This is a genomic window from Microbulbifer maximicatervae (SeqCode), assembly GCF_052467815.1.
Genome location: NZ_CP174326.1, coordinates 1,361,371 through 1,476,713 on the forward strand (window position 1 = coordinate 1,361,371; position 115,343 = coordinate 1,476,713).

Sequence of the window (115,343 nt, forward strand, 5' to 3'; positions counted from 1 at the left end):
AACTCCGCACAGTCAGAATCAACCTCTGCCAAATTAATCGTGGGATGGAACCAACCGTTACGCATCATCTGAATGCTTGCCCAAGCCTCCAATGCGCCACAGGCACCCAGCGTATGACCGGTATAGCTCTTAAGTGAGCTTATGGGTACTGCACGCCCAAATGCATTACGGGTTGCGTGGCTTTCTGCAATATCACCTCGATCTGTAGCTGTGCCATGCGCACTGACATAACCTATTTCGCTAGTCTCTACCCCAGCCTGTGCTATTGCCTGCTGCAATGCCACCTGCATAGTTGCCGATTGAGGTTGGGTGACGTGGCTGCCATCAGAGTTGGTTCCAAACCCTGCGACCTCTGCATAAACCCTGGCTCCACGGGCAATCGCGTGTTCATATTCTTCCAAGATAAGTGTACCGGCGCCCTCGCCGATAACTAATCCATCCCGGTTGCGATCGAAGGGACGTGGAGACAATTCAGGGGTATCGTTCTTTGTTGAAGTCGCATATAAGGTGTCAAAGACCGCAGCCTCGGTTGCACACAGCTCCTCTGCACCACCGGCCACCATAATGGTTTGGCTACCATTGCGAATTGCCTCATAGGCATACCCAATCCCCTGGCTTCCAGAGGTACAAGCGGAGCTTGTGGTATAAACCCGTCCACACAAGCCGAAAAATACCCCGATATTGACCGCCGCCGTATGGGACATCATTTTTATATAACTGGTCGCATTAAGGCCGTCGGTGCGGTGATTTATCAACATATTGCCGAAATCAGCCACTGCTGACGGAGTGCCTGCTGACGAGCCATAGGAGACTCCGACAGCACCACTTTTGAGAATGGGGTCATCCAACAATCCCGCATCCTCAAGCGCAATTTCACTGGCGCGAACCGCCATTAATGAAACGCGCCCCATGCTACGCACACGTTTACGGTTGTAGTGAGCCGGTTTTTCGAAATCCTTTACCGGCGCGCCCAGTCGGGTTTCAAGCCCCTCATACTTATCCCAGTCTTCCATGTAGGAAATGCCTGAAAGACCGCTCTGTAAAGCCTGACTAACCGAGTCCCAACCCTGGCCGATAGGGGATATTCCGGCCATTCCTGTAACAACCACGCGCTTCATTAGCAGAGACCACCATTTACTGAGATAACTTGACGGGTGATGTAAGCAGCACGTTCGTGCATCAGGAACGCTACAGTTGCCGCCACTTCTTCTGGTTTACCCATTCTGCGGGCAGGCACCATTTTTAAAATTTCTTCAACGGGCAAGTCTTCATCCAACATATCGGTGTCAATGAGGCCCGGAGCAACACAATTCACGGTAATCTTTCGCTTGGCTAACTCCAACGCCAATGCCTTACTCGCACCGATCAAACCCGCTTTGGATGCGGAGTAATTTACCTGGCCGCGATTTCCAGCAATGCCGGATACAGAAGTCATCACGACAATACGGCCGGGCGCACGGCGCCTGACCATAGGCATGGTTAAGGGGTGTAAAACATTGTAAAAACCATCCAGATTGGTGTGTACAACAGAATCCCAATCTTCAGCAGGCATCGCAGGGAAAGCATTGTCGGCAGTAACACCAGCATTGCACACAATGCCGTAGTAACAGCCATTACTCTCGACATCTTCCAATAAGACATCCCGTGCTTGCTCCCGGTCGGCAATATCAAACTGCAAAATTCTGCTTTTTCGCCCTAACTTAGCAATCTCTTCTGCTGTTTCCTCTGCTTGATCACGGCGGCTGCGGCAATGTAAAACAATATCGTAGCCATCTTCAGCTAACTGAAGTGCAATCGCCCGGCCAATACCACGACTGGAACCGGTAACTAAAACCCACTCTGACATTTAGTTTCTTTCCTTCAAATACTGTTCTACGTTATCCGGCTGATAAACATTAAGCCGTGCGCTCTGCTCGATAGATGAGCCGGTTATCACACACTCAAATGTCGCCATGCCATTTTCAGCCTGGAGAATGCGCTGGACATCAATTGTTAATTCTTCACCGCAGCGATAACTCTCGATATTTGACAGGAACTTGCGAGTACCCAGTAAAAAACCCAGGCGAACGTCTTTACCCTGTTCTTTTGCATGATATCCGGAGAAAGCTGCGATGGATTGGGCCATATATTCAATACCCACGTAAGCGGGAACACGACCGTTGCGGGAAAATATTCCATCATCACGAACTCGCAACTTTGCCTGTAGCTGCTCCTCGCCTACAGAGATCACTGCATCGAGGAGTGACATATTTCCACTGTGTGGAACCAGTTCTTCAGCAGTATATTTGTGCATCTATTTTACCTCTGACTGCCCAAGATTACCGAGCAATTACTCCCACCAAAGGCAAAAGAGTTACTCATTACATAGCGCAATTTTCCAGGAGCCTCGTGGCCTTGATACAGGTTCAGTCGCACTATCTCCGGGTCATAGTGGCCATCATACTGATGGCGGGGAAGTTGATCATATTGTAAGGCAAGCCAACAAAAAGCCGCTTCAAGAGCGCCTGCAGCACCCAGCGTGTGCCCAGTAAAAGGTTTTGTGGAAGAACACGGTAGTTGGCTTCCAAACACTCTTTCAACGGCTAGAGCCTCCATAGAGTCGTTATGTGGCGTTCCCGTACCATGAAGATTCAGATAATCAATGTCGGCGGTATCCAAGCCAGCATTCTCCAGAGCCCCGCGCATACAGGCTTCCGCACCACGTCCTTCTGGGTCTGGGGCCGACATATGGTGGGCATCAGACGTGGCAGCAACACCGGATAGAACCACAGGACCAGGCTCTTTGCTCAGCACAAACATTGCTCCAGCTTCACCGAGGTTAATACCATCCCGATTAACGCTGAAAGGATTGGTCTGGCCGGCACTAAGTGCCCCCAGGCTATGAAACCCCCGGACTGTCATGCCACAGAGGGAGTCCACACCGCCAACAACAACGGCGTCACAAGTACCGGTTGAGATAAGGCGCCGGGCACTGGCAAAAGCATTGGCACTGGACGAGCAAGCTGTGGAGACGGTGAGCTGAACGCCTTGGATTCCCAGGTACTTCGCAACAAAGGTACTCAAACCAGCCATTTGCTGTTGAAGCCGATAATTATATCCGGTCTCTTTCTCACCACTTAAGTAGGCCTCACCTGAGTCTATTCCCGAGGTTGAGGTTCCCATCACAACGCCAATTCGGCCCGCACCATGTTTTTCTATTAGTTCAGCGACTGCACTTTCAATTTGAGTCAGCACAGCCATAGCCAGCTGGTTATTGCGGCAGTGGTAATCTTGCAACGAACTCGGTAAATCAGGCAGCTTCCCCTGCACAATACCCAGATTCCCTCTGTATTGTGGCAAATAGGTTTCATCGACCTGCATATGAGAACTCTCATCACCGAACAAGGAATTAGCTACTGCCTCAGCAGTATTTCCCAGGGTGCAGATGATCCCCATATGATTAAGATAGAAATTTTTCATACTTAGAAATTCCTAATGCTTAACCTATAACCCAGTAGTTTGTGCTCCAGCTCAATTTGGGCCTTCCAAATATCTTTACTGCTATAGCGAGCCACTGAATTCACTTCACCATTGCGTGAGAGTTTTCGCGTGTAAATTCCCTCGACAATAGCCTCGTCCAAATTCCAGCCTATGGGCAATACTTCACGAAGCTGGGCAATTGGCCAGTATACAAACTGGATATCTGCCAGCAATTTCTCTGGTGGCACTCTCTCTGCTCTACTCATGTGGTAATGGGTGCTGACCTCATTACCATCGTATGTAACATCCAGCAGGCTTATCCCTTCAGGGCTGAGAAGAGATATCTTTAAACTCTCCATAGTGTGGAAAGTAGCCGCCATCAATTCATACTCATCGCCTTGATAGATAATGCGTAAATGTTGATTGAGCTGGCGCGGTCCCTCGCTCAATAGTGGAGCCAAAGGCCAACTTTGCAGCTCTTCTTTCCTCCCCCCTGTGGACATACATCCCACCAGGGCAAGAAAGCTCAAAAACAGTATTACTTGGCGGAACATATTTCTACCAGTGTATTCAATCGACGCTCAGCGGCGGCAACAAACGGATTTTTTTTATCCCATGCATAACCAGCCAAGATTGAGCAAATCATGCCTTTTATTTCTTTTTGATCGGTTTGATAAAAAATTACATCCTGGAAACGACCGTCATACCAAGCTTTGACATAGGTTTTAAAAACTTCCACACCGTGCTTCAGGGGTTCAACAAACTCTTCATCCCAATCAACCGCCTCCCCTGAGAGCTGGCGATGCAGGCACTCAACTGCTAACTCAGAGGATTTCATTGCAATGGTAACACCGGATGAAAATACCGGGTCTAGAAATTCACCGGCATTCCCCAAAAGCGCAAAACCAGGGCCAGCCAGTTTGGTCACATCACTGGAATATCCGCGAATACGTTGTATTTCCGTATCGAATTTGGCATTGCGCAGAGTTTTTGACAACTCGGGAGCGGAGGCAATAGCCCCTTTCAATATCTGTTCCGGATCCTGCCCCCAGGTCGAAATCTTTTCTTTCTCACCTACAACCCCAATAGAAGCTCTTCCATCTGCAAAGGGAATCAACCAATACCAAATATCCCGCTCACTGGGATGCACAGTGATTAAGATTTTATCCCGGTCAAAATGGCTATCATCAATATTGTCTTCAACATGTGTAAATACGGATTCTCGAACAGGAAACTCTGACGGACGATCGAGATCAAGTAATCGCGGTAAAACTCTGCCAAAGCCACTGGCATCCAATACAAAGCGCGCCTGGAAAACCAGGTTTTCGCCATCATTCTCGGCAATTAACTTTGCGTTATTCTCAGCAATATCAACTGACACTACAGAATGGCGATAATAGACCTTAACACCCTGGCGCTCTGCTTCATCAGCCAGGATTTTATCAAACTTAGCTCGCTGTACCTGGAAGGTAGTGCCATGCCCAGGGGAGAACTTCTCCCGAAAATCAAATGATGTACGAGCACCATCCCACTCAAAAGCAGCACCATTTTTATATTGAAAGCCCGCTGATTTCACAGCTTCTAACATATCTGCTTTTTCAAGATACTCGATACATTGAGCCAGTAGGCTTTCACCAATAGAAAAGCGAGGAAATTCTTCCCGCTCAACTATCGAAACTTGCCAACCTTTTTTAGCCAATAACGCACCTGCGATAGCTCCGGCAGGACCGGCACCAATAATAACAACGTCAGACTTAATTTCTTTCATTGGCTAATATCCCTTACCCCGTGTACAAAAAAATAAAAATGCCAACAACAAAGTTAATACTGTGCCCACAGCCAGGACTAACCCAAAATTTGCTATCGCCGGTGTGCCAGACAATGCTAACAAACCAAACCCTAAAAAAGTTGTTAACCCAGCCATAGCTATCGCCAGCAGGGTATAATGCTGCTCTGCCTTTCTGCTTGTATGGCTAAATATTGCATAATCTATACCAATACCAAAGACAAGTAATAAAGCCGCAACATGAAATAAATTAATTGCTGATCCCTGTAAAATTACTATCGCCAGGGTGCCTAGTACTGCACTGGATGGAAGTGCAACTATACTTAAGGCTTGCTTTATTCCTGTTTTAGTTGCAGTTACCAGAAATACAACAATGAATATTAATGGCAGTAATTGCAGCAACAGATCACGCTGTTGTGACATAACATTAGAGATACTTCTGGTAGTATCAACATAGGTTACTCCAGGCAGTAACTCTAAAGATGACAAATCCTCTTTTAAGCCATAAATACGTACCACAGAATAACAGTGATTATTTTCACAACCCAGCCATAATCCTTTATATTGCCGACCTGCAACTGGCAACCATTCAGAGAAATTAAAGGTATTGAATGGCTGTATTTTAGAACTTAACTGCTGGTTAATATCTTGTTCAGAATAACCCAATTGCTGATAAAAAGACCTGACAGCATCCCCACTGTAAAACTTCGACAATAACTTCCAGTCAGCTTCTTGAACCTCTTTTGGAGGTATCCGGTTAGTTACCCCCTGAAAACCACTAATAATTTCCTTTTCTACTAAATAGCCTAGTTGATTTCTAAGTTCCCATTCTCGTGTTAATACTTGTTGTTCATCTTCACCAAAAACCAAAAAATAACGGGAGTCTGGCCGGGATTTAATCAGAGAATTTAGCTCTATTTCATCTTGTGTAAGAAATTCTGGAGGCTGGTAAAACAGTTTTAGGTCATCATTAAATTGAATTTTCTGAAGTGCCGCAGATCCAAAAATCAACAGCCCAACCAATGGAAACAGGTAGTACCTAATATTGAGTTTAGGAAACTGACTGGAAAACGATAAAGGCCTATGCTTAATATTAATCCAGCGTGGGAATAGCAGGATTACAGTCAACCAAGCCCCTATTAAACCACAGCCGACAAAAACCCCTATTTGTTGTAAAAGCGGAAAAGGTGTTAATGCAAGAGAGAAAAATGCCAAGCAGCTTGATATCAAGCCCAGCAATAGCTCAGGTAATATATCCTTATCTTTTGGCTTGCCCAGCCTCAATCTATTACAAATAAAGTGAAATGCGTAGTCAATCGCCAATCCAGAAACCGTTGTACCAAATACAAAAGCCAGTATATGAATTTGGCCCAAAATAATAATAACACCAGATATACCACTGGCCACGCCACATAGAATTGCGAATGTACAGGCTAGTAGAGGTTTTAATGAGCGAAAGACAACAATACATAGACAGCAAATAGCAAGGATCGAAAGGGAGCCAATCAGGCGTATTTCATCCTGCGCCATAGCAGCAGCATACTCTGTATGCAGGGGGGCTCCAGCTACCAGCAGCGAATAACCATTTTTTTGAGCCCATTGCTTTAATTCTGACTGTAAAGAAAGAAGTGATATATCGCTCTCTCCAGTCAAATCAACTGGTGCGGCCAGCGTATAAAGCAGGGTAAAAACTTTATGTCCTTCTGTATGTACCGGAATTCCATCAAAGACTTGTGGAGTAACTCCAATATCAGCGGTAAAGTAATTGCGAAAAGTTGAGAAAGTATCTTTCTCCAAATCAATTCCAGCGCCGTCAGGCCCGTATAATTTACTCAATTGACGCTGTATAAGTTCCTCTGGGGTAGCATCTAATAACGCCCTATCTTCAGGGCTGAGTAGCTGTTGGCGCAGAGGAAAGAGCAGCTCCCACTCCTCTTTATAGCTTTCAGAGTCGGCCCAACGATATTCAACAGACTCTAAAGATTTTGCGGCCTTTAGTTTCTGCGCCAACTCTTGGGTATGCCTGGCCAGACGATGTGATTCTTTTCCTTCAGAAACTAAAACCCAAATTAAACTTCCCTGTAATTGCTGACTGACTTTTTTCTGGATGCCAGCACTACTTACCGAGTCGGAGTTATTATCAGCTAATAACAAAATATCTGTTTGTAGCCAGCTGGATTGATAGCGTAATACAGTTATCCCAATAATTACACTAACAAAGGAAAGCCAAATAACAACTCGACGTGACATGAAATTATTTCTGGTTATCTTCTGAGAATTCACTCAGTAGTTGACTGTTATTAGCTTCAACTGAATGTAAATTAAAAATATCTATTTCAGTAATTGCCATGTTGGCTTCAGCTAGTACTATTTTCCGAATCTTTTTGTCTCCCACGACTTCTATCGATTCAATAACCTTTCTAAAAGCCTCTTGCTTGGGAATTAAGTTAATTCTCCATTGCTCTTCTGCGATCTGTGGTCCCACCGTAAAAGTCTGATCCAGTTCGCTAAAATCACCACTGATAATCTTTAATAGAGGATCAGCCACATGATTTCCTACAATATTGCTATTGACCCGATTACCAGAATCAGCATCATCTAGCTTAAATATTCGATGGGATTCTATTGGATTCTCTATTCGCCAGCTTAATCCTAACTCTTCAGAAATAGCCAGGATGCCTGAAGAAACCAGAGGCCTGGGCAACTGGGGCAGCCTCTTTGTCTGGGAAAAAGTGCCAAGCATCTGTGGAGATGACACAATATTTTTCTCTATCTCCCGCAAAACCGCCTGCTGCTCTGAAGTCAAAGCAGAAGTTACTGTGGAAAATAGAAAGCAAATAAAAAATAAAACCAAACGCTTGGCAGTCATCACTAATTTACCCCCAATTTTTCCAGCAAAATTGGAGGCGATGCAAACAGCATTTCGGCACTGCTTATTTCGACAGCTACCTGTACGGTATGTCCTTTTGTTAAGCGTACACCGGTATCTCTATCTGTTATCGTATAATTGATCTTAAATCGATTTTCATATTCAGAAACCTCAGCGCGAATAACAATCCACTGCTGAAATCGTAAAGGCTTTGCATATCGTACGCGCAAATCTATGACCGGCCAGGCAAAACCTGATTCCTTCATCTGTTGGTAGTTATATTCCAACTGATCAAACAATGCACATCGGGCTATTTCAAAGTACTTTGCATAATGCCCATGCCAAGCTATCTCCATCATATCCACATCGTGGAAAGGAATTTGTAGTTCAACTTGTGCCGTCCATTTTTCAGGGCGCATAGATTTATTAGTTTTCATATAAGCGCCAATGTCTTTGCTGAATTAACGAAACGAATTTTCTCAATGGCTGTTCAAGCTCTCTATCTTCCTCCAGAAAAGAAAATTCATCTCCTATCTGCCTGATTGTGGTATTAAGAGCGGTAGATAATTTTTCCAAATCCACTCCTCCACTACGAACTCGAAGCTGAATGCCCTGCCAAGCAACCATCAGTGCCGCTGCGGTTGTTTGCTCCGTTAACTGTAATACCCTGATACAGTCCCTGGCAGCAATGGTGCCCATACTGACCTTATCCTGGTTATGACACTCCGTTGATCTGGAAAAAACACTTGCGGGCATGGTCTGCTTTAGTGCTTCAGCAGTCCAGGCACTCGCACCAATTTGAACAGCCTTAAAGCCATGGTTAATTGATCTTCGAGGCCCGGTTACACCTGATAGGTTTGCCGGGAGCCCATTATTGAACTTAACATCTACCAGTTGGGCTATTTGTCGATCCAGTAAATCAGAGAGGTTTGCTACCGCATTCTTCAGGCTATCCATGGCGAAGGCTATATGCCCACCATAGAAGTGCCCACCATGAAGCACCCTCTCGTTTTCACCATCAATGATCGGGTTATCATTGGCACTGTTTAGTTCGTTATGAATAAACTGCTGGAGCCAGGGCAGAGAGTCCTGTAACACACCAACTACATGGGGAGCACACCGAAGTGAATAGCGATCCTGCAATCGACTATTTTGTCTTGGAGCAGCACCAATATTGAGATCGTCATGAATCCACTTTGCAATTTGGTTTTGACCGGGGTGAGGCTTCACTGCAAAAAGCGCGCTATCGAAATGATAGGCATTGCCATCCAGTGCAATGCTCATCATGGAGGTAATACGAGCACTCAGCTGTGCTAGATACTCTGCCCGTTTGTAGGCTAAGCACGCCAAGCCAGTCATTGCGGCGGTGCCATTCATTATTGCTAAACCCTCTTTTGGATATAGCTTTAATGGCTCAATCTGTAATTCATCGAATACCTCAGCAGTATCTCTCTGGTGGCCTCGGTACCAAACTTTGCGCTCCCCGCACAAAACCGCAGCAACATAAGACAGTGGGGTCAAGTCGCCACTGGCTCCCACAGAACCCTCTTGGGGAATTACCGGAATAATGCCTTTCTGAAGTAACAAAACCAATTGCTGCAACAGCCGATATCGGACCCCTGAACTGCCCTTTGCAAGGCTGGCAATCCGGGCAGCAACAATCGCTCTACTCTGCTCAAGAGTAAAGACTTCCCCCATTCCACAACCATGGAAGGTAAATAATCGATGAGGTAACTCTTCCACCAGGTCTGCTGGAATACTTTCGGTACAGGAATCACCATATCCAGTGGTTACTCCGTAGATCACACCTTCCTTCTGCCAAAGGCTATCCAGGAACTCGGCACCGCGATTTATCCTTGCCACAAAGCCCTCTTCATCAGATAGAGAAATATCGCCACGGCCAGCTGCAATGGTGTTTACCTGATCAATAGATAGATCTGTGCCATCAAAGATTATTTGGGTTCGTTGTAGTACTGCTGAATTCATTTTTGCTGATCCCAGAACGGGTAAAAGTTATACCATTGCAAAGGTGCTATATGACAATAGCGTTCCAACCGTCGTGCAAACTCCTCGACAAGAGAGCGAATATGCCCCTCTCTGTCACCGCGTTTCATCACAACGCGATCGCAGAGTTTTTCCATATAAATATCGTATCCGGAAGTACTGCGCAGACAGAAAAGCGTGTACACCGGGCATTTGAGCAGCGCAGCAAGAATATAGGGCCCCTGGGGAAAAGGCGCTTTTCGCCCTAGGAATTCTGCCTCACAGGTGCGCCCCATAGAGTTAATAGGTGTTCTATCACCGACAATAACAACCAGCTCCCCAGCCTCAACAGCCTCGGAGAGTCGCATCGCTAGAGCGGGAGTTACTTCTGTTACCTGGATAAGCCGTACTTGACTCAGGGGATTGAGCATCTTCATCATACGATTAAATTTCACCGCATGCTTTGTATGCACTAACACGTTTACCCGTACCTTTGTCAGGCTGCCAAGCGCTCTACAAACCTCCAGGTTCCCGAGATGAGAGCCAATTATTAATCCACCTTGGCCACTAGCCGCCAACTGGTGAAGACCTGCTCTTTTTGGGAAATTTACCTGACTATCCGGGATGCCCACAAACCAGGCTTCAAGCTTTTCTCTAGCGCTGTTAGCAAAATTAAGAAAAATTCTAAATCCGGTTTTCCAATTCGGTTCTATACCGCAAGATGGGTAGCGTTTGGCGAATAATTCCAAGTACTCACGGATCGAATTGCGGCCACTCTGATTTTTTAGGTAATAGCATAAAACTACCGGGTATACCGCAACTTTAAAGGCAATCGGACCCAACCAGTGATGCAACCAGAATAAGAACTTGATGCCCAGGAAAAAGCCTTGTTCCCGGTATTTTGACCAGTGTAAATTACTCACGCTTTTCGCCCTACTGTCGAAATACGCAGAGTTCTGGCCAACATGCCAAAAAATAGACGGGTGTGCATTGCCGATATAAGGAAATTATCCTCAAATCCCCGGAAATGGGAAACGCCATCTATTGGGTAGCTCACATTAACAGGTACCTGGCAGAGGCCGCCTTTGCTCCAATACCACCGTACCAAGATCTCTGGATCAAAATCCATTCGATCACCGGTATATTCGTTATCTAACAAATCTACAGTTCGAGATAAGGGATAACAACGCAGCCCACACATGGAATCCTTAATCTCCAGAGAAAGAGTATTAATCCAGATCCATACATGAGTTAGATAGCGTCCCCACAAACGAACTTTAGGTACTGATTTATCGTATTGCGGATAGCCACAAATCAGTGAATCAGGGCACTTTCTGCTTTTCTCTAGGAATTGAGGTATGTCAGCGGGGCTGTGTTGACCATCGGCATCGACTTGAATTCCATGACTATATCCAAGCTCTTTCGCAGCTCGCAGACCACTTTTTACCGCGGCACCTTTTCCACCATTAGCCTGGCGAACAACCAAGTGAACCCGGGGACCGTAGCTCTGCTCTAAGCGTTGTAGTTCTATTCTACAGGGTTCATCACAGCCATCATCTACCAGAATGTAAGGCAGGTTAAAGTCATCCAGAGATGCCAGCGTCTCTGCGATCGCCCCCTCATGATTATAAACGGGTATTACAAAACAAAAGTTAGACATGGCTGAAGCACAACCTACCACTGCTATATTCTATATTGCCATCTTGAGTGTTCCGAAAAGAATAATTTAATTTGTTCTTTTCCTGGCTGAACTCCAAAGATAAAGTGACAGCATCACCGGGCATCATTAATTGCTTAAATTTAATCACTTCCATTTGGGTAAACGTACTGCCGGCTTTTACAAGTGGACGGCCAAAATGCATAGCCCAATCCAGCTGTACAACCCCTGGCACTACCGGTGAGCCTTCAAAATGACCATCCAAGCAAGGCAAATCGTCATTAACCGTAAAATTCAATTGACAAGTATTATCTAATATTTCGCTGCTAATAAGCTGTGGCACCATTGCTGCCGGAATTTCATCAAAAAGTTGCATTAGCAGGCCTCTCGTTATTTTTCCCTGTAAGTTAGTGGGAATTTCATCAACAAAACGCCAAGAACGTGGCACAGCCACGCCATCAAGATCCTTGGCCAGGGTTTCTCTAAGTTTACGAACAAGAGAAGCCTTTCCTTTCTTTTGCAATAGTTCTTTCCCGGATTCCGTTAGTGTGGCAACAGCGGCAACTATTTTTCTTTTACGCTCCAGAACAAGTGCATTGGCTTTTACAATATATGAGCTGCCAACTAGTAGGGACTCAACTTGTGTAAGAGAAATTCTTTTCTCTTCAATCTTAACAATGCGATCAGCCCGCCCCTTAAGTTCGAACATATCGTCTGTACTTATCTGTACTTTGTCCTGACAAATAAACTCCTTGGGCAACCACGGAGAAGAGACTTTGAGTAACCCATCGCTATTTTTTGCAATGTTCACTCCTTTTAGTGGACTCCAACTTTTCTGACGCAATTGATTACGCCAGGCAATCCCCCCGGTTTCAGTGCTTCCATAGACCTCTATGGGCTGGATTCCACACAACTGATCAATCGCCTTTGCATCTACTTCCAGTAAAGGCCCCCCAGAAGAAAAGATATCCACTAAGGACTTTCCTAACTCCCATGGCCAGGAAGAAATACGGCGACTTAACTGTGCAGGGCTTGCAACCCACACGGCAGGCCCCCATTTCTGGGCGTCTTGGAGTAATCCCACAATATCCACATAAGTCTTACTAACAAATCGACGCCCGCTGGCTAGCGGCCACAGTAATTTAAACAGTAAGCCATATATATGCTGGTGGCTTACTGTTGCCAAAGTAGTTGTATTAACCACCCGGGATGACCACTTCAGATTATGGGCCTTAACCTCATTGAGCAATTGAGATAGGGTTTTATCAACAGTTTGTGGTTCACCACTGGTTCCTGATGTGAATAATTGAATACCAGCATCAAAATAACTGGGAACAGATAGCTCTTCGCTATATTGATCCGGAATATTTATACTAAATGCCGAGCTATCTTCCCAGCTGCCCAGTAATAGGGTTTGCTCACCCAGTTTTTGCTGAGTAAATCGCTTGTTATTTGCCGGAATAACAACGACTTCACAACAAGACATAGCGGCAAAAAAGAGCAAACTAAACTCGTAACTATCTTCACAGAAAATGGCAGCTCTCTTGATCCCAGCTTCGTTTAGGGATTTTTTTAGCTTTCGCTCAACAAATGCCAATTCACGTTTAAATTGTGCGAATGAAATTTCCCCACGACTTGAATAGCTAACTACTGCTTGGTCATTCGAGTAACCAAACACCTGTTCAAACTGTACTTTGTCCACGGCCTTAACTCACACCTTATTTTGGACGCGACGACGCAGTAGCCATTCACCACCCATCATAATTCCCATTAACACATATGAAACAAGGCCATTGTAAAGAGTCCAGACTTTCATATCGCCGTTTAAAACAGTTGCCAGTGCGAGGCTTCCATTAATTAAAAAGAATAGACACCATGCCTTGGTAACCTTTCGTGTATATAGAATACCTTCAGGTGGCAAATCTGGAGTCGTAAGGCGAGCAAGCCGTTCTACTAATGTTTGCGGTTGACTCAAACTGTATAAAAACAGTGAAAATAGAATCAGGTTACAAAGTACTGGATACCAAAGAAGTCCGTTTGAATCGCCCCTTAACCAGGAAACCCCAACAACAAAAGCCAAGGCCACGGCCATTAACTTGGTGCCAATCGCCTTATTCGCGCCGCCAAACAATACCCTTAAAACCGCAACCATCAACAGCAGTAACAGAATACTACTTAAAGACAAGTATTCTATGCCAAAGTAAATTGCCATAGGGTACAGTGTCAGAATAATGACCAATATTAGCTGCGCGAATCGACTCACTTCTCTGCCATTACCTTTTCAATTGCACCAACTACATCTCCAACAGTTCTTACACTTTTGAACTCTTCAGGTGCAATTTTCTTTCCTGTTACTTCTTTCAAGCGAACAATTAGGTCCACAGCATCAATACTATCTATATCAAGATCATCAGAGAGGTGGGCTTCTTCTGTTATATCTGCCTCATCGACCTCAAACATCTCAACCAGAATTTCGGTCAATTTTGGTAAAATTTCTTCTCTGCTATTCAACATAAATACCTCTATTATGCGCAGCTGCTGCTGACAAAATTTGCCAGGCTATTCACATTAGCAAAATGCGATTTTGTATCTTCACTTTCTGCATCTATTGATATGTTGTATTTTTTCTGCAGAGCAAGACCTAACTCTAGTGCATCAATAGAATCCAGCCCCAGGCCCTCTCCAAAAAGGGGCTCATCTGCTACGATTTCTTCTGGAGTAATATCTTCCAGATTTAATACATCAATAATCAGAACTTTAAGCTCTTCAACTAACTCTTTCACGCAGCACACTCCTCGGTAAAAAATGCTTTTAATTCTTGAGTAACCTCTCGGGCTACTTGTGGTGTTTCATCTTTTTCTTTTACTTGAATAAAACTCTCTGATTCATTCACATCAAATTGAAAATGTGGTCGACTCAGAGGAATACTGTACCAAGGAATATTTTTCATCAGCATCGGTGGATTACACCGTATTGTTACCAGAGTTGGGGTCACCCCGGAGCGTAACGCCATGTAGGCTGCCCCACGCTGAAACCTAAACGGTTGTCCTGGTACAGAGCGAGTTCCCTCTGGAAAGAGAACTACTGATTCCCCTTTTTGTAGTGATTTCGAAGCCAGTTCGATAATCTGTTCCGGGTCATCATTAGGTATATAGCCTGCAGTCATTACCGCGCCGCGCATAAACGGGTTTCTAAATAAACTGGCTTTTACAATACAGTTGGCATTCGGTATTCGGGATATTAGAAATACCACATCAATAAGCGATGGATGATTTGCCAATATCAATTGGCCTGGTTTAGCTAACTTTTGTTCATCACGAAATTGATAAGTATAGATACCCGTGATATGCATAAAGCCAATAAACAATCGAAAAGCGTTGTGGATACACAAACGAGCCTTGCATTTTCGAACTTCTGTGTCCCGATAGATCACCTTTAATGGTGGGAACAGAACAAACCGCAGTATCAATCCACCAATACCGAACAGGCTAAATGCTATCGCCGTAGCAACCAACCTTAGCCAATACTTGTCTTTTTTCTTTGACGGTAGAAGGTTAACAGGCATTGATCTGTAGCTCCCATCCTTCGGCAACTGATATACGCCCCTCGCCATCGATCAAAGATCTAATTAAAGGAAGCTGGTAATCAGGCTCAATAAATACCGACTCAGCTCTCGCACACTTACTGGCAGTCAATGATAGTTTTGTATCAGTATCACTAGATTTATGTTTTGCCAGGCGTAGAGCAGTTGCACAAATATATGTTGAGCTCTCAGCGCTGGAATGGTACATCTCAGGCAGTGTTTCTTCACAGAACACTAAAAGCAATTCCTCAACGCCTTCCTGAAGAAGACCAAAAGACTCTATAAACCCTGAAAGTATAGGAAAATCTCCTCCTGCTAACGCAATTGCTGGGGACCTGGTTTTGCATGCAATAGAGAATTGTCCTGCAATAGCATTGTGTACAGAAAGCCCAAACGCAGTTGGCGATAGATCTTCACTTGCTGCAACGCCTTGAAGCAATGAATAAGTTCTCATTGCTTCTCCATGCACTGAACAAAGCAGTAATGGAATATCTTCCTGCTGTAATAGCGGAAAAGCGGTATAAAATACGGCTTTAGCCAGCGGACTCAAACGACGACGCTGCATTGCGGGAAGAAAAGACACATCCGCTTGGCTATTTCCACCAAGCTGCTTTTCTCCTCTACGCCAATCTTGCCAATCCGATTGATCTGATATTCCCGAGCACCATGCTCGCCAATTACTGACAACAAATTCCATAACTAAACATTAATTCTGGAGCAAAGCTCCATCCCCCAAAATCAAAAAGCAGTAGCTGGCCTTTCCCATCATTATTTTTAATTGACTATTCGGTATTGCGCGACCAGGGACAGGGCGGGAATGGTACACAAAATGATCAATTGCCGCCAGTAAAAGCGCTGAATTACAGGTCGAAGCACCGCCTCAAATTACAATGAAATACACGGGCTTTTCCGACTACCTATTCTCTCGTACCATGGTACACATTTGCCATTGGAAACTTGTATTGCCCAGGCCCCCAACCGTTAAAGTGAAGTTTTTTTAGGTCGACCCGATTCCGTCACTTTCAAAGGGATCAAATTCTTAAGAGTTATCAAATGCTTTACTTTACTTGCTCTTCTTTCAACAACTGGTCTGGAGACTGGCAGGGAGAATCCGTTCATCTACTGGGGAGCTCTGAGCTCTCACGGCTAGAGAAAATACACAGTATTAAACGTCGAGCCCAGTTCCTGGCCGGGCGAATGTTACTGCGCACTTTAATTACAGAGCAATACGATTATTCACCTTGGGAGATTACAGTTGAGGCCGAAGCACCGACGATTGCTCTGGTCAAACGAAAACCCCTTTGTCATATTTCCATAAGCCATTCCGCAGACTTTGTTGCCGTAGCAATAGCGGAAACTCCAGTAGGTATTGATTGCGAAAATGAGTCCCGCCAGAGAAATTGGTTGACCATGGCTAAGCAATACTTCCACGAGGCGGAGATAACCGAACTAAACTCGCTCCCAACATCGCAAGTAGCTGCTTATTTCCTCACTAAATGGACCGCCAAAGAAGCATTAGCTAAATGTTCTGGTGTTGATTTGGGGCAGCTGCTGGCGTCGGCTCCTATAATTAAGCGACCTCAGCAATTGAACCACCCGTACAAGAGTTACCTATTGTGGACAGGACAGCCGAGGCCTGGAGCGCACCTAAGCCTTGCGGTTAAGCACAATCAAGCCAGCTCTGTCGTAAACCCAATAGGCACATTCAGAGCTAGCCACTGCGGGAGAACAAGCGAAAGTTCTATCCTGAAGCCAATCAATGGTTTCAGTTAGGGGTTACTCCCCGGATGTCCAAGCCACTCAATTTCTGGAAAATAGATCCCCAAAGAAATCACCGTCGTACCAGTATGGCTGACTGTCTGCATCGGCAACTTGCCGGGCAATCAGGTAATTTACCTGGGTAAATTGCTCAGCCGCCTCATAATTAATCTGTTCGTCCGCAGCATCCCCTGGTTTGTGGTAGCGCTCGCGGAAGAAAGCCATCTGTGCAGCAGTACCATCCACACTGGGGTCTTTTGCCTCCCGTCCAGTAATCAAGTAGATTGAGGGCACTCCGCGACGGACAAAATTGTAGTGGTCACTACGCACGAAGATAACTTCCTCCGGCATAGGATCGGGACTGAGTTTAAGCCCGGAACGGCTTGCAGCCTGCTCCGCAACTCGCCCCAAAGATGAATGTTCAGCACCGAAAGCAATAATATCGCGGAATGGATAGAGCAGCATGGGCATATCAAGGTTGATATTGGCTACGATCGATTCCAGTGGCACCGTGGGGTACTCGGCAAAATAATCCGACCCCAGCAAACCTTTTTCCTCTGCGGTAACAGCAACGAACAGCAGTGATCTTCGAGGATTTTGCCCTGATTCAACAAAAAGACGTGCGGTTTCCAACATCACCGCGATACCGGCAGCATTATCCTGGGCACCGTAGTAAATCTCGCCGTCCTCTTTCTTTCCAACATGATCCAGGTGTGCAGAAAAAACAACATATTCGTCTTTCAAGAGCGGATCACTTCCCGGTAAAACGGCTACTACATTGGGGCTGGTTACGCGCTTGTGGTTGGAGCTGCTGCTCATTTTTGCGCGGTAACTAAGGGGGAAGCCTTTTGGAGCTATTCCTTTCTCAATATCGGCAAAAATACTTTCAAGACTGCGCTCAGCGCCATCAAAGAGCTTACCGCTTGCAGCAATGCTCAACAGAATTCCCGGGTGCATCCCCGGGATTGCACTACCGGGCATACCAGTCTTTTTCACCCAGTCAAAAGTGTCATCAAAACGGTGCTTCGCATAGTAGTCAAATGGGCGGCGTTTCTCCCGCTCAGGTGTATAAAGGCGAACAAAACCCACAGCGCCATGTTTTGCTGCAACCTGATGTTTGGTGCGAGGAGAGGAGTGGTGAGCCCCCACTTCGCTGGGCAGGCTCTGCGGCCGGCCTGCTAACACAACGACAATCTTTCCCTGTACATCCAGGCCGTTATAGTCATTAATGCCAAAATCCGGGGCCTCAATACCGTAACCAACAAATACCAACTCGGCATTGATCTTTGAGCGCTCACTCAGTGCGGAGGGCGATGCTAGAAAGTCCTCGCCAAATTGCATGGCGATTTCATCGTTCTGGCCCTCTAAGACAAATTCAGGATCACTCCCATTCCAACTTGCACTGCGAAAAGGTACTTCCTGGAAGTAACCTTGCTCTCCTGCTGGAATCAGCCCCATCTTTTTAAATTGGTCAGCCACATACTGTGCTGCTTGGAGATAGCCTTCACTACCAGTATCACGCCCCTCCAACTCTGCTGAGGCGAGGAAATTAATATCCCGGCGAATGTAATCTCTATCTGCTGTGGGACCAGTGTTCTCAAAGCTTGAGCTGGTGCAAGCAACCAGAAGTGCCATAATCAAGGCACCCAATAAACTCTTAATTCTCATGGGGAGTATTACTTCTCAGGAAAAAAGCGTGACTGTTCGTATGGACAGGTCGTATGGAATTGCAACACTTAAGTTACACTTAGACTGTCGAGCAATGGCCCATCTTACCACGATCTAGGGCAATCTCCGACGGGATTTAGTGAGTGCTTTTCTAGCAAGCCCCCCATTAGACATGGGGTTCTACAAGCTTGAAAGTAAAAATATGGCCCCAAGACACACAAAATGCAATCTGGGGCCACAGTAATGATAAAACGGCATTTTTTAATTATATTTCTGGTCGCCGTTACTGACTCTTACTTAAGGTAATATGCATTCCGCCACAGGGAAATTTTCATCCACAGTGGTGTATGCGGAGCCAGCATCAAGAATCCAGTCATAGCCAATAATTGTGGGGTTAGTGACCCCAGCCGTTAGCGGCCCCTTAAACAGACCATTGAATAGTGACACTCTCGCACTCTCATCATTCCATAGTGCAAAACCACTATCGGAGGCGTAAGAATCGCAAAAGCGATATTTATCTTCACTACCAATAGCCCGTGGTAATGCCGGGGCAAACACCATCCACTGATGATTTCCATCAATACTCTTGAAGGCATCAGCTACTAGATTGTCAACACTCATTTCGTCCAGGATAGACTCATCAAGGCCCTGGGTTTCAGCCAATGTGATCAAGCCGTCTCTATCCAACAATGCTAGTTTTGCCAAAGTAATCGCATTTGCTACTACAGGGTAATCCGTCACGCTGTAATCACCATTGCTATCCAGACGCATCTCAGCAGTGACTCGATAGGCCATATCTGGAATCTTAACCAAATGCTCAGCACCTGACTCAGCAGTGGTGTACCAACTATTCAACCCATCACTGGTCATGGGACTATCAAGAAGTTCAAGTAGCTCTTGATATTCTTCAGGCACTACATCCGTAGCCTCTTCAATCAATAGCTCTTTAGCTCCATCTTTTAGCCCATCGATTTCCCCCCTTAGTGCCTCCCGTGCAACTCGTAGATCTACAGGTATCGGTGCATTATCGAGAATACTTAAAACATCGGATAACGCATCCACCATACCGTTAACATTCTGCCAAACTTCACAAGCTTGAGACGGTACTCCAATTAAAGTTGGCCCATAACACGCCACCCAATCCGCAAGAGGATCTACACTGCTGGCACTTTCATCCATGGTATTAACCATCATGGTAGCTGTAGTACGCGTATATTCAGTCATGGCTGTATCAACACTGCTCTGCCACATTGAAAAGACGGACTGAATTGGGCTCATATCACTTTCTAAAAGCTGCCAAAGATCAATTAAAGCATTGACTGTCGCATTCAAATTGTCTTCAACTTCTTTCAGCTTTTCATAAGCTGCTTTAGCATCGTCTATATTTTGTTGAGCCTGTTGATTTACATCGTCTTCAAGTTCATGAATAGCATTCAGCACTGCATAATCTGCAGCATTAACAGCCTTACTTAAATCCTCACAAAGACCGCCATCGTCAGATGATATTTTATTAGAGTTTATCGAAATAACTTCTTTGCCAGATTCTGATTCAGTAACCAATATCGAAGTAATTATTCCATCAGAAAATTTAACACTCCAATTATACTCTGTAGTGTTTATTAGAATGGGCGACAGAACATCTCCGGCTCCAATCAAAATAAAAGGCGGAGTAATCGAATCCCGGATCATTTCGACAAGACTATCCACTACTTCTCGATGATAGGGGGATGCATAATCAGCAAACTCTGTAGTTTCATCATTCAGAATTGCAGCTATATCTTCCCGAGGCAATCCTGGTGTAGTGCCTGTTGTTAGAAGTCCCAACAACCTCGATCTCCCTGACTCTCGAGCCCATTCCAAAGCATGATCAGAATATAGATCAGAAGCAGAAATATTCTCCCGTTTTATAGTGTACACATAGGGATCATCATCACCAAAGATATCTAAAATACCTAGTGGGTCAATAGACCATTCAATAGCATCTTCAACTCCATCAATCCCTAACAAACCTGCAAATGGATCTAATTCAATCGCAGTTTCTAGTATCCCTGCAGGATCTATCGTATCAATAGCATACTCACAGCCATTAACTGTCAAATCGGTGCGCCAATCCAGTACAGCTTTTTCCAGTTCCTGTCTTTTATCTGTCAGGCTATCTTGTGAAGACTGCAGTTTATCCATTGCAGAGGTCACGGAGTCAAAGCCAAAACTCTCAAAGTCACTCCTATAACCCAGCAATTTATCACTTATAGACTGAATCTGATCAACTCCGACATTGACCTCATCTATAAGAACGTTACCAATATCTACTAAATCACTAGCTAACTCGTCAGAGACATCGATGTCATATTTTATTTTGGCTACCAGTTGTAACACCCAAACATCAATGGCATGCCAATAACCATACTCATCATTTGCCTGCTTTCGCAATTGTTCTCTTAAATTTGAGATTGCAACTAAATGTAAAGCGTAAGAGTTTTTAGCATATTGCTCCGTTGGAATATCGGCATAAATTAGCTCATCCCGGAGAAACTCAAATAGATCATCATCCTCGAGATTAATCCTTTGATAGGGCGCTCCCAGCGCAATTCCCTGGTAATCACGTAAGACGGGCACCTTTGAATCTATGTACGATTCCAGCGCTATATGGCGTTTTTCATTTAATTGTTCGCCATCACCAAGTTCAAAAATATCTCCTGAGTACTGGTTAACATATGTATGTGCAAATACATCTGCTGATGCATGACTCAAGTAACCATATATATAGGCACGTGCTTTATTAGATATTTCTTTCTTGGTTAATAAATATTTCAACCAATCATCAGTGTGATACCGGCTAGAATCTAACTCTTCAATCACATCCCCAGCTTCATTTTTCCCTAATGCTCCGGGATGTACACTCGTCTGCCCTACCACAAAATCCGGAGCAGCATCTGGCCCAATATTTCCAAAAAGATATGCAGATTGATTATCCAGAATTGCCGAAGAAACCTCTTCTGATACAGGGATATCATAAAAATTATTATTGATTTCAAAGGTCAAATTTCCATCATCTGCAAGGTCATTAATAACCTGCTGCCCGACGAAAACATGACTTTTTAATTTAAATGCCCACCCATTATTTGTCACCATCAACCCTAGTAAAAGGAAGCCTAACTGCCCCCCCAATTTTTTAAGTCCATGCAACATTTATAATAATTCCCTTGTATAAAAAATAGAATCAAACTAAAAGTAGAGGGAAAGCCCCAAAATATTTACCCGCGAGATTATAATACACTTGGAAAGATAATAAAAACTAACCTCGCTCTTAACGAAAGGATAATAGCATTTATCCAAAACACCGACGTATACATAGATGCTCAGCTTATAATAAAAATCTAATTGTATAGATTAAATAATCTAATCAAAAACAATACCTACATCATTATCTTCATATAACCTTGTTATTTATTTTATGCGGCACTCTCATATTAGGGAACGCCCTCCCAACCGCATAAACTACTTTCTCGTAGGCATTATCCGCACAGAAATCTCCATGGGCCGCAAGAAAGTGCAAAAACGGCTGCCTTAGAATTTGTTCGAAGTCGTACTTCAACCACAGCCTGGGATTTTTATCACTTGGTGTCACCCTTGCTCTCCAGGTGGGAGCAATCTGCATACCTCGGCGAATACCAGAAAACCTCAGCAGGTTTTTCCCAAACCAGGTACATCCATTCCATGACTGCCAATACTGCAAAGCATCACAACTGACCAGTAGTCCGCCACTAAACGGGAGCCACAATACGGCCTCTGGAAACTGACTTTGGGAAAAGACAATAAAGCGCCCCCCCGGTATTGGACAAACATCCTCCTGCCGCAACACCTTATCTGCTTTTGGCGGATAAAAATCTGAGCCACGCTGTGCCCAAAAAGTAAGATCAAAGTGATCTCTGTAGTAGAGATCATCACGTCCATGGTGATAGCCGAGCCGTATCGCGTGACTCACACGCCCAAGATCTTTTAACTTTTCCTCCTGCTGTGGACGCAATCTGATGGGATTAATCAAGGTAAGGTGATCCTGCCAGCGAGCGATTCCCATATTGCGATTGATAGTGACCCCCGGCGCTAGTTTGATAGTTCCGGGAACATAAAAAAAATTAGGCAACAGCTGGCGAATCTCGCCATGGGGCTCTGTGGGGGGGTAGTTGATACGCACTGGCAGGCTACATATCAGCTATATTGAACTCGATTTCGAATACCGCGCAGAATTTTTACTGCAAATTCCGCGCGCTCATCAGGGACAAAAATGTGGTCACAGTGTAGTGTGGAAACCACGCTGGTATCTATTCCAGCCTCCATTAATTCCTGGGCAACCACAGGAATAACCCGCACCGCATCAAGGCTAGCCAGGATCTGCAAAGTGATTTGGCGAAATGGGGCGCTTGCAGCAATATCTAATTGCCGAGCCGAACGTTGAGGCAGTATCACACTCATTCCCTCACCTTCTCGGAAGAAACACAAACTCTCTGACAAAATATCTGTAAACCGATTATCTGAAACCTGACAAAATACATAGATTTCATCGTGCAGCTTGGGATACAAAGTTCTCAATGCTCTCACTATGGATAGATCAGCTTTCATGCTTTCATTGCCGTCTGGAAGTTTTCTCCAGCCTGATGAATACGACCGGTTTCTATACAATCGCACTGTTTTTGGATCAATCTTGCTGATTAATACCTGTACTTCAGGTGAAAGTAGTCCAATTCTAAAACTACTTTTCGTGGGCTATCTATTACCCGGCAGGATATTTTAATTTGGAAAAAGCAAGATCACGCATTTTTTTAGAATTATTTTCCTAACAGGGTTAGCTGTTTAATAACTAAATATTTTTAAGAATTCTCCTGAAGTTTCAAGAAGTCAGATTTTAGGTGGTGGATAGTTAAAAATATATTGATGGGATTAATTCTTATTGAGAGAAATTGACCCAATGGCTGTGAGAATTTACGGATTTCTCAGCTCTTCACCATCAAATTCCGGTTCATTGGGCGCGGGAGTTGTATCCACTTCCGAAGAATCCTGTTCAACCTCCCAGCTCTTCAGCACCGCATCAATATCCTTTTCCAGGCGCACACGGGGAAATTTGGGGCAGGGTGAATCTCTATCTGGATCATGCCATGCGGACAGGGGGGCTACAAAAACCACATAGGATTTATGCAGACGATTTCGTCCAATACTCACTTCCGTCCATGTTGTTTGCCAGGCAAACTTTCCCCTCACCGCATAGTCGCTTTCGTAGGATTTTAAAGTGAGAAAATAGGGATAAATCTTCCCTCGCTTGCAAATAATTCTGCGTCCGGTCTTTATATTGGCCATTTGAGTAAATGGATCAAAATACCAATTAATATCGTATCCAAATACGAATTGCATCTCTCCATTTTGCCTTAAAAAAGCGTAGGATCTCCCAGTGCCATCGGGCTTGAGACTCCAGACATGCCGCGCTTCACCATCGCGGGAAATCAGCCAGGCCCCAACCCATTGACTGGCATCGTAGCGTGATTTTGCATGCCAGCCTTCATTGAGTGTTTTTCGTTTCTCTTCACTGGCATTTGCACTTACGACAAAAATTAGCAGTGGCAGGAAGAGATAGAATTTTATCCATTCCCACCCACTACTCATCTTTTCCACGCACGGATTAAATAGCGTTCGCACGGAAGTAAGCTGCTAGCGACTAACAATATCCGGGCAACTTGCACCGGCCTTGGGGGTTCGCCAATCAGCCAACCGACGCTGAAAGCTCAGAAGTCCACCGCCCGCCTGCAGCCAATGACGGCCATCAATCACTGCAAATAGGAGGGTGGCACGGCTCCAATCTCGAAATGCGACAGATACAACCCCGCCCTTACAGCGCACCGAAGTTCCCGTTTTAACTCGCACCCGGTCACCATCCAATTGCCAGTTAATGGCAAAACCATGGGTCAATAGGCCTTTGGCATTAAATCCATAGGCATATCCGGAGCCATCGGCATGCAGTTGCCACACTAATTGATCATCGCCTTCACTCACAACCAGCCAATTTCCCGCCCACTTTTGCTGGGCGGACTCCGCCGAGGCCCACATTGGTATCGCTAGGAAAATTGCTGTGACAAATGGAACAACCGGCTTGATAAAATGCCGCTTTGGTAAAAGACGCAAAAACTTCATGCGCTGCCCTACGGTATCGGCCCCAGTGCATTACAGGGGGCGGGTTATTCAAAAGACGACTGGGGAAGTCGCCAATTTTCCTTTCCGATTACGGGGCTAAAGCCTCACTTATCGGCATGAAAAAACGCTTCGGCGCTATTTTTCACATCCCTCGAAAAGTAAGGCTAGACGCAATTTACAACGGTGGCAGGTTAAACGTTAAAAATATTCAAATTTACGACAAATTCACAAAAAGAATGCCAAGTCATTTTTACCGGTAGTCCAACTATCTGGATTTTGCTTCGGAAAAATTCTTGTCTGCTCTCCACACCCGATACTTTAACTGCACGCCCTGTGGCAGATATATAACCATTGGCAACTTACTGCTATAAGGCAGCATCAAGCCATCACCGCGCACGGTGATAAATCGCCGGGATTCACTGCCTGGGGCACAGACCTTTTGCGTATCTGTGGTCGGGGTCAAGTCGGACAGGACATAAAAGGGGTAACCCCAGCCTGGGAGTATGTCCTTACGCAATGGAGCGCTAAAGCTTTGCAAGTTGCATTCCGCGACTTGGCTTTTTCCCGGTATCAATTCAACCCTAAAGCGACTTTCATCAACAACCTTGGGCAGCTTGATAACGTGACGTAACTTGCCATCAACCTCCTCTGGAAATGCATCCAGAGGCTCAGAACCGTGGCAATCCAGGGCGAGTAACAACATGAAGGCAGTGGCAACTAATTTTGACATGGTATGGCCTCACTACTGCGCCGGGAAATGGCGGACAAAACTTTTTAAAGTCTAGTTCGCTTTTGTCTTCGCAGTCCCCACCAGAGCAGCGCCCCCAAACCAATTGCCAAAGCAAACAGAGCGGCAGTCCATAGGTATCGCTCCTCCCCCATCGCAGGTGGCTCCAACTTGGAGTGGGCCAGATTGAGATCCGCCCGCAGATTTTGAAACGCGGCAATAACTTCTGTAGAACTGGCACCACCAATCAAGTCACCCCGCAATTGCTGCCATTGGACCTGAAGCTGCTCCACCAGTACCTTGTCACGAATCAGCAGCTCCTGTCGTAACGGCCTATACCCATCACGATAAGCCAGCATTAACTTACCGTATGCCGCTGTTATATCTCCTCCTCGATAGTCCGTCTCCGCCAGCTGCAGCAAGCCAATTGCGCTGATAAGAGGGGGGATCAGAGTGCGTACAAGGTGGGGGTTTCCGCGCCACCACATCAATGCTTGTTGCAGAGTTGGCTCAAGTTCCGCCGGTTTAGTGGTCGCCATTCCCGGGAGTCCCAGTAAGCCGGGGTAACGGGTCGCCAAGTCGGAAGAGGGTGGTAACTGATTCGCCACTGGAAAAGCAGCGACAGTCACCGCTAATGCCCAGCGCTGTAGGCCGGTCAGATCTCCATCAATGTCGACTGTGTGAATAGAGTCAGTTTCTGGGTCCAGGGTGTTATAAAGATCATAAAGACTGAACCCCGCCATTCTCTCAAGATCATTGAGGGCTGGGCCTTCATTACTACCCTCACCGTCGACACCGTGGCAGACGGCACACCGCTGCTGATAAACAGGCATCATAAAACCCGGCGAGGGCAAAGAGTAACTGGGTGACCGCTGCAGCTGATACAAAGCAGCAAGGCGATCGGCGATTGCATTGGCTCGACGGCGCACCTCTGCGCTGGAATCCTTATCCTCAATCGCCTTACGCAAGTCCGAGAGGCTTTTCTGCAAACCCTGCCGACCAGGCCGATCGGGGAGTTGAGTGACCAGACGCAGTACTTCTTCTACCTGTTGCTTCTGTAGTTCATACAGAGGAGTGTCCAGTCGCTGCCCGTTCTCTACAGCGTCGCCGTAGTCTACCGCTATATAGGAGAGAAGATTGCTGGCCTGAGCGGCCACAGTATTGCTGCTTGACGTGTTCTGGGCTGAAACAGGTGCGATTAAGCCAGCTAGGAGGGTAAACAGTAAAATCCATTTGAATCCCATTAGTGGCTTCCGGATCGGGCAAGGTTGATCGATGTTAGGAGCCTCTCGACAGATTGCGGGGCACCTTTCTTAGGGTAGAAATAAAAAACCCCGCTCGAGGCGGGGTTTCTTCAATCGGAAAGCTTAGCCGCGATCCGCTCGCTCTTTGGCAATCAGGTAATCCGCCACTTGCAGCATCAGCTCCTGGCCATTGCTCTTACCTTTATATCCCGGGAAAGAGGAACTGATACGGTATTTACCCGCAACAACTACTTCCGGGGTACCGGTCATTTTGTAAGCGCGCTGATTGGCCATACCTTGCTTCACTTTGCTGTTGATAGCGAAGGAATTCATCAGCTTCGCAGCTTTGGCACCATCTTCACCATGTTTGTTAAACAGTGCCTCAATAGCTTTCAAATCGGGCTTCCAGTTGCGACCTTCACGGATAGCCAGCATCTGACGCTGATTGTAGATAGTGTTAAAAATTGGAGTATGCATCTTCTCCAGAACGCCCATCGCATCAGCAACGTAGAAAAGGCGTGCATGAACATCCATCACCGGCTGCCAGATAGCTGGCAACTTCAGCAGTGCCACATCGCTGGGCATCTTTTCTTTCCAGCGCTTTAAGGTCGGTTCGAAGTTGTAGCAGTGGGCACAGCCATACCAGAACATCTCAGTCACTTCGATCTTGTCGGTGCTTTTTTGCGGCACCGCCTGTGGCAATACCTCGTAATGCTGGCCCGCTTTAAACTCGCCACTCTCCTGGGCGCAGGCAACGAGACTGAACATTACAGCCAAAACCATCGTGATTGGGGCGAGAACTGCTCTCATAAGTCATCTCCAACTTTTATTTAGTGGTGCGAACGCCGTTAGCCGGCGGGCTGTCGAGCCACTGAGGACACAATAGACAACGCAGATTATTTAAGTTCCCAGACCCTCACGCAAGGAAACACTGCAAAAACTGCCCAGTATGCCCAGGTAATGAGGTCTTTTGATTAGGCGACAGACACAAAAAAGGCCGGTCTCAGACCGGCCTCAGTGTACTCAAACCCTGTGACTATTAGTCAGTCAGGCCTGCAATATAGTTGGCCAGCGCCTTGATCTCTGCATCGGAGAGTTGCTTGGCCACGGTGCGCATAGTGCGAACTTCACCGTCATTGTTGCGAGTACCCGCACGGAATGCTTTCAGCTGGGCTTCGATGTACTCTGGATACTGACCACCCAAACGAGGGTAACCGGCCGGCGCATTGCCCAGTCCAGCAGGTGAGTGGCACCCCATACAGGCGGGAACACCAGTCTCCATATTGCCACCGCGGTAGATTTTACGTCCAAGCATCAGGCCGTCGACGTTCTCACCGTTGTTTAGCATCACGGAAATAGCCTCAGATCCGGTCAGCTGCATTGGCTGCGAGGCAAAGTAAGCGGCGATATCCTGCAGGTCCTGATCGTTGAAGTTGTCCAACTGACCGATCATTTGCGGCACATCGCGGGCCTTTTTACCGTCAGGTGTACCTTTAATATCTTTAAGCTGCTTATACAGATATTTTTCGCCAAGTCCGGCAATCTTTGGAAAAGCCGGAGCAATACTGTTACCGTCTGCACCGTGGCAGGCTGCACATTGAGCGGCTTTTGCCTTGCCCGCAGCAGCGTCGCCCGCAGCCAGCGCCAAGGGCACGGCGCCCAAGCCGAAAACTAAACCGAGTGCCAGTGCAGTGTTCTTGATAATGCTGTTCATACGTCGTCCCGTTGCGCGCTGAGAGATGGCGTTTCGCACCGCCCCCGATAGTCCTGCGACGCGAAAACGGCGGCATTATATACTTGCGCGCCAAGCGAGTGTACCGAATAAACAGACTTATACGATGTCAAATACAGAATTTAAAGCCCAACCACCAAAACTGAACTACCGTTCCATACAATTTCTCACCAGTGCCCCCACCCTGACTGAGTGTCCGGAAGACTTTGGTGCCGAGGTGGCCTTTGCCGGTCGCTCCAATGCGGGCAAGTCCAGTGCTATCAATGCGCTCACGGAAAACAACAAGTTGGCGCGTACCTCTAAAACACCGGGACGCACCCAGTTGATCAACTTCTTTCGCCTCTCCGACCAGCAGCGCCTGGTGGATCTGCCCGGCTATGGCTTTGCCAAGGTCGCCCGCAGTATGAAAGATGAGTGGCAGCGCCATCTGGCCACCTACCTTGAGAAGCGAGAGTGCCTGCGTGGACTCGTGTTACTAATGGACATTCGCCAGCCCCTCAAGGAGTTCGATCTGCATATGCTCACCTGGGCAGTAGAGGCCGAGCTCCCAGTGCACATCCTGCTAACCAAGGCCGACAAGTTGAAGAACGGTCCAGCCAACAATACCCGCTTTGCCGTAGAGAAGACCCTCAAGGAACAGGGACTTAATCACGGGGTCACTCTGCAGATCTTCTCATCGACCAAAAAAACAGGCCTGGATAAACTCGAGCGCAAGCTCAATGAGTGGCTGGAAATCCCAGAGGAAGCCGCCCCCACTGAAGATTAAACGGGCTGGGAGCCTGGGGGCAGCGCCCCCCGAGCAACACAAGCACTTCAATTTTTCTCACACCAGGAGGAAATTCCTAAAAGTGAACTCCGGGCACACCAGTTGCCGCTGCTTTGCGCTTCTGTTCGGGGATCAGGGAGCGAAGCAGTACCCGGTGCAGCCGTCGGCGTGCCCCCGGAGTTAAACAATGCAATTCCTCTGCATGTAAGTACCTCTGCGCGAGAAGAGCGGCAAGGGTTTCTTCGTGTATGGCAATTGTCAGCAGACGGGAATTGCCATCAGCACTCATCTTTTCACACTCCTCAGTGCAAGCTGTTTCCGCCATTGATACAGGCGGATAATCTTGCTGTGGAGAAATTGCGTACCTGATGCTGTGTCTCGCCGGGGTAGAGTGAGCTGATACAATCCGCCGCAACCCTTTGCTTATGGCTGTCGCCCAACTCACGGGCGAGCACTGAGCTGGCACCGGCAAGTATGTAGTTTCGAAGCTTTTCATCGCCCAATTCCCGGTAAGCAGCCATTAACCAGATAGCGCTTTCACTAAAACGCGTTGCCGAAATAGCATAAGTTGGCCACTGCCTCTCCAAAAGAAAGCTGGCCAGATCGAAGGCACATCCCAAGTAGGGTATTGCTTCGGCGTCATTGGACTCTTCAAGCAAAAGCTTGCCGCGCTCAATCCAATCGAGCCATGCCTTTTCCGCACGATCCGTGTCAGCAGTCAACCATTGGCGATGGTTGGCACATAAGTAACGTAAATTCACCGACAACCCCCCATATTTGATTTAGACCAAAGATAATGCGAACCATTATCATTTGCAAGTGCATTTGCGGGTAGCTTTTGCTTTTGTCGTGAATTTTTTGGTGGAGTCATTTGCTTAAATAAAAAAAGCCGGCAGATGGGGGCTGCCGGCTAGGGGACAGTGCCCTTGGGGTGGGGCACTTGTCAGACGCACCCAGGGGGACGGGTACGCCTGAGGGTTCTTTTCAATCCAAAACCTCTTTGCCTAGTTCGATAGTAGGCTGGGCTTGCAAGCTTCCCAAGCACATGTTTGCACCTTCTAAAATTGCCAAGCTTAGACCCCAGAAAGCAATTACTCCGAAATTAGGATCCAATCGATATAACCGGGGGCCTGCAATCAATTCTGTGATATCGCCGAGAATCTTGAAGGTTGCCGATCTGAAGAGCTGCTTAGCGTAGAATTCAAACTGCTGCACAATTTGCAGAGTTATACAGAGACTTCCAAAGCCCCCCTTCTCGAATGGGAAAGAAAAATTACACAGGTACAAAAAATAAATTTGTGAAGGACATAAAAAAACCCCGGAGTTGGGGACCATCCGGGGTAGAAAAAGCTAAACGCTTTGGGGTTAGGGAGCAACAATGAACTGATTACTTGGATAGGCTCTCAAGCCCGATGGTTCCCGCCCCTTTGGTAAATAAGTGTAAACAAAATACGTGTTTTGGCGCCTCATACGTTCTTCTATGTAAAGGCGGTCGATTTTTATCAAATTGTTAGCTCAGCCACTGGCCCATTGCTGTGCAGGCGGCGAATACAATCTGCTATCAGTGGCGCGCAATCTATCCATTCGCAATTCCCTTGTAACTGTGACTGAGGCAATGAATTAGTCACTATAATTGATTCCACCGGCAGTCGCGCCATCGTCACATGAGCATCCTCGCTGAATTGGCCATGAGTACAAAACACTAGGATGCGTAACGCCCCCGCTTTTGTCGCAGCTTTTACTGCTCCCGCAACTGTAGCGCCAGTAGCAAGTAAATCATCAATAATAATGACTGTGGCGCCTTTAACTTCCCCAATCAATGTTCCACCGCTGATCAAAGTGCCACTGCGATGCTTCTCTACAAGCGCACTTGCCACTGAAACTCCAAATGCATCTCTCAACGCTAAACGAAATTTTTCCGCACGTTTGATGCCTCCCTCATCTGGCGACAGAACAACCAGGGGGTCCAAGTTTCCAGATAGGCGAACTCGGGCAGCTTCGATCCATAGAGGGCGAGAAACTAGATGGACAGTTCGGCACCGAAAGGCATTCTCGAAAGCCGCAAGGGAGTGAACATCCATAGACACCACCACATCAACCCCTGCAGCTTCCAGGAAGCTGGCCATATAACGACTGGGTAACGGGTCACGCAATCGGGTTCGCCGCTCCTTTCTCCCATAACAGAGATAGGGAAAGATTGCAGTCACCCTTGCAGCACCAGCATCCCTTAGTGCCCCGATAAAGAAAAGACAGCGCATAAGCTTTTGGTCAACGCAACTACTGGCATCGGTGTAAAGGGATTGGACCAGAAAAACATCCGCCCCTTCCACATCGTCCAGTGACCTAACTTTATGTTCCCCATCATCAAACTGGCACTCTTCATGGTGAGAAACCGGCTCACCCAGACTTGCCGCGACACGTCCAGCGAAATCTGCTCCAACATCAAGACTGAATAATTTAATACGCCCCATAAGCTCACCACCCTGCCTGGCGCCTCTCGCTCGCTAAGCGCCTTGCCCACGTTTTAATAGAATTATGGACGGTGGAAGTTAGGATCTGGAGTACCACAAGTGTTGTGGCTTATCGACAACGAGGGAGGAAGAGTCTTTGCCCATCAGGGCTAGCTCTAGGCAAAAAATAAAGGGGTTCAAAATATTGTGTTAGTTTTTGAGCTGAGATATCGTCAAATTCCAAAATGCAATTAAAGGGAAGTAAATTATGCAAGCAGAAACTGATACCAAGGCTGGCCCATCTATCATTGACACCTATCCTTACCCCCCTACACCAGAGCATTAGGGTTGGCTATCTCTCTCTAGCTAACCTATTCAGATCTATAAATGCTGCTTTTGGCTCAGGCCCCTTCAACTTTTGCAGGGGCTCCACTCCACAGAAGCTGGCAATCGATATAAGGCAATAAAATTGCAACGAAGTGAGACTCCAGTTATGCCGGGGTCGTTAAGGCTACTGATATCGCCGCAGATCCAGGCCAGACGAATCGAGTTACTTCCTACATTTTGACAAAAGTGGCCGGTAAGCTCTGACTTACCGATAGAAGAGAAGTTAGACCGGGAGAGAACAGATAAAAAAATGCCCCGGACTTGGGGGAGTACCGGGGCAAACATCTGACTTCCTTGGGGGATGATGACGCATTCCAACAATCTTGCCTGTTTAGAGGGGCTGTCGCCGGAACAGTTCCACGGAATCTCAAAAAGCTTGTAAAAACGCCTAACAAAACACAAAAGTTGGCACTTTATTCATCCGTACCAATAAGAGCGCGCCAAAATGTTCCGAGCAGCACGCCCTATCCCCAATTCTTAGGTGGCTTCTTCAGTCAAATTAGTGTGCCTGATCCCAATCTCGGCCCTGCCCCAGATCCACAATCAGGGGAACGTGCAGTTCTGCCGCACCCTGCATCAATTCAACAATGCCAGCGGCCACAATTTCGACCTCATCCTTGGGTACTTCAAGAACCAATTCATCGTGTACTTGCATAATCATCCGGGTAGCCAGCTTCTTCTCTCTGAGCCAGTTATCCACAGCGATCATGGCCCGCTTGATAATGTCGGCGGCAGTGCCCTGCATTGGCGCATTAATTGCGGTCCGTTCTGCTGCTTGGCGCTGCATACCGTTGCGTGAGTTAATTTCCGGCAGATAGAGGCGGCGTCCAAACAGGGTTTCCACATAGCCCTTTTCTGCGGCCTGTGCGCGGGTATCTTCCATATAGCGCAATACACCTGGGTAGCGCTCAAAGTAACGGTCGATATAAGTTTGGGCGTCGCCCCGGGGGATATCCAACTGCTTGGCCAGGCCAAAAGCCGACATGCCGTAAATCAAACCAAAGTTGATCGCTTTGGCCCGCCGGCGCTGCTCATCAGTCACCTCATCCTGAGCCACTTCAAAGACTTCTGCCGCCGTCGCGCGGTGAATATCTGCGCCTTGAGCAAATGCATCCACCAACCCTTGGTCCCCAGACAGGTGGGCCATAATACGCAGCTCAATTTGGGAGTAGTCCGCAGCGATGATTTCACTGCCACCATTGATTCTTGGGTCAACGGTGAAGGCCCGACGAATACGGCGCCCCTCCTCTGTACGAATAGGAATGTTCTGCAAGTTGGGGTCACTGGAGGACAGGCGCCCCGTAGCCGCAACCGCCTGGTGATAGGAAGTATGTACACGACCGCTACCCGGGTCGATCATCTTTGGCAGTTTATCTGTGTAGGTATTCTTCAGTTTGGCCAGGCCGCGATACTGCATTATCAGTGCGGGCAGTTCGTGGTTGTGGGCCAATTCTTGCAATACCGCCTCAGCGGTAGAGGGGGCACCTTTGGGGGTCTTCTTGATCACTGGAATCTGCAGCTTCTCAAACAGGATCGCTCCCAGCTGCTTGGTAGAGCCCAGGTTGAACTCCTCGCCAGCTAATTCGTAAGCCTGCTGTTCCAGTTCTCGCATTCGCTGCTCAAGTTCAGCACTCTGCTCCGCCAACATCTTGGCATCGATATAGGCACCGTTACGCTCTACACGCGCGAGAACCGGTAGTAGAGGCATCTCAATCTCATCGAGCACTTTTACCAAGCTTGGCTCGCGCTCCAAACGCGTGCTCAGTTCATCGTGGAGACGCAGGGTGATATCTGCATCTTCAGCCGCATAGGGGCCCGCTTTGTCCAATTCAATTTGGTTAAACGTCAGTTGCTTGGCGCCTTTGCCGGCAATATCCTCGAAGTGAACCGTGTTCTCCCCCAGGTACTTGAGTGCGAGACTATCCATATCGTGGCGGCTGCCAGTGCTGTCCAGAACATAGGACTCCAACATGGTATCCCGTGCGATGCCGCGCAATTCAATATCGTAGTTGGCCAGGATATGACTGTCGTACTTCAGGTTCTGCCCCACCTTCTTCTGCTGCGGATCTTCCAGCAGGGGTTTGAGTTTGGCCAGTACTTCGTCAAACGGCAGTTGCTCTGGTGCACCCATATAGTCGTGGGCCAGGGGAACATAGGCTGCACGATAGGGCTCCACCGCGAAGGACACCCCCACTAATTTTGCCTGCATATAATTGAGGCTGGTGGTTTCCGTGTCGAAGGCAAAGATGTCTGAACTCTTCAGTTGTTCCAGCCAGGCATCGAACTCCGACATTTCTGTGACGATGACGTAATCGCGCTCAACGGCTTCCGCCATGGCTTCTTCAGCCTCTTCACTGGTTAGCTCTTCTAACCAGCCGCGAAATTCATTCTGCGTGAATAGCTCAACCAGTGCCTCTGTATTGGGCTCTGAATTGTGCAGTTCCTGGGGGTGATAAGGCATCTCCACATCGGTTTTGATAGTAGCGAGCTTATAGGAGAGTTCTGCCGCCTCGCGATGCTCCGCCATCTTTTTACCGAGGGTTTTTGAGCCACGGAATCCCAGCGGTGCAATGGCATCCAGGTCGGAATAAATGGTCTCCAAGCCTCCCAGATTCTGTAACAGTGCAAGAGCGGTTTTCTCGCCCACACCTGGAACTCCGGGGATATTGTCGGATTTATCTCCCATAAGGGCGAGAAAATCGATAATCAGTTCTGGACCTACGCCAAATTTCTTAGTCACGCCCTCGCTGTCCATTTCGGTATTGGACATGGTGTTAACCAAGGTAACGCCCGGACGCACCAGCTGCGCCATGTCTTTATCGCCGGTGGAGATTATGACTTGCTGCCCCTGACTCTGGGCCTCCAGCGCCAAAGTGCCGATTACATCATCAGCTTCAACACCATCGACCACCAAGCGCGGCAATCCCATAGCGTCGATGATGTCGTGAATGGGCTGAATCTGCTCGCGCAGGTCATCCGGCATAGGAGGGCGGTGGGATTTGTACTCGGCAAACATCTCATCGCGAAACGTCTTGCCCTTGGCATCAAAAACAACCACTACAGGACTGCCTGGATGCTCCTTGAGGTGGCGGCGCAGCATACTGATCACACCGCGCACCGCACCAGTAGGCTTACCCTGGCTGGTGGTCAATGGCGGCAACGCGTGAAAAGCGCGATAAAGGTAGGAGGAACCATCCACCAAAATCAACGGGGCGGCTGAGGTGTTTTGTTTGCTCATAGACGATGAATTCTTGCTTGCTTAGTTTGGCGTTCAGGACGCGCGGCAGGCCGATAGGATAACGCCCTTCGCTCTGTTTTTCCGCTTACTGATTCTTTCCCGCCAGACACCGTAGGCAACCTCTGCACAAAAGCCCACTCGACTTACCCCGCCGATTAAAACTATCGGCGCATCGATCTCACCAAATCCCCAGGCTTGGCTAGTCTTGCCGGTAGCGACCTTATGCGTTCGCTACTCCCCGGAAATCAAATTGTCACAGGCTGTCCACCGGCAGTCAGGGATCTTTTATTTCCAAAAAACTGTGCCACCCGATGTTGAAGGAAGGATTCTAAAGATGAGAGGAGTGATGCGTGCCACCCTGTTGTTTGCCGCAAGTGTATTTGCCATTTCGGCAAATGCCGGCTCGGATTGCAGTGCAGAGCATACCGCTGAAGTCAAAACGGCTGATGAAACACATTCACAGCCGTCAGGAGTAGAAGAGCACGAGCTGATACTCAGGCAGGCTATCCGTGAAAGAGAAAATGACTTGCTAGAAAGGCAAAAGCAACAGTTGGAAAAACTGCAGCAACAGGCGGAAAGAGACGCTGCTCGGGCAGAGAAACTGCAGCAGATAACCAATCGTTCCTAAGAGCTACCACACAAGATCCCGCCCCTCCTTGAGCCGGCGGGATACTTGGTACCTTTAAGGGCCTCTGATTGAACCTACTTCTGGTCGGGAACTTGGCTTAAACAAGTACGGGCCTGGGTCAACAGGGATTCTATCAAGTCCCTATAGTCAGCATTTTCACTCAACTGATCTCCCAACAGGTCCAAAGCGGCGTAACGCAATCCCAAATTGTCAGCCAGTTGTTGATCGCGGTCATTAGCCGGCATTTCACCAAAGAGACAGCCATCGCCAATCTGGGACAAATTCAGCATCGCCTTGGCACCATAGCCTCCGCCACTGCCATCCCCCAGGGCAAAGGTCTCCACTCCTGCGGAACCAAAAAAGTGGCCATAGGCATCGTGGGTAACAACGATGGGAACTTCGCGATACCCATACAAAGCCCGGTCGAGTGCTTTCTGCAAGTTGGCCATCGCACTGGAAAACTGCCGTGCACGCCCCATAAACAACTCCGCCTGCTGTGGCTGTAATTGCGCCAGGCGCTCAGCGATCTGCGCCGCAGCTATTGCCGCATTGCGGGGGCGCAACCAGAGGTGGGGATCGGTAGCACTGGCTCCCTCATATTCAAGGGTCTCGATATCCAGCAGCTGCATTTGCCGGCCTGCTGGTAACAGCGCTGCCTGTTTTGCCAATACCCCCTCCATTTGTGGCCCTAACCACACCAAAAGTAGAGCGCGTTCAAGTGCAGCTCGATCGGAAACGGTGGGGGCATAGTGGTGGGGATCGGCTCCCTCAACTAGAACCCGAACCGGAATATCCTCACCGGTAATTTCTTGGGCAATCAGGGCTAATGGACGTACGCTGACCACTAGCTCTCCACCACTGTCGGATTCCGGTTTGCTACAGGCCTGGAGAAAGAGCCCGATTAGAAGCACCGTGGAGATTGTAAAAAGACGTTTGAAGGGATACATCAGTGACATTAGGCGGCGAAAAATTGCGATATAATCACAACCAGCGCCAAGCTGCCAGCCTGGTTATCCATATCCGGCACATAAGGTATGGAGGCAAACATCCTAAAGACTTCCCTGCGGAGATTGAATTCTGAATCCACCCCAGCCGCTTATCACAGCTGACAATATCGCCCTTCAGGTGGGCGGCAGGCAGTTACTTAAAGATATTACAGTCGAATTGTCCCAGGGGGAGATTGTCACTTTAATTGGCCCCAATGGAGCCGGCAAAACCACTCTCCTTCGCCTTCTATTGGGGCTCAGCAAGCCGAGCCAGGGCCGCGTATGGCGAAAAGCAGGGTTGCGTATCGGCTACATGCCGCAACGGCTTCACATCGATAGCTCAATGCCCATGTCAGTTGAACGCTTCTTACAGCTTGGCCAACCGGCGATGAAGCCCGAACAAGCACAGTCGGCATTGGAGAGAGTGGGCGCAGGGCAGCTTTTAGGCTCCTCTCTGGCAAATCTATCCGGTGGAGAAATGCAGCGGGTCTTACTCGCCCGTGCCGCATCACGCAAACCTCAGCTGCTGGTCCTGGATGAACCCACTCAGGGAGTAGATGTCGGTGGTCAAAGTGAGTTGTACCAGTTAATTGCCACTCTGCGCGACGAGCTCGGCTGCGGTGTGTTACTGGTTTCCCATGACCTTCACTTGGTTATGGCCGCCACCGACCGGGTCCTTTGTTTGAACCAGCATATCTGCTGTCACGGACACCCGGAGCAAGTAAGCCGCCACCCTGCCTATCTGGAATTATTTGGGGACAAGGTCGCCCCCTATACCCACCAGCATAACCACCAACATAAATTAAGTGGAGATATTGCGCCCGCAAGCAGCTGCAATCATCAACACACAAATACAAAAAACAAAGAGCAAAAATAAGTGGTCGATTTCGGCGAATTACTGCACAGCCAATTTCTCTGGTACGCCCTCGCCGCAGGTCTTATGGTCGCTGTTGTCAGCGGCCCTTTAGGCTGCTTCGCTGTGTGGCGACGCATGGCCTATTTCGGCGACACCCTGGCTCACTCAGCCCTTCTCGGAGTGACGCTGGGTTTTGTACTTCAAATTATGCCAACGGTGGCTGTCGGTATTACTTGCTGTGTACTGGCACTGCTGCTGATGTATTTACAACAACGCCAAAAACTCGCTGTAGACACCTTGCTAGGCATATTGTCCCATTCAATGCTGGCACTGGGGATTGTCACCGTTAGTTTCTTCAAGATTAAGGTGGATCTCTTATCCCTGTTGCTGGGAGATCTACTCGCCGTTAGTGGTCAGGATTTGGTATTGATGGCTATCGCCGCAGCCACAATCTTGGGGCTGCTCTACTTCCTGTGGGAACAATTATTGGCTTTTACCCTGCACGAGGAGTTGGCTTCGGTAGAAGGTATCCCTATCGAGCGGTTGCGGATAGCCCTAATGCTGATGCTGGCAATACTGATCGCCATTGCAATGAAAGTTGTGGGGGTTCTGCTAATTACCGCCCTGCTGATTATTCCTGCAGCTACCGCGAGAAAACTGTCCCCCACACCAGAGCGTATGGCGGTGCTGGCCTCATTACTGGGATGCTTAGCGGTAGTACTGGGCCTTCTAGCCTCTATCCTATGGAATACGCCGGCGGGTCCGTCCATTGTTCTGGCCGCAGCACTGTTCTTCCTCACTTCACAACTGCGAAACAGTTAAAGCCCCTGCGGGCGAACCTCATCCTAATTTCTTATTTGATATCGCCATTTGTCGCAAATTGGCGTGCAAATCTACTTTTCAATGAGATATTTGTCACCATTTGTCGCAATAAGCTGATGGTTAGCCGCTAGCCAATTGTGTCAGTTTTCCGTCGTTGCTAGTGTTGCCCGACGACCAGCCTCTTTAGGACGGTCACCAATAATGACAAAAAAAATGGACGCACAACGATATGGAAAAATTCTCTCTTCGTCGCAAGGTATTAACTACAGCCATAGTGGCGGCAACCGCTGCCACTAGCCCGCAAACACTTTTTGCCGCCGAGGATCAGGCGATGGAAGAAGTAGCGGTTGTAGGCTCTCGCATTAGTCGCAACGCTGAATTTGAAACAGCGACACCAATCCAGGTAATGGATCGCGACGCAATCGAAAGATCCGGCTACACCAACCTGCAGCAACTTTTTGAGAAAAACCCAGCCGCCGGTAATGGTACCTTCTCAACCCGAGGCAACAATCAGGACTCTACGGCCAACGGAGCTGCCGCAGTGAGCCTCCGCGGCATGGGCGCCGATGCCACTTTAGTACTGGTGAATGGCAAAAGAGTAGCTATCAGTGCATTTGCCGAGAGCATCACCACCAACTTTGTGGACATCAATAGTGTGCCTTTAGCGGCAATTGAACGGGTAGAAGTCCTAAAAGATGGCGCCTCAGCAATCTATGGTTCCGATGCCGTCGCTGGTGTGGTCAATCTGGTATTACGCAAAGACTTTGAAGGCACTGAGGTATCTGTCGATTACGGTGGTGCCGATGGTTACGACGAGCAATCCATGTCTGCCGTCTGGGGCATCAATGGGGATGACTCAAACCTGACTGTTATTTTCGACCACCATAAAAATAGCCGCCTATCCAGTACCGAGCGCAGTGGCCTGGACACTGCTAACCAGTCCAGCCGCGGTGGAATGGATTTCCGTTCATCTAGGGGCTACCCCGGAAGCTTTAGTGTCAATGGTACTATTGTTCCCGATCCAGACTGCCCAGATGAACGCGATACGGGAGAAGTCTGTGTCTATGATTACGGCCCCTGGACCCTGCTCACTCCAGAATCTGAGCGCACAGGCCTATTAATGCTGGGCCATACCCAGTTAACCGAGAGCGTAGAATTCTTTAGCGAGATCGCTGTTCAGCACAATACCTCCGTAGCCCAAGGTGCACCCACCCCACTGGACGGCGATGCAGGTCTCTATGTATTGGCTGACCACCCCAATAACCCATTCGGAGAAGATGTAGATATCTACCGCTATCGCACTGTAGATGCCGGCGCCCGCCAGTGGGATATCGAAACCGACAACCTACGCGGTGTCTTCGGCCTACGCGGCTCTATAGCCGACTGGGACTGGGAAGCTTCCGTACAGCGCTCCCGCAGCGAATCCACGCAGACCGGAGATCGCTCCCAGGGCTGGGTGCGTACGGACCTCCTACAAGAACAGATTGATGCCGGTAATTACAATCCCTTTGGAGGGGTTCAGAACCCGGATTCTGTGATCGATGCCATTACTACCAGCTTGGTGCGCCAAGGCAAGTCTGAACTGACCAGCTATGACTTATCAGTCAATGGGGATTTATTTGACACTTCCAGTGGCACCATTGCCATGGCTGCGGGTTTGGAGTACCGGGAGGAGAAGGCTTCCGATATTCCTGACGACCAGTTCCAGCGTGGCCTGATCTTCGGTACTGAGTCAGTATCCGCCAGTGCAAGCCGGGATATTTCCTCAGCTTATGTCGAAGTTGCCATTCCTCTTCCCGCCAGGTTCGACCTGACTGTAGCTGCTCGCTACGATGACTACAGCGACTTTGGCAGCACCACCAACCCAATGGCGAACTTGCTGTGGACGGCAACCGACCAGCTGTCTCTGCGCGCCTCCTGGGGCACGGGCTTCCGTGCACCATCACTGGCTCAGGTAGGCCTCGGCCCATCCCAAGAATCACTATTCTTTGTGGATACTTACGGCTGTGAAGTTAATGATGCTTACTGCGCAAGCACAGATTACACCATTATTTTCTCCGGTAACCCGGATCTAGATGCTGAGGAGTCTGAATCCTTCAACATCGGCGCTGTGTACGAGCCCATAGAAGATCTGCAACTCTCTATCGATTACTGGAATATCACCCAGGAAGGCAAGATTGATGAAGTACCCTTTGGCTATATCTACAGCCTTTACTGCTGGGATCAAGACAGCACCGTCTGCCGTCGCGATACACCGCTAGAAGGCGAAACCCTAGGCGCCCTGCAGTCTATCGATAGCAGCTTCACCAATATCGGCGAACAGGATGTATCAGGTGTAGACCTTAGTATCGTCTACAGTGGATTCGAGTTAGTAGGTGGTGAGCTTGGTCTGCGGCTGGATTACTCCTACCTGGCTGAATTTGAGCGTGTTGAACTGAACTCCAGCGGAGATGCATTTATAACCCGCGACCTGGCTGGCGAGTACGAGTATCCACAACACCGATGGAACGCTACCGCTGACTGGACCTTTGACACCTTCGGATTTAGCGCCGGGCTCAGCTACATTGGTGAATTTGAGGATACCCCGGACATCAATTTCGACGGGACTCTCGACTATGACACCAATAATTCCCGCACTGTAGACTCCTTCCTGACCATGAATATGCAGGCCCGTTATACCGGCTTCGAGAGTATGGTTTTGAGCCTCGGCGCGGATAACGTGTTTGATGAAGAGCCACCTTTCGCAATCGGTGATGGTAATGCGGACCTATATGGTTACGTGCAGTCACAGCATGATCCCCGTGGCCGCTTTATCTACGGCAAGATGACTTACAGTTTCTAGTATTTGTTATTAACCAAAAACAGAAAGGGAGACCTTTAGCCTCCCTTTCTGTTTCGCATTTATTAAGGTACTTGACCTATAATTACTTTTCCACTCCATTCCTTCTAGATTTATTTGCTGCGACCTCAAATGAAATGCGTTGTTTAGCCATCTCTTCTCCAGCCTTTCGAAACTCGCGAATTCCCAGCAAAATACCAACCAATTCAAAAAGCGAAACTGCCACTCCAATAAATAATAGGTAGATTTCTGGCACGTCTAATTCCTGCGGGCTAGCAAAGCTGTCACTTTGAAATAGATACCCAACGTCAGAATAGTGGGAACCCAAAGTGCGGTAAAAATGCCCTGCTCCTTATAGCCGTTAAACCACAAGCCGGCTGACAGTGCCAGAGAGACTAAAACCGCCACCAAGATAAAGAAATCTGATACTTTTAACACGCACCACATCCTCTAATCTTCATCAAATTTCCAGAAACCAAGCGCTGCCATTAGCAAGCCGAAGATAGTTATACCTGCAGGAATCCGCAATCCCAGTACACCAAAAACATCCAACATAGAGGGAATAAAAGTAATAAACCCCAAAATACCCCACAGAAAGAATACACTGGAAATCAGTATTCCAGTCCAACCCACTATCAATCGTAACTTTTTGGATCGAAAATAATCGGCCAAAATTAAAGACTTCGCTAATAGTATAAGAACGGGCTTCATCGGCTCGAACACTAATAACAGAATAGTGCAGTCTAGCTAAGTTCGAAGATTAGGTGCCTAACCTTTATGGCGCTTGGCATAAGCTTCATTAGCTTGCCAAACTCTGACTAAATTTCCACCCAGAATTTTTTTAATATCTCGCTTGCTATATCCACGTTTTAGTAGTCCTTCAACCAAGTGTGGGTACTCTGAGACGTCTTTTAAACCGATTGGCAGACTATCTCCGACGCCATCAAAATCTGAACCGATGCCAATATGGTCAACTCCTACCAGGTTTCGGATATGATCGAAATGATTAAGAACATCATCTAATTTCGCAAAGATAAACTTCTCACGGGAAAGCTTGTCAGTGTATTCCTCCACTTCCTTACCATCTTTGGACAAGCCTTTTTCCTTAGCAAAAATATCAACCAACTCACTTATTTCACGGTATGAATTCAGTGATTCTTTACTGATAAATGTGGAGCCAAAGTTAATCATGATAATGCCACCGTTATCGGCTAATGCTTTTATCATTTCATCATTCATATTTCGTTCAAATCCCGGCGTAAAATGCCTTGCCGAAGAGTGTGAAGCGATAATAGGAACAGCAGATAAATCAATAACTTGCCAAAAAGCCGCATCCGACACATGGGAAATATCGATCATTACTCCCATCCGATTCATCTCTCGTACCAAGCGCTTTCCAAAAGCACTCAAACCTTCCCAAGGCCTGTTTTTATCATACGAGGAATCAGAGATATGATTGCTCTTTGAGTGGGCTAAGGTAATGTACCTCACCCCTCTATCAGAGAAGTACTTTAAGTTGGTAAGATCCCCCTCAATAGGAGCCCCGTTCTCTATACCCAAGGGTAAAGAAATTAAGCCGGCATTGACTTGCTTTTGTAGATCATTTATTGACTTAGGTATTGCAAATTTATCCGGGTGCTGTTTGACCATTGCCTCTACTTTATCAATCAAAGTATCTGCATAAGATTTGGCAATACCCTCATCCTCCTTTTCTGCTGGAACATAAATAGACATAAAAGGGGCATTTAGTCCACCTGCTTTAGCTCGAGGGTAATCAAAGTCTCCCTTATCCGTACTAATCCCAACATCTTCTTCAGCTTGTTCGAGACGATAGGGAACATCCACATGTCCATCAACAATCAAATACTCTTGAACCAGTTCTTGAGCTAGATCTTTACCTTCACCTGCAAATACAGGGTTGCAAGTTAGTGCACATAATGTTCCAACTAAAAAATAATTTTTCAAATGACAATCTCCCTATTTGTATGAATATATCTGCAAAATTCACGATAGATGATGTTCATCTAGAGCCACATTTCTTAAGTACATTAATTTGATTCGTTAATCCACAAAGATTAAATCGTTGTCTTTCTTATAGCTGCAGATTGGCTGAATCTTAGGGGTAACATTAAAACAATGACCAAAATTAGATGATGTATAGCTTAGCCGGGTAACGGGTAAGGTAGCAAAAGCATATGCAAAAGATTTACCCCCCAATGCGCCATTACGCATATCCAAAAATTCTGTCGCAATGTCCAAATCAATGCATAACAGATTGAAGCGACTATCAATAATAGCACTGCGGAGATATCTGTTGACCACCCTCCATGTAGAAGCACAAATACCGTAGCTACAACTGGTACGGACAACCAGCGCCAGCGCCCTAGTAGCTCTTCGCTACCCCGCTGTAATATCCACCGGAAGAAGCCCTCCTCAGAAATGCAAACAATTACTAAGTTAATCATTGCTGCAACGGCGATAGTGCCAGTAAATTTTATCGAAGGTGTATACAGGAGTAGACCTAATGCAATGGGAGTAAATATAGCCAATAAAAGATAGGGTAAGTCCGTAAAACGGAAGGTCTGCTTCATGCGCAACATAAAAGCCAATAAAGCAATAGAAATAATTGCTTTACCGCTGTTTATACTGGCATAGATAAGATTACCACTTGTATCTGTATAGGGCGCTAATACTTGGACACGTTCACTGCCGGGAAGCAAATTTAATCCCGATATAAGCATTAAAAGAGCTACAGAAAGAAAAGACAGCGCTCTTGACCAACCGCTAGTAGACTCAATTGCCCGCAGAAAAATCCAGATTACGGGGGCTATCAGCCCACTCCAGCCGAAAGGAATGAAACAAAGTGATAGCAAGATAGGTGCAGCCCAAGGACTCACCATACCAGATGGTGTCTGATCTCTTCTTCTCCTTAAAGCAGCAACTTCATTTTGCATCGATTGGCCCAGAATTAATATCTTATTTGATAACAATAGCTCATACGATTCCTTCACTATCCATTAAAGGTCGCTCGTATTGAACGATAGGTCAACTTCATTTTTGCAGGATCTAAAGGTGCCTTAAAAAAAGCGTGATAATGCCCTCTAGGATTAATTAATACAACTTGAGACCCATGATCGATAGTATAACCGCCCTCAGCAAGAGAAACTTTATTAAAAGGTACATTTAGCTGAGTGGCAAATTTCTTCAGCTTAAAAAAATCACCGGTAATACCACGAAATTCAGAATTAAAATACCGGACATATTGCCCCAACTGCTCCGGCTTGTCCCTACTTGGGTCAACCGAGACGAGTACTACGTCTGTAGATGCTCTGGTACTTTCGTCTAAAGTTTTATAAAAATTATTAAGTGTAGATAGAGTTGTTGGACAGATATCTGGACAGTGGGTAAACCCAAAAAATACCAGAGTCCACTTACCTTGAAAGTCTTTGGTATAGAAATCTCTACTGTCATCAGACAATAATTGTATATCTTCTATGATTCTTGGTCTCTGCAGTTTTACAGTGCCATTAATTCTAAGCTCCTCATCAGTGATAATACGAGGCTGTCCGAGCTTATGTATGAATCCTGCAAGCACAGCAAGAATCAATACTAAAAGAACAATAACGGTAATTCTAATTCCACGTTTCTGTTTATCGATGGCAGAATATTGATTTTCCACTTTTCCCTCACACTTCAATTAAATAATGATCTAATAGCATGATAAAAAATAGTGCCATTAAATAAATTATCGAATATTTGAAAGTCTCCATACCAGCATTGGGGTTTTTTCCAATGAGCATTACAAAGCTCCAATAAACAAAACCAAACCCAAGTACGACAGCACCCAGCAAATATAACCACCCAAACATCGCGGTAGCAAAGGGCAATAGGCTAACGGCCAGTAAAATAAAGGTATACAAAACTATATTTAGGTTTGTATAGGGTATTCCATGCGTAACCGGTAACATAGGAATATCAGCTTTTGCATACTCTTCTTTTCTATGTACGGCAAGGGCCCAAAAATGTGGAGGAGTCCAAGCAAAAATAATCAATACTAACAACAATGCATGCCCATGCACTTCCCCAGTAACCGCAGTCCATCCCAGTAAGGGCGGAGCGGCTCCTGCAAGCCCACCTATAACAATGTTTTGTGGTGTGGCGCGTTTCAGGAACATGGTGTAAATCACCGCATATCCGAGAAGAGATATTAAGGTTAGCCAAGCGGTAAGGGAATTTACAAAAACCAATAGGATAAACATCCCCGTCACGCCCAAGCTAAGAGCAAAAGCAATAGCTTTAGTTGGCTCAACCCGTCCTTTCGCAATCGGGCGATTGCTAGTACGAGCCATTTTTGTATCAATATGACGATCAACTAAATGATTTACTGCCGCAGCACTACCCGCACAAAATGCAATTCCCAAATTACCAAATACTAAAATATCTAGCGGCACCATTCCTGGAACAGCTAAAAACATTCCAATAACAGAAGTTAACAGCATAAGCATAACTACTCGAGGCTTAGTAAGCTCATAGTAGTCCCGCCATTGAATTTGATGTATTCCCGTGGAGTTTATGGCCATATTCGCACCTATTTTTATATTTATATACGCTTAGTATCTAATTAAGATTGGATACGGTAGTTAAACCTTCTCCCCGCTCTATTACTTCCACATCGACTACCTCTTGTTTATTTATAATGACGGCATTCATTGTGTATATTCGATAACAAAAAGTTAGCAAACTAAGAAGTAGAAGAGCTGCACCAGCATTGTGTGCCACAGCAATCCCTAATGGTAGAGACATAACAACATTTGCTATTCCCAAGCTGACTTGAAGAAGTAGTACCCCGGTAAGCCATAATGACCAACCTCTCAATCCATATCTCCAAGCTAAAACTGAAAGAATAAGTACAATTGCTGTTGTAATCAGTGCTCCAATACGATGGGCAAGATGTATGGCCGTACGTGCATCATTCTCTAATGCACCACCTAAATAATTTGGGCCAATTTGTTGAAAAATATTAAAACCTTCTACAAAGTTTGCCTGTGGCCACCATTGGTTATGACAAGTTGGAAAATCTGGACAGGCTAAAGCTGCGTAATTAGAGCTGGTCCAACCGCCAAGTCCAATCTGCAGAATTACTATTGCAACTGCAGTCAGAGCAAGTAGCCGTAATCGCCTTATTCCCGGTAAATACCTCCCATGTAATTGTCTAGGTTTATCAGCCAACCTTTCACAGAGAATCCACAACATAGATAATGTTGCCATTCCACCTAATAGATGAGCAGTTACTACCTGCGGCCAAAGCTTCAAGGTTACCGTCCACATCCCAAAAGCAGCTTGCAGTATAATAATAATTAAAAGAATATGTGTTTGCTTAAAGGTTGGAGCTTGCCGATCTCTCCAAGCAAGATAAGTGAGTAATACAACGAATAAAAGTAAAGTTCCTGCAAAGTATCGATGAACCATTTCCGGCCAAGTTTTACTAACATCTACCGGAGAGTCCGGAAAAATCATATTGGCCGTTTTAATTTCTTTTATATCGTTCGGCCAGGTGAGATGACCATAACATCCAGGCCAGTCTGGACAGCCCAAACCAGCATCCACCAGTCTAGTAAATGCACCTAGAACAACAACTACGACAGCTAGTATACAGGCCGCCCAGGTAATGATATGTCGCCAATTCTTAGGGGTTTCTTGTTTAGACACTACTGAAAATCTCCGAATACTAATCTTATTGCTCGTAGGAGTACTTCAATAATCTTTTTATATCTTTAAGTAATTGGTTTCCGCTATGCTGCCGATCATAGGCCATCATTGCATAACCCTCCTGATCAACCAGCAATGCCTTGGTTGAAGTCACACCGTCATGATCAGTTTTCTGTACCAACTGCTTAAAGTTTTCATCATCCAAATTCACTATTTTTAGTTTCGGATGCTCAGTTTGTATTTGTTCTTGTCGTTTTTCATCCAAACTATCACCAACCACGAGTAGCCTCTCAACCCTATGAGCTTTTTCCCCCAGCCGAATATGAACCTGCCTACTTATATACAAAAGATCTTCACAATCTTTGCCACAATCACTGTCACTTAATATTAGATAGCGCCATTTTGATTCACCCTCTTGTGCCAGGGACTGCTGCTGTCCTTGAAAGGTGATTTTGATTTCAGTGATATCAAATGGAGGCTGCAATAATTCACCTTGATTAATCGTCTCTTTAGGCATGCCTAAGCCTGTATAATAAACAATATAGGCAGCCGTAATTGGAAGTACGACGGATGCTAGCACTGAGAGTCCCTGAATGAGTTTATTCGCTGGCTTCCTTTTACTCAGATCTCTTTCAGGTGAAACTGGCTGACTTTTTGGTTTCATTTTAAAACTCCTTTTTCAAACTTCTACTCAATCTACGACGTAATCTAAAAATAATATTTGTGGCTGAATAAGCCCATAAAAGCCAGACAGCTATTGCCATCGTGAACCACTGGAAAGCATACGCTTGATGTTTTTCAGGGCCACTATTGAAAAAATTCCAATCAGTAATTAAAGCTGCACCTGAATCCGCAAACAAACGGATCGACCATCCATTGTTAACTAAGCCTATAGTCTCAATGAAATTTGAATTTATTTGTTGAATTCTATTATTAAAAACCGGGTCTAGACTAACACTCGAGGAGGATTCAGTATCGATGGGGTATAAGTAGCCCTGAAGTGATTTCACATCAAGTGAAGCTGTTATTTCAGGTAAGCTATCTCGGTCGCCAGTAGAGGGAATCCAACCTCTATTGACAAGCCAATCAGTACTTTCTGTTGAAAATACTTGTAGTACTTCATAGCCAACACGACCGTTTCTGGTTCTGTTATCCAGAAAATATATTTCCTTCTGAAAAACTCCCGCTAAAGTTACAGACGCATACTCTTGATAAGAACTTAGATTTGAGATTTCCTGCGGTTGCAGAGAGAGCCTACTCTCTACCTTTTGTATAAGTTCGAATTTCTGCTTTACCCTATCAAGCTGCCACAATCCCAAAAAGATAAACAGGATGAATGCACCCAGAGAAAATATCGTGATGGGCCAATTGCGAATCAGTGGTAAACTGATATCTTTCGCAGAAGCTGATGGAATATCTACTATCATGCGCAACTACATAAATAATGGAAAATAATAAAATGTGGCTGAAGATTGTTATTGTTGTCTTATTCCTTTCCGTACTTGCCAGTCTTTCAAGTGCACTTTTTTTTCTACTTAGAGATATGGGAACACCTCAATCCAAGCGCACACTCTACGCATTAGGTATTAGAATACTACTAGCGTCACTCTTACTTCTTGCCATTTGGTACGGCTTTGAAAGTGGCATTTTGGCAAAAACGGCACCTTGGGCTGATAAATATTAAGAAAACAAAGGCTTTCTATTTATACGATAGAAAGCCTTGCCCACATTAAGCACCTAGAACATATACAAATATAAACAGCCCGACCCAAACTACATCGACAAAATGCCAATACCAACTTGCTGCTTCAAAGCCGAAGTGATCATCAGGTCTAAAATGATTGGCTATCACAGACCTTAACAACATGATCAACAACATAATTGTACCGAGTGTGACATGGGCACCATGAAATCCGGTCAGCATAAAGAATGTTGTACCATAGATTCCTGACTCAAGTGTTAACCCCAAGTGTTGATAGGCTTCGTAGTATTCTTTACCTTGTAGAAAAATAAACGCCCCACCCAATGCCACAGTGATTGCCAGTAATATATTGAAATTTTTTCTTTGATTCTTTTTCAGGAAAACATGTGCGAAGTGTACAGTTACACTGGAGGTGAGAAGTATGATGGTGTTCCATAGTGGCAAGTGCCATGGGTCTATCACATCTTTAGGCCCCATAAATTTTGCCGTTTCTCCGTTTGCTGCGGCGTCAGGAGTCACATATAGGGGCCAGCTACTTTCGAATCCCTCCCAAAGCATATTGGAAATTCCACGATCACCTTCACCACCTAGCCAGGGAACTGTAAAATTGCGTATGTAATAAAGTGCTCCAAAGAACGCAGCAAAAAACATCACCTCAGAAAATATAAACCAGCCCATCCCCCAAACATATGATCTCTTTAACTGTTCACTGTTGAGCCCTGCCATATTCTCTTTGATTACGGCAGCAAACCAAAACCACAAAACTGCGGCCATCGCTAACGCACCGGTGAAGAAAATATAAGAGCTTCCTCCATTAATCCAATTTGCTGCGCCGAACGCTATTAGGAATAGACCTATCGTCGCAAAAATTGGCAGCCTGGATTGTTCGGGCACGTAATAACTGCTTTCACTAGCCATAATTTTTATCCCTCTCGCTCGGGGTCGATATCATTCTTATCGGTTTTATTGGCAAACCTTTCCGTTACATCAAACAACGTATAGGAAAGCGTTACAGTATTAACACTTGCGGGAAGATCTGGATCCACAATAAAACGTAGTGGTAATTCTGCAGTCTCTCCCGCTTTTAATTCTTGCTGGTTGAAGCAAAAACACTCTGTTTTATGAAAGTACTCAGCAGCTTTGAAAGGAACCATACTGGGAATTGCCTGACCAACCATATCCCTAGATGTCTTATTTTCTGCAATAAAAACAGTATCTTTAATTTCTCCAGGGTGTACTTTCAAAGACATCACACTCGGGCGAAATTCCCATGGCATATTTTCATTATTGTTTGCCACAAATTGCACTGTGACCAGCCTATTTTTATCAACCGCAGCTGGCACAGCTTCATAACGACCACCGGTTTTACCATTGAGCCCTGTGATTTCACAGAAGACATCGTAAATAGGCGGCATAATGAAAATTGCAAATACCAGCATGCTGGTCGCCACGGCCAGCAGCTTGATAGTTACCTTTGCATTTGCTCCAACTTTCATAGGTCAACGTACAACCGGTGGCGTACTAAACGTGTGATATGGGGCCGGGGAAGCAACCGTCCATTCCAGTCCTTCAGGATCATCCCAAACCTGATCAGATGCTTTTTTCCCGCCCATTACAGTTCGAACCACATTAAACAAAAATACTATTTGTGCAGCGCCAAATAGGAAGGCACCGATACTGGATATTTGATTGAAATCCGCAAATTGCAGTGCGTAATCAGGTATCCGACGTGGCATACCGGCCAGGCCAACAAAGTGCATTGGGAAGAAAGTTACATTGAGACCAATAAATGCCAGCCAGAAATGTACCTTGCCCATAACTTCGCTATACATATGGCCAGTCCATTTGGGCAACCAATAGTAAACACCAGCAGTAATTGAGAAGATTGCACCAGGAACCAGCACATAGTGGAAATGGGCAACCACAAAGTACGTATCGTGATATTGGAAGTCTGCAGGCGCAATCGCTAGCATCAGACCAGAGAATCCACCGATGGCGAAAAGGATGATGAATGCAATTGCAAAAAGCATCGGGGTTTCAAACGTCATGGATCCCCGGAACATGGTAGAAACCCAGTTAAAGATTTTCACTCCTGTAGGTACAGCGATCAGCATTGTGGCATACATAAAGAACAGCTCACCAGCAATCGGCATTCCCACAGTAAACATATGGTGCGCCCATACGATAAAGCTCAGGAATGCAATTGCTGCGGTGGCATATACCATGGAGCTGTATCCAAAAAGAGGCTTACGAGCGAAGGTGGGAATAATTGCAGAGATAATGCCAAAGGCCGGCAAAATCATAATGTAAACTTCCGGGTGCCCAAAGAACCAGAACACATGCTGGAATAAAACCGGATCACCGCCACCGGCTGCGCTGAAGAAACTTGTGCCAAAATGAATGTCCATCAACATCATGGTCACTACTCCGGCTAACACCGGCATTACGGCAATCAAAAGGTAAGCAGTGATCAGCCAGGTCCATACAAACAACGGCATTTTCATCAAGGTCATACCAGGAGCACGCATATTCAAAATGGTAGCGATAATGTTGATCGCACCCATGATGGACGAGGCACCCATAATATGAATGGCAAAAATGAAGAAGGTTACGCTGGGTGGTGCATATTCCGTTGAAAGTGGCGCATAAAATGTCCAGCCGAAATTAGGTGCTCCTCCTTCCATAAATAAGGTCGATGCCAACATTGCGAAAGCAAAGGGCAAAATCCAAAAACTCCAGTTATTCATTCTTGGCAGTGCCATATCTGGCGCACCAATCATCATTGGTATCATCCAGTTAGCCAACCCCACAAAAGCCGGCATAACTGCACCAAATACCATGATCAGACCATGCATAGTGGTCATTTGATTGAAAAATTCCGGCTGTACAATTTGCAAACCGGGCTCGAATAATTCAGCGCGTATAACCAATGCCATACATCCGCCGAGCAGGAACATCGCAAAACTAAACCACAAATACATAGAGCCTATATCTTTGTGGTTGGTCGTATAGAGCCAACGCTTTATACCGGGCTGAGGACCATGTGCCATTCTTAAATTCCTCCGGGCGCTTACTGCTTATTCTTGAAGTTGAGGATATCTACGGGTTGGACGGTATCACCCATCTCATTGCCGAAAGCGTTTCGCTGGTAAGTAATTACCGCAGCCAGATCCACTTCTGATAGCTGCTCACCAAAAGCCTGCATTGCGGGGTTTACCGTAGAACCATCGATAACGATATCTAAGTGGCCATTGAGGGGACCGGTAGCAATTTTTGATCCAGCAATCGCCGGGAATACACCGGGTACTCCCTGCCCGTTCGGCTGGTGGCAGGCGGCACATGTGCGTGTATAGACTTTTTCACCCTGAGCAAAAAGCTCTTCGAAGGTAAATGTCTTCGCTGTAAGTTCACGCATTTTCATGGCTTCTGCTGCACGAGAACTCAACCAGGCATCGTATTCAGCCTGTGGCACAGCTTTCACAACAATAGGCATAAATCCATGGTCTTTTCCGCACAATTCAGCACACTGTCCGCGATATATTCCCGGCTCCTCAATACGCGTCCAGGCATCATTGATAAAACCGGGGATTGCATCTTTTTTAACGGCTAGATCTGGGACCCACCAAGCATGTATCACATCATTGGCAGTTATCAGGAAGCGGATTTTTTTCTTGATAGGAACAACCAGGGGCTCATCGACTTCTAGGAGGTAGTTGGCACCCTTAGGCTGGAGGTTATCAATTTGAGCTTTGGGAGTGGACAAGCTGGAAAAGAATGAAACATCAGTGCCCCGATATTCATATTTCCACTTCCACTGATAACCGGTGATTACGATATTGAGATCTTCTTCCTCAGTATCGTAAATATCATAGAGTGTTTTGGTGGCCGGAATCGCCATCAGAATCAGGATGACAGTGGGAATAATAGTCCACACCAACTCCACAACCGTGCTCTCATGAAATTGGGCCGCTTGGTATCCCTTACTTTTGCGGTGACGCCACATGCTGTAAAACATGATGCTGAACACCAATGCCCCTATAGCCACACAAATCCAAAAGATCAGCATGTGTAGCTCGTAGGTGGTCTGGGCGACTTCTGTCACCCCCTGGGGCATATTAACCCCCCAGCGCTCAACGTCCTGCTCATTCGCTAACACCGCTTGTGCAGATAGCGAAGTAGCCAGCAAGGCGAACAGCCGATCAAAGCCTTTCAACATCGCCTACAGATCTCCGTGGTTGCGGGTCTCTCAGAGAAACCCGTAATTTTTATTTTGGCCACTGGCCTTCACGGATAAGCGAATTTTACCTGTATCAACTGCCTAACAGGATTAATTCCACACAAAATTTGTGGACATACTGTAGTAACACAAGACTACATACACTGGGCGAGGAGACCACCTCGCGTTACTGCCGTCAGTGCAACTTGTTATTCTTAGTAAAAGATTTTTTACTCCAGATGTCGTCGTCCGGAAAGGTACAACCAACAACCAGTTTCTTTATTTGTCGCAACTACTGCAGGTACAAAAGGAACACATCGACAAGAAAAAGTCAATCGGGATCATTTTTGAATAACGTTGTCGCTTTGTGAAAAAATTCGGTGATTAACAAATAAATTTAACCACTTTGATAGGATACTTTTCCACAAGTAGAAAAAAAGTCGCTCCAAATAGAGACATGGCAATTTATTTGGTGAAAGATGACAACTAATCAAGCATTAATAATGCTGCCACGAGAAGTATAAATCCTCGGGTTCAAGTGCCCCTGATTGCTTTTACACAGATTGACAACAATTTTTAATCTCTAATACTAAATTCTGACTGCTTCACACAACCAAGACAGATTAGTTTCAATAAGCTTGAGGATTGTCAGGCAGATCAATACAGAATCCTGTACTATCTACACTCAATCAAAATGATTTTTCCGCCAAATATTTCGTTTCGATTTTGTAAGCGTTATGAAATGAATTGCTAATAGCAGTATTGGGAGACCGATTTAGGAAAAGTAACTTATCAGCTCTGTACTGACACCATTGGTAGAATCCACCTGCACAGCTTTTCTTTTTCCGATTTCGGCTAGAAGCCAATCTATCCGTTAGTTGTTATGACTTATGCCTTCTTCTACAAAACTTGAATCCCAACCTATGTCTCGCGTCTGGAATCTGGCTTGGCCAATGATACTGAGTAATATTTCAGTGCCCTTACTCGGGATAGTAGATACCGCAATTCTTGGTCACCTTCCATCTGCAGAGTACCTATCCGGTGTAGCTATCGGGGCTAGCGTAATGTCGATGCTTTTATGGGCATTTGGGTTTCTGCGCATGGGTACTACCGGACTGGTGGCTCGGAGTACAGATCTTGGGATTCAATGGTTAGTACGTGCACTAGTATTAGCCATGGGGTTGGGAATCACTCTGTTTATTGTTGCCTCTCCTTTAATCTACTATATCGTTGAGTGGATGAATGCCAGTCAGGAAGCACAACCCCACGCACTGGCCTACCTACAAATACGTCTGTTATCTGCCCCCCTGGCTCTGGCAAACTTTGCCATTCTGGGTTTTTTTATTGGTCGACAAGATAGCCGTGCGCCTCTATATATACTTTTCGCTGCCAATCTACTGAACATAGCCCTCGATTTCCTATTTATTCTTGGCCTGGGCCTAGGGGCAAAAGGTGCAGCAGCGGCAACGGTACTCGCTGATATTTTTGCATTTCTACTGGGTCTATATCTTCTTTCCAGGGTTCATGTTGATATCTGGTCTTATATACGCAAAGAAATTGGGCAGAAGAAACTTCTCCCCTGGATCGATTCATCCCCATGGATCAATCTTTTAAAGATAAATACAGAATTATTTATAAGAACCTGTTTGCTCTTGCTAACACTCACTTTTTTTACTGCCCAAGGGGCAGCCCAAGGTGATAATGTACTTGCTGCAAATGCTATTCTTATACAGTTATTAATGATGACTTCCTATGCCCTGGATGGTTTTGCTAATGCTACCGAGGCCTTGGTTGGGGAATCTATAGCAAAGAGATCAACGACTCTATTCAGAAATACCGTTCGCAGTGCAGGTTTGTGGGCCCTGGGAAGCGCTGTCCTGATTACGCTGGTACTAGTTTCAGGGAAACCCTTGATTTTATCCTTATTTACAGATATCAAACCAGTAATCCACCAAGCGGAACAGGTATATTGGTGGCTCTGTGCATTACCTTTATTAGCGGTTTGGAGTTATCAGCTCGATGGTGTTTTTATCGGTGCTGGGAAAAGTCGCGATATGCGTAATACTATGTTTATAGCCTCAGTACTGGTTTTCTTTCCCGCCTGGTGGTTTACAAGGGATTGGGGGAATACAGGCATATGGTTCAGCTTGTTTTTGTGGATCGGAGCACGATCTTTAGGACTCATAGTATATTTTCAATACTACACTGTAACCAATTCCTGGATACGTAAATTACAGTAAAACTGTGGCAGGATATTTAGAGTTATTTTTTAATGTATAAATAACAGAATATGACAAATTTTGCGATTGAGAAATTAACTATTTCAGTCAGGATTACTCACTATCAAAATAGTAAATCTCTTATGATGCTACAAACACATTTAAAGCTATAATCTCAGGTTGGTAAATAATGAGCGGGCAAAGCAACAAATAATAAAACCCGCTCATATTTTTAATAGCTTGAAGACTGTACCTGTTTTTGCACTAGAATTTTCTTAAAATTTCCATAAAACGCTCCCTCTCCCTGTATAACAGCGCCATATAGGTCTTCAACCTTCTGCTTTAATTCTTGGCTATAAAAATATAGGCTGCCGTTTCGGACACTATAGGACTTTGGATTCTCAGCCATGGTTTTGTAAAAAAGGGATACTCTTTCCAGATAGGTATCTGCCTGCTTTTTGGAAAAATTACCTTGTTGGTAATTATCTAAAACCTGAGAACTGATTTTTTGAAGAGTTAATTCGCGCTCTTTATCTGAAAAACGAAAGGCTTTTAATTGCGTATTGATATCTCGCTTTAGGTCTTTCATATAGCGAGCTGCAGCTTCTGCTGATTCATATAGTGCGTGAATAGTCTTTTCCCGCTTCCGCAGAGCACCGCGATCTTTCAAGGTATATATATTGGAGATTTCCTTTTCGGAGAAATCGCCCAGGGGGCGAAAAATAGTGACATGTTGCAAATTGCTATTCCTTGTGAGCTTGTCACAAATATTTATTGCATGTCTCCACTTTTCAAAAGATTCTCCTTTAAGGATTTGACCAGGTAAAGCTTTTACAGCCACTCCCAACCTATTTTCCTCTTCAATGTAAAAATCTGGATGGGCTTTCCAGTCATTGGCTTGTAAACGGAATAACGTAAGTATCCCCTGATTCACACAGCTCGCCAATAGGTAGGCAACTTGTTCTCTCTGCTGCTCTGTTTTTTTTCGATGGCGATCAAGGCCATAGAGACCTATGATCGCAACCGCAATAAAAACCACCAGTATAAAAAATATTTTTTTCACTTTTTACGGCTACTTGTGGGTTGGATAAGTTTCACTGGCTCCTCGTGAATATCTTTCTCTGTATCTTGGTTAACACGAGTAGACAGTTCTGTTGGCGCTGACTGCAATCGAATTTCATCCTTAAACCCACAGGCAACACATTCCCTATAATTTTTCCCATCCTTGTGATAGTTAATAATTTTATCCATTTCGCTACAGCGGGGGCACACAGCCCCTGCAATAAAGCGTTTTTTAACGATCTTACCAGACTCAGCCGAATCTTCTTTCTTCATCATGACTACTACTCAATATTTCATGATTGACTTATCCGTTACACAGGACTGATATTCAGCTCTTGCTGCTCGATACCAGAGTGACGCAATAGGGCATCAATTTGCGGCTCTCGTCCACGGAATTGAACAAACAGCTCCAACGCATCACGGCTACCACCCTGCTCCAAAATACTGTGCAGAAATTTATTTCCCGTCTCTCTATTAAAGATACCATCTTCTTCAAATAGAGAAAAAGCATCTGCCGAAAGCACTTCTGCCCATTTATAGCTGTAATATCCTGCGGCATAACCACCAGCAAAAATATGGCTAAAAGCATTTTGGAAGCGGTTTTCTGCGGCGATAGGCACAACAGCAACCTCTGCTCGTACCTGATCCAGTAAAACCTGAACTTTATCGGCGGTCAATGCCTCTTCGCTGGCATGGAGGCGAAAATCAAAAAGTGCAAACTCCAACTGGCGTACTGTAAACATGGCAGACTGGAAATTTTTCGCTGCCAGCATTTTATTCAGTAAAGCTTCGGGAAGAGCCTCTCCAGTTTCGAAATGTGCAGAAATTATGGAAATAGCCTGGGGTTGCCAACACCAATTTTCCAGAAATTGGCTGGGCATTTCCACCGCATCCCAAGCAACACCATTAATACCAGAAACTGCTGCCACATCAATCTGTGTCAGCATATGGTGGAGGCCATGGCCGAATTCATGGAATAAAGTGGTTACTTCCGTGTGGGTTAAAAGTGAGGGGATATCACCTGCAGCCGGACTGAAATTACACACCAGATAAGCTATAGGCAACTGGAGTCCGTTGAGCGTGTGGCGACGACTACTTACTGTATCCATCCAGGCCCCGCCACGCTTTTTCTCACGTGCGAACGCATCCAAATAGAAACCAGCTATCTTTTCGCCATCTCTCAGCAGCCAAAAGAACTGCACGTCGGCATGCCAAGTAGCAACGCTGGTATCTTCTTCAACTGTGATTCCGAATAATTTGTCCACCACAGTAAAGAGGCCGTCAACGACTTTGGCGTAAGGGAAATAGGGCCTCAATTCCTCTTGGCTGATGGCGTATCGCTGCTGTTTGAGCTTTTCTGCGGCCCAGGCCACATCCCATGGTTGCAACTCTTCAATACTGAGTTGGTCTGCAGCAAACGCTTTCAGCTCAGCCATTTCTCGTTGGGCAGCTGGCCTGGCTCGTTCTGCCAGATCCTGTAGAAATTCCAAAACCCGCTCTGTATTTGGAGCCATTTTGCTGGCCAATGACAACTCCGCATAGCTGTTCATTCCCAGTAAACTGGCCTGTTCAGCGCGCAATGCGAGAATTGCCTCCATCACTTCGGAGTTATCGTATTCACCTGCCTGGGGACCAACTTCGGAAGCGCGACTAATAAAAGCCAAATGGACATCCCGACGCAGAGATCTATTTTCAGCGTGGGTCATAACAGCGAGAAAGCTGGGCCCCTCTAAGGTAATCAGCCACCCATCCAGACCTTTTGCCTCAGCTGCATTCCGTGCAGCGGCGAGAGCAGTTTGAGGAAGCCCCTGAAGCTGAGCTTCATCATTCGTATGCCAGGTCCAGGCATTGGTTGCATCGAGGACATTGTTGGCAAATTGGCTGGATAACTCCGCCAAACGCTGACTGTTAACGGCAAACTTTTCACGGGACTCTCCTTCAAGGCCTACACCACCGAGTTCAAAGTCTCTGACTCCCAGCTCCAAAGACTTCTTGCGTGCCTGTTGCCAGTTTGCAAATTCGGGCGACTGCATTAATTGGAGGTACAGGTCGTAAAGTTCGCGATTTTGCCCCTGCTTTGTCCAGTAAGCCGTCACTTTGGCTAAGGCGGCCTCATAGGGCGCCCGCCAGGGGCCACTTAGAACGCTGTTCAGGTGACTGACTGGGGAGAAGGCTCGATTTAGCTGGTCTTCCGCCTGTTCCAGAGGCACCAGCGTATTATCCCAGCTAGGGGTCTCCAATCCCTGTTGAAGGGTTTGCTCACACTCTTTAATCAGTTCGGCGATGGCGGGTTCCACCTGCTCGGGCTCGAGATTATCAAAAGGCGGCAGCAGCGGGATATTCAACAGTGGATTGGACATATAAGACTCTGTGCTCGAATTAGGATAAAGCTATGATAGAGGATTCATTGTACAGGAGCTTATTTATGTCCCCACTGCGCAGCCACGATGATTCCCACGGCGAGAAGTTTCCAGAACTTGGCGACAGCGTATATATCGATCCGCAATCCGCAGTCATTGGTGACGTTACCCTGGGGGATGATTGCTCCGTATGGCCCATGGCCGTTGTGCGCGGTGATATGCATAAGATCCGAATCGGCGCGCGAACCAGTGTACAGGATGGGGCCGTTCTCCATATCACCCATGCGGGACCATTCAACGCCGACGGTTGGCCGCTGACTATTGGCGAAGATGTCACTATCGGTCATAAAGCCTGCCTGCACGGCTGTACCATCGGCAACCGGATCTTAATTGGTATCGGATCTATTGTTCTCGACGGAGCCACTATTGAGGACGATGTCGTACTGGCAGCCGGAGCACTGGTTCCGCCCGGTAAAACCCTGGAGAGTGGTTATCTCTATGTAGGCGCCCCCTGCAGAAAGGCGCGCCCCCTGTCTGACAAGGAAAAGGCTTTCTTTAAGTATTCCGCTGAAAACTACGTGAAACTGAAAGATCAGTATCTCCTTAAACAGCAACCATAGTGACAGCCGGCTCCCCGCTATGCTTAACCTGAATATGGACCAGCTGCATATTTTTGTGCGCTCCTGTGAAGTCGGATCTTTTTCGGCGGTTGCTCGCGAAGTGGGCCGGGCTCAGTCTTCTGTAAGCAGCTTGATTCAAAATCTTGAACTTGACCTGGGGCTGACTCTCTTTAACCGCGAAGGGAAATATCCCCAACCCACCGACGCCGCTTTGGCATTACTGCCATTAGCACGTCAATCGTTGGGGCAGTTGCAGCGCTTCCAACAGGCGGCAAATTCCTTCCAGCGGGGAGAAGAGCCCCAGCTCAATATATTATTTGAAGAGCTGGTAATGCCGGATCGACTCAACGATATGCTGGTAACTTTCAGCGAGCGCTTCCCGCATACTGAGCTTCAGCTCGGCAGTGTTACTGGGGAGGAAGCGGTCCAGCAGGTGACACAGGGTGAAGCCGATTTTGCCTTTGTCACCTCAAGGGATTCCTATCCCAGCTCGCTGGATACCAGTAACCTGGGACAACAGCGGGTACTTAGCCTGGCCTGTCCGGAACATCCCCTGGCCCAGAAAAAACAATCCTCATTGAATGAAGCGGCCCAGCACCGACAGATCACCACAGCACCAGAATCCCAAAGGTACCGTTGGCAGCTCTCTGCACAGACTTGGCGAAGTGATTCTCTGCTACAGGCCCTGGATCTGGCATGTAAGGGGGTTGGGTGGGTCAATGCGCCCTACGAACTGGCCCGCCCCTTTTTAAAAAGCGGCAGGTTGGTTGAGCTCAACTTAACCGGTTCTCTCAATACCTGGAGCCTCGGTGTGGATCTGCTCTGGTCCAAGCAGACGCCACAAGGCTTAGCTGCGCAATGGTTTGCCCGGGAGTCCCGGCGACTCTACGGTAACTTTTACAGCCCACCTATCGAAATATCCGATAGAAACTAATTTTTACCTATCAGGCTTTTACATAAGACTTGGCGTTGTAGGCCGATGGTCTGTGACTCAATCCGACTTGATTAGGAGCCAAACTATGTCCAAACAGCAATATCTCCAAGAAATGGAGGCCTTCTCCCAAAAGTACCGCTATGACATGGACTACTTGCGCGAGTTTCTTCAGGGCTCTCCTGAAGGCTTTGAAAAATTTAGAAATTTTCAGCCCCTATCCATGCACAGGGAGTTTTTACCTATTGATGTTTTTTGGGTGAGTAAGATAGCGGCAATGCAAGTAGCTGATTGCGGCATGTGCCTGCAACTGAATGTGCGTATGGCCCTAGAGGCTGGTGTTGAACCCCACTTGGTGAAAGCTTGTATCCAAGGCGGCAGCGGCCTGCCTGAGAACTTGCAGGACATTTTTGATTTTGCAACAGCCGTGGCCAGCTACAAAACGATCGATCCTGTTCTCAATGAACGGATAGGTGCACAACTGGATAACCGACAGAGAATCGAGCTGGGGGTCAGCGTCGCTACCGCGTCGGTCTTCCCCACAATCAAGCGGGCTATGGGATATACCCAAAGCTGCAGCCTGGTTGAGATCGAATTTAAACAGTGATGTGGCAGGCCTTGGCAACCAAGGCCTCCTCACTATTTACCCTGTAGCCGCAGCAGTGCCGATGCACCTATGCCGCCAATGGCACAAGCTAGAACGATAACCAGGGGCGTCATTTGTCCCAGTACCAGAGCACCGTAGTCATAACCTCTCTGCGGCAGAAGATACAACAGCATCAACCCTGCCGGCACCAGGGATAAGAGGAAGCCCCGTATTAACCAGGCGTTGCGCAAAGGCAACAAAAACAGCAACCCGAAAACTCCACCCCAAACTACGCGCTGGTACAGGTAGGCATTGCTCAGGGATGGCGCCAAATCTACCCCCAAAAACTGGGTGAAGCCATACCGCCCCATGGCCCATAGCCCCACGGCATAGCAAAGCCCACCGAAACACCCCACAGCAAAACAAATCGACAGGTTTCGCACAATATCACGCACAAAGCTTTCTCTCTTTTAATTATCGGTTGTCTGATTGAGGTCCCGGCGCAACTTGGCCATGATCGGCGCTGTTTCAGGACGTACACCACGCCACAGTAAAAATGACTCAGCGGCCTGCTCTACCAACATCCCAAGGCCATCAGCACTCTCTGCGCCCTGTCCACGCGCCCATTGTGTAAAAGGCGTTGGCTTGGCTCCATACATCATGTCGTATGCTTTGCCATGACTCGCAACGCAACCTTCAGGCAATGGAGGTAGCACACCGCCTAGGCTTGCAGAACTCGCATTGATAATCAGGTCGTAGCAGCCTCTCAACTCCCCCAGGCCACCGCCGCTCAACTCTCCCAACTGGGAAAATTCTGCCGCAAGCTGCACTGCCTTTTCTGCGGTGCGGTTGGCAATATGCAAATGCGCGGGTTGCTCTGCCAGAATTGGAAGCAGTGCTCCCCGAGCAGCACCACCAGCACCAAGCAAGAGAACTTTTCTATCCCTGATTTCCCAACCCAAGTTGCTGTTAATATCAAATACCAGACCAGCCCCGTCGGTGTTATCGCCGAGAATCTTCCCGTTTTTCGCCAGAGCCAGAGTGTTAACTGCGCCAGCGGAAGCTCCCCGTTCAGTCAGGGTGTCTGCCAATTCGAAGGCCTGTATCTTAAAAGGCACCGTCACATTGAGGCCACAACCACCCCCAGCAAAGAAAGCCCGTACGAAGCCGCTAAAGCCATCCTGGGGGGCAAGCTGCTTACTGTACTCAACCCCCTCTCCCGTTTGTGCCGCAAAAGCGCTGTGTATCTCCGGTGAGAGAGAGTGTTTTATGGGATTGCCCACTACTGCATAGCGATCACTCATGACCTCATCCTTTTGCGCGCTCTCACCGCCTCTCGAATCTTGGCACTTTCATCGACAATTATCAGGCCATCTATTTTGAGACCGTCGGCAGCTTCAGCAACCAAATAGCGGGTGTGAGAACTGTACAGCTCTACCGCCTTTTCCTCCCCCTGTGAATGAAGCAGGGTCCAACGCAAGCTCGCAAGGGTGCTGTATTCGTTTAACTCTATCACTTCAGTGACAGTGCCAAGAATCTGACAGACTCCCAGCCGGCGGTAAGCGTTGAGTAATTTAACCACTTGCTGGATAAACTCATCCCTCGCCACAGCGAGCTTTACGCCATCCTCCCGATAGTAATGCAGAGGGAAGCGATAAAAATCAGCTATCTGTTCCACATCTCCCGTTTCAAAATGCCGCCTGTAATCGAGAAACAGGGAATTAATGCCTTCCAATCGCGATGGGTGCACAGCAAATCTCCATTGTGACAAATTGGCTGCCTATACCCAGTCTCTGTGCGGCAGAAAATCGGTGTAGAGTTTTTCTTCCTCAGAGCCCGGCTCCGGTTGCCAGTCGTATTTCCAGCTCACCAACGAAGGCAGGGACATCAGTATGGACTCAGTTCGCCCGCCACTTTGCAAGCCGAACAGGGTGCCACGGTCAAATACCAAATTGAATTCCACGTAGCGCCCGCGACGATAGAGCTGAAATTCACGCTCACGCTCACCGTAAGGAGTCTCTTTGCGCTTCTGCACGATTGGCAAATAGGCCTCCAGATAACTATCGCCAACTGCGCGCATAAGCGCAAAAGCGTTGTCGTAGCCGCCTTTATTAAAATCATCAAAAAAGAGCCCGCCAACTCCCCGTGCTTCATCCCGATGCTTCAGGTAAAAGTATTTATCACACCACTGCTTAAAGCGGGGATAGATCTCACTGCCAAAAGGCTCACAGGCCTGCTTGGCTGTTTGGTGCCAATGTACGACATCCTCGTGATAGCCGTAATACGGGGTAAGGTCATAGCCACCACCAAACCACCAGATGGGCTCAGCTCCAGGCTTTTTAGCCACAAATAGACGCACGTTTGCATGGCTAGTGGGCATGTAGGGGTTGCGCGGGTGAATTACGAGAGAGACGCCCATCGCCTCAAAAGAACAGCCGGCCAGTTCCGGGCGATTTGCCGTAGCCGAGGGTGGAAGTCCATCCCCATAGACATGGGAAAAGTTCACGCCCCCCTTTTCAATCAGGTTGCCCTCTTCCAGTACCCGGGTTCGACCACCACCGCCACCGGGCCTTTCCCAATTATCTTCGCGAAATGGTTGGCCGTCTTCTTCACTCAGGGCATTACAAATGCGGTCTTGTAGGCCGAGGAGATAAGCCTTTACTTCCTTGGTATCGATATCACTCATAGGCGAAAACTACGTCACTGTTTTGAAATTAAGCACCCGCCCTCAGTACGCGGCCACTTTGCAGATCGCGTATTTCACTGGGGGCGCTGCGACCACCGGTTGAGCCGCCACCGACAAAGTCGAGATCGCGGCCGAAATAGCGCAGTACCTGGTATTTATTGCGGGCGGGTTGAGACCCGGCCGGGTTTGCTGAAGTGGATACGATAGCACCGCCAAAGGCGCGTGTTAACGCAGCGGTAAACGGATGATCGGTGCAGCGCAGGGCTACAGATTTATGCACCCCACAGACCCAGGAGGGAATCAGGTCCCGATGGGGTACAAGCCAGGTAACCGGGCCCGGCCAGCTGCGATCCAACTGTTCCTTTTGTCCATCACTGAGATCGCTGAGGAGGGGGGCAAAATGTGTTCTATCACCGGAGACCAGGATCAAACCCTTTTCAAGCGGACGATGCTTGAGTTGTAACAGGCGCCTAACAGCCAACAGGTTATTGGGATCGCAAGCCAAGCCCCAAACAGATTCAGTGGGATGGGCAATAACACCACCCGCTGCCAGGGCGCGGGCAGCCTGATTTACGGAAAGTGGTGAGTACTTCATCTTATTAATGCCGGTTTTACTTCATCTTTACGCTGCTGCAAATCTTGCTGCAAGGGAATATGGAACGGACACCAAAGGCAACTTCCACTACAGGCACATCGAAGTCAAAACCCGTCAGGATCGCTACAAAAGGCTTTCTCATTTCGACTCGCCTTAATGTCAAGCGAGGTGAACCGAGGCAATCTAGCGGATTGCCCAACTGTGCACAAGTTGTAACCGCCTTGCTCAGCCCAGCTTTCTATTTCAGACAAAGGCTGTGGCAATTTATATTAAACAAGACCTGCGAACCGCTCCTCAAAGCGCCATTTTTACCCCTGACGCATAGCTGGGATGTACTTTGTGGAACTCAGCCAATTGTCGCTGAATTACTTCATCTGGTACACCCGCCATCGCTTCTGCAATATTGCTGTATAAACGCTGCTTTTGTTCATCGTCGAACAAATCAAAGAGCGCTCGAACCTGACTGTAATCGTCATTACCTTTGCGGTGGTCATATCTATCTGCCGCACCGGATATTGGTAACGGGGGTTCTTTCGCTTTTGGGTCCCCCTCTGGTCCAGAAAAACTATTCGGCTCATAAAAGGCATCCGGATTACCACTGCGGATACCTGTACTATTCATTTCACCATCCCGGTAATAATTATGGACCGGACAACGCGGTGCATTCACAGGAAGACTCTCATAGTGAGTTCCCAAGCGATGACGGTGTGCATCGGCATAAGAGAATATACGCGCCTGCAGCATCTTATCTGGTGAGAAACTGATACCCGGTACGATATTGGATGGGGAGAAAGCTGCCTGCTCAATTTCTGCAAAGTAGTCTTGCGGGTTGCGATTCAACTCCATGGTTCCCACCTCGATGGGAGGGTAATCCCCGTGGGGCCAAACCTTGGTGAGGTCAAAGGGGTTGTAACTTGTTTTGCCAAGGTCTGCCTCGGTCATGACCTGAATTTGGAATGTCCACTTCGGACATTCCCCATTTTCTATCGCGCTGTACATCGCCTCCTGGTAACTCTCCCTCGAGCGTCCAATCACAGCTTCAGCTTCCGTATTGGTAAAATACCTATGTCCCTGCTGGGTCTTGAAATGGAATTTCACCCAGAAGCGCTCCCCATTGTGATTCCACAGGGAGAAGGTATGGGAGCCATAACCATTCATATGCAACGGAGATATGGGCAAACCGCGATCGGAGAACAGTATGGTCACTTGGTGAAGACTCTCGGGACTCAACGACCAGAAATCCCACATGGCTGTGGGGGAGCGCAAGTGAGTGCGTGGATGCCGTTTTTGTGTGTGGATAAAGTCCGGAAATTTGTAGGGGTCTCGTACAAAAAAGACTGGCGTATTGTTGCCGACCAAATCCCAATTGCCCTCCTCCGTATAAAACTTCAGTGCAAAACCACGCACATCCCGTTCCGCATCAGCTGCACCCAATTCACCGGCCACGGTTGAAAAACGGGCCAACAGTGGGGTCTCTGCCCCCGGCTGCAGCACCCGGGCACAGGTGTAGTTTGAGATATCACCGGTAACCCTCAAAATCCCATAGGCGCCCCAACCTTTGGCATGTACCGCCCGCTCGGGTATACGCTCACGATTTTGGTGAGCCAGTTTTTCAATAAGCTGATAGTCCTGAATCAACAGGGGGCCATCTGGCCCCGCTGTAAGACTGTTTTGGTTATCGGGAACCGGAGCGCCGGCATCAGTGGTGAGTTTGGGTTTATCCGCCATAATCAGACTCCAGTTTTGGAATCCACTGAGTATTAACGCTGCCATAGAACTGCGCGAATTGATCGGCGGCTACACCAACAACCAAGATGTTTCTGACTGAATAATTTTATAACTTCCTTCTAAGACCTTTAGGGACTCACTAACTCCTCAGGGGTTTTAGCCAGTACCCTCCCGTCCGTGTAGCGGCTTCCCTTCAGAGTTAGCTGGTAAGACCCTGTGAGTTGCTCGACCAAGCCCTCTAACTCCAATTCCATCAATACAGCCATTAAATCACCCGGCTCAATTCCGGTATCCCGCGATAAAAGTTCGATACTTCGAGGCCCACCGGCAAGCGCCCTGATGACTTGTTGCTGAAGCTCTGGCAGCGGTTTAGCGGGGGGGAGATCAGTAGGTGTGGGGTCTGCCAGTAAACCGCCAAGCTGGCTAGCTACATCTGCGCTGGTTTCAACCAGTGTCGCACCTTCTTTAATCAGGTGGTGGCAACCCCTGGCCATTGGGTTGTGAATAGAACCTGGGATCGCAAAAACCTCTCGATTCTGCTCCAGCGCCAAACGCGCCGTAATCAGAGAACCTGAGCGCATCGCTGCCTCTACCAGTAATACCCCCATTGAAAGGCCACTGATAATCCGGTTCCTCCGAGGAAAATTCTTCGCCTCAGCACTGCTGCCAAGAGGCAATTCGCTGACCAGGGCGCCGCCTGCAGCGAGAATATCCTCCGCCAGGGGGCGATTGTGTTTGGGATAAATGCGGTCAACGCCACTACCCAAAATAGCGATCGTAATGCCCGCAGCCTGTAGCGCCCCCCGATGAGCTGCGGCATCCACGCCCAGGGCCAGCCCGGAAGTAATAGCAAATCCGGAACCCGCCAATTCTGAGGCGAAGGCCCGAGCATTATCCAAACCTGCCACAGTGGCCCGACGGGCACCCACCATCGCTACCTGAGGCAGCTTCAGAGCGCTTCTTTCACCACGGATATAGAGCACAGGCGGGGGGCGTGAGGTCTCAGATAACAGGGCGGGATAATCGGGATCGCTGTGACAAACTAGCTGTACCCCCAGGTCTGCACAGCGGGCCAGCTCACGCTCAACCCAATCAGCGAGCTCACTGGCGGCAGATCGGCTGGAAAATTCCCGCCACTGGATTTGGGCCCGCGGTGATAATTTTTGCAGAAGAGGTTGAGGAAACTGCTGGAGAGCCTCTTCGGCAGTGGCAAAGTGCTCCAGTAATTGCCAGTAGCGAGCCGGGCCAATTCCCTCGAGACGCAGCAACGCCATAGTAGCGGTCAATGCATCCATGCAACTTACCATTTTCTGTTTTGATAGTTGTGCGGCAGGGCAAACAGCAACACCTGCCGCGAGATTTTCTGGGATCGCTTAGGGGTTGCGCACCATATCCATCACTGCCAGCGGGCGACGAGCGTCCAGTACCAGGGCTAGGCTCATTTTTTCAAAGGTGCGGAACACCATTAACTCACCAGCGCGGGTATCCGGAAGCTTAACCACATCACCGGCAATACGATCGCGTACCGTTGAACCCGCTTTGTATATCGCCAGGACATTGCCCGGCAGTAATCCTTCCCGTTCACCAATATTGAGGATTACGACATCAAATTTACCAATTTGGGTAACCCCTTCATCAACCCCTACAATCAGGCTATCGATAGCGATAGTGGGCGCACTGGGATGAAACAGGGCTTCAATTGAGCGCTCCTCCACCGGCATCAACCGGTCATCGAGGCGAACCTCACGGGCAGTGCTGCGTACGCCCATAGTCGCAACAGAAAAGTCAGGATTGTTGTCCGGGTCCAGTTGGAGCAAGTCGACAGAACCTACACCAAGGGCTTGTCGCCCGAGGACTTCACCCGAAACAGGGTCGGAGTAAACGGGGCCGGGGCGATAAATACCATAAGACGGCAGTGGAGCACCAAAATCACCGCGCGCATAGATGGTATCACCCGCTCCCATCAGAATATGGTCATCGGAGCCGGAAACAATGTAAGGGGTACCTTCAAAAGCACCGGGCTCGACAATACGGGTACGGGATAAGAAAGCATTAATTGCATCCAGCGGAATCGCCGGAATTGCATCCTCAACTGCCTGGCGGCGGATCGAGGGCGACAGGCGGTTGCCATCAACCCCCGGCGACAGTTGATACGCCCGGGGGCCGCGTTGCAGCTGTAGCTGTGGTTGGCCGTCTATATAAACAAGGCGCAGGCTATCTCCTGGATAAATCAGGTGGGGGTTTTCCACCTGTGGGTTCACTTGCCAAATCTCCGGCCAGTACCAGGGTTGCACCAGAAACTGACTGGAAATATCCCAGAGCGTATCGCCCTTTTGCACCACATAAGCGTCGGGGTAACTGGGGTTCAGGCGAACCTGATCCTGTGCTTCGACACCAAGGGCAACCGCTAACATCGAGATCGCGGCCAGGATAATTTTTTTCATGGAAGCATTCCTATGCTCTTTATCGCTATAATTCTCAGCGCCGGGCCACTCCCGTGAAGGGAGCGAGACCGGACCCGGGCGCATAGCGCCAGCAAAAACAGGGGTCCACTCGGTAAATTTTGAGCGCGATCATAATGTTATCAGCGCACGTTCAACGAATACTAGAAGTTTGTCACAGGTGTTATGGCTAAACTCGAGATACTGGAATTTCCCGATCCGCGCCTGCGCGAGGTCGCTAAACCCGTCGCTGAAGTGACCGACGCCCACCGCCAATTGCTCGACGACATGTTTGAAACCATGTACGCCGCGCCCGGCATCGGCCTCGCCGCCATCCAAGTCAATGTGCAGGAGCGCATTGTGGTGGTGGATATCTCTGAAGACGGCAATGAACCGCTCGGGTTTATCAACCCCGAGATCGAAGTGCTGGACCCGGAGATCCACCAGTACGACGAGGGCTGCCTGTCAGTTCCCGGTTTCTACGAAACGGTGGAACGCCCGCGCAAAGTGCGTGTTAAAGCCCTGGACCGCAATGGCGAACCTTTTGCCCTGGAGGCCGAGGGATTGCTGGCGGTCTGTATCCAACATGAAGTCGATCATTTGGACGGCAAGCTGTTCGTGGATTACGTCTCGCCACTGAAGCGCAACCGCATCCGCTCCAAGCTGGAAAAATCCCAGCGCCGCCGCGCCTGATCTGCGCCAGCCGCAGGAGCCTGGAGCTGCCGCCTTACGGCAGCTCTCCCCCCTTACTTGAGAGCAAGTCAGTGAATATTATTTTTGCCGGTACGCCGGACTTTGCCGCTGTGCACCTGCAAGCGCTGCTCGACAGCGAGCACAATGTCATTGCCGTTTACACCCAACCGGACAGGCCGGCTGGGCGTGGTAAGAAATTGCTCGCCAGCCCGGTGAAACAGCTGGCACTCTCCCACAATATCCCGGTGTACCAACCCCTGAGCCTGCGCGACGAGACGGCCCAGGCGGAGCTCACTGCCCTTGGAGCGGATATTATGGTGGTGGTGGCCTACGGCCTGATACTACCGCAGGTGGTGCTGGATACCCCGCGTCTGGGCTGTATCAATGTGCACGCCTCTTTGTTGCCGCGCTGGCGCGGTGCGGCACCGATCCAACGCGCGGTGGAAGCGGGTGACAGCGAGAGCGGTGTCGCCATTATGCAAATGGAGGCGGGCCTAGATACCGGTCCAGTTTTGGTGGAAAGCCGCTGCGCGATTACTGAGTCCGATACCGGTGGCAGCTTGCACGACAAGCTGGCGGAACTCGGCGGCCCATCCCTCCTCCAGGCCTTGGCTCTACTGGAAAGTGGCAGTGCCAACCCTCAGGTACAAGACGATACCCAGGCTAACTACGCCAACAAAATTACCAAGAAAGAGGCGCAGATCGACTGGCAGCGCCCCGCTGCTGAACTGCATCGATTGATACGCGCTTTTAACCCCTTCCCGGTGTGCTGGAGCACTTATCAGGACAAGAAGGGCGAGCAGCGCCTGCGTATCTATAGCGCCGCCATCGAACAGGGCTGCCACAGTGATCAGCCCGGTACCATTCTCTCCAGTGACGACGAAGGTATTTTAGTGGCCTGCGGCCGCGAGGCCCTACGCCTCCAATTAATACAGCTACCGGGTAAAAAAGCGCTTCCCGCAGCAGAAATTTTGAAAGGCTACCGGGAGCAGTTCGCCCCGGGTACCAAACTGGGATAATTATGAGCAGAGATGTACGCGCCGAGGCCGCCCGAGTTATTGCCTCACTGCTGGAAGAACGTGGCTCGTTGGCAAGACTTCTGCCTGCCGCCGAGGACAAAGTCGAGGAGCGCGACCGCCCTCTGTTGCGGGAGCTCTGTTACGGCAGTGCCCGCACGGCACCGCGCCTGCAATTGATCGCCGCCAAGTTACTGCGTAAAAAAGTCTCGGATATTGAGATCAATGCACTGATCCTGCTGGGCATCTACCAGCTCGAGTACACTCGCATACCCGATCACGCCGCCATATCTGCAACCGTCAATGCCGCGCGCAGCCTCGGTCTGGACAGAGCGACCGGGCTGATCAACGGGGTGCTGCGCAACGCCCTGCGCAACAGTGAGCAGCTTCAGCGCAAGCTGTCCGGCAATCCACAGTTCAGCTCTATGCACCCGGCTTGGTTACAGCAGCAGATTAAAGCCGCCTGGCCTGAGAAGGCGTCAGACATCTTCCGCGCCAACAATGCCAACCCACCCATGACCTTGCGGGTAAATACTGCCAAGATCTCGCGCGAGGACTATTTACAACAGCTCGATGAAACCGGCCTCTCCGCCGAGCCCTGTACTATTTCCCCGGTCGGTATCACCCTGGTTGAGCCGGTTTCAGTCACAGTGCTACCGGGCTTTGCCGAGGGCTTGGCCAGTGTGCAAGATGAGTCCGCGCAACTAGCGGCTCTGCTGTTACAGCCACAGGAAAATGCCCGGGTGTTGGACGCGTGTGCGGCACCCGGCGGCAAGAGTTGCCATTTATTGGAGCAGGAACCCAGCATTCAGTTGAGCGCGCTGGATATTGAGGAGGACCGCCTGGTGCGGGTCGAGGAAAACCTCGAGCGCAACGGGCAGAGTGCCGAGCTTATCTGTGCCGATGCCACGTCTCCGAATGAGTGGTGGGACGGGCAGCAATACGACCAGATACTACTGGACGCACCCTGTTCGGCAACCGGGGTAATTCGCCGCAACCCGGATATCAAACTATTGCGCCGGGAAGCAGACATTGCCGAGTTAGTGGCTTTGCAGGGCAAGATCCTGCGCGCTCTTTGGCCCCTGGTTAAACCGGGCGGGCAGTTGCTTTACGCCACCTGTTCCAGCCTACCGACGGAAAACAGCGAAGTCGTCGCAGCGTTCATTGCGGAGACAGAGGATGCGAGCGACAATACCCCTGAACTGCTAAACGATAAGCCCTGGGGCGAGAAACAAGTTGCCGGTATGCAGCTTCTACCCCAAACCGGCGGCGGTGACGGTTTCTACTACGCTCTGCTGAGCAAAGCTGAATAACGACGTCGCTAGTCGCGAGTCTCATCCGATATGAAAATTGTCATTCTCGGCGCCGGCCAGGTGGGCGGCTCTCTAGCGGAGGCCCTGGCCTCCGAGCGCAATGATATTGTCCTGGTGGACAGCGACGAGAAAACCCTGCGCGAACTGCGCGACCGCATCGATATCGGCGTGGTACTGGGCCACGCCTCTCACCCGGATATTCTGATGGAAGCCGGGATTGAGGATGCGGATATCCTGGTTGCAGTCACCAATAACGATGAGACCAATATGGCGGCCTGCCAGATTGCGCACTCTCTGTTTCGCGTCCCCACCAAAATCGCCCGGGTACGGGCCTCCTCCTACCTGCAATACCCGGAATTATTCGATACCCAGGCCATTCCTATCGATGTACTGATCAGCCCGGAGCAACTGGTTTCAGAGTATATCTCCCGCCTGATGGAACATCCCGGAGCCTTGCAGGTATTGGATTTTGCCGGTGGTCGCGTACAGCTGGTAACTGTTTTAGCCGTTCAGGGCGGGCCTCTTGTTGGGCACCAACTGCGCTATTTGCGCGAGCATATGCCCAAGGTAGATACCCGGGTTGCTGCGATTTATCGTCGCAACCGGCCAATTATTCCCCAGGGTGATACGGTGATTGAAGCCGGCGATGAAGTGTTCTTTATCGCGGCGCGAGCAGATATTCGCGCGGTAATGAGCGAACTGCGTCGACTGGAACACGGTTATAAACGAGTAGTGATCGCCGGCGGTGGCAATATTGGTTTGCGCCTGGCCACCCGGCTTGAGAATCGCTATTCGGTAAAAATTATTGAGCAGAGCCACGAGCGCTGTGTATTTTTATCCGAGGAGCTGTCTCACACCATTATCCTGCACGGCAGCGCCTCCGATCAGGAGTTGCTGCTGGAAGAGAGCATCGAAGATACCGATGTTTTTCTTGCCCTTACCAATGACGACGAGGCTAATATCATGTCGTCACTATTGGCCAAGCGTCTGGGCGCACGCAAAGTGATGACGCTGATCAATAACCGCGCTTATGTGGACCTGGTACAGGGCGGTGAAATCGATATTGCCATCTCACCGCAGCAAAATACGATCGGCAGCCTGCTCACCCATGTGCGCCGAGGGGATATGGTCAACGTCCACTCCCTGCGTCGAGGTGCAGCTGAAGCCATTGAGGTTATCGCCCACGGTGACGAGCGCACTTCCAAGGTGGTGGGGCGCAAGATCGAAGATATCGACTTGCCCGAGGGCGCCTCGATTGGCGCCATAGTACGGGAAACGGAAAATGGCAGCGAAGTTTTGATGGCACACGATGATGTCATTGTCCAGAGCGATGACCACGTGATTGTCTTCCTTATCGACCGCCGCCAGACCCGCCATGTAGAACAACTGTTCCAAGTTGGTTTTGGCTTTTTCTGAGCAAATAATATTTTCGTTTTCCGGCGATAACGGTCTCCGCCGTCCAGATAACATTGCAACAAATAACGATAGGCTGATAGGCGCCAATGCGAATTGCGGTAATTGCGCGAGTTTTTGGAATTCTCTTGACGGTGTTCAGCCTGACTCTGCTGCCGCCGATTGGCGTATCCCTTTGGTATGAAGATGGTACTCACAGCGCATTTGTCGCAGCTTTCGTCATCACTCTGATCACCGGCCTGTTCATGTGGCTGCCAGTGCACGATTTGCGTGAAGACCTGCGCACCCGGGACGGATTCGTGGTGACATCTTTGTTCTGGCTGGTACTGGGCAGCTTCGGTGCCCTACCCTTTATTATCAGCCCACAGCCTGATTTGAGTATCACCGACTCTATTTTTGAATCCATCTCGGGGCTAACAACCACCGGCGCCACGGTGATTACCGGGTTGGACTCACTGCCTCCTGCCATTCTCTACTACCGCCAGCAGTTGCAGTGGTTTGGCGGTATCGGCGTAATTGTTATCGCCCTGGCCATCCTGCCGATGCTGGGTATCGGTGGTATGCAGCTGTATAAGGCAGAAATTCCCGGCCCGGTAAAAGATACCAAATTGACTCCACGTATTGCCGAGACAGCACGGGCACTAATTGTTATTTATGTGATTCTTACAATCCTCTGCGGCATCGGCTACTGGTGGGCCGGCATGACGGTATTCGACGCCGTTGGCCATGCGTTTTCCACTGTGGCCAATGGAGGCTTCTCCACCCACGATGCCAGTATGGGGTTCTACGCCCACAACCGCGCGATCATGATTATTTGTATCGTGTTTATGTTTACTGCTGCCATTAACTTCGGTCTGCATTTCTTCGCATTTCGCAACAGGACCCTCAGCCACTATTGGCGCGACTCAGAATTCCGCTTCTACGTTATGCTGATTCTCGGTGCCGGCCTGTTGATCAGCTGTTACCTGTGGATATTGAATATCTTCTCCCCCGGTAACAGCCTGCTACACGGTTTCTTCCAGGTGGTCTCGATCAGCACCACTGCCGGCTTCGCCTCGGAAAATTTCTCAGCCTGGCCAGTATTCTTACCCTACGTCCTCTTGCTGTTAGGTATTCTCGGTGCCTGCGCCGGCTCAACCTCGGGGGGCATTAAGGCGGTGCGCGGTATGCTGATTATGAAGTCCGGTATGCGCGAGCTGAATCGCCTGGTACATCCCAATGCGGTTATCCCTATCAAGATCAATCGCAAAATTGTCCCCGATCGAGTTACCGACGCAGTGTGGGGCTTCTTTGCGGTCTATGTTTCATCCTTTTTTATCCTCGCCATTATCGTCATCGCCACCGGTGAAGACTTTGTCACCTCCGTTACTACAGTAGCCTCCTGTCTGAGTAATATCGGACCCGCCCTCGGCGAAGCCGCTGCCCACTATGGCGCGGTTAATGAAGTCGCCAAATGGTTTCTTATCCTGGCGATGCTGATGGGACGCCTGGAAATATTTACCCTGCTAGTACTACTTACCCCGGCTTTTTGGCGCCACTAACGACACAAGATGTCATGGCCACGCTAACGCGTGGCAATATTTTTTAATTTCTGCCACAGTTGCTGTTTACAGGAAGTAACTAATAAAAACAGGCTGTATGAGCAGAGATACTAGTGCGCTGCTCGGTCAACTCAAAATTGATCGGGAAACAGCGCCCGAACCCAGTTCCCCATCGCGCAAAGTTATATTGGCGGCATCTGTCGGCCTAGTTACTGGCATAGTTATAGGCCTTGCCGGCGCTTCTCTATTTGCAGAAGACAGTACACCAGTGCTCCCCCAAAGTAGCGAACCTCAAGCCAAGACTCTCAGCTTGATTCCCAGGGAGGAAAAATTTCACGAGACCATTCTTAATGCTTCCGGCTATATCACACCGAGGCGCATGGCTACGGTCTCTGCTGAAGTAATGGGCCTGATCAGTAGTGTGGATGTCGAAGAGGGAATGCAGGTCGAGGAGGGGCAGGTTCTGGCCCGCTTGGATGATGCCAAAGCGCGGGTCGCGCTGGATTTTGCCCAGGCACAAATTCAAGTGCTTGAAGCCAAGGAAGCGAGTATTCACGCGAAGTTAAAAGAGGCTGAACGCCAATATCGGCGTTTTGCCGGACTTCGAGACAAAAATTATTCCAGCAAAGCGCAGCTCACCCAAAGTGAATCCTCGGTAGAGGGGTTACGGGCAGACTTAAAAAGTGCCCGCGCCAATATTCAAGTCGCCATTCTTGAAGCTGAGAGGCAGCGCGAACGCCTGGCAGATCATATTATCCGCGCGCCTTTTGCCGGCGTAGTCACGACAAAAAATGCACAACCTGGCGAGATAGTTGCCCCCAGCTCTGCCGGCGGAGGTTTTACCCGCACTGGAATCTGTACCATCGTGGATATGAATTCACTCGAAATCGAAGTGGATGTGAACGAAGCCTTTATCGGCCGAGTTGCCAAGGGACAGAAAGTTAACGCCAACCTGGATGCCTATCCGAACTGGGACATCCCAGCTACCGTTATCGCCATCATTCCAACGGCCGATCGAGCCAAGGCGACTGTCCGGGTACGAATCGCTATCGATGACAAAGATGCCCGAATCCTGCCGGATATGGGCGTTAAAGTGGGCTTCCTCGCAGGCGAGGCCGCAGCTCCCTAGCAAACACCAATAAAAACACAACAGTATTTATAAGAGGGAATTTGAGATGTCAGAGGAAGTGTTGTTTCAGCTGAAGGATGTCAGCAAAAGTTTTACCAAGGGCAAAGAGACCATTTCCATTTTTGAATCCCTGAATATGGAAATTGATCGCGGTGATTTCGTTGCCATTATGGGGCCTTCGGGCTCCGGTAAAACAACGCTGTTAAATATGTTGGGCGGCGTCGATCAACCCAGCGGTGGAGAGATATGGTTTGACAGCGAGCGCATTGACTCCCTCAATGAAGGCGCCCTAACCCGCTGGCGAGCGAGAAATATTGGTTTCATTTTCCAATTTTACAATTTAATGCCGATGCTCAATGCCCAGCGCAATGTAGAGCTGCCGCTACTGCTGACAAATCTCTCCAAATCACAACGCCGCCACAATGTGGAAACCGCACTGGCCCTGGTGGGATTAAGTGATCGGGCAAAACATATGCCCAGTGAAATGTCCGGCGGGCAACAACAGCGTGTTGCCATCGCTCGCGCGATCGTTTCCGATCCAAAACTGATTCTGTGTGATGAGCCCACTGGCGACCTGGATCGGGCCACAGCAGATGAAATACTGGAAATGCTGCAATTGTTAAACCGCGATCACGGCAAAACCATCGTGATGGTTACCCATGATCCCGCGGCTGCAAGATACGCCAAGCGCACCCTGCATCTGGATAAAGGACAATTTGTGCAGAGGGAAATAGTGGCATGAGTGATTTTTATTTGGTTTTTAAAAATATGACAAGGAAGCCCTTGCGGCTATTCCTTACCTGCTTTGCTATTTTTATCGCCTTCTTGATTTTCGGTGCGGTTACCAGCCTCAAGTCCGCATTAAATTCCAGCGTGGAATTATCCGCTGATAATCGTCTGGTGGTATTCAATAGAATTAACTTTACCCAGTCACTACCCATTGCCTATGTGCAAAAGGTTGCAGCCGTCGAGGGAGTGAAACATGTAACTCATCTCAACTGGTTTGGCGGTTATTTTCAGGAACCCAGCCGGCAGGTCGTTTCAATGGCTGTAGATCCAGAATCCTATTTAAAAGTCTATGAAGAAATTGTTATTCCCGAGGAACAAAAGCAGGCTTGGTTTAACAATCGGCAAGGGGCTTTGGTTGGGGAAAAACTCGCGCAGATTTACGGCTGGAAAGTGGGCGATAGGATTCCTTTATCCTCCAATATTTTTTCGCACAAAGATGGTGGCTACACCTGGGAATTTGTGATTTCCGGGATTTTTAAAGGGGATACGGAACAGTACGATACACGCCAATTATTGTTTCATTATAAATATTTTATGGAGACACAGACTTTCGGTGGCGACTGGATTGGCTGGATGGCACTAACAACCGATGATCCCGCTATCAATGAAAACGTCGCAAAAACTATCGATGATAATTTTGCCAACTCGCAGAATGAAACCGATACCAGTACCGAGAAAGCATTTAATAAAGCCTTTATTGAACAAATCGGAAATATTGGCTTAATTATTTTTTCTGTGGTGTTTACTGCCTTTTTCACCATATTGGTAGTGGTTGGCAACACTATGGCGCTGGCTATTCGCGAGCGTACCAGGGAAATCGCCGTATTAAAAACCCTGGGTTTTTCCAGCACCCGTATTTTCCGAATGGTGCTGTCGGAGTCCCTGTTAATTGCCTTTGTCGGCGGCCTTTCCGGCCTGGCCGCAGCCTGGCTGCTGGTCGAAGGGGTAAAAACCTTCCTTGCCCGCTTTTTGCCTAACTTGATTTTGGATGGTGATATCGCCCTGCAAGCCATTCTATTTATGTTGTTGTTGGGTCTGATTACCGGGCTGATGCCAGCCTTTCAGGCTCTGCGACTCAACATAGTAACTGCATTTAACCGACAACAATAAACTGGTGCCCCACTGAAACTACACAATAGTTTTCACTGGGGAAGCCTTAAAGGAGAAGAAATTATGGGTTCTCTTATTGCACAAATTGTTTCGGTAACCCTGATGAATCTGGGCAGCCTGCGTCGACGCCTGTGGATGTCACTGGCCATGGTATTTGCCTCGGCAGTTGTCGTCGCAATCCTGCTGGCGTTTCTCGCTATGGCCAAGGGATTTGAGGCGACCATGAGTGGGGCCGGCTCCAGCCAGATCGCTATCCTGATGCGAGAGGGGGCTGCCAGTGAAATCAACTCTGTAATCTTGCAGGACCAGGTCAACCTGATTGCGGAATCGGCCGGTGTTGCCAGGGATACGAACAGCCCGGTGGTATCACCGGAGCTCTACGTTATTGTCGATGGCCTGAAGAAATCCACCGGCACCGAAGCCAATATCCCCCTGCGCGGTCTCAATGAAACCGGCATGGCCATGCGCAATAACATGCGTATGGTGGAGGGGCGAATGTTTACTCCCGGCACTAACGAAATGATTGTTGGTGAAGGGGTATTGCGTGAATTTAATGGTTTCGAAATCGGTAAAGAAGTGCGCTTTGGCAAAAACCTGTGGACAGTTGTTGGGGTCTTTTCCACAGGGGGTAATATATTTGAGAGCGAGCTGTGGGCAGATATCAAAATTATCCAAAGTCACTACAACCGGGGTAACAGCTACCAGTCAATCCGTTTGCAATTGGAGAATAACGGCGATCTCAAGCCCATTCAGGAAACCATTAAGCGCGAGCCCCGCCTGAATCTGGAAGCGCAAACCGAACAGGAGTACTTCGCCAGCCAGGGTAAACAGCTGCAATATATCGCTACTTTTGGCTGGATTATCAGCTCTGTGATGGCGCTAGGCGCATTGGCCGGGGCGCTCAACACCATGTATACCTCGGTAGCGGACCGGGCTCGTGAAATCGCTACTTTGCGCGCGTTGGGATTCAGCAACTTCTCCGCGTTCTGCGGCACTATTGCTGAGGCCATGGTTTTAGCTGTTGCCGGCGGGCTTTTGGGTTCCCTGGCTGCTTACCTGTTTTTCGACGGTCTCAACACCTCAACTCTGGGAGGCAGTTTTACCCAGGTGGTGTTCAGTTTTGAGATGTCCCCAGACCTGTTTGTGCAGGGCGCCGTATTGGCGCTGGTGATCGGTTTTATCAGCGGCTTCTTCCCAGCCTGGCGCGCGGCACGCATGCCGGTTGTGGTCGCTTTCCGGCACGCGACTTAAATAATTTTATGTGGGGGCTTCTATGAAGAGCCCCTACTTTTTCTTGCGGTAAATTTTACTCTTGCCTTCCGGCTGTTTCCTGAAGCGCTTGTATTCCCACTGATACTGCTCTGGTGCCTGGGCAATACAGGCCTCCACTCCCCGATTCATCGCCGCCAGGGAAACTTTCTGCTCATCGCTATAAATGGCCTTTTCCGCAGGAACAAATACCAGCTCAAATCCACCTTCAACGCGCTTGCCGAAACCAAACACCACATGGCAATTAGTGCGCTGTATCAAATTGTGAACCAAGGTCATCGTCAATGCGGGGCGCCCAAAGAAAGGAGCAAAATCGCCGCCCATATCCGGCTCCTGATCGGGAAGTATCAGGGCAAAATTACCGGCTTTGAGAGCCTTAAGTAGCGAGCGAACCCCATGTACGTTGGTGGGAACCATCTTGCCACCAGTCACTTCCCGCCCATTGCGAATAACCGGGTCCAAAGCTTCAATTTTGGGAGGCTGGTATAGCACTGTGCAGGGAGCCAGGGTGCCTACATGCAATCCAAAAATTTCCCAATTGCCCGTATGCGGCATCAGTACAATTGTGCCGGTCCTGCCTTCTTCACTCCCGTCGAGCAAGTGCTGGTTGCGCACTCCCACAATCGCATTCTTACTTTTGGCCCAGGGGGTGTTCCATAGGGCCGCCATCTCAAAGCCGGTCATTGCAGTACCGATCACGCTCTCTCTGGCGAGCCGTTCGCGCTGCTTTGGGTCCATGGCCGGATAGCACAACTCCAGGTTTATACGGCTCAGGCGCAGCCCCTCGGAGCGCGTCCACACAGCAATTTTGCCAACGAGTAAACCGAGGTGTCGCGACCAAGACAACGGCAGTTTGCCAATGATTTTCAGTGCCCCTACTGCAAGGCGCCCTTTAATATCCACTGAATTACTTCCTATCCACAAAAGCCATTTTGAGACGGCTATCTAGTTCGAGAATGAACATTGACACCTCCGAAGCGGCTATAGCGCTTTAAGCACAGGAGCCGCTGCCGCTATAATTGCGTCCCTTTGCCCACAGCAGATACTGATCCGGAGATAGCGGTGTCCAAGCAATACGATCTCAGTACCTTTCAGGGACTCATTTTTGCCCTGCAGGATTATTGGGCGCGCCAAGGGTGCGTCATTCTACAGCCTCTGGATATGGAAGTGGGCGCCGGCACCTTTCATCCAGCGACCTTCCTCCGTGCCATAGGCCCGGAAAACTGGAATGCGGCCTATGTACAGCCCTGCCGCCGCCCTACCGATGGCCGCTACGGCGAGAACCCCAACCGCCTTCAGCACTACTACCAATACCAGGTAGTAATGAAACCATCCCCGGACAATATCCAGGAATTGTACCTCGATAGCCTTCGCGCCATGGGCGTAGATCCCGCTGTCCACGATATTCGCTTTGTTGAGGACAACTGGGAATCCCCAACCCTGGGCGCCTGGGGCCTCGGCTGGGAAGTTTGGCTGAATGGTATGGAAGTTACCCAGTTCACCTACTTCCAGCAGGTTGGCGGCCTCGAGTGCTACCCAGTTACCGGCGAGATCACCTACGGTCTTGAGCGTATCGCCATGTATCTGCAAGGTGTCGAGTCTATCTACGATTTAGTGTGGACCCGCAACCCGGATGGCAGCCCCGTCACCTACGGCGACGTTTTCCATCAGAACGAAGTGGAAATGTCCCACTACAACTTTGAACACGCCGATGTGGAGTTCCTGTTCGCGACCTTCGATCACTGCGAGCGCGAGAGCACACGCCTGATTGAGCTGGGCCTGCCGCTCCCCGCTTACGAGCAAGTTATGAAGGCCTCCCACGCCTTCAACCTTCTGGATGCGCGCCACGCCATCTCAGTGACTGAGCGCCAGCGCTATATCCTGCGCGTACGAACCCTGGCCCGCGCCGTGGCACAGGCTTACTACGATGCGCGCCGCGCCTTAGGCTTCCCCATGGCAGATGAAGCACTGCGGGCAGATATTTTGGCGGAAGACATCGAGCAAGAGGAGAAGCAGTAATGGCTCAGGATTTTCTGGTAGAGCTGGGCACCGAAGAGCTGCCGCCCAAGGCGTTACACAAATTAATGATCGCTTTCGCCGATGGTATTACCCAGGGCCTCAAAGGCGCCGAGTTGTCTTTTGGCGAAGTTAAAGCCTACGCAGCCCCCCGTCGCCTGGCCGTAGCAGTATTCGGTTTGGCAGATAAGCAGCAAGACAAACAAATTGAAAAGCTGGGCCCGGCTGTCAAAGCCGCTTTCGATAAAGAGGGTAAGCCCAGTAAAGCCGCTGAGGGGTTCGCCCGCAGCAACGGCGTAACTGTTGAAGAGCTGGGACGCAAAGAGACCGACAAAGGCGAGCGCCTGGCCTTTATCAGCGAGCAGAAAGGCGCTGAAACCGAATCCCTGTTAGCGGGCATTGTCGAGAAGGCATTGGCTCAACTGCCAATTCCCAAGCGTATGCGCTGGGGGGCGCGCCGCGAGGAGTTCGTGCGCCCGGTGCACTGGCTCGTCATGCTGTTTGGCAACAAGGTAGTCAACGGTGAAGTACTCGGCTTAAAAGCCGGTAACACCAGCCGCGGTCATCGCTTCCACTGCAATCGCGAGCTGGAGATCCACTCCGCCCACGACTATGCACAGGTTCTGCGCGAACCCGGCTACGTAATGGCTGACTTCGCCGAGCGCCGCGAAGCCATTCGCGCCCAGGTGATCGCCGAAGCCAACAACGTCAATGGTGAAGCGGTCATCGATGACGATCTGCTCGACGAAGTGACTGCACTGGTTGAATGGCCTGTAGCCCTCACCGGTCGCTTCGAAGAGCGCTTCCTAGAAGTACCCGCTGAAGCCCTGATCTCCTCCATGAAGGAGCACCAGAAATATTTCCATGTGGTAGATGAAGATGGCCAATTGCTGCCTTTCTTTATCACCGTGTCCAATATCGAGAGCCAGGATGCCGCCCAGGTTATCCACGGCAATGAGCGCGTAATCCGTCCGCGCCTGGCGGATGCCGCCTTCTTCTTTGAGACCGACAAAAAGACCAGCCTGGAATCACGCCGCGAGAAACTGCGCCAAATCGTGTTCCAGCAGCACCTGGGTAGCGTCTACGACAAGACTGAACGGGTAGCCGCCCTCGCCCGCACCATCGCTGAGAAAACCGGAAGCAACGGCGACTGGGCCGAGCGCGCCGGCCGCCTGTGCAAGTCGGACCTGGTTACCGAGATGGTGTTCGAGTTTGCCGATATGCAGGGCATCGCCGGCTACTACTACGCCGAAAATGACGGCGAGCCGTTGGATGTGGCCAAGGCCATGTACGAGCAGTATATGCCCAAGTTTGCCGGTGATGAGCTGCCCGCCAGCGACACCGGCACTGTAATCGCCCTGGCGGATCGCCTGGATACTTTGGTCGGCATCTTCGGCATAGGCCAACCCCCCAGCGGCTCCCGCGACCCCTTCGCCCTGCGCCGCGCCAGCCTGGGGATCATCCGTATTCTCGTAGAGAAGCGTCTCGACCTGGACCTGCGCGAATTGCTGGAATTGGCCCGCGACAACTACCCGCGCACCGCCCTGGGTGAATATGACAAGGTGGTGGAGCAAACTCTGCAGTATGTACTGGAGCGCTTCCGCGCCCGTTACGAAGATCAGGGTATCGCCACCGAAGTATTTATGTCCGTTGCCGCGCGCAAGCTGTCGCGCCCGCTGGATATCGACAACCGCGTGCACGCGGTCAACGCGTTTAGCCAGCTGCCGGAGTCCGGTGCTTTGGCCGCCGCCAACAAACGCGTTTCCAATATCCTCGCCAAATTAGACAGTGCTGTACCCAGCAGTGTTGATGAAGCTCTGTTGCAGGAAGAGGCGGAAAAGGCTCTCTTCGCCGCAGTACAGGTTGCCCGCACAGAAGTCGAGCCCCTGTATAGCGATGCGCTCTTCGCCGAGGGCCTCGCCGGTCTGGCTGGCCTGCGTGAAACCGTAGACAGCTTCTTCGACCACGTGATGGTAATGAGTGACGACGAGCAACTGCGCAACAACCGCCTGGCCCTATTGGCCCAGCTGCGCGCACTGTTCCTCGAAGTTGCCGATATTTCCCTACTGGTTCCTGCCAAGTAATGACTTGCAGAGGCGGGGCATTAAACCCCCGCCTCGCAAATCAGGGAGATACTAATATGGCAATTATCATTCTCGGCCGCGACGGGGTGATCAACGAAAATCCCGATAAATTCGTCAAATCCGCCGACGAATGGCAGCCCCTGCCCGGCAGTATTGAAGCACTGGCAGCGCTCAGTCAGGCCGGCCATCAACTGGTGATAGCCACCAACCAGAGTGGCCTGGCGCTGGGCCAATTTGATCTGGATGACCTGGAAGAAATGCACGCTAAAATGCGTACTCAGGTGGAAGATGCCGGTGGCGAAATCGCCGCTATTTTCTACTGTCCCCACGGCCCTGAAGATAATTGCCGCTGCCGCAAACCCCTGGCGGGTCTGCTAGATGCAATCGAAGCGGAATTTGATACCAGCCTGCACGACTGTTATTTGGTTGGAGATAAGCTGGCAGATCTTTATCTGGCGTTAGAGAAGGGGTGTAAACCCGTTCTGGTAAAAACCGGTGCAGGTGATCAGACTTTACAGCACCTAATCGAGCAGCCGGATCCCCGCCTAACCACCACCTCAGTTTTCGCTGATTTGGCGCACTTTTCAAAATATCTCCTCCCCCAGTAAATCTCTCACCGGTACCCCTGCAAGATTAATTGTGCGCCATATTTCGAACTTAGTGCACTGTGTTCGACACAACACGTTTATCCGCCCGCCAAGTTATTGAGTTGCACGACACATTCCTATAAAAGCGATTGGCGGGAGGGCGAGCCCATAGTTGTATCAGCACGTTGTGCCAAGCCATGGATGGGCAAGGCTTGAGTGACGCTCTAAGTGGTTCTGCCAGGGAAATGGAGTATTGCCCTGGTGGAGAGCTCTTTTAAGCCTTTTGTTGCCGCCTGCACAAAACAACAAAAGGGATATTCCAATGAAAAGAAAAATTCTTTCTGCCCTGACAGCAGGTATATTGCTATCCAGCAGCGTACTTGCTGATTCAGCTGCGGAGAAGTTTGCCCCGAGTCAGGAAAAAACAAAAAAAATCTATATTGTTCAACTTGATGGTGAGCCTCTAACCTCTTATAGCGGCACCATCCCGGGCTTATCAGCTACCAAACCGGCCAACCGTGGCAAACTCGACCCTCAAAGCAGTAGCTATCAACACTACTCTGACTTTCTTAGATCGCGGCGGGAGCAGGTTCTATCCACAATCCCCAACGCGCGCACAGTTCACGAATATGACACCGCATTTAATGGCTTCGCTGCGGTAATGAGTGAAAAAGAAGCAGCTGCACTTCGCGGCCGCGCTGACGTCAAAGGGGTTTGGGAAGATGAACTATTAAAACCCCATACCGATTCCACTGCGGATTTCCTCGGTATCACAGATATGCCCAGCCCCTGGCTCTGGGGCATTACCGGCGAAAATATAGTAGTGGGTATTATCGACTCCGGTATTCACCCGGAGCACGAAAGCGTCGCCGACATAGCGACACCCTTGCAAGGCAACTTGGGAGCCCATGTTCCTTACGGTTCAATTCCCGAGTCCTTTACAGGCGAAGGCTGTGAATTCGGTAACAGCGACCAAAACCCCAATGATGCCGCATTTACTTGTAACAACAAGCTGATTAAAGCCAAGTCTTTTTCCGATGCATTTCTGGCCAATAAAGAGTTGGCGGACTATGAATTCCTTTCAGCCAGAGATGCAGATGGGCATGGGACTCATACCGCCACAACGGCCGCCGGTAACTATGGCGTTACTACTCCAGACGGGAAAACCCTTACCGGAATGGCACCGCGAGCCCGCATTGCAGTGTATAAAGTTTGCTGGGATGCTCCTGACCCGGACGATAGCGGTTGCTCTTCGGCCGACTCAATGGCCGCTATTGATGAGGCCGTAGCCGATGGTGTCGACGTAATCAACTATTCGATCGGTGGCTCTGGTACTACTTTTAGTGGTGCCGATGACATCGCATTCCTATTTGCTGCAGATGCCGGCGTTTTTGTCGCCACATCTGCCGGAAATAACGGGCCTGGCCCAGAGACCATGGGTACCCCTTCAGGGATACCTTGGATAACCGCAGTCGGCGCTTCTGAAGATGACCAGAGCTTTGGCTTAGCCCTACAAGTATCCTCACCAGAGTCGGTTTCCGGCATTTACGAGGGGCGTGAGGGCAATGGCACAGTAAGCCTTGAAGAGGTTGGAGCAGTATCTGCTGAGGTTGTTCTCAGTGAGCCGTTAGAAGCTTGTACTGAAGTTACTAACAGCGAATCTTTGGAGGGCAGTATTGCCCTGGTGAGACGTGGAGGTTGCTCCTTTACTGATAAATATAATAATGCGGCCGATGCCGGCGCTGTAGCTATCGTAGTTTACAATGATGGTACTGCCGATGACCGCATCAATCCGATCACGATGTCGGCCCCGGATACTCGCATTCCCGGCATGATGATTTCTTTCTACGAAGGCGAGACTCTTGCAGCCAGTGGCGGAGTTTCCGGAGTTATTGATCCGTCTCAGTTGATTGCCAGGGAAGACCGCGTCGCAAACTTTTCATCCCGCGGCCAGAACGGTGGGGCGCCGGATATTATCAAACCGGATATCAGTGCCCCCGGGGTTGGCATTATCGCGGGAATTTCTCCGGTATTAAGTGGAGGAGAACTGTTTGGGGCTCTGAGTGGCACTTCCATGGCGAGCCCGCACGTGGCCGGCGTAATGGCCTTGTTAAAGCAGGCTAACCCGCACTGGAGCCCGGCAATGGCCAAATCCGCACTGATGACGACTGCGCGCAATGATTTGCGTAAGTCTTACGGGTTAGCGGATGCAACACCATTCGATATGGGTGCCGGTGCCATAGTGCCCCGTGACGCCTTCAAGCCAGGTCTGGTTTACGACGCGGGCTTTAATGATTATCTCGCCTTCCTTTGCGGCGCTGAACTCCAACCCGAGTTGGTCGATAGTGCAACCTGTGATGCGTTGACGTCCTTGGGATACTCTATCGATTCCAGCGACCTGAACCTCGCTTCTATGGGAGTCGCTGACCTGCTCGGCAGCCAGACCATCAAACGCCGGGTTACCAGCGTCGCTCCCGGCCAGCGTTGGTATTGGGCATCCATCAACGCACCACTCGGTATCGATGTAGATATCAATCCGAAAGTTCTGCGCCTCAGGGAGGGGGAGAGTGCTGAGTTTGAAGTAACCTTCACCGCCACAGAGTCCGCCGAAATGAATACTTGGGTTTTTGGCGACCTCACTTGGCAATCCGTGGGGTCTCAGATTAGCGTGCGCAGCCCAATTGCTATTCGCCCTGTTCCGCTAGCTGCACCCCAGCAATTAACTGGCAGCGGCACCAATGGCAACCTCGATCTCAATGTGGGCTTCGGCTACAACGGTGATTTCCAGGTGAATGTCACTGGCCTGGCAGAGGGTGAGGCCACTACAACCACTGTTGAAGATGGCGATGTTCAAGTAATTTTCTTTGATATACCTGAAGGAACAGAGCTTGCGCATATCGCTATGTATGATGCCGATGTGGGCGACGGTAGCGGAAGTGACGACCTGGACCTGGAAGTTTATGGCCCAGCGCCAAACTATCCCGAAGTCGGTACCAGCGGCAGCGCCACTTCCGCAGAGTCAGTTTCCCTGGCTAACCCCTCTCCCGGTCAATATGCAGCCGTTGTTGTCGATTATGCGACATCCGCCGGCCCCACCAATTTCAGCTTATTCAATTTTAATCTGAACGGGGACAATGGAAATACCGCAGTGGATGCGCCGGCTCAAGCACAGATTGGCGGAACTGGGGTAGTTTCTTTGGAGTGGATGAACATTACTCCCAATACCCGCCATCTTGGTATTTTGGCTCATGGTGACGGAGAAAAAGAATTTTCCGAAACTCAGGTCATGATTAATACTCAATAGGCCTCACACGCTAATAATTGATGGTAAGAAGTGAAAGTCAAAACCGGCCGGAGTTTGGCCGGTTTTTTATTCGCAATTGAGTGTATTCTGCTGATGAATAAAAGCGCTCGCTATGTCTAGGGATACTCGACCAAAGTCCCAAAAATCTTTTGTCTTTCGATTGATATTCACAGCAACAGAAAGCTGATATTCCGGTAATATCATTAACCAACTCTGACTGCCACGACTAACTCCGCCGTGATTGGCCACTTTTGTTAATCCTACCTCAGGGATTTCTACTTCAGTCACCCGCCAACCCAAGGCATAGTTTTGTTCATTCACTTCACCATTGGCCAATTTTTGTGGCGCCCAAAATATCTCACGGACTCCTGGGGACAAGTAGTCTGCTTTCAGGAACTGAGCCCCCAGTCTCACCAAGTCACTGGGTGTGGAAATAAAGCCTCCCCCCGGCAGGCGATGACTTAAATCCACTGGACGCCATTCCCGCAGGCGAAGGGCACTGCCAGACAAGCCATTACTTTTGTAGAAACGAGCAATATTACGTTCTATATCACCATTCAGTGGCGATACCTCTGTGCTGTTCATTCCGCTAAGCGTAAATACCTCATCATGCATCACTTCCAGGTAAGGTTTGTCCTCAGCACCAGCCAAAACGGCTCCCAGAAGAACTGTGCCCAAAGTACTGTAATAAAAATCGGTACCCGGTTCGAAAAGTAATTCACTAGCATCAAAAATTCCAAGAGCCCGATACATATCCTCATAGTGAACATCCAGTGCCAGAGTTTGATACAACCCCAGCCAATCGGAGTTCTTTTTATAATGTGGCAAGCCAGACATATGGGAGGCCAATTGGCGCGGGGTCATTGACGCCCAATCGGGGTTTGGTAAGGGTTCCAAATAATTTGAGATAGATTTATCCAGATCAATAGCCCCCCTCTGTACCAAACGCGCCAATGCGGTTCCTGTTAAAGCCTTAGAGGTGCTACCAATACGAAAGCGAGTCTCTGTAGAAACAGGTACTCGCTCTTCTAAATCGGCCCAGCCGGCGGCCCCTGCCCAAACTACTGCACCACAAGCAGATACTGCCGCAGAAATTGCCGGAGCACCGATTTTCTCACGATGATCTTCAATTGCTTTAAGCGATTGCCCTGCGGCAAGCTGCAATCCAATATCGGAAAGTTCTTGCGTGGACGGCGCTTTTGTAGGTAGAGCCTGCCACCCCAATGGACTTAACGGCACTGCATTTAGTGACCAGGCATAGAATTGATAAACTGGCCAAAACATATAAGTAAAACCACACAGAAGTGTGGCCACGCTCATCAATATGAGCTTACGTCTCATACCCCCTCCGAATTAAGCTTTAGGTCTGTTGCCCGATTTAAAAGCAAGCTTGACACAATTAAAAGTGTCGCAGGAGACACATTTACGACCAATTCCGACACGATTTTAGGTCGGCCCTAGGTCTCAAATTTTATTCTATTCCCATGCTTCCTATGCGGTGAACAATATCGAAATTTATTTTTAGATTTTTCCATAAAGAAGTATTTCATTGGCAAACTAATAAACTCTAGCGCCATTAGGGTATTCATAGGTTTACCTCCAACTCAGTAAATTTTCTCTAAAGTTGAAAACTAACCTTCAATAAACAATTATTAAAAATTCCGTTTGGGAGAGATTTAAAGAATCATTTACTTTTTAACTAGGCTAAATATAAATCTCCCAAATTAAATATTAACAATTGGCTGCAAGTAATTAATAATTATATTTTTAGTGAAAACGCTTTCGATATTCACTCGGCAAAATACCCTTATGCTTTTTAAAGGCTCTTCTCAATTGCTCTTGGGATTGAAAACCACATAGTTTTGCGACCTTCTCCTGAGATTGATTTTGCTCAGAAAACAACTGACATGCTCTTTCCACTCTTATCTGTTCAAGAAAGCGGGCGGGTGTCACACCAAGTTCACGTACAAAAGTACGAGCAAAATTTCGCGGACTCATTGCCGCCTCTTGAGCCAGCCTTTCTACAGTGATTAGTTGCTCTATATTTTGGTACATCCACTCAATTAAAGCCGCAAAACGATCGCTATTTATCTGATTCTCCAAACGAACACTGAACTGCTGCTGCCCACCATCCCGTTTTAGATACAGTACAAGGATACGCGCTAGATTAAGCGCCAAGCCCCGCCCATGATCTTCTTCAATCATGGACAGAGCCAGATCTATTCCTGCTGTGATACCTGCAGAGGTGTAGACATTACCATCGCGTACAAAAATCGCATCTGGATCAACTTCAATTTCAGGAAATGTTTGCAGTGTCGGCACATCCGCCCAGTGTGTTGTAGCCCGCCGGCCATTAAGGACACCAGCTCTGGCAAGTATTAGGGCTCCGCTGCATATCGACCCAATTCGAGCCACTTTTGCCTGCTGTCCGGCCAACCATTTAAGAAATGTGCTATTCGAGCAAGCCTCTAGGCAAGACTCTGGAGGCAAACCACTAACTAGCAGTGTGTGGATATCTTTGACATCTTCAAAGGCCTGGTCAATGTAGAGTTTGATACCAGTTGATGTTTTAACTGGGCCCGAATCTAGCCCCACAAGCTGGATTTCATAATAGTCATTGGTAAAGCGCCCTTGTGAGCGAAGCTGATCATTCGCTAGAGCAAAGACCTCCAAGGGGCCAGTGATATCCAAGCTGGTTGCCCCTGGGCAGACCACCATGGCGACCTTTCTAACTTCACTTTTTGTTTGTTGGCGCTTATTCATCTCGGCAGTTTTCCACAGTGTTTGGGTGACAAGAATGACGTATTGGCGCTAAATTCTGCCATTTTCAGTCACTTTAGACACCCTTCACAGAAACTTTGAGGGCACTTCTCCTGACTGTAGGCGTTTTAAGCTTCAAGAGTTTGTGTGTATTTCATTGATATTCGCCCTCAGTATCAAGCGATGATCTATGCAGATAGGCTGTTCTATTTCTGAGCATGATAAATCCTTCATTTTCATTTGCTTGCACAAATTCTTTACCAAAGCCCAGTGATAGACACCTCCTAGGTACTGGAATCCAGACTTGACCTTCACCTTGGAGTCCGCACAATTGGCCCCAATTTTGTACCCATTGACGGAGATTCCCTTTTGGTGGAGTTGATTCTAAACCGAGGCGCAGAGCGTCGACTCAAGCGCGGCCACTTGTGGATTTACAGTAATGAGGTGGATACCAAGCGCTCCCCACTGAAGGGAATTGATGCGGGTAGCCAGTGCCAAATCCACGATAGCCAAGGCAAGTTACTTGGCACTGCTTTTGTAAATCCGAGCCAGCTAATTTGTGGCCGAATAGTCAGCCGAACTATTGATTTTTCCAAGGATACTGTTTGTGAGCGCATACAAACTGCTTTTGGGCAACGCCAACGGTACTTTTCCCATCCCAGCTACCGGATGGTATACGGTGACTCTGACTGGCTTCCGGGCTTGGTAGTGGACAGGTTTGGGGATTATTTAGTAGTCCAGGTCAGCAATTGGGGAATGGAGCGCTACCAACAAACGATTGTGGATAAGTTGGTCGAGATGGTTAACCCCAAAGGCATCCTGCTGCGCAATGACCATCAGGGTCGCGCAGTTGAAGATATGCCGCTGGTACACACTGTGGCCTTTGGAGATGTACCCGAGATGGTCCCGTTCGAGGAGAACAGCGTTCCACTTCTGGCCCCGGTACACCAGGGGCAGAAAACCGGTTGGTTTTACGACCACCGGGAAAACCGCAGGCTATTGAATCGCTGGGTCAACGGCAAAAGAGTATTAGATCTGTTTTCCTACGCAGGCGGTTGGGGTATTCAGGCACTGGCCAATGGTGCGGCAGAGGTAGTGTGCGTAGACGCCTCACAGCAGGCCTTGGACTGGTGTTTGCTCAATGCGGATCACAATGGATTCGCCGACAAGCTCAAAACCATCCAGGGTAAGGCACTGGATGTCCTCAAAGGGTTGGTCGCAGAGGGGGAGAGGTTTGATGCGATTGTGCTCGACCCACCGGCTTTTATTAAGCGGAGGAAAGATCATAAAGCCGGCTTGGCGGCCTATCGCCATATCAATGAACTCGCAATGCGTTTGTTGGCGAAGGATGGGCTGTTAGTAAGCGCTTCCTGCTCTATGCATCTGCAATCCGATGAGCTTCTCGACTGTGTGCGTGGCGCCGCGCACCGATTGGGGCGCAAGGCGTCAATTCTGGCCAGTGGTGGCCAGGGCGCAGACCACCCAGTCCACCCAGCAATCCCTGAGACCAATTACTTAAAGGCGCATTTCGTCCATCTGGGCTAGTCCCACCTTCAATTCATGCTATCCCCGGCGGACTGTATCCACAGCTCAGTCCGCTCTTCCTTCAAATTGATGTAAGTACTCACTTCTTACAATGGGTTTTTTGGGATGTGGCGCCCTTTTTGACTAGGATTTGCCCAATTGTTCAGGATGGTGCTTGTTATGCTTCGAGCCGTAAAAGACACAGATCTGGATCGACTTGAGCAGCTCTGGTTGCACTCTGCGGCTCACTCCCACCCCTCTCTTCCACGTCAATTTTGGCTGGACCGCAGCCACCAATTCCGCCTGGACCACCAGGGCTCCAAACGCTGTATCGTGTTTACTGATCGACACGCAGCTGTGGCTGAAGCATTTATTACTATTACCAAGAATTATCGACTGGCTTACCTGTGCGTCAGCCCGCTATTTTCAAACTGCGGCATAGGTGCTCAATTGATATCAAAAGCGAGTCGGGGGCTCCCTAGGCTCCAGGCTGAACTCCTCAGAGAGAACCTACGCACACGTTACTTTCTCCAAAAGCATGGGTTTGTCGAAAGTGACCGCCACTATGAGGCCGAATACGGTCAACATATACTCGTGATGTCACATGACGCAGCTTTCACTTAGCACATCGAAGGTGAGAAAGCCGCTACTTATAACTTTAACTTCTTGAATCACTTCTTTTTATTGTTTCTACGCGACTCTTGAACCGGGTAGCATGCCTCCATCATAATTTTCCTGAGCGCTGAATTTTTATGGGACGCAACGCTTCCAGCCAAACTTTACAGCCTATTCCAGAACGCACCTTCCATCACGATGCGGATCTGGGGTCCATGAACCTTCGTTTCGCTGGCGCCAAGCCAAGCGAAATTATGCAGTTCACCATGGAACACGCTCAGAACCCGGTGGTTTTTACTAATTTCCGCCCATTGGCAATAGCCTTTCTTCACTTGGTTACCCGCGCCAAACCGGATATCCCGGTAATTTGGGTGGATCACGGCTATAACACCCCGGAAACCTATCGCCATATCGAAAACGTGGTCAAATCTCTCGATTTGAACCTGCGCACCTACTCACCGAAGATGTCCGCGGCCCACTACAACGCTGTGTACGGGGGAATCCCGCAGCTGGACACCCCAGAGCATGACTTCTTCTCCAGGACCGTTAAATTGGAGCCGTTTAACCGCGCTATGCAGGAATTGCAGCCGGATGTATGGCTAAACGGTATCCGCCACGACCAGAACTCGCACCGCAAAAACCTGGATATTTTCACCCAGGGCAACCACGGAACTATTCGAGTGGCACCGATGTTCCACCTGAAGGAAATCGATGTGGAAGAGTATGTTTACGAGAATGATCTTCCCGATAACGATATTTATTTTGATCCAACTAAAGGTGAGGAGCACCGGGAGTGCGGATTGCTGTTGGAAAAATAGAATGGACTACTCGGCGAGGACTAGCGTACTTCGCCTATCTCTTTAACAAGGCCCTCTATCCCAGCCGTTTATAAAGTAAATACTTTTTACGTATTTACCGAATAATAAAATCTATTACAAATAGGCGAGTCTCGACTCGCTGTATTTTTTTCAAAAAGGAGACTCTTCAATTTACTTCCGCGTAAATCCAGAAGAGTCCTTAAATTACTTATCATGCGATAGGCTAGGCGACTGCCCCTTTTGCAAGATGACCTCCTTTTTCCATATATATTTTCAGGTCCTTCAGCATTTGCTCAAATTGAGAGCCAGTCATCTTCTTCACCACAGGACTCAACACGCCTCCTAAAGCATTTAACTCCATATTTGCAGTGAAATTCACTGTTGTGCCTCCACCAACAGAGGGGCTTAATTTAAATTGAGATAAACTCTTTTTAACGGGGAATCCCGGTGGCGTATTTTTGGTTTCAACCGAGACATCCAGTTCATAGTTTTTCTCATCAAACCTTGTAATAGTTTCATCTGCGACAAGACCCGACGGTCCCTTATTTGTCAGCACACAAACCCGGCCTTCTACACTCGCATTTTCAACGGGTTTTCCATCCTTAGCGAAGGAGTGAGGGATTAACGTCATCCACTCGTAAGCTGTATCAAAATCAACGGCGAGGACCTTCCAGACCTCATCAATTGGGCGGTTAATTGCGATTTCTCGGTTTACTTGTGCTTCTTTCATCTCTGATCTCCTGGGTTTCTCTACGGGAGTGCTATTGACGGGAGACAGATTAACTGGACACTGTATGCAACGGAATACAGCAAAATAGGACAGTGTGTTGCATAAAGAGTCCATCGATTGGGGAGATATCCAGTTCTTTATCGCGGTAGCCAGGAGTAAGAGCGCTCGCAGCGTTGCTGACGACTTTAAAGTCAGCCATTCCACAGTTTCTCGCCGTATTGATGCCCTGGAGGAAAAGCTCCAGGCCAAGCTGTTTTATCGCAGCTCCAAAGGCTATCAGCTGACAGAGGATGGCAAAGCGATGCTCGACTACGCCCAATCGGCAGAGCAGTATCTAAATGCCGCGCAGAAGCATTTACGGGGGGGGAGTAACCAGCTCTCCGGGGAAGTTCGTATCACTATGCCGGATGTAGTCGCATCGCACTTAATTATCCCCTACCTAAATGACTTCTCACGAGCGTATCCAGAGATCAACGTACAGCTACTGGTTACTAGCCACGTTCTCGATTTGGAAAGTCACCAGGCCGACATAGCACTTCGTATTCTCCCCAAAGGCGACGTCGATGTTTCGGATCGACTTGTTGCTCGCAAGCTCGCCGACCTACCCAGTTGCTGTTACGGTTCTCCGGGGTATATCGAGAAATCTGTACCTGACGATGGCCACTGGCTCGGCTGGAGTGGCGATGACGCCACATTGAATTGGGCCAAAGACACGCCCTATCCACAGATGCCTTATCAGCACCAGATTAATCACGGTTTGATACAGCTAGAGGCAGTTAAGAGTGGACTGGGGCTGGCCAGGCTGCCCTGCTTTCTTGCAGATGGTGCTGAAGGAGTCGTTCGGGTCCCTGGGGCAGCTCCATCCAGCCTGCATGAACTGTGGCTAGTCTCCAACCCAGAGCACCGCAATGTTATGCGTTTTAAGGTTTTTAGGGAGTTTATCGTGAAGTTGTTTAGCCGCCTGAATGATAAGTTAATAGGCAAGGCTTAACTGCATCGACTGATATTTTTCTAAAAGTGATGGGATGTATTGTGGCTTTAGTGATAACTCAATACTGATTTACACGCTTTTTGGTCATAATTTTTGCCGACCAATACCCAATTTTCTGGGAGCTGATTGTCAGAGTGGATACTTGGTAATGGGGTAATCGGCTCATCCACTCTCATCACCAAGCTTAATATTGTCGCAAAGCAAGCTCTATTACAGCCTACTTTGCGCCTTACCTAACGCCCACTGGATAATTACATCCTCGTAGTTGAATTCACCAATACTTCACCTTCCGCGTAGAGTTCACAGCGATCCCTTATCTGGTACTGCTTTCGCTGTTCCTCACAGGCCTGAAGAGCGCTTTGACTCGCCTCAGCTTGGGTGCTTCCACCATCTTCGTTAAAACCGGCCACAAATGCGCCACGATAGTCCACAGCCATTGCCAGGGCCTTGTTTCCTGAGTACTTCCTGTAAGTTGACATTAGTTGGCCCAAGCCACTGATCTCAGGCTCGAACTCCAATCCCTCTTCCTCCTCCAACTCATCCAGCATCGACTGCAACTGTGCCCGCGAGCCTTCTTCTGCAATTTGCATGAATAGCGGTTGGGAGACTTTTGCGAAGAGATCTTTATCTCGGTCCAGGTAAAGCTCCAGCACATACCACCAAGCGATTCCTGTTTCTCTCGGTGCGCGTAAATACGCCTGCTCCAACATTTCCGTATACTTCTGGCGGGGATACCCCAAAACTTGCATTGTGATCGCCAGTTCATGCCAGTACGCCGGTACTTCCCCATTGGCATTTACCAATTGAACATATTTATCCCGGATACGTTTCATGTTTCTGGGACTGGGGTGTCCCTCCTCCGCCAAGGCTGCCGATAAATCATTTTTTGCCTGGGCTTCAAGATACCAGGTTTCTCCCTGGTACTGCGCCGGAATAGAGTTCAAGACTTCCTCAGCGCGGGAATAGTTTCCTTCACCTGTCAAGGCAATGGCCAGTGCGGACTTTAACGATGGGCTAGAAGCCTGCTTTTTATCTGCATAGGCAATATATCTCTCTAGTGCTTCGGATCCCTGCTCTGAAATTGCCATAAAGTAGGCCAGTTCTGAGACTGCGGTACTACTTTCCATCAGGTTAACGGTGGGGGACTCAACAACACCATTATCGGAAAGCTCTCCCTCGTAATAATTGAAATGACTTTTCGGCAATTTCTTATACTGCTCATTGAGCTCGTCAAAAGTCATTCCCAGAGCTTCAGGTAGGCCCGCAATTGGATCATCGCCGGCGTTGAAAGCCTCCAAATATTCATTTAAGGCTTTATTTCTACCTTTATCGAAAATCATCCAGTGAGCTAACATCCATCCACTGGCATAAAGTGCCCCGGTATCCCTTGAATTCAGCGAACCAGGAGTGGCTGAAAGCAGCTTATCCAGTGGTAACTCTCTCGCTCGAGTAAGACTAATCGCTCGATCAACAGGTATTTTTCCAAAGCTGTACTTTTTATTTTCCTCAAAATCTACTGTGGAAAATACTTCAGCAATACCTTCACTAAACCAGTAGGGGTAGAGGTGCTGGCTTCCGCTGTAGGTCAAAAAATGCGTATATTCATGAAACAACGTCTGACGGGCCGGGTTGTCAGGAAGGAGGCGATTTCCGTTTAGGTTCAATAATGCAAAACTCCCATACGCAGTATTATGGAATTGTCCAATGACAGTTCTAGACGACTCACTACCGCTGACTCCTTTAAAACTGAGCCGATCATCCAGGGCGTATATCGTCAACTTCTGTTGATCTGCTGAATACCTGATATATTGTTTTGCAAAAATCCGAAATCGTTCTAAGTCTATTGCCAGTTTTTCAACTTGCTTGGGGTTGTCATTGGTAACGATCCGAAAATGCTCGGTTTCGATCTCATACCATTCGGAATTCACTAATTTCTGCGTGCTTGTGCAACCGTATAAAGCTAGTGCAATCACACCACAAGTAGCTACAAAACGACGAGCATTGCCGAGAATAGAAGAGATTAGGTTCCCCATAAGCCTTATGGTCCGTTTAATTTTATTTTTTCGTAGAAATAGATAGGTAGGAAGGTTACCTATAATTTTTTCTTTTTAAAAATACAACAAAATTATTGCTTGGCCAGAATTTACTAAAAATTTTACTGTTTACTTTGATTGTTTGTCAGTAATTTCAGGCTTTAAAGGAAGAACAGGTACGGATCGGCGTGACGCTTTTGATAGGGGAGAAAAAAAGATCGTATTTATCGCAAGTTATTTTTAAGCGGAAAAATATCCACAGTAATTCCCCCTTTTGGGGAATTACTGTGGGATTTTCGGAAAAATGGCAATTAGACGTCGAGGTTTTCCACCGCCAGGGCGTTGGTCTCGATAAAGTCACGGCGTGGCTCTACCTGATCGCCCATCAGGGTGGTAAAGATCTGGTCTGCTGCGATAGCATCTTCAACAGTTACCTGCAGCATACGGCGGCTCTCTGGGTCCATGGTGGTTTCCCAAAGCTGCTCCGGGTTCATTTCTCCCAGTCCTTTATAGCGCTGGATACCGTAGCCTCTGCGACTCTCGCCCATCAGCCAGTCCATCACTTCAGGGAAGGTACCAACAGGGTGCTGCTTCTCGCCGCGCTGGATAAAGGCACCCTCTTCCAATAGACCCACCATTTTCTCACCCAGAGCGCAGATAGACGCGTACTCGGCGGAATCGAAGAACTCATGGTTAATCAGGTAGTCGCTGCCGACACCGTGAGCCACGATATGGATATGGGGCAGGAATAGGCCGCGCTCGGTGTTCTCCTGAACCGTCACTTCGTGACGACGGGTTCCACCACTTTCTTCGTCACCAAGTTTCTCCTGGAGCTTCTCACTCCAAGCTGCGACTTTCTCCTGGGACTGTAGGTCTTCCTGAGACAAGCTGGGCAGGTAGATCATGCTGTGCAGCACTTCCTCGGGGTACAGACGCGACAGGCGGTCGATTGTCGCCAGTACGCTGCGGTATTCGCCTACCAGGCTCTCCAGGGAGGCACCAGAAAGCCCTGGGGCGTCCGGGTTCACAAACAGCGTGGCGCCTTCCAGGGCGGCGTTGGTGAGGAACTGGGTTAGAGCGCCCTCATCCTTCAGGTACTGTTCCTGTTTGCCCTTGGAGATCTTGTACAGCGGCGGCTGGGCGATGTAGATGTGACCCCGCTCGATCAGCTCCGGCATCTGACGGAAGAAGAAGGTGAGCAACAGGGTGCGGATATGGGCTCCATCCACGTCAGCATCGGTCATGATGATGATACTGTGGTAACGCAGCTTGTCCGGGTTGAACTCGCTCTTGCCGATGCCACAGCCCAGTGCGGTAATCAGGGTACCCACTTCGGCACTGGAGAGCATTTTGTCGAAGCGCGCTTTTTCCACATTGAGGATCTTACCTTTCAACGGCAGGATCGCCTGGGTGCGGCGATCGCGTCCCTGCTTGGCAGAACCACCGGCGGAGTCACCCTCCACCAGGTAAATTTCAGATAGTGCCGGATCTTTTTGCTGGCAATCAGCTAGTTTTCCAGGCAGGCCGGCAATATCCAGTGCACCCTTGCGGCGAGTCATTTCGCGGGCTTTGCGGGCTGCCTCACGAGCTTTGGCCGCGTCGATCATCTTGGTGACGACAGATTTGGCTTCCTGTGGGTTCTCCATCAGGTAGTCTGTGAAGTGGTGGCCCATCTCCTGCTCTACAGCGGGTTTCACTTCGGATGAAACCAGCTTGTCCTTGGTCTGGGAAGAGAATTTCGGGTCCGGAACCTTCACAGAGATAATCGCGGTGAGACCTTCCCTGGCGTCATCGCCAGTGGTGTTCACCTTGTCTTTCTTGCCCAGGCCTTCCCGCTCGATATAGCTGTTCAGGCCACGGGTCAGGGCTGCACGAAAGCCCGCCAGGTGGGTGCCGCCGTCGCGCTGGGGAATATTGTTGGTGTAGCAAAAGATGCTTTCCTGGAAGCTATCGTTCCACTGTAATGCCACCTCTACAGCAATGCCGTCTTCACGCTGGCTCTGGAAGTGTAGAACCTTATTAATTGGGGTTTTGTTCTGGTTGAGGAACTCCACAAAGGCACTCAAACCACCTTCGTATTCATAGACCTCTTCCTTACCGCTGCGCTCGTCTTTCAGGACAATACGCACACCGGAGTTCAAGAAGGACAGCTCGCGCAGGCGCTTGGCCAGCACGTCGAAATGGAATTCGATATTGCTGAAGGTGTCCTCTGAGGGTTTGAAGTGCACCGTGGTGCCGGTGGTATCGCTGTCACCCACAACTTCCAGGGGTGCCTGGGGCACACCGTGGTGGTAGGTCTGCTCGTGGATCTTGCCACCGCGACGGATAGTCAGCTTCAGCTCCTTGGACAGAGCGTTTACCACCGATACTCCTACCCCGTGCAGACCGCCGGAGACCTTGTAGGTGTTGTCATCAAATTTACCGCCCGCGTGAAGGACGGTCATAATCACTTCTGCTGCAGAAACCCCCTCTTCCGGGTGAATCTCTGTCGGGATACCACGGCCATTGTCCGATACGGAAATGGACTCATCCGGGTGGATGGTTACACGGATCTCATCACAGTGGCCGGCCAGCGCTTCATCGATGGAGTTGTCGACCACCTCGAATACCATGTGGTGCAGACCGGTGCCATCGTCGGTATCACCAATATACATTCCGGGGCGCTTGCGCACCGCATCCAGGCCTTTTAATACCTTGATACTGCTTGAGTCATAGCTTTGCTGCTCTGACATTTATTCGCTCCATTAAACTTATTGTGCGGCCGAAGCTTCGGCACTGATCTTCCCATGTTCCACGTGGAACACTTTCGGGCAATTCCAAGGGGCATCTAGTTGCCGCCAGGGGCGGCTTGTAGTGCCCTCATCAATTCCGGTTACAAGCACCTGGCTGGCACAACGCCCAACCCAATGCGCAAAAATCTGTTGGTTACTGTCATCCAGCTCTGCCGGCAAGTCATCTACCAGGAATACTGGCATATCCCCCTGCCTGCAGACTACCTCCGCCATGGCCGTGCGCACTGCACACACCAACATCTTCTGTTGGCCTCGAGATAGGATATTGTGGGCCGACTCACCGGCTACGGTAAAACGAATATCCGCCCTATGGGGACCAATGCGCGTATGCCCCTGTGAAACATCTGATTCTCGTGATTCAGATAGAGCGCTACGCAAATCAACTTCTTTACGCCAGCCGCGACGGTAACTCATATCAACACGGCTCAATAGGCTCTGTGGTAACTCATCGAGAAGTTGCGAAACAGCGGTCTGCAATTGAGAAAACTGAGCTAATCGCAGATCGTTTACACGCTCGCCACTAAGGGCCAACTGCTCTTCCCATACGCCGATGCTGGCCTCATCGATTTTACCACGACGCAGGAGAGCATTTCGCTGCCGCAGTGCGATTTGATAATTTTTCCACTCCTGGGCAAATAAATGTTCCACGTGGAACACTGTCCAATCCAGCAACCGGCGCCGAACGCCGGGACCACCATCAAGTGCGGAAAAACTTTCACTGTTTATCAATTGAAGTGGCAGGCAACTAGCAAGCTGTGAGCTGGATTCTGCTGGAGCCTGGTTTACCCTGATTCGGCCCGAGCCATCTGCGAGGCGCTCTACCCCCAAGTTAAAACCCGTATCGAGCTGGGCAAAAACCGTAAGCCCACCTGTATCGTGCTGAATAACCGACTTATGCTGGCGAGAGCGAAAGGAACGACCGGTTGCCAGCATATGTACCGCCTCTAGCAGTGAAGTCTTGCCACTGCCATTCGCACCACAAAACACATTAACGCCAGGACCCAGCTTGAGATCAGCAGAGCAGATATTTCGAAAATTAGATAAGAGAAGACGGGTCAGCGCCACAGACACCTCCCCCGGAGTGAAGAGCGCGATGCACATGCACAGACATCGCTTTGTTTATCGGCTACCCCACCGAGCGGGGAGGTAGCCTCAATCCATTCAGAAAAGAGCAATGGGTGGGCTGCCTTACAGGCGCATAGGCATAATCACGTACAGAGCATCACCTTCTTCAGGTTGCTGCAGCAGAGCACTGCTGTTGGCATCCGCCAGACTGATACGGATCTGGTCACTGTGAATAGCACCAGTGACGTCCAGCAGATAGGAAACGTTAAAACCAATCTCCATTGGCTCACCTACGTAATCCACCATCATCTGCTCTTCCGCCTCTTCTTGCTCCGGGTTGTTGGCAACAATCTGCAGCAGCCCCTCAGAAACCTGAAGGCGCACCCCACGGTATTTCTCGTTGGAGAGAATCGCCGCTCGGGAGAAGGCCTGGCGCAACCCCTGGCGATCCGCATAGACCACATTGCCCGCACCTCGCGGCAACACACGCTCGTAGTCAGGGAATTTGCCGTCTACCAATTTAGAGGTGAAAGTAAACTGACCACTAACCACACGAATATGGTTGTTACCCAGCACTACCTGTGCCTGTGCATCGCTGTCTTCAAGCAAACGACCCAGCTCAAGTACGCCTTTGCGCGGCACAATAGCCTGGATAGGCGTGGCGACATCCAGGCCGGGGGCATCGCGATCGCAAAGCGCCAAGCGGTGGCCATCAGTAGCAACCGCGCGCAGCTGCTGCGGGCGACACTCTAGCAGTAAACCATTCAGGTAATAGCGCACATCCTGCTGAGCCATAGCAAAACTGGTGGCTTCTATCAGGCGGCGGATCTCGCGCTGGGAGATATCGAAACGAGTCTGTGCACTGGCCTCTTCCTGGTTCGGGAAGTCCGCTGCGGGCAGAGTCGACAGCTGAAAACGGCTGCGACCACTGCGCAATATCAGGCGCTCGCCATCGCGCTCAAACTTTAGTTCAGCACCATCGGGCAGAGAGCGACAGATATCCAGCAGCTTGCGTGCGGGGACGGTCACCTCACCTTCCATTTCTACACCGTCTACACCGAGACGGCCGACAATTTCCACTTCCAGGTCAGTACCGGTCAGGGAGAGTTCCTGGCCCTGTAACTGCATCAACACATTGGCCAGGACTGGCAGTGTTTGGCGTTTCTCAACAACACCGGCCACCAGTTGTAACGGCTTCAGAAGGGCGTCCCGGCTCACATTGAATTTCATCGGTAGTTTCGCCTTGTTTTGTCAGTTATTCGATTAAGTGGTCAGCGACCGTGTCAGCAATTTAACGTCCTCGCGAATATCCGCGTCGGACTCCTGCAACTCACGTATTTTGCGGCAGGCATGCAGTACTGTTGTGTGGTCGCGACCACCGAAGGCATCGCCGATCTCCGGCAAGCTGTGATTGGTCAGCTCCTTGGCCAGGGACATAGCGACTTGGCGGGGACGGGCCACCGAGCGACTGCGCCGCTTGGAGAGCAAATCCGCCACCTTAATTTTGTAGTATTCAGCGACAACCCGCTGGATATTATCCACACTGACCAGTCGATCCTGTAGGGCCAACAGGTCTTTTAGTGCTTCGCGCACAAGGACATCGTCAATAGCGCGGCCGGTAAATTGCGAATTGGCAATTACGCGACGCAGTGCACCCTCGAGCTCTCGCACATTGGAGCGAATACGCTGCGCAATAAAGAAAGCGGAGTCGTGGGGCAAGTCCACACCCACCTGCTCGGCCTTCTTCATCAAAATAGCTACCCGGGTCTCGAGCTCCGGAGGCTCTACAGCCACCGTTAATCCCCAGCCAAAGCGGGATTTCAAGCGCTCTTCCAAGCCGTCGATCTCTTTCGGATAGCGGTCACAGGTTAGGATAATCTGTTGACCACCTTCCAACAGGGCATTAAAGGTATGGAAAAACTCCTCCTGAGAGCGCTCCTTACCGGCAAAGAACTGGATATCATCAATAAGAAGGGCATCAACAGACCGGTAGTAGCGCTTAAAGTCGCTGATCGCATTCAGCTGCAGCGCTTTCACCATATCTGCAACAAAGCGCTCGGAGTGCAAATACACCACCTTAGCATTGGGGTTGCGCTCCAACAGTGCGTTGCCAACTGCGTGCATCAAGTGAGTTTTCCCCAGACCCACGCCCCCATATATAAAGAGGGGATTGTAGGCGCCGCCCGGATTGTCAGAAATCTGTTGTGCCGCAGCGAGGCCCAGCTGGTTGGACTTACCTTCAACAAAGGATTTGAAAGTAAAGTTGCGATTGAGTGAGCTACCGTGCTTGATGGCCCCCTCCACCTCAACCTGCCTGGCCGGCTGCTCCGGTACGGAGCGAGCCATACCATTCATAGCCGGTGGTCGCAGATCTGTCAGGGCCAGTTCGCCTGTCGTCATTTGCTCGGCAGTAACCTCCTCAGCCATCGCGGGATGAGGCACCGGCCTGCTGGCACCAAACCCAGACCCCAGCGGTGAAGTCACCGGAGGTGGCGCAGTGGCAACAGGTGGTACAGATACCTGTGGCGGTACTACTGCCGGCTGGACTGGAGGTGGTGGCGGAGTTGGCGCCGATGGCGCGGGTGTCGGTACCGGTGTCGGTACCGGTGTCGGTGTCGGTGTCGGTGTAGGAGGGGCATTATTTGTTACATGGCCGCGCTGGAAGCGAGCCGGCCGGCGAGCGGTAATCTCGAGCGCCACTTGCAGAGGGCGCCCTGGTGCAAACTGTTGCACCAACTCGCGAATGCGGTTCAGGAATTTATTGCCAACCCAGTCCAACACAAAGCGGTTCGGTGCGATCAGGCGCAACTCGCCCTCCGCACTAACGGGATTGACGCGCAACGGCCTGATCCAGGTATTGAACTGCTGAGACGGCAGCTCGTCCTGTAAACAGCTCGCGCACTGCTTCCATACGGATTCAGTCAAGAAACCCCCCAAAAAACCCCAAAATGGTAAGACCAAGGAGAGACGGCAAGGCCGGATTAGAAATCACCCGGGACCGTCAAATAAGATCGGCGCAGTATACCTTTCCACCTTTAGGTTATCCACAAGAAAGACTGCATCTGTTGAAAAAACTGCGCAAAAAGATCCACACAATCAAGGATTTGCACAACAATTAGACAATTGAGGTGGAAACCCTTCGAAAGTTATCCACAGAAAGCTGTGGGTATCTTGGGGTCAATCAGTGGGCATTCAGAGATACCCCTGATGACTCAACGACTTGTCTAGTTGGCGTAAAAAATTACAGTAAACTCGCGCACCAATAAAAAGAATTTCCCTGATTAGCGCGTTGCTTTCGCTGCTGGCTTTCTATACAATCCGCGGCCTTCGCAGCGCGTAGCTCCGTCTGCACCGGCTTTGTGCCGGACCGGAGTCCAGGCCGCGGCCGGGAAAGGTCCCGAGAAATTTTGAACACAAAGTCTCAGGTAGCAAGACTATGAAACGCACATTTCAACCAAGCAACTTGAAGCGCAAGCGCACTCACGGTTTCCGCGCTCGCATGGCAACCAAAAACGGCCGTAAGATTCTGGCCCGCCGTCGCGCTAAAGGCCGCAAAGTACTGTCTGCATAAGATCTCTTCCCTTTTAGAGATATCTCTTTATGCAGCAGGTGCGCAGCAGCTTCGGATTTGCCAAGACGCTGCGCCTGCTTAATGCGGCGCAGTATCGCTTGGTATTCAATGAAAACCAGGTGCGCGCCGCACACCCTCATCTGTTGATCCTCGCCCGTCCCAACTCTTTGGAACACCCGCGTCTCGGCCTCGTTATTGCTAAAAAGCATGTACGCAACGCCTCCGACCGCAATCAAATCAAGCGTATAACCCGGGAAACCTTCCGTCTGCAGCAATATGATTTGCCGCCGCTGGATGCCGTGGTGCTCGCGCGCCCTGGGGTCGCAGATCTGGATAAGGCCGAGTTGGCGAAACTACTGAATAAACTCTGGCGTAAACTGGCCAAGCGGGCTCGACAGCCGCAACCCCGACCATGAAGTGGGTACTGATCAAGCTGATCCATGTATACCGCTACCTGGCCAGCCCCTGGGTAGGCAACCAATGTCGCTTCTACCCCACCTGCTCCCGGTACTCTGAAGAGGCCATTGAAACTCATGGAGCGATAAAAGGGGGTTATTTAACTCTGCGCCGCCTTATAAAATGCCACCCCTGGCACCCTGGTGGATTGGACCCGGTTCCCCCTACCAGACACAAGAACACGCTCTAGGTAACAAGATGGATTGGCAACGCTATACGCTGCTCGGCGGAATTCTCGCGGTTCTCCTGGCACTTATCTTCCAGTGGAATGCATTTCAAGAGAAACACACTCCTGAACTCGACCGCGAAACCGTCGTGCAGACTGGCGGCGAGACTGTCAGCCAAATACCCGCCGAAACACCCGCGAGCACCGGCGACAGTGATGTTCCCCAACTTCGCTCCCAGGTGCCCGCATCCGATGAAGGCAGCAGTACTGAGAGCAGGCTGATCAGTGTCACCACCGACGTTTTTGATCTGCTCATCAATCCTCGTGGCGGCGATATCGTCAAAGTGGCGCTGCGCAAACAACAAGAGAAGTTGGATACCCCGGACCAACCCCTGATCCTGTTGAACCAGACCCGCAACCATACTTATATTGCCCAGAGTGGCCTTATCGGTAAAAACGGGACCGACAGCGCTGCTGGCCGCCCGGTTTTCAAGGTGGCAAAAACCGAATATGCGATGGTTGAGGGCGACGATACCCTGATAGTAGACCTGACTCTGCAACAGGAAGGCGCCAATATCACCAAGCGCTTCACCTTCAAGCGTGGAGACTACCTAATCCAAGTGGCCTACCTGGTGGATAACACCAGTGACAAACCCTGGTCCGCGGCCATGTTTGGTCAGATTAAGCGCGATGCCAGTGAACCCGCAACCGACACCGGTTTCGGCATGTCGCCTTTCCTCGGCGCCGCCATCCGCACCAACGAAAAGAACTACTTCAAGCAGGACTTCGAGGAGATTGCTGAAAGCCCCACCCGCGAAACCATCGAAGGTGGTTGGGTAGCTATGGTTCAGCACTACTTTATCAGTGCCTGGATTCCCCCCCAGGGCGAGCGCAATACTTTTGAATTGAAGGAGCTATCCAACGGCCTCTTCCGCATGGGCTTTACCGCACCTCAAGTGCAAATCCCCGCTGCCACCCAAGGCGAGCTGAGCGCTTCTTTCTACGCTGGCCCGAAAGATGTCTACCGTCTGGAAGAAATCTCTCCCGGCCTCGACCTGACCGTCGATTACGGCTGGCTCTGGTGGATCGCCAAACCGCTGTTCGGTGTCCTGCACTTTATCCAGGAGCATATTGTCAGCAACTGGGGCTGGGCGATCATCCTGCTCACCGTATTTATCAAGACGCTGCTTCTGCCACTGTCCGCCGCTGGCACCAAGTCCATGGCGCGTATGCGCAAGTTTGCGCCGCAGATGAAAAAGCTGCAGGAGCAGTACAAGGATAACCGGCAAAAGCTGGCGGAAGAGACCATGAAGCTCTACCGCCGCGAGAAGATCAATCCGATGGGTGGCTGCCTGCCGATCCTGTTGCAGATGCCGGTATTTATCGCGCTCTACTGGATGCTCACCGAAACCGTTGAGCTGCGCCACGCGCCCTGGATTTTCTGGATTCACGATCTGTCGGCGAAGGACCCCTACTTTATCCTGCCGGTATTGATGGGCCTGTCTATGTGGTTTATGCAAAAGCTGAACCCAGCGCCCACCGACCCAACCCAAGCCCGCATCATGCAGTTGATGCCGGTGATGATGACAGTGTTCTTCCTGTGGTTCCCAGCGGGTCTGGTTCTGTACTGGATCGCCAACAACCTGATTACCATTGGGCAAACCTGGTATATCAACAAACAGGTGGATGCCGGTAAGTACTAACCAGTACCGATCTGTAGCAACACAATAAACAAGGGCCGCAAATGCGGCCCTTTTCCGTTCTGTCGAGTAAACTCAGCCGATGACACAAGAAAGCCTCAATCGCGACACTATTGCCGCTGTTGCCACCGCGCCCGGGCGCGGCGGTATCGGCGTTATCCGACTGTCGGGCACAAGAGCCCTGCAAATTGCCCAACAAATCTGCGGGGAAAAAACCCTCCAGCCCCGCTCTGCCCACTACCGGAACTTTACCCACAAAGGGCAGTTAATCGACCAGGGATTGGCGCTCTTTTTCCCCGGTCCCAACTCCTTTACCGGGGAGGATGTGGTGGAGCTCCAGGGACACGGCGGTCCGGTAATTCTCGATCAGTTACTTCAAGCCGCTATCGAGTTGGGCGCTCGACAAGCCCGCCCCGGAGAATTTTCCGAACGGGCTTTCCTCAACGACAAAATGGATTTAACTCAGGCCGAAGCGATCGCCGATTTAATCGACGCCGGCAGTGCCCAGGCAGCGCGCAATGCCATGCGCTCACTGCAAGGCGCGTTTTCCGAGAAAATCGAAGACCTGGTGGAAAATCTTACCCATCTGCGTATCTACGTGGAGGCCGCCATTGATTTCCCCGAAGAGGAAATCGACTTCCTCGCCGATGGCAAAGTGGCAGCTGATATAGAAACCCTACTGGCACAAATGGTGGGTGTGGAAACCCAGGCGCGCCAGGGCGCAATAATGCGCGAGGGAATGCGAGTTGCTATCGCAGGACGCCCCAATGCAGGGAAATCCAGCCTTCTCAACACACTGGCCGGACACGACGCCGCTATTGTCACCGATATCGCCGGTACCACTCGGGATATCCTGCGTGAACATATTCATATCGACGGTATGCCCCTCCAGTTTGCCGATACTGCGGGATTAAGGGATGCCCCGGATAGAGTCGAACAAATTGGTATCGAACGCGCCTGGGAGGAAATCCACGGCGCAGACCGGGTACTACTTGTCATGGATGCAGAGCAGCTCCACTCCCTGGATCCCACACAAGTTTGGCCAGAATTTACCAGTCAGCTGAGAGATCTCGATAAACTAACATTAGTACTGAATAAGATTGACCTCACCGACTACAGCGCTGGCCTTCAGGCACACACTGAAGGCGTGCCAGTGATTGCCATCAGTGCAAAAACAGGTGCCGGGCTCGATGCGTTAAAAGAGCATTTAAAACAGAGTATTGGTTTCAGCGGCGCTGGAGAGGGAGCATTCAGTGCCAGGCGCCGACACCTGGACGCACTGGGCCGGGCACAAGCTTTTATACATCAGGGCCAGCGGCAACTTCACACTAGCGGTGCAGGCGAACTGCTCGCCGAAGACTTACGCCAGGCCCAGCAGGCTCTGGGAGAAATTACTGGCACCGTCAGTGCCGATGAATTACTCGGCAAGATCTTCGGCAGTTTTTGTATCGGTAAGTAAACGCCCCATCCCAACTTCCAAGTTATCCCAAGGGGGAGGCTACTTTATCCTCCCCCGTTTCTCTCCTTCCAGCTTCCCAACATATTTCTCACTTCTTTTACACAGGCTTAACCCCGACTTTCAGGGCGGGTAAATTAAATCCCCAATTTTTCCCGATCTTATTAAATAGATTCGCGAAAAAATCTGGCAAAAAACTCTGCAAAATAAGATATGGCGCCGATCGAGTTATACATGTCCACGGGGATTTCCCGTGGATATCTTTTCACTTGCTTCAATCACCTATAAATCACATAGATACAGCACAAAACTCACAGACTTATACAATATTCACTCTTACGCACAATTAACCCCCAAGTCTTATCACCCTCTACGCACAAGCTAAAACCTGAAATTGCCAGGTGTGAGTAAAAAAGGGGATAAACACCTGCGTAAGCAACGAATGCTATGATGATAACTTTCCCGCCAGCACGAGGCGCGCAAAGTTGTCCCGGCTTTCCACAATCGTCTACCGGGGTTGCCCCCCCTTCAGCCAAGGGGTTATTGCCCATGTTTTCATTAGTGTAAACTGTTGATTTATAAGACTTTTTTTTGCTTATACATGATTTGCCGGACACTAATAAAAACAACTAAATCAAAAACCTCTCTCTAAGAAATACATTTATTCATTTATATAAACTTAAGAGAGCCAAAAAATAATTTGCTCTAAAGCTAGCTCTAGAAAGTTTCCTTGGAGAGAGAGCCCCAATAGCATGGAACTGGATAGTCTCAGTTTTTACCGCTTTACAAGCGTCTACCAACTAGAGTGCAGGAATATGCTTGTAGCCAATTGCTGACTCACACCTACTGCCTATAAAATGTGCGCCCCCAGTTGTAACCAGTAGCAGCCACTATGGAATTCCCTAAGACCTATGATGTGATCGTGATCGGCGGAGGCCACGCAGGTACCGAAGCCTCACTGGCAGCGGCACGTATGGGAGCTTCCACTCTGCTGCTGACCCACAATATCGAGACCCTTGGACAAATGTCCTGCAACCCGGCGATCGGCGGTATCGGCAAGAGTCATCTCGTGAAGGAAGTCGATGCCCTCGGTGGCGCTATGGCAACGGCAACAGACCTGGGCGGAATTCAGTTCCGGGTCCTCAATGCCCGCAAAGGCCCCGCAGTAAGGGCAACTCGTGCCCAGGCCGATAGAGCCCTGTATCGCGCCGCTATCCGTTCAATCCTGGAAGCACAGGAAAACCTGGAGATCTTCCAACAAGCGGCGGATGACCTGATTGTCGAAGGTGAACGGGTTGTGGGCGTTGTCACCAATGCGGGGGTGCGCTTTCGCGCCAAGACAGTGGTACTGACCGCAGGGACTTTCCTCGGTGGGCGTATACATATCGGCTTGGATAACCACGCCGGCGGCCGCGCTGGAGACCCGCCCTCGATTGCCCTTGCAGATCGTCTGCGCGAACTGCCTTTCCGCGTCGATCGCCTCAAAACTGGCACCCCTCCCCGTATTGATGCCCGCTCGGTAGATTTCTGCGAGCTGGAGGAACAGTGGGGAGATAGCCCCACACCGGTGATGTCCTATTTGGGCAGCCGCGATCAGCACCCGCGCCAGGTCTGCTGCTGGATTACCCACACCAATGCCCGCACCCACGAAATTATCCAGGGCGGGCTCGACCGCTCGCCCATGTACTCCGGCGTGATTGAGGGGATTGGCCCGCGCTACTGCCCCTCCATCGAGGACAAGGTGCACCGCTTTGCGGACAAAGATAGCCACCAGGTGTTTATCGAGCCGGAAGGGCTGACCACCAACGAGCTGTACCCTAATGGTATTTCCACCAGTCTGCCCTTCGACGTACAGATTGAGCTGGTGCACTCCATCAAAGGCTTTGAAAAGGCACATATCACCCGCCCGGGCTATGCGATTGAGTACGATTTCTTCGACCCGCGCGATCTTTTGCCGTCCCTGCAAACCAAATTTATCCAGGGGCTCTATTTTGCCGGCCAGATCAATGGCACCACCGGCTACGAAGAAGCGGCCGCCCAGGGACTCCTGGCTGGCGCCAACGCAGCCCTGCAGGCCCAAGAGCGCGAAGCCTGGTCCCCGCGTCGGGATGAAGCCTACCTGGGCGTGCTTGTGGATGATTTGATCACCAGCGGCACCAAAGAGCCCTACCGAATGTTTACCAGCCGTGCGGAATATCGCTTGCTGCTCCGTGAGGACAATGCTGACCTGCGCCTGACCGAAAAAGGTCGCGAATTGGGCCTGGTCGACGATACCCGCTGGGCAGCGTTCAGTGAAAAGCGCGAGGCGATCGCTCGGGAGACCCAGCGACTACAAGATACCTGGGTGCACCCAAAGACACCCCAGGCCGCCTCTGTAGAAACCAAATTGCCGCAGCCATTGGCGCGGGAATACAGCCTGATGGACCTGCTGCGCCGTCCGGAACTAGGCTATCAGGATGTGGCGGGCCTCAAAGGGGAAGCGGTAACCGACGAGCAGGTTGCCGAACAGGTTGAAATTTCGGCCAAGTACGCCGGCTATATCGATCGCCAGCGCGAGGAAATTGAGCGCTTGCAGGCCTACGAAGATACCCCGATCCCGGCGGACTTCGACTACAGCGATATTTCTGGTCTGTCCAATGAGGTTAAGCAAAAGCTGGGAGAGACCCGCCCGGATACCCTGGCACGGGCCTCGCGAATACCGGGCGTCACGCCCGCATCCATATCCCTGCTGTTGATCCAATTGAAAAAGCGCGGGCTGCTGAAGCGCAAAAAAGCGGTATAAATCAGTTTTCCACAGGGTATCCCGCGAGGCCCTGCGGGGTTTGAGTTTCGCGGGACTACTGGGGGATAGACCCATTTCTCACTCAATGGAACAGTTTCGTCCGCGCCTGTTAGAGGCGGCGGCACAGATGTCGGTGGTACTCAGTGACCGACAGCAGGATCAGCTACTGGAATACCTGGCGCTTTTTGCCCGCTGGAACAGTGCCTACAACCTGTCTGCCATACGCGACCCAGAGCAGATGCTGGAGCGCCATATTATCGACAGCCTCAGTGTGGTAAATCTCTGTGGCGAAGGCTCTTTAATCGATGTGGGTAGCGGTGGCGGCCTGCCGGGAATCCCCCTAGCAATTGTGCATCCGGAGCGCACCATCACCCTGCTCGACAGCAATGGCAAGAAGACCCGCTTCCTGTTCCAGGTGGCCAGCACCCTGCCCCTGCCCAATATCACGGTAGTCAATGAGCGGGTAGAAGCCTTTGTACCAGATCAGCCTTTTGCCGGTGTGGTGTCCCGCGCCTTTGCCTCCATCGAGGATATGGTCAATGGCAGTGAGCATATGTTGGCACCCAAGGGTCGTTTTTATGCCATGAAGGGTAAGCTGCCTGAGGATGAGTTGAGCGCTCTGCCAAAAGGCATTAAGGTCGAGCAGGTGCACCGGTTGTCGGTGCCCGGCTGCGACGGTGAGCGACATATGATTCAGCTCTGTCGCACAGAATAAGATGATAGTTTGGCGGGTTTGTCGCCCGCCCAATCCTGCTCCCCTATCGTGGGGCACAACAGCCGCCGCCCGAAGCCGAGCCGGCGTCGGGGCAAACGCACCCGGAAACAACAAAGGACAAGAATCTTGAGCAAGATATTTGCTGTGGCCAACCAGAAAGGCGGGGTTGGCAAGACCACTACCTGCGTCAACCTGGCCGCATCTTTGGTTGCCAACAAGCGGCGCGTATTGCTGATCGACCTGGACCCCCAGGGCAATGCCACCATGGGCAGCGGTGTGGATAAAAGTGACCTGGAGGTATCCGGTTACGATGTGCTGGCCGCTGAATTACCCGTTGAGCAGGCCATTGTATCCACAGAGAGCGGTTTTGATTTGATCCCGGGTAACGGTGACCTGTCTGCGGCAGAGGTGGAATTGCTGAATCTGGAGGGGCGCGAATCCCGCCTGCGCCGCGCCCTGGCTGCGGTGAGTAATCGTTACGACTACGTGATTATCGACTGCCCGCCATCGTTGAATATGCTGACGGTAAACGCCCTCTGTGCAGCTCACGGCGTATTGATTCCCATGCAGTGTGAATACTATGCCCTGGAGGGGTTGTCAGCACTGGTGGACACCATCACCCAGATCCAGCAGGCCGCCAATCCGGACCTGAAAATCGAGGGTATCTTGCGCACCATGTACGATCCGCGCAACAGCCTCACCAGCGAAGTGTCGGCGCAGTTGCAGGAGTTTTTCGGCGATCGCCTGTATCGAACCTGTATCCCGCGCAATGTCCGTTTGGCAGAGGCTCCCAGCTTCGGCAAGCCGGCGCTGGATTACGACCGCCATTCGAAAGGGGCTATTGCCTATCTGGCACTGGCTTGCGAAATCAATCGCCGCCATCCCGCCAATCAATCTTCCAATAAGAAAAGCCGCCCTGTGGCGGAAGCCGTATAAGGGGTAATTACTATGGCCACCAAACGCAAAGGACTGGGCCGGGGTTTATCCCACCTGATCAGCAATAAAAACAGCACCGCGATCGCCGAGGCTACCGGTGAAGCTGAAACCGAAACCGCCGTGGTCGACGGTGAGCTGAAGGAGTTGCCGATAGAGTTTTTGCAGCGCGGCCGCTACCAGCCACGCCGGGATTTTCCACAGGAATCCTTGCAAGAGCTGGCGGACTCGATACGCGCCCAGGGCATTATGCAGCCGATCGTCGTGCGCGGTATCGGTGAGCAGAGCTATGAAATCATCGCCGGTGAACGGCGCTGGCGCGCGGCTCAATTAGCCGGCCTGGATAAAGTGCCGACACTGGTGCGCAGCGTCTCCGATGAGGCTGCGATCGCCATGGCGCTGATTGAAAATATCCAGCGTGAAGACCTGAATCCGGTAGAGGAAGCTGTAGCCCTCAAGCGTTTACAGGATGAGTTCAAGCTGACCCAGCAGGAAGTGGCCGATGCAGTGGGCAAATCCCGTACCGCAGTAACCAACCTGTTGCGACTGTTGAGTCTCAGTGAAGAGGTGCGGACTTTCCTGGAGCGTGGCGATCTGGAGTTGGGACACGCCAAAGCCCTGCTCGGTCTATCCGGTGCCACCCAGCGCTCTGCTGCGCGCCAGGTGGTCGAGCGCAGCCTTACCGTGCGCCAGACAGAGGCGCTGGTGCGCCGTTTACAACAGCCGGCTGCCCCCGCACCGGAAAAACCGAAGCCCGACCCCAATATCCGTCGCCTAACTGAGCGCCTGGCAGAGAAAGTCGGAGTGCCCGTATCTATCGATCACAACGATAAAGGCAACGGCCGCCTGGTACTCAAATACACCACTCTGGAAGAGCTGGATGGAATCCTCGCCCACCTCGGTTACGCCGAGGACTGAGGCCACAGGGAAATGCGCGTCCTAGTGGCGCGCGCAATAACTGTTGGCAAATACTCACTGCGGCGAGTAATTCCGTGCAAAACCTCCTGAAAATCAAATAAGTTGACGACATTTGCCGGTTGAATCGGCGATGCTGTTGCCGCATAATTCGCACGCCCAAATTTTGGGCGGACAGCGCAAAAAAGTCGGCTTATCCCGTCTATGACAAAACCCCCGGTATTACGAATAGCCGCGGTACAGCTTCTGCTGATATCCGTGGCCAGTGCGGCACTGCACTTGAGCGGTAAACCGGTGACTGCGCTCTCCGTATTTATCGGCGGTGCCCTGTGTGCACTGCCCGGAGCATATTTTGGCAGGCGCGCCTTTCGCGATAGCGGTGCGCGCGCGGCCCATCGCGTGGTAGGCAATTTCTACCGCGCGGAAACCGGCAAATTTATATTGACCATGGCAGGTTTTGCAGCGGTGTTTGCCACCGTCAAGCCACTGAATGCCGCGGCGCTTTTTATCAGCTACGTCCTCTGTGTAATCGTGCAGTGGATTTTGGTAGCGCGCATGGTCCGCTAGCCGGTGGATAAGAAAAAAGAATTCTTACTTTTACGATTGTTGAGGAACTATGGCAGGCGAAGCTCAAACCGCGACGGGGTATATCCAACACCACCTGCAAAACATGACTTACGGCAAGCTGCCGGCCGGGTATACCCGCGCCGACGGTACTGTGCTGAATGAGTCTACTTGGACTATGGCGCATTCCTCCCAGGAAGCTGCGGATATGGGCTTTTGGGCCCTGCACGTAGATACCCTGGGCTGGTCTATCGGCCTTGGTCTGATTTTTTGCTTCCTGTTTGCCCGCGCAGCCAAGAAGGCCAGTGTGGACAAGCCCACAGGCTTCCAGAGCTTTGTGGAGCTGGTTACCGACTTTATCGACAAGCTGGTTAAGGAAACCTTCCCCCACCGCAACACTATGGTTGCCCCGATGGCTCTGACCATCTTTGTGTGGGTGTTCCTGATGAACCTGATGGATTTGGTACCGGTGGACTGGCTGCCGATGGCTGCCGCCAAGATTTCCGGCAACGATCACCTCTTCTTTAAAGTGGTCCCAACCACCGACCCGAACGCCACCCTGGGTATGGCCCTGGCGGTGTTTGCGCTGATGATTTTCTTCAGTATTCGCGAAAAAGGTGCCATCGGCTTCCTTAAAGAGCTGACTCTGCACCCTTTCCATACCGGCAAGTTGTTCTTTGACATCCTGCTGATCCCGGTGAACTTCCTGCTGGAAGCAGTATCCCTGATCGCCAAACCGATCTCCCTGGGCCTGCGTCTGTTCGGAAACCTCTACGCCGGTGAAATGATCTTTATCCTGATCGCGATTGTCTTTGGCGTTGGCGTTCTCGGCTTTATTGGTGCGGGCCTCCTGCACATGGGCTGGGCGATCTTCCACGTACTGGTAATCGTGCTGCAGGCGTTCGTATTTATGGTATTGAGCACCGTGTACATGGCGATGGCACACCATCGCGACGATGAGCACGAGCACGATCAATAAGTTTTTAACCCTTTTTTCGACCTTTACAACAACTCTTTAACTTTGATTTGGAGAACACAATGGAAGCATTAGGTCTGGTTTACATCGCAAGTGCACTGCTGATCGGTCTGGGCGCCCTGGGCACCGCAATCGGTTTCGGTACTCTGGGTGGCAAGCTGCTGGAAGGTTCCGCTCGTCAGCCTGAACAGGCTCCGGCTCTGCAGGGCAAGATGTTCCTGATGGCTGGTCTGCTTGACGCGGTTCCGATGATCGGTGTTGGTATCGCTATGTACCTGATCTTCGCCGTAGCTCCTGGTCTGGTTTAATTACGCCGTTCCAATTGCCCTTAACCCTATTTAAAGAGCAAGAGGTGTCGGAGTGAATATCAACCTGACTCTAATCGGCCAGTCGATTACTTTCCTGTTTTTCGTCTGGTTTTGCTGGAAGTTTGTTTGGCCGCCGCTTTTGGGCGTGATGAAAGAGCGTGAGCAGAAGATCGCAGATGGTCTCGCTGACGCCGAACACGCACAGAAAGACCTGGAACTGGCCAAGCGTAAAGCTGCCGAGCAGTTGAAGGAAGCCAAAGATCAGGCTAACGAGATCATTGATGGTGCCAACAAGCGCGCCAACCAGATTCTCGATGAAGCCAAGCAAGCGGCTCAGTCTGAAGGCGATCGTCTGAAAACTGCGGCCAAAGCTGAGATCGACCAGGAAGTGAATCGCGCTAAAGAGCAACTGCGCAGCCGTGTGGCAGACCTGTCTGTCCTGGGTGCGGAGAAGATTCTCGCGGTCAATATCGACGCTAAGGCGCACGACGACCTGATCGATAAACTGGCAGCCGAGCTGTAAGCGAGGAACCCAATGGCGGAACTCAGCACACTGGCCCGGCCCTACGCTAAAGCTGCTTTCTCTTATGCGCAGGAAGCCTCCCACTTAGGTGGTTGGAGCACTGCGCTGAGCACTGCGGCAGCGGTCAGCCAGAACGAAAAAGTGCGTGAGCTGCTGGATAACCCCCAGCTCACCAGTGAAGAGCGCGCAGATAAATTCCTGTCGATCTGTTCA

109 protein-coding genes (2 of these 109 only partly in view) are annotated in these 115,343 nt (G+C 49.6%); 42 read left to right on the forward strand and 67 right to left on the reverse strand.

What is annotated here, in order from left to right; all coding sequences use genetic code 11:
* The 18 genes in view from ACJJIW_RS05840 to ACJJIW_RS05925 are tightly spaced (at most 47 nt apart) and all read right to left on the reverse strand, a layout consistent with a single transcriptional unit that may run on beyond the window.
* A protein-coding gene (locus tag ACJJIW_RS05840; RefSeq protein WP_282930471.1) for a beta-ketoacyl-ACP synthase crosses the window boundary here: on the reverse strand, nucleotides 1-1,118 show its 5' portion. 109 nt of this gene lie to the left of the window's left edge; the window shows 1,118 of its 1,227 coding nt (coding positions 1-1,118); its start codon is at nucleotides 1,116-1,118; its stop codon lies beyond the left edge, outside the window.
* A complete protein-coding gene (gene fabG / locus ACJJIW_RS05845) occupies nucleotides 1,118-1,846 on the reverse strand; it encodes a 3-oxoacyl-ACP reductase FabG (protein ID WP_282930472.1) in 729 nt (242 codons plus the stop codon). The genes ACJJIW_RS05840 and fabG overlap by 1 nt, the downstream gene beginning before the upstream one ends.
* Nucleotides 1,847-2,293 (reverse strand): hotdog family protein, encoded by a 447-nt coding sequence (locus tag ACJJIW_RS05850; RefSeq protein ID WP_282930473.1) that lies wholly within the window; start codon nucleotides 2,291-2,293, stop codon nucleotides 1,847-1,849.
* Nucleotides 2,294-2,298: 5 nt separating this feature from the next.
* Nucleotides 2,299-3,459 (reverse strand): beta-ketoacyl-ACP synthase, encoded by a 1,161-nt coding sequence (locus tag ACJJIW_RS05855; RefSeq protein ID WP_282930474.1) that lies wholly within the window; start codon nucleotides 3,457-3,459, stop codon nucleotides 2,299-2,301.
* 2 nt (nucleotides 3,460-3,461) lie between these two features.
* Nucleotides 3,462-3,962 carry an ApeN family LolB-like membrane protein gene (locus tag ACJJIW_RS05860; RefSeq protein ID WP_444936892.1) on the reverse strand — a complete coding sequence of 167 codons (501 nt, stop codon included), beginning with the start codon at nucleotides 3,960-3,962 and terminating at the stop codon, nucleotides 3,462-3,464.
* 35 nt (nucleotides 3,963-3,997) lie between these two features.
* Nucleotides 3,998-5,227, reverse strand: coding sequence for an NAD(P)/FAD-dependent oxidoreductase (locus ACJJIW_RS05865; protein ID WP_444936893.1), 1,230 nt, complete (start codon nucleotides 5,225-5,227; stop codon nucleotides 3,998-4,000).
* A gap of 3 nt (nucleotides 5,228-5,230) precedes the next feature.
* Nucleotides 5,231-7,495 carry an MMPL family transporter gene (locus ACJJIW_RS05870; RefSeq protein ID WP_282930477.1) on the reverse strand — a complete coding sequence of 755 codons (2,265 nt, stop codon included), beginning with the start codon at nucleotides 7,493-7,495 and terminating at the stop codon, nucleotides 5,231-5,233.
* 4 nt (nucleotides 7,496-7,499) lie between these two features.
* Nucleotides 7,500-8,114: a LolA family protein gene (locus ACJJIW_RS05875; protein WP_282930478.1), complete on the reverse strand. Its 615-nt coding sequence runs from the start codon at nucleotides 8,112-8,114 to the stop codon at nucleotides 7,500-7,502.
* 2 nt (nucleotides 8,115-8,116) lie between these two features.
* Nucleotides 8,117-8,551 (reverse strand): acyl-CoA thioesterase, encoded by a 435-nt coding sequence (locus tag ACJJIW_RS05880; protein ID WP_282930479.1) that lies wholly within the window; start codon nucleotides 8,549-8,551, stop codon nucleotides 8,117-8,119.
* Nucleotides 8,541-10,100 carry an HAL/PAL/TAL family ammonia-lyase gene (locus tag ACJJIW_RS05885; protein ID WP_444936894.1) on the reverse strand — a complete coding sequence of 520 codons (1,560 nt, stop codon included), beginning with the start codon at nucleotides 10,098-10,100 and terminating at the stop codon, nucleotides 8,541-8,543. The genes ACJJIW_RS05880 and ACJJIW_RS05885 overlap by 11 nt, the downstream gene beginning before the upstream one ends.
* Nucleotides 10,097-11,020, reverse strand: a complete 924-nt coding sequence (locus ACJJIW_RS05890; protein WP_444892477.1) for a lysophospholipid acyltransferase family protein — start codon at nucleotides 11,018-11,020, stop codon at nucleotides 10,097-10,099. The genes ACJJIW_RS05885 and ACJJIW_RS05890 overlap by 4 nt, the downstream gene beginning before the upstream one ends.
* The gene (locus tag ACJJIW_RS05895) at nucleotides 11,017-11,757 is read right to left on the reverse strand and encodes a glycosyltransferase family 2 protein (protein ID WP_444936895.1); all 741 of its coding nucleotides are present in this window, start codon (nucleotides 11,755-11,757) and stop codon (nucleotides 11,017-11,019) included. Before ACJJIW_RS05895 ends, ACJJIW_RS05890 begins: the two co-directional genes overlap by 4 nt.
* A complete protein-coding gene (locus ACJJIW_RS05900; RefSeq protein ID WP_444936896.1) occupies nucleotides 11,750-13,456 on the reverse strand; it encodes an ApeI family dehydratase in 1,707 nt (568 codons plus the stop codon). Before ACJJIW_RS05900 ends, ACJJIW_RS05895 begins: the two co-directional genes overlap by 8 nt.
* A gap of 9 nt (nucleotides 13,457-13,465) precedes the next feature.
* Nucleotides 13,466-13,966, reverse strand: coding sequence for a COG4648 family protein (locus ACJJIW_RS05905; protein ID WP_444936897.1), 501 nt, complete (start codon nucleotides 13,964-13,966; stop codon nucleotides 13,466-13,468).
* A 47-nt stretch (nucleotides 13,967-14,013) separates the two neighbouring features.
* A complete protein-coding gene (locus ACJJIW_RS05910) occupies nucleotides 14,014-14,268 on the reverse strand; it encodes an acyl carrier protein (protein ID WP_202862844.1) in 255 nt (84 codons plus the stop codon).
* 11 nt (nucleotides 14,269-14,279) lie between these two features.
* Nucleotides 14,280-14,537, reverse strand: a complete 258-nt coding sequence (locus ACJJIW_RS05915) for an ApeE family acyl carrier protein (protein ID WP_282930487.1) — start codon at nucleotides 14,535-14,537, stop codon at nucleotides 14,280-14,282.
* Nucleotides 14,534-15,319 carry a lysophospholipid acyltransferase family protein gene (locus ACJJIW_RS05920; RefSeq protein WP_444936898.1) on the reverse strand — a complete coding sequence of 262 codons (786 nt, stop codon included), beginning with the start codon at nucleotides 15,317-15,319 and terminating at the stop codon, nucleotides 14,534-14,536. Before ACJJIW_RS05920 ends, ACJJIW_RS05915 begins: the two co-directional genes overlap by 4 nt.
* The gene (locus ACJJIW_RS05925) at nucleotides 15,309-16,034 is read right to left on the reverse strand and encodes a beta-ketoacyl synthase chain length factor (RefSeq protein WP_444936899.1); all 726 of its coding nucleotides are present in this window, start codon (nucleotides 16,032-16,034) and stop codon (nucleotides 15,309-15,311) included. The genes ACJJIW_RS05920 and ACJJIW_RS05925 overlap by 11 nt, the downstream gene beginning before the upstream one ends.
* A 356-nt stretch (nucleotides 16,035-16,390) precedes the next feature.
* On the opposite strand from ACJJIW_RS05925, the gene ACJJIW_RS05930 reads away from it, so the two are divergent.
* Complete coding sequence (locus ACJJIW_RS05930; protein ID WP_444936900.1) at nucleotides 16,391-17,110, forward strand: 4'-phosphopantetheinyl transferase family protein; 720 nt, start codon at nucleotides 16,391-16,393, stop codon at nucleotides 17,108-17,110.
* 27 nt (nucleotides 17,111-17,137) lie between these two features.
* Here ACJJIW_RS05930 and ACJJIW_RS05935 read toward each other — a convergent pair whose 3' ends face one another.
* From ACJJIW_RS05935 to ACJJIW_RS05980, 10 genes are all read right to left on the reverse strand, one after another.
* A complete protein-coding gene (locus ACJJIW_RS05935; protein WP_444936901.1) occupies nucleotides 17,138-18,763 on the reverse strand; it encodes a M28 family metallopeptidase in 1,626 nt (541 codons plus the stop codon).
* Between the two features lie 297 nt (nucleotides 18,764-19,060).
* On the reverse strand, nucleotides 19,061-21,952 hold the full coding sequence (locus ACJJIW_RS05940; RefSeq protein WP_444936902.1) for a zinc dependent phospholipase C family protein: 2,892 nt from the start codon (nucleotides 21,950-21,952) through the stop codon (nucleotides 19,061-19,063).
* 241 nt (nucleotides 21,953-22,193) lie between these two features.
* Nucleotides 22,194-22,958: a hypothetical protein gene (locus ACJJIW_RS05945; protein WP_444936903.1), complete on the reverse strand. Its 765-nt coding sequence runs from the start codon at nucleotides 22,956-22,958 to the stop codon at nucleotides 22,194-22,196.
* Between the two features lie 14 nt (nucleotides 22,959-22,972).
* On the reverse strand, nucleotides 22,973-23,383 hold the full coding sequence (locus ACJJIW_RS05950; protein WP_282930496.1) for an ACT domain-containing protein: 411 nt from the start codon (nucleotides 23,381-23,383) through the stop codon (nucleotides 22,973-22,975).
* Nucleotides 23,384-23,743: 360 nt separating this feature from the next.
* On the reverse strand, nucleotides 23,744-24,418 hold the full coding sequence (locus ACJJIW_RS05955; RefSeq protein WP_282930497.1) for a hypothetical protein: 675 nt from the start codon (nucleotides 24,416-24,418) through the stop codon (nucleotides 23,744-23,746).
* 45 nt (nucleotides 24,419-24,463) lie between these two features.
* Entirely contained in the window at nucleotides 24,464-24,943 is a 480-nt protein-coding gene (locus tag ACJJIW_RS05960; protein ID WP_282930498.1) for a hypothetical protein, read from the reverse strand.
* A gap of 265 nt (nucleotides 24,944-25,208) precedes the next feature.
* A complete protein-coding gene (locus ACJJIW_RS05965) occupies nucleotides 25,209-25,673 on the reverse strand; it encodes an ecotin family protein (RefSeq protein WP_444936904.1) in 465 nt (154 codons plus the stop codon).
* 44 nt (nucleotides 25,674-25,717) lie between these two features.
* Nucleotides 25,718-26,914: a c-type cytochrome gene (locus tag ACJJIW_RS05970; RefSeq protein WP_444936905.1), complete on the reverse strand. Its 1,197-nt coding sequence runs from the start codon at nucleotides 26,912-26,914 to the stop codon at nucleotides 25,718-25,720.
* A 123-nt stretch (nucleotides 26,915-27,037) separates the two neighbouring features.
* Complete coding sequence (locus ACJJIW_RS05975; protein WP_282930501.1) at nucleotides 27,038-27,724, reverse strand: thiol:disulfide interchange protein DsbA/DsbL; 687 nt, start codon at nucleotides 27,722-27,724, stop codon at nucleotides 27,038-27,040.
* A gap of 229 nt (nucleotides 27,725-27,953) precedes the next feature.
* Complete coding sequence (locus ACJJIW_RS05980) at nucleotides 27,954-28,628, reverse strand: c-type cytochrome (RefSeq protein WP_282930502.1); 675 nt, start codon at nucleotides 28,626-28,628, stop codon at nucleotides 27,954-27,956.
* 124 nt (nucleotides 28,629-28,752) lie between these two features.
* On the opposite strand from ACJJIW_RS05980, the gene yihA reads away from it, so the two are divergent.
* The gene (gene yihA, locus ACJJIW_RS05985; RefSeq protein WP_282930503.1) at nucleotides 28,753-29,412 is read left to right on the forward strand and encodes a ribosome biogenesis GTP-binding protein YihA/YsxC; all 660 of its coding nucleotides are present in this window, start codon (nucleotides 28,753-28,755) and stop codon (nucleotides 29,410-29,412) included.
* Between the two features lie 76 nt (nucleotides 29,413-29,488).
* Here the strand turns inward: yihA and ACJJIW_RS05990 are convergent, their stop codons facing one another.
* The 4 genes from ACJJIW_RS05990 to polA form a co-directional block, all read right to left on the reverse strand.
* Entirely contained in the window at nucleotides 29,489-29,701 is a 213-nt protein-coding gene (locus ACJJIW_RS05990; RefSeq protein WP_282930504.1) for a hypothetical protein, read from the reverse strand.
* Nucleotides 29,702-29,714: 13 nt separating this feature from the next.
* Entirely contained in the window at nucleotides 29,715-30,173 is a 459-nt protein-coding gene (locus ACJJIW_RS05995; RefSeq protein WP_282930505.1) for a hypothetical protein, read from the reverse strand.
* 741 nt (nucleotides 30,174-30,914) lie between these two features.
* Nucleotides 30,915-31,883: a ribose-phosphate diphosphokinase gene (locus tag ACJJIW_RS06000; protein WP_444936906.1), complete on the reverse strand. Its 969-nt coding sequence runs from the start codon at nucleotides 31,881-31,883 to the stop codon at nucleotides 30,915-30,917.
* 865 nt (nucleotides 31,884-32,748) lie between these two features.
* Nucleotides 32,749-35,487 (reverse strand): DNA polymerase I, encoded by a 2,739-nt coding sequence (gene polA, locus ACJJIW_RS06005; RefSeq protein WP_282930507.1) that lies wholly within the window; start codon nucleotides 35,485-35,487, stop codon nucleotides 32,749-32,751.
* 334 nt (nucleotides 35,488-35,821) lie between these two features.
* On the opposite strand from polA, the gene ACJJIW_RS06010 reads away from it, so the two are divergent.
* Nucleotides 35,822-36,115, forward strand: a complete 294-nt coding sequence (locus ACJJIW_RS06010; RefSeq protein ID WP_282930508.1) for a hypothetical protein — start codon at nucleotides 35,822-35,824, stop codon at nucleotides 36,113-36,115.
* A 74-nt stretch (nucleotides 36,116-36,189) separates the two neighbouring features.
* On the opposite strand, the gene ACJJIW_RS06015 is transcribed toward ACJJIW_RS06010, so the two are convergent.
* Nucleotides 36,190-36,960: a metal ABC transporter solute-binding protein, Zn/Mn family gene (locus tag ACJJIW_RS06015; RefSeq protein ID WP_282930509.1), complete on the reverse strand. Its 771-nt coding sequence runs from the start codon at nucleotides 36,958-36,960 to the stop codon at nucleotides 36,190-36,192.
* A 232-nt stretch (nucleotides 36,961-37,192) separates the two neighbouring features.
* Between ACJJIW_RS06015 and znuC the strand changes: the two genes are divergently transcribed.
* The 3 genes from znuC to ACJJIW_RS06030 all read left to right on the forward strand — a co-directional run bounded on the left by znuC (nucleotide 37,193) and on the right by ACJJIW_RS06030 (nucleotide 41,621).
* Nucleotides 37,193-37,978 (forward strand): zinc ABC transporter ATP-binding protein ZnuC, encoded by a 786-nt coding sequence (znuC, locus tag ACJJIW_RS06020; RefSeq protein WP_282934611.1) that lies wholly within the window; start codon nucleotides 37,193-37,195, stop codon nucleotides 37,976-37,978.
* On the forward strand, nucleotides 37,979-38,779 hold the full coding sequence (locus ACJJIW_RS06025) for an iron chelate uptake ABC transporter family permease subunit (RefSeq protein WP_282930510.1): 801 nt from the start codon (nucleotides 37,979-37,981) through the stop codon (nucleotides 38,777-38,779).
* 229 nt (nucleotides 38,780-39,008) lie between these two features.
* Nucleotides 39,009-41,621, forward strand: coding sequence for a TonB-dependent receptor (locus ACJJIW_RS06030; protein ID WP_444936907.1), 2,613 nt, complete (start codon nucleotides 39,009-39,011; stop codon nucleotides 41,619-41,621).
* Nucleotides 41,622-41,703: 82 nt separating this feature from the next.
* Here the strand turns inward: ACJJIW_RS06030 and ACJJIW_RS06035 are convergent, their stop codons facing one another.
* The 10 genes from ACJJIW_RS06035 to ACJJIW_RS06080 form a co-directional block, all read right to left on the reverse strand.
* On the reverse strand, nucleotides 41,704-41,874 hold the full coding sequence (locus ACJJIW_RS06035; protein ID WP_282930512.1) for a hypothetical protein: 171 nt from the start codon (nucleotides 41,872-41,874) through the stop codon (nucleotides 41,704-41,706).
* A 2-nt stretch (nucleotides 41,875-41,876) separates the two neighbouring features.
* Nucleotides 41,877-42,056: a hypothetical protein gene (locus ACJJIW_RS06040; protein ID WP_282930513.1), complete on the reverse strand. Its 180-nt coding sequence runs from the start codon at nucleotides 42,054-42,056 to the stop codon at nucleotides 41,877-41,879.
* A 12-nt stretch (nucleotides 42,057-42,068) separates the two neighbouring features.
* Nucleotides 42,069-42,329, reverse strand: a complete 261-nt coding sequence (locus tag ACJJIW_RS06045; RefSeq protein WP_444936908.1) for a hypothetical protein — start codon at nucleotides 42,327-42,329, stop codon at nucleotides 42,069-42,071.
* A gap of 57 nt (nucleotides 42,330-42,386) precedes the next feature.
* Entirely contained in the window at nucleotides 42,387-43,583 is a 1,197-nt protein-coding gene (locus ACJJIW_RS06050; RefSeq protein ID WP_444936909.1) for a dipeptidase, read from the reverse strand.
* A 197-nt stretch (nucleotides 43,584-43,780) separates the two neighbouring features.
* Nucleotides 43,781-44,572, reverse strand: a complete 792-nt coding sequence (locus ACJJIW_RS06055) for a CPBP family intramembrane glutamic endopeptidase (RefSeq protein WP_282930516.1) — start codon at nucleotides 44,570-44,572, stop codon at nucleotides 43,781-43,783.
* 56 nt (nucleotides 44,573-44,628) lie between these two features.
* A complete protein-coding gene (locus tag ACJJIW_RS06060; RefSeq protein WP_413663917.1) occupies nucleotides 44,629-45,297 on the reverse strand; it encodes an SCO family protein in 669 nt (222 codons plus the stop codon).
* A 7-nt stretch (nucleotides 45,298-45,304) separates the two neighbouring features.
* Nucleotides 45,305-46,198 (reverse strand): heme o synthase, encoded by an 894-nt coding sequence (gene cyoE, locus ACJJIW_RS06065; protein ID WP_444936910.1) that lies wholly within the window; start codon nucleotides 46,196-46,198, stop codon nucleotides 45,305-45,307.
* A 37-nt stretch (nucleotides 46,199-46,235) separates the two neighbouring features.
* A complete protein-coding gene (locus tag ACJJIW_RS06070; protein WP_444936911.1) occupies nucleotides 46,236-47,327 on the reverse strand; it encodes a COX15/CtaA family protein in 1,092 nt (363 codons plus the stop codon).
* Nucleotides 47,328-47,352: 25 nt separating this feature from the next.
* Nucleotides 47,353-47,991 (reverse strand): redox-active disulfide-containing membrane protein, encoded by a 639-nt coding sequence (locus ACJJIW_RS06075; protein WP_444936912.1) that lies wholly within the window; start codon nucleotides 47,989-47,991, stop codon nucleotides 47,353-47,355.
* Nucleotide 47,992: 1 nt separating this feature from the next.
* Nucleotides 47,993-48,754, reverse strand: coding sequence for an SURF1 family protein (locus ACJJIW_RS06080; RefSeq protein ID WP_444936913.1), 762 nt, complete (start codon nucleotides 48,752-48,754; stop codon nucleotides 47,993-47,995).
* 32 nt (nucleotides 48,755-48,786) lie between these two features.
* Between ACJJIW_RS06080 and ACJJIW_RS06085 the strand changes: the two genes are divergently transcribed.
* Nucleotides 48,787-49,011: a DUF2909 domain-containing protein gene (locus tag ACJJIW_RS06085; RefSeq protein WP_413663912.1), complete on the forward strand. Its 225-nt coding sequence runs from the start codon at nucleotides 48,787-48,789 to the stop codon at nucleotides 49,009-49,011.
* 45 nt (nucleotides 49,012-49,056) lie between these two features.
* Here the strand turns inward: ACJJIW_RS06085 and ACJJIW_RS06090 are convergent, their stop codons facing one another.
* From ACJJIW_RS06090 to coxB, 4 genes are read right to left on the reverse strand one after another with little or no spacing between them, the layout of a single operon-like run.
* Nucleotides 49,057-49,947, reverse strand: coding sequence for a cytochrome c oxidase subunit 3 (locus ACJJIW_RS06090; RefSeq protein WP_282930522.1), 891 nt, complete (start codon nucleotides 49,945-49,947; stop codon nucleotides 49,057-49,059).
* A 5-nt stretch (nucleotides 49,948-49,952) separates the two neighbouring features.
* Nucleotides 49,953-50,525 carry a cytochrome c oxidase assembly protein gene (locus ACJJIW_RS06095; RefSeq protein WP_282930523.1) on the reverse strand — a complete coding sequence of 191 codons (573 nt, stop codon included), beginning with the start codon at nucleotides 50,523-50,525 and terminating at the stop codon, nucleotides 49,953-49,955.
* Nucleotides 50,526-50,528: 3 nt separating this feature from the next.
* Nucleotides 50,529-52,079, reverse strand: coding sequence for a cytochrome c oxidase subunit I (gene ctaD, locus ACJJIW_RS06100; RefSeq protein ID WP_282930524.1), 1,551 nt, complete (start codon nucleotides 52,077-52,079; stop codon nucleotides 50,529-50,531).
* Between the two features lie 20 nt (nucleotides 52,080-52,099).
* Entirely contained in the window at nucleotides 52,100-53,245 is a 1,146-nt protein-coding gene (gene coxB / locus ACJJIW_RS06105; RefSeq protein WP_282930525.1) for a cytochrome c oxidase subunit II, read from the reverse strand.
* A gap of 953 nt (nucleotides 53,246-54,198) precedes the next feature.
* Here coxB and ACJJIW_RS06110 point away from each other — a divergent pair.
* The gene (locus ACJJIW_RS06110) at nucleotides 54,199-55,485 is read left to right on the forward strand and encodes an MATE family efflux transporter (RefSeq protein WP_444936914.1); all 1,287 of its coding nucleotides are present in this window, start codon (nucleotides 54,199-54,201) and stop codon (nucleotides 55,483-55,485) included.
* A 211-nt stretch (nucleotides 55,486-55,696) separates the two neighbouring features.
* On the opposite strand, the gene ACJJIW_RS06115 is transcribed toward ACJJIW_RS06110, so the two are convergent.
* The 3 genes from ACJJIW_RS06115 to ACJJIW_RS06125 are packed head-to-tail and all read right to left on the reverse strand — an operon-like array spanning nucleotide 55,697 to nucleotide 58,886.
* The gene (locus ACJJIW_RS06115; protein ID WP_444936915.1) at nucleotides 55,697-56,527 is read right to left on the reverse strand and encodes a hypothetical protein; all 831 of its coding nucleotides are present in this window, start codon (nucleotides 56,525-56,527) and stop codon (nucleotides 55,697-55,699) included.
* Nucleotides 56,524-56,802 (reverse strand): YheV family putative zinc ribbon protein, encoded by a 279-nt coding sequence (locus ACJJIW_RS06120; protein WP_282930528.1) that lies wholly within the window; start codon nucleotides 56,800-56,802, stop codon nucleotides 56,524-56,526. The genes ACJJIW_RS06115 and ACJJIW_RS06120 overlap by 4 nt, the downstream gene beginning before the upstream one ends.
* Nucleotides 56,803-56,837: 35 nt before the next feature.
* Nucleotides 56,838-58,886, reverse strand: coding sequence for a M3 family metallopeptidase (locus ACJJIW_RS06125; protein ID WP_444936916.1), 2,049 nt, complete (start codon nucleotides 58,884-58,886; stop codon nucleotides 56,838-56,840).
* A 65-nt stretch (nucleotides 58,887-58,951) separates the two neighbouring features.
* On the opposite strand from ACJJIW_RS06125, the gene ACJJIW_RS06130 reads away from it, so the two are divergent.
* From ACJJIW_RS06130 to ACJJIW_RS06140, 3 genes are all read left to right on the forward strand, one after another.
* Nucleotides 58,952-59,506, forward strand: coding sequence for a gamma carbonic anhydrase family protein (locus ACJJIW_RS06130; RefSeq protein WP_282930530.1), 555 nt, complete (start codon nucleotides 58,952-58,954; stop codon nucleotides 59,504-59,506).
* Between the two features lie 19 nt (nucleotides 59,507-59,525).
* Nucleotides 59,526-60,440: a LysR family transcriptional regulator gene (locus ACJJIW_RS06135; protein ID WP_282930531.1), complete on the forward strand. Its 915-nt coding sequence runs from the start codon at nucleotides 59,526-59,528 to the stop codon at nucleotides 60,438-60,440.
* An 85-nt stretch (nucleotides 60,441-60,525) separates the two neighbouring features.
* Nucleotides 60,526-61,044, forward strand: coding sequence for a carboxymuconolactone decarboxylase family protein (locus ACJJIW_RS06140; RefSeq protein WP_413663903.1), 519 nt, complete (start codon nucleotides 60,526-60,528; stop codon nucleotides 61,042-61,044).
* A 32-nt stretch (nucleotides 61,045-61,076) separates the two neighbouring features.
* Here ACJJIW_RS06140 and ACJJIW_RS06145 read toward each other — a convergent pair whose 3' ends face one another.
* The 8 genes from ACJJIW_RS06145 to ACJJIW_RS06180 form a co-directional block, all read right to left on the reverse strand.
* Nucleotides 61,077-61,478 carry a hypothetical protein gene (locus tag ACJJIW_RS06145; protein ID WP_282930533.1) on the reverse strand — a complete coding sequence of 134 codons (402 nt, stop codon included), beginning with the start codon at nucleotides 61,476-61,478 and terminating at the stop codon, nucleotides 61,077-61,079.
* 15 nt (nucleotides 61,479-61,493) lie between these two features.
* The gene (gene aroE, locus ACJJIW_RS06150; protein ID WP_282930534.1) at nucleotides 61,494-62,327 is read right to left on the reverse strand and encodes a shikimate dehydrogenase; all 834 of its coding nucleotides are present in this window, start codon (nucleotides 62,325-62,327) and stop codon (nucleotides 61,494-61,496) included.
* Nucleotides 62,324-62,773 (reverse strand): DUF6841 family protein, encoded by a 450-nt coding sequence (locus ACJJIW_RS06155; RefSeq protein WP_282930535.1) that lies wholly within the window; start codon nucleotides 62,771-62,773, stop codon nucleotides 62,324-62,326. The genes aroE and ACJJIW_RS06155 overlap by 4 nt, the downstream gene beginning before the upstream one ends.
* A gap of 30 nt (nucleotides 62,774-62,803) precedes the next feature.
* On the reverse strand, nucleotides 62,804-63,709 hold the full coding sequence (gene hemF / locus ACJJIW_RS06160) for an oxygen-dependent coproporphyrinogen oxidase (protein WP_282930536.1): 906 nt from the start codon (nucleotides 63,707-63,709) through the stop codon (nucleotides 62,804-62,806).
* Between the two features lie 28 nt (nucleotides 63,710-63,737).
* Complete coding sequence (gene tsaC, locus ACJJIW_RS06165; protein ID WP_282930537.1) at nucleotides 63,738-64,304, reverse strand: L-threonylcarbamoyladenylate synthase type 1 TsaC; 567 nt, start codon at nucleotides 64,302-64,304, stop codon at nucleotides 63,738-63,740.
* A 294-nt stretch (nucleotides 64,305-64,598) separates the two neighbouring features.
* Complete coding sequence (locus ACJJIW_RS06170; protein ID WP_282930539.1) at nucleotides 64,599-66,032, reverse strand: catalase; 1,434 nt, start codon at nucleotides 66,030-66,032, stop codon at nucleotides 64,599-64,601.
* 128 nt (nucleotides 66,033-66,160) lie between these two features.
* Nucleotides 66,161-67,327: a DNA-processing protein DprA gene (dprA, locus tag ACJJIW_RS06175; protein ID WP_444936917.1), complete on the reverse strand. Its 1,167-nt coding sequence runs from the start codon at nucleotides 67,325-67,327 to the stop codon at nucleotides 66,161-66,163.
* A 78-nt stretch (nucleotides 67,328-67,405) separates the two neighbouring features.
* Complete coding sequence (locus ACJJIW_RS06180; RefSeq protein WP_282930541.1) at nucleotides 67,406-68,476, reverse strand: LysM peptidoglycan-binding domain-containing protein; 1,071 nt, start codon at nucleotides 68,474-68,476, stop codon at nucleotides 67,406-67,408.
* Between the two features lie 183 nt (nucleotides 68,477-68,659).
* On the opposite strand from ACJJIW_RS06180, the gene def reads away from it, so the two are divergent.
* The 9 genes from def to ACJJIW_RS06225 all read left to right on the forward strand — a co-directional run bounded on the left by def (nucleotide 68,660) and on the right by ACJJIW_RS06225 (nucleotide 78,728).
* Nucleotides 68,660-69,166 (forward strand): peptide deformylase, encoded by a 507-nt coding sequence (def, locus tag ACJJIW_RS06185; protein ID WP_282930542.1) that lies wholly within the window; start codon nucleotides 68,660-68,662, stop codon nucleotides 69,164-69,166.
* Nucleotides 69,167-69,237: 71 nt separating this feature from the next.
* A complete protein-coding gene (gene fmt / locus ACJJIW_RS06190; RefSeq protein WP_282930543.1) occupies nucleotides 69,238-70,185 on the forward strand; it encodes a methionyl-tRNA formyltransferase in 948 nt (315 codons plus the stop codon).
* A gap of 2 nt (nucleotides 70,186-70,187) precedes the next feature.
* Entirely contained in the window at nucleotides 70,188-71,495 is a 1,308-nt protein-coding gene (gene rsmB, locus ACJJIW_RS06195) for a 16S rRNA (cytosine(967)-C(5))-methyltransferase RsmB (protein ID WP_444936918.1), read from the forward strand.
* A gap of 30 nt (nucleotides 71,496-71,525) precedes the next feature.
* The gene (gene trkA, locus ACJJIW_RS06200; RefSeq protein ID WP_282930545.1) at nucleotides 71,526-72,911 is read left to right on the forward strand and encodes a Trk system potassium transporter TrkA; all 1,386 of its coding nucleotides are present in this window, start codon (nucleotides 71,526-71,528) and stop codon (nucleotides 72,909-72,911) included.
* An 86-nt stretch (nucleotides 72,912-72,997) separates the two neighbouring features.
* Nucleotides 72,998-74,449, forward strand: coding sequence for a TrkH family potassium uptake protein (locus tag ACJJIW_RS06205; protein ID WP_282930546.1), 1,452 nt, complete (start codon nucleotides 72,998-73,000; stop codon nucleotides 74,447-74,449).
* 97 nt (nucleotides 74,450-74,546) lie between these two features.
* Complete coding sequence (locus tag ACJJIW_RS06210) at nucleotides 74,547-75,578, forward strand: efflux RND transporter periplasmic adaptor subunit (protein WP_444936919.1); 1,032 nt, start codon at nucleotides 74,547-74,549, stop codon at nucleotides 75,576-75,578.
* Nucleotides 75,579-75,624: 46 nt separating this feature from the next.
* Nucleotides 75,625-76,320 carry an ABC transporter ATP-binding protein gene (locus ACJJIW_RS06215; protein ID WP_282930547.1) on the forward strand — a complete coding sequence of 232 codons (696 nt, stop codon included), beginning with the start codon at nucleotides 75,625-75,627 and terminating at the stop codon, nucleotides 76,318-76,320.
* Entirely contained in the window at nucleotides 76,317-77,477 is a 1,161-nt protein-coding gene (locus ACJJIW_RS06220; RefSeq protein WP_444936920.1) for an ABC transporter permease, read from the forward strand. Before ACJJIW_RS06215 ends, ACJJIW_RS06220 begins: the two co-directional genes overlap by 4 nt.
* Nucleotides 77,478-77,540: 63 nt before the next feature.
* Nucleotides 77,541-78,728 (forward strand): ABC transporter permease, encoded by a 1,188-nt coding sequence (locus ACJJIW_RS06225; RefSeq protein WP_444936921.1) that lies wholly within the window; start codon nucleotides 77,541-77,543, stop codon nucleotides 78,726-78,728.
* 33 nt (nucleotides 78,729-78,761) lie between these two features.
* On the opposite strand, the gene ACJJIW_RS06230 is transcribed toward ACJJIW_RS06225, so the two are convergent.
* The gene (locus ACJJIW_RS06230) at nucleotides 78,762-79,649 is read right to left on the reverse strand and encodes a lysophospholipid acyltransferase family protein (RefSeq protein WP_444892439.1); all 888 of its coding nucleotides are present in this window, start codon (nucleotides 79,647-79,649) and stop codon (nucleotides 78,762-78,764) included.
* 159 nt (nucleotides 79,650-79,808) lie between these two features.
* Here ACJJIW_RS06230 and glyQ point away from each other — a divergent pair, with 159 nt between their 5' ends.
* From glyQ to ACJJIW_RS06250, 4 genes are all read left to right on the forward strand, one after another.
* Entirely contained in the window at nucleotides 79,809-80,765 is a 957-nt protein-coding gene (glyQ, locus tag ACJJIW_RS06235; protein WP_282930551.1) for a glycine--tRNA ligase subunit alpha, read from the forward strand.
* Nucleotides 80,765-82,846: a glycine--tRNA ligase subunit beta gene (gene glyS / locus ACJJIW_RS06240; RefSeq protein WP_444936922.1), complete on the forward strand. Its 2,082-nt coding sequence runs from the start codon at nucleotides 80,765-80,767 to the stop codon at nucleotides 82,844-82,846. Before glyQ ends, glyS begins: the two co-directional genes overlap by 1 nt.
* A 56-nt stretch (nucleotides 82,847-82,902) precedes the next feature.
* Nucleotides 82,903-83,454 (forward strand): D-glycero-beta-D-manno-heptose 1,7-bisphosphate 7-phosphatase, encoded by a 552-nt coding sequence (gmhB, locus tag ACJJIW_RS06245; RefSeq protein WP_282930553.1) that lies wholly within the window; start codon nucleotides 82,903-82,905, stop codon nucleotides 83,452-83,454.
* A gap of 301 nt (nucleotides 83,455-83,755) precedes the next feature.
* The gene (locus tag ACJJIW_RS06250; protein ID WP_444936923.1) at nucleotides 83,756-86,737 is read left to right on the forward strand and encodes a S8 family serine peptidase; all 2,982 of its coding nucleotides are present in this window, start codon (nucleotides 83,756-83,758) and stop codon (nucleotides 86,735-86,737) included.
* A 66-nt stretch (nucleotides 86,738-86,803) separates the two neighbouring features.
* Here ACJJIW_RS06250 and ACJJIW_RS06255 read toward each other — a convergent pair whose 3' ends face one another.
* Both ACJJIW_RS06255 and ACJJIW_RS06260 read right to left on the reverse strand, forming a co-directional pair.
* A complete protein-coding gene (locus ACJJIW_RS06255) occupies nucleotides 86,804-88,078 on the reverse strand; it encodes a serine hydrolase domain-containing protein (protein ID WP_282930554.1) in 1,275 nt (424 codons plus the stop codon).
* A gap of 426 nt (nucleotides 88,079-88,504) precedes the next feature.
* The gene (locus ACJJIW_RS06260; protein WP_282930555.1) at nucleotides 88,505-89,500 is read right to left on the reverse strand and encodes a GlxA family transcriptional regulator; all 996 of its coding nucleotides are present in this window, start codon (nucleotides 89,498-89,500) and stop codon (nucleotides 88,505-88,507) included.
* A gap of 366 nt (nucleotides 89,501-89,866) precedes the next feature.
* Between ACJJIW_RS06260 and ACJJIW_RS06265 the strand changes: the two genes are divergently transcribed.
* The 3 genes from ACJJIW_RS06265 to ACJJIW_RS06275 all read left to right on the forward strand — a co-directional run bounded on the left by ACJJIW_RS06265 (nucleotide 89,867) and on the right by ACJJIW_RS06275 (nucleotide 92,454).
* Nucleotides 89,867-91,042: a class I SAM-dependent rRNA methyltransferase gene (locus ACJJIW_RS06265; RefSeq protein ID WP_444936924.1), complete on the forward strand. Its 1,176-nt coding sequence runs from the start codon at nucleotides 89,867-89,869 to the stop codon at nucleotides 91,040-91,042.
* 159 nt (nucleotides 91,043-91,201) lie between these two features.
* Entirely contained in the window at nucleotides 91,202-91,645 is a 444-nt protein-coding gene (locus tag ACJJIW_RS06270) for a GNAT family N-acetyltransferase (RefSeq protein WP_282930557.1), read from the forward strand.
* A 128-nt stretch (nucleotides 91,646-91,773) separates the two neighbouring features.
* On the forward strand, nucleotides 91,774-92,454 hold the full coding sequence (locus ACJJIW_RS06275; protein WP_282930558.1) for a phosphoadenosine phosphosulfate reductase domain-containing protein: 681 nt from the start codon (nucleotides 91,774-91,776) through the stop codon (nucleotides 92,452-92,454).
* A 223-nt stretch (nucleotides 92,455-92,677) separates the two neighbouring features.
* Here the strand turns inward: ACJJIW_RS06275 and ACJJIW_RS06280 are convergent, their stop codons facing one another.
* Nucleotides 92,678-93,184: an SRPBCC family protein gene (locus ACJJIW_RS06280; protein WP_444892433.1), complete on the reverse strand. Its 507-nt coding sequence runs from the start codon at nucleotides 93,182-93,184 to the stop codon at nucleotides 92,678-92,680.
* A 97-nt stretch (nucleotides 93,185-93,281) separates the two neighbouring features.
* Here ACJJIW_RS06280 and ACJJIW_RS06285 point away from each other — a divergent pair, with 97 nt between their 5' ends.
* Complete coding sequence (locus ACJJIW_RS06285; protein ID WP_444936925.1) at nucleotides 93,282-94,175, forward strand: LysR family transcriptional regulator; 894 nt, start codon at nucleotides 93,282-93,284, stop codon at nucleotides 94,173-94,175.
* 251 nt (nucleotides 94,176-94,426) lie between these two features.
* On the opposite strand, the gene ACJJIW_RS06290 is transcribed toward ACJJIW_RS06285, so the two are convergent.
* The 5 genes from ACJJIW_RS06290 to dnaA form a co-directional block, all read right to left on the reverse strand.
* Nucleotides 94,427-96,208 carry a hypothetical protein gene (locus tag ACJJIW_RS06290; RefSeq protein WP_444936926.1) on the reverse strand — a complete coding sequence of 594 codons (1,782 nt, stop codon included), beginning with the start codon at nucleotides 96,206-96,208 and terminating at the stop codon, nucleotides 94,427-94,429.
* A 311-nt stretch (nucleotides 96,209-96,519) separates the two neighbouring features.
* A complete protein-coding gene (gene gyrB / locus ACJJIW_RS06295; protein WP_444936927.1) occupies nucleotides 96,520-98,940 on the reverse strand; it encodes a DNA topoisomerase (ATP-hydrolyzing) subunit B in 2,421 nt (806 codons plus the stop codon).
* A gap of 18 nt (nucleotides 98,941-98,958) precedes the next feature.
* Complete coding sequence (recF, locus tag ACJJIW_RS06300; RefSeq protein ID WP_444936928.1) at nucleotides 98,959-100,065, reverse strand: DNA replication/repair protein RecF; 1,107 nt, start codon at nucleotides 100,063-100,065, stop codon at nucleotides 98,959-98,961.
* 123 nt (nucleotides 100,066-100,188) lie between these two features.
* Nucleotides 100,189-101,295: a DNA polymerase III subunit beta gene (gene dnaN, locus ACJJIW_RS06305; RefSeq protein ID WP_108731194.1), complete on the reverse strand. Its 1,107-nt coding sequence runs from the start codon at nucleotides 101,293-101,295 to the stop codon at nucleotides 100,189-100,191.
* 33 nt (nucleotides 101,296-101,328) lie between these two features.
* Nucleotides 101,329-102,990 carry a chromosomal replication initiator protein DnaA gene (dnaA, locus tag ACJJIW_RS06310; protein WP_444936929.1) on the reverse strand — a complete coding sequence of 554 codons (1,662 nt, stop codon included), beginning with the start codon at nucleotides 102,988-102,990 and terminating at the stop codon, nucleotides 101,329-101,331.
* Nucleotides 102,991-103,501: 511 nt separating this feature from the next.
* Here dnaA and rpmH point away from each other — a divergent pair.
* The 14 genes from rpmH to ACJJIW_RS06380 form a co-directional block, all read left to right on the forward strand.
* Nucleotides 103,502-103,636: a 50S ribosomal protein L34 gene (rpmH, locus tag ACJJIW_RS06315; RefSeq protein WP_020413885.1), complete on the forward strand. Its 135-nt coding sequence runs from the start codon at nucleotides 103,502-103,504 to the stop codon at nucleotides 103,634-103,636.
* A gap of 29 nt (nucleotides 103,637-103,665) precedes the next feature.
* Nucleotides 103,666-104,052 (forward strand): ribonuclease P protein component, encoded by a 387-nt coding sequence (rnpA, locus tag ACJJIW_RS06320; protein ID WP_413663877.1) that lies wholly within the window; start codon nucleotides 103,666-103,668, stop codon nucleotides 104,050-104,052.
* Entirely contained in the window at nucleotides 104,049-104,282 is a 234-nt protein-coding gene (gene yidD / locus ACJJIW_RS06325) for a membrane protein insertion efficiency factor YidD (RefSeq protein WP_444936930.1), read from the forward strand. Before rnpA ends, yidD begins: the two co-directional genes overlap by 4 nt.
* An 8-nt stretch (nucleotides 104,283-104,290) precedes the next feature.
* Nucleotides 104,291-105,961, forward strand: coding sequence for a membrane protein insertase YidC (gene yidC / locus ACJJIW_RS06330; RefSeq protein ID WP_444936931.1), 1,671 nt, complete (start codon nucleotides 104,291-104,293; stop codon nucleotides 105,959-105,961).
* Between the two features lie 79 nt (nucleotides 105,962-106,040).
* The gene (mnmE, locus tag ACJJIW_RS06335; protein WP_444936932.1) at nucleotides 106,041-107,417 is read left to right on the forward strand and encodes a tRNA uridine-5-carboxymethylaminomethyl(34) synthesis GTPase MnmE; all 1,377 of its coding nucleotides are present in this window, start codon (nucleotides 106,041-106,043) and stop codon (nucleotides 107,415-107,417) included.
* Nucleotides 107,418-108,306: 889 nt separating this feature from the next.
* A complete protein-coding gene (gene mnmG, locus ACJJIW_RS06340) occupies nucleotides 108,307-110,196 on the forward strand; it encodes a tRNA uridine-5-carboxymethylaminomethyl(34) synthesis enzyme MnmG (RefSeq protein ID WP_444936933.1) in 1,890 nt (629 codons plus the stop codon).
* Between the two features lie 85 nt (nucleotides 110,197-110,281).
* Entirely contained in the window at nucleotides 110,282-110,911 is a 630-nt protein-coding gene (rsmG, locus tag ACJJIW_RS06345; protein WP_444936934.1) for a 16S rRNA (guanine(527)-N(7))-methyltransferase RsmG, read from the forward strand.
* 126 nt (nucleotides 110,912-111,037) lie between these two features.
* The gene (locus ACJJIW_RS06350) at nucleotides 111,038-111,847 is read left to right on the forward strand and encodes a ParA family protein (protein WP_020413891.1); all 810 of its coding nucleotides are present in this window, start codon (nucleotides 111,038-111,040) and stop codon (nucleotides 111,845-111,847) included.
* Between the two features lie 12 nt (nucleotides 111,848-111,859).
* A complete protein-coding gene (locus ACJJIW_RS06355; protein ID WP_444936935.1) occupies nucleotides 111,860-112,762 on the forward strand; it encodes a ParB/RepB/Spo0J family partition protein in 903 nt (300 codons plus the stop codon).
* Between the two features lie 201 nt (nucleotides 112,763-112,963).
* Entirely contained in the window at nucleotides 112,964-113,326 is a 363-nt protein-coding gene (locus tag ACJJIW_RS06360) for an ATP synthase subunit I (RefSeq protein ID WP_282930569.1), read from the forward strand.
* A gap of 49 nt (nucleotides 113,327-113,375) precedes the next feature.
* Nucleotides 113,376-114,302: a F0F1 ATP synthase subunit A gene (atpB, locus tag ACJJIW_RS06365; RefSeq protein ID WP_282930570.1), complete on the forward strand. Its 927-nt coding sequence runs from the start codon at nucleotides 113,376-113,378 to the stop codon at nucleotides 114,300-114,302.
* 59 nt (nucleotides 114,303-114,361) lie between these two features.
* Complete coding sequence (gene atpE, locus ACJJIW_RS06370; protein WP_020413895.1) at nucleotides 114,362-114,607, forward strand: F0F1 ATP synthase subunit C; 246 nt, start codon at nucleotides 114,362-114,364, stop codon at nucleotides 114,605-114,607.
* Between the two features lie 52 nt (nucleotides 114,608-114,659).
* Complete coding sequence (locus ACJJIW_RS06375; protein WP_282930571.1) at nucleotides 114,660-115,130, forward strand: F0F1 ATP synthase subunit B; 471 nt, start codon at nucleotides 114,660-114,662, stop codon at nucleotides 115,128-115,130.
* Between the two features lie 12 nt (nucleotides 115,131-115,142).
* Nucleotides 115,143-115,343, forward strand: the start of a protein-coding gene (locus ACJJIW_RS06380) for a F0F1 ATP synthase subunit delta (RefSeq protein WP_108735091.1). The gene runs 336 nt beyond the window's last position; only the first 201 of its 537 coding nucleotides appear in the window; it begins with the start codon at nucleotides 115,143-115,145; its stop codon lies beyond the right edge, outside the window.

Bases quoted from the DNA above. Each gene is read 5' to 3' on its own strand.
- hemF (WP_282930536.1), bottom strand. From the start codon at position 63,709: ATGAGTGATATCGATACCAAGGAAGTAAAGGCTTATCTCCTCGGCCTA.
- ACJJIW_RS06080 (WP_444936913.1), bottom strand. From the start codon at position 48,754: ATGATAGTAGATATTCCATCAGCTTCTGCGAAAGATATCAGTTTACCA.
- ACJJIW_RS05990 (WP_282930504.1), bottom strand. From the start codon at position 29,701: ATGAGTGCTGATGGCAATTCCCGTCTGCTGACAATTGCCATACACGAA.
- ACJJIW_RS06095 (WP_282930523.1), bottom strand. From the start codon at position 50,525: ATGAAAGTTGGAGCAAATGCAAAGGTAACTATCAAGCTGCTGGCCGTG.
- atpB (WP_282930570.1), top strand. From the start codon at position 113,376: ATGGCAGGCGAAGCTCAAACCGCGACGGGGTATATCCAACACCACCTG.
- ACJJIW_RS05880 (WP_282930479.1), bottom strand. From the start codon at position 8,551: ATGAAAACTAATAAATCTATGCGCCCTGAAAAATGGACGGCACAAGTT.
- ACJJIW_RS05910 (WP_202862844.1), bottom strand. From the start codon at position 14,268: ATGTTGAATAGCAGAGAAGAAATTTTACCAAAATTGACCGAAATTCTG.
- cyoE (WP_444936910.1), bottom strand. From the start codon at position 46,198: ATGGCCATAAACTCCACGGGAATACATCAAATTCAATGGCGGGACTAC.
- ACJJIW_RS06270 (WP_282930557.1), top strand. From the start codon at position 91,202: ATGCTTCGAGCCGTAAAAGACACAGATCTGGATCGACTTGAGCAGCTC.
- ACJJIW_RS05960 (WP_282930498.1), bottom strand. From the start codon at position 24,943: ATGAAGTTTTTGCGTCTTTTACCAAAGCGGCATTTTATCAAGCCGGTT.
- ACJJIW_RS05950 (WP_282930496.1), bottom strand. From the start codon at position 23,383: ATGAAAGCTGATCTATCCATAGTGAGAGCATTGAGAACTTTGTATCCC.
- aroE (WP_282930534.1), bottom strand. From the start codon at position 62,327: ATGAGTGATCGCTATGCAGTAGTGGGCAATCCCATAAAACACTCTCTC.
- ACJJIW_RS05925 (WP_444936899.1), bottom strand. From the start codon at position 16,034: ATGGAATTTGTTGTCAGTAATTGGCGAGCATGGTGCTCGGGAATATCA.
- rsmB (WP_444936918.1), top strand. From the start codon at position 70,188: ATGAGCAGAGATGTACGCGCCGAGGCCGCCCGAGTTATTGCCTCACTG.
- ACJJIW_RS06055 (WP_282930516.1), bottom strand. From the start codon at position 44,572: ATGCAAAATGAAGTTGCTGCTTTAAGGAGAAGAAGAGATCAGACACCA.
- rsmG (WP_444936934.1), top strand. From the start codon at position 110,282: ATGGAACAGTTTCGTCCGCGCCTGTTAGAGGCGGCGGCACAGATGTCG.
- def (WP_282930542.1), top strand. From the start codon at position 68,660: ATGGCTAAACTCGAGATACTGGAATTTCCCGATCCGCGCCTGCGCGAG.
- ACJJIW_RS05975 (WP_282930501.1), bottom strand. From the start codon at position 27,724: ATGAGAGCAGTTCTCGCCCCAATCACGATGGTTTTGGCTGTAATGTTC.
- ACJJIW_RS06280 (WP_444892433.1), bottom strand. From the start codon at position 93,184: ATGAAAGAAGCACAAGTAAACCGAGAAATCGCAATTAACCGCCCAATT.
- ACJJIW_RS05865 (WP_444936893.1), bottom strand. From the start codon at position 5,227: ATGAAAGAAATTAAGTCTGACGTTGTTATTATTGGTGCCGGTCCTGCC.
- ACJJIW_RS05855 (WP_282930474.1), bottom strand. From the start codon at position 3,459: ATGAAAAATTTCTATCTTAATCATATGGGGATCATCTGCACCCTGGGA.
- glyS (WP_444936922.1), top strand. From the start codon at position 80,765: ATGGCTCAGGATTTTCTGGTAGAGCTGGGCACCGAAGAGCTGCCGCCC.
- tsaC (WP_282930537.1), bottom strand. From the start codon at position 64,304: ATGAAGTACTCACCACTTTCCGTAAATCAGGCTGCCCGCGCCCTGGCA.
- ACJJIW_RS06355 (WP_444936935.1), top strand. From the start codon at position 111,860: ATGGCCACCAAACGCAAAGGACTGGGCCGGGGTTTATCCCACCTGATC.
- ACJJIW_RS06260 (WP_282930555.1), bottom strand. From the start codon at position 89,500: ATGAATAAGCGCCAACAAACAAAAAGTGAAGTTAGAAAGGTCGCCATG.
- yidD (WP_444936930.1), top strand. From the start codon at position 104,049: ATGAAGTGGGTACTGATCAAGCTGATCCATGTATACCGCTACCTGGCC.
- ACJJIW_RS06120 (WP_282930528.1), bottom strand. From the start codon at position 56,802: ATGATGAAGAAAGAAGATTCGGCTGAGTCTGGTAAGATCGTTAAAAAA.
- trkA (WP_282930545.1), top strand. From the start codon at position 71,526: ATGAAAATTGTCATTCTCGGCGCCGGCCAGGTGGGCGGCTCTCTAGCG.
- ACJJIW_RS06045 (WP_444936908.1), bottom strand. From the start codon at position 42,329: ATGAAGCCCGTTCTTATACTATTAGCGAAGTCTTTAATTTTGGCCGAT.
- ACJJIW_RS06130 (WP_282930530.1), top strand. From the start codon at position 58,952: ATGTCCCCACTGCGCAGCCACGATGATTCCCACGGCGAGAAGTTTCCA.
- ACJJIW_RS05870 (WP_282930477.1), bottom strand. From the start codon at position 7,495: ATGTCACGTCGAGTTGTTATTTGGCTTTCCTTTGTTAGTGTAATTATT.
- ACJJIW_RS06085 (WP_413663912.1), top strand. From the start codon at position 48,787: ATGTGGCTGAAGATTGTTATTGTTGTCTTATTCCTTTCCGTACTTGCC.
- ACJJIW_RS05920 (WP_444936898.1), bottom strand. From the start codon at position 15,319: ATGCCTGTTAACCTTCTACCGTCAAAGAAAAAAGACAAGTATTGGCTA.
- ACJJIW_RS06210 (WP_444936919.1), top strand. From the start codon at position 74,547: ATGAGCAGAGATACTAGTGCGCTGCTCGGTCAACTCAAAATTGATCGG.
- ACJJIW_RS05850 (WP_282930473.1), bottom strand. From the start codon at position 2,293: ATGCACAAATATACTGCTGAAGAACTGGTTCCACACAGTGGAAATATG.
- ACJJIW_RS05940 (WP_444936902.1), bottom strand. From the start codon at position 21,952: ATGTTGCATGGACTTAAAAAATTGGGGGGGCAGTTAGGCTTCCTTTTA.
- ACJJIW_RS05970 (WP_444936905.1), bottom strand. From the start codon at position 26,914: ATGGGATTCAAATGGATTTTACTGTTTACCCTCCTAGCTGGCTTAATC.
- ACJJIW_RS06275 (WP_282930558.1), top strand. From the start codon at position 91,774: ATGGGACGCAACGCTTCCAGCCAAACTTTACAGCCTATTCCAGAACGC.
- ACJJIW_RS06360 (WP_282930569.1), top strand. From the start codon at position 112,964: ATGACAAAACCCCCGGTATTACGAATAGCCGCGGTACAGCTTCTGCTG.
- ACJJIW_RS06030 (WP_444936907.1), top strand. From the start codon at position 39,009: ATGGAAAAATTCTCTCTTCGTCGCAAGGTATTAACTACAGCCATAGTG.
- ACJJIW_RS06110 (WP_444936914.1), top strand. From the start codon at position 54,199: ATGATACTGAGTAATATTTCAGTGCCCTTACTCGGGATAGTAGATACC.
- rnpA (WP_413663877.1), top strand. From the start codon at position 103,666: ATGCAGCAGGTGCGCAGCAGCTTCGGATTTGCCAAGACGCTGCGCCTG.
- ACJJIW_RS06250 (WP_444936923.1), top strand. From the start codon at position 83,756: ATGAAAAGAAAAATTCTTTCTGCCCTGACAGCAGGTATATTGCTATCC.
- ACJJIW_RS06125 (WP_444936916.1), bottom strand. From the start codon at position 58,886: ATGTCCAATCCACTGTTGAATATCCCGCTGCTGCCGCCTTTTGATAAT.
- yidC (WP_444936931.1), top strand. From the start codon at position 104,291: ATGGATTGGCAACGCTATACGCTGCTCGGCGGAATTCTCGCGGTTCTC.
- ACJJIW_RS05895 (WP_444936895.1), bottom strand. From the start codon at position 11,757: ATGTCTAACTTTTGTTTTGTAATACCCGTTTATAATCATGAGGGGGCG.
- ACJJIW_RS05965 (WP_444936904.1), bottom strand. From the start codon at position 25,673: ATGTCAAAATTAGTTGCCACTGCCTTCATGTTGTTACTCGCCCTGGAT.
- coxB (WP_282930525.1), bottom strand. From the start codon at position 53,245: ATGTTGAAAGGCTTTGATCGGCTGTTCGCCTTGCTGGCTACTTCGCTA.
- ACJJIW_RS06220 (WP_444936920.1), top strand. From the start codon at position 76,317: ATGAGTGATTTTTATTTGGTTTTTAAAAATATGACAAGGAAGCCCTTG.
- gmhB (WP_282930553.1), top strand. From the start codon at position 82,903: ATGGCAATTATCATTCTCGGCCGCGACGGGGTGATCAACGAAAATCCC.
- ACJJIW_RS06135 (WP_282930531.1), top strand. From the start codon at position 59,526: ATGCTTAACCTGAATATGGACCAGCTGCATATTTTTGTGCGCTCCTGT.
- ACJJIW_RS06225 (WP_444936921.1), top strand. From the start codon at position 77,541: ATGGGTTCTCTTATTGCACAAATTGTTTCGGTAACCCTGATGAATCTG.
- fabG (WP_282930472.1), bottom strand. From the start codon at position 1,846: ATGTCAGAGTGGGTTTTAGTTACCGGTTCCAGTCGTGGTATTGGCCGG.
- ACJJIW_RS06255 (WP_282930554.1), bottom strand. From the start codon at position 88,078: ATGAGACGTAAGCTCATATTGATGAGCGTGGCCACACTTCTGTGTGGT.
- mnmE (WP_444936932.1), top strand. From the start codon at position 106,041: ATGACACAAGAAAGCCTCAATCGCGACACTATTGCCGCTGTTGCCACC.
- mnmG (WP_444936933.1), top strand. From the start codon at position 108,307: ATGGAATTCCCTAAGACCTATGATGTGATCGTGATCGGCGGAGGCCAC.
- gyrB (WP_444936927.1), bottom strand. From the start codon at position 98,940: ATGTCAGAGCAGCAAAGCTATGACTCAAGCAGTATCAAGGTATTAAAA.
- ACJJIW_RS06090 (WP_282930522.1), bottom strand. From the start codon at position 49,947: ATGGCTAGTGAAAGCAGTTATTACGTGCCCGAACAATCCAGGCTGCCA.
- dnaN (WP_108731194.1), bottom strand. From the start codon at position 101,295: ATGAAATTCAATGTGAGCCGGGACGCCCTTCTGAAGCCGTTACAACTG.
- ACJJIW_RS06140 (WP_413663903.1), top strand. From the start codon at position 60,526: ATGTCCAAACAGCAATATCTCCAAGAAATGGAGGCCTTCTCCCAAAAG.
- dprA (WP_444936917.1), bottom strand. From the start codon at position 67,327: ATGGATGCATTGACCGCTACTATGGCGTTGCTGCGTCTCGAGGGAATT.
- yihA (WP_282930503.1), top strand. From the start codon at position 28,753: ATGTCAAATACAGAATTTAAAGCCCAACCACCAAAACTGAACTACCGT.
- ACJJIW_RS06170 (WP_282930539.1), bottom strand. From the start codon at position 66,032: ATGGCGGATAAACCCAAACTCACCACTGATGCCGGCGCTCCGGTTCCC.
- ACJJIW_RS05955 (WP_282930497.1), bottom strand. From the start codon at position 24,418: ATGAGTAGTGGGTGGGAATGGATAAAATTCTATCTCTTCCTGCCACTG.
- ACJJIW_RS06000 (WP_444936906.1), bottom strand. From the start codon at position 31,883: ATGGGGCGTATTAAATTATTCAGTCTTGATGTTGGAGCAGATTTCGCT.
- ACJJIW_RS06075 (WP_444936912.1), bottom strand. From the start codon at position 47,991: ATGAAACCAAAAAGTCAGCCAGTTTCACCTGAAAGAGATCTGAGTAAA.
- polA (WP_282930507.1), bottom strand. From the start codon at position 35,487: ATGAGCAAACAAAACACCTCAGCCGCCCCGTTGATTTTGGTGGATGGT.
- ACJJIW_RS05860 (WP_444936892.1), bottom strand. From the start codon at position 3,962: ATGTCCACAGGGGGGAGGAAAGAAGAGCTGCAAAGTTGGCCTTTGGCT.
- ACJJIW_RS06290 (WP_444936926.1), bottom strand. From the start codon at position 96,208: ATGGGGAACCTAATCTCTTCTATTCTCGGCAATGCTCGTCGTTTTGTA.
- ACJJIW_RS05930 (WP_444936900.1), top strand. From the start codon at position 16,391: ATGCTTTACTTTACTTGCTCTTCTTTCAACAACTGGTCTGGAGACTGG.
- ACJJIW_RS05875 (WP_282930478.1), bottom strand. From the start codon at position 8,114: ATGACTGCCAAGCGTTTGGTTTTATTTTTTATTTGCTTTCTATTTTCC.
- ACJJIW_RS06180 (WP_282930541.1), bottom strand. From the start codon at position 68,476: ATGAAAAAAATTATCCTGGCCGCGATCTCGATGTTAGCGGTTGCCCTT.
- ACJJIW_RS05885 (WP_444936894.1), bottom strand. From the start codon at position 10,100: ATGAATTCAGCAGTACTACAACGAACCCAAATAATCTTTGATGGCACA.
- ctaD (WP_282930524.1), bottom strand. From the start codon at position 52,079: ATGGCACATGGTCCTCAGCCCGGTATAAAGCGTTGGCTCTATACGACC.
- ACJJIW_RS06215 (WP_282930547.1), top strand. From the start codon at position 75,625: ATGTCAGAGGAAGTGTTGTTTCAGCTGAAGGATGTCAGCAAAAGTTTT.
- ACJJIW_RS05905 (WP_444936897.1), bottom strand. From the start codon at position 13,966: ATGGCAATTTACTTTGGCATAGAATACTTGTCTTTAAGTAGTATTCTG.
- rpmH (WP_020413885.1), top strand. From the start codon at position 103,502: ATGAAACGCACATTTCAACCAAGCAACTTGAAGCGCAAGCGCACTCAC.
- ACJJIW_RS05980 (WP_282930502.1), bottom strand. From the start codon at position 28,628: ATGAACAGCATTATCAAGAACACTGCACTGGCACTCGGTTTAGTTTTC.
- ACJJIW_RS06010 (WP_282930508.1), top strand. From the start codon at position 35,822: ATGAGAGGAGTGATGCGTGCCACCCTGTTGTTTGCCGCAAGTGTATTT.
- ACJJIW_RS05935 (WP_444936901.1), bottom strand. From the start codon at position 18,763: ATGAGAATTAAGAGTTTATTGGGTGCCTTGATTATGGCACTTCTGGTT.
- atpE (WP_020413895.1), top strand. From the start codon at position 114,362: ATGGAAGCATTAGGTCTGGTTTACATCGCAAGTGCACTGCTGATCGGT.
- ACJJIW_RS06205 (WP_282930546.1), top strand. From the start codon at position 72,998: ATGCGAATTGCGGTAATTGCGCGAGTTTTTGGAATTCTCTTGACGGTG.